Raw genomic sequence first — 110,756 nt, forward strand, 5'->3', positions numbered from 1 at the left:
TTTCGTTTGACCTGATGTTTGCATAAGTAACTTTACAGTTAATGTATCGCCCTTTTCAATGTGAGGTAGAATCTGCTCTTTTACGTCATCAGTTACATCATCGTCTTCAAATCGATTTTCGTATACTTCCTTCCAACCAGCATGTAAAATCGTTTTTCCGCGTGCAATGAATGTTTCATTGCCGACCTTTGTGCGTAACGTTAGTTGTTCGTATTCGAATGCTGGGAATAAAACAGCTAAGAAACGTTTTACAACTAAATCATAAATTTTGCGTTCTTTATCTGTGAATGCTGCGAAGTTAACGTATCCTTCTGTTGGAATAATCGCATGATGATCGCTTACTTTACTATCATCAACAAATGATTTGTTAGGTTTGATAGGCTTTTGTAATACTTTATGTGCGAAGGGACGGTATTCTCCAACACCACATGCTTTTAGACGTTCTGGAAGTGTTCCGACGATATCAGATGAAATGTAGCGTGAATCTGTACGAGGGTACGTTAGTACTTTATGCTGTTCATACAATTTTTGCATAATATTTAATGTTTCTTTAGCAGAGTAACCGAACTTTTTATTTGCATCACGTTGCAATTCAGTTAAATCGTAAAGACCAGGAGAGAATGACTTCTTCTGTTTCTTATCAATTTCCACAACAGTAGCATTTTGTTTATCTAAACTTTTTACAATACCATCGATTTTTTCTTTATTAAAACTACGGCTATTGCCATTTGCATCTTGCCAAGTAAGTTTGAGCTTCTCCATTGTTTGAGCTTCGATGCCGTAGTAAGTTTGAGCTTTGAAGTTCTTTATTTCATCCTCACGACTAGCAATCATAGCAACAGTAGGGGTTTGTACACGGCCGCAATTTAACTGGGCATTAAAGCGAGTCGTTAAAGCACGAGTTGCATTAAGACCGATATACCAGTCAGCTTCTGAACGTGCAACTGCTGAAGCGTATAAATTGTCATAGGCTTTACCTGGTTTTAAATTTGCAAAACCATCTTTAATTGCTTTATCGGTTACAGAAGAAATCCATAAACGTTTGATTGGTTTATTTAGCTTAACTTTATCGATAATCCAGCGTGCGACTAATTCCCCTTCACGTCCAGCGTCTGTTGCTACAATAATTTCATTTACATCTTTTCTAAGTAGCTGACTTTTTACAGCATTAAATTGTTTACCAGTTTGTTTAATAACCGTTAATTTCAAACGCTCAGGTAGCATCGGTAAATCTTCTAAATTCCACTTTTTATATTTCACATCATAACTTTCTGGATCTGCTAATGTAACGAGATGACCTAAAGCCCAAGTTACAATATATTTACTACCTTCAAGGTAGCCATTTCCTTTTTTATCGCACTTAAGTACACGAGCAATATCTCGTGCAACGGAAGGTTTTTCAGCGATTACAACGCTTTTCGACATATTAAAAACATCCTTTCAAATTTCCATAAGTTAAATATAGCATACATCTTCTTGAGATTCAGTTTCGCTCCATATTTGATCGGTTTTTAGTGGGATGAACAAAACACTCACTGATTAAAGTTTCACTTGATTATGTTTATTGTTATATAGGTTGCTTCTATATTAAATAGAAAAGTAAAGAACTTGTTATTTTAGTAGAATAAGAGTAGACTTTGAAGTAGATGAATAATTAGCACATGGGAGTTTGTGGATGCAAACTGAGAGTATGACTAGTCCGTCATTAACCATTTGAACCTGTTGGATAATGCCAGCGTAGGGAGAGTGTAAAAGCACATGTTCAGGCACTTTGCGTACGCGCAAAGTGTCTTTTTGTGTATCTCCCATCATTATAGTTAGGAGATGAAAAGGATGAATATGAAAGAAATTAGTAAAGTAGTGGATTTGGTGAGAGAATCTAATCCGCTCGTTCATAATATTACAAATGTTGTTGTAACAAATTTTACTGCTAACGGTTTGTTGGCACTTGGAGCATCGCCTGTAATGGCGTATGCAAAAGAAGAAGTAGCAGAAATGGCTAGCATTGCTGGAGCGTTAGTATTAAATATGGGGACACTTCGTCCTGAAGAAGTAGAAGCGATGTTACTCGCGGGTAAATCAGCAAATGCGAACAATGTGCCAGTACTATTTGACCCAGTTGGTGCAGGAGCAACTTCGTATCGAACAGAAGTTGCGAGACATATTCCAGCCGAAATAGATTTAGCAATTATCCGCGGAAATGCGGCTGAAATAGCAAATGTTATTAATGAGAAATGGGAAATTAAAGGGGTAGACGCTGGTACTGGAAATGGCAATGTTGTAAGTATTGCAAGGCAGGCAGCAGATGAACTAAATACAGTTGCGGTCATTACTGGAAAAGAAGATGTTGTTACAGATGGAGAGAGAACTATTGTTATTCGAAATGGTCACCCTATTTTAACGAAAGTTACGGGAACAGGTTGTTTACTAACTTCTGTAATAGGAGCATTTGTAGCAGTGGAAAAAGATTATGTAAAAGCAGCAGTAGCCGCATTAACGTTTTATGGTGTAGCTTCGGAACTGGCAGCTGCTAAGGCGGTAGAAAAAGGGCCTGGTAGTTTCCAAATTGAATTTTTAAATCAATTAGCGAATACAACTTCAGGTGATATTGAGAAGTATGGGAAGATTGTGGAGTTAGAGTAAGAGGGAGTGAAAGAAATGGCACGCATTGAAATAGATAAAATGTCTAAGCTATTGCAAGTGTATTTTATTATGGGAAGTAATAACTGCACGAGGGATCCTTTAGCTGTATTGAAAGAAGCGTTAGATGGTGGAGTGACACTTTTTCAGTTTCGTGAGAAGGGGGAAGGTTCTTTAATCGGAGAAGATAGAGTGCGCTTTGCAAAAGAATTGCAGACGCTTTGTAAGGAATATAGTGTTCCTTTCATTGTAAATGATGATGTAGAATTAGCCATTGAATTAGATGCAGATGGTGTTCATGTTGGACAAGATGATGAAGGAATTACATCTGTTCGTGAAAAAATGGGAGATAAAATTATCGGCGTATCTGCTCATACAATTGAAGAAGCACGTTTTGCAATCGAAAATGGAGCGGATTATTTAGGTGTTGGTCCTATTTTCCCAACGAGTACGAAAAAAGATACGAAAGCGGTTCAAGGAACGAAAGGATTAGCTTATTTTAGAGAACAAGGAATTACAGTGCCAATCGTTGGTATTGGTGGGATTACAATTGAAAATACAGCGGCAGTTATAGAGGCGGGTGCGGACGGTGTTTCAGTTATTTCAGCAATTAGTTTAGCGGAATCTGCGTATGAAAGTACGAGAAAATTAGTTGAAGAAGTAAAGAGAAGTTTGTAGGGAAGGAAGTGTAGTATTTTAAGTGCTACATGAAGAAATAGACTGCCCAAAATTTAAACAAATATTTGATTAAAAAAGCACAAACCTCTTTAAATAAAGGTTTGTGCTTTTTCTTTAAAACATAATTGAAATTAAGAGCATTCCAATTCCGATAGAAGTAAATGTTGCAATTAGGCCCGGAATCATAAAACTATGATTTAATACGTATTTACCGATACCTGTTGTACCAGTACGGTCAAAGTTAATGGCAGCAACGATGGTTCCATAGTTTGGAATGAAGAAATATCCATTTACTGCAGGGAACATCGCAATCAGTAGCGCTGGTGGAATACCAAGAGATAGTCCAAGTGGCATTAAGGCACGAACTGTTGCTGCTTGGCTGTACAGTAAAATAGATAGAATGAATAGTGCGATAGCAAATAGCCAAGGTGCACTTGTTACTAAATGCTGAATCGATCCTTGAATCATATTTAAGTTTCCATTAAAGAAAGTATCTCCCATCCAAGCGATACCGAAAATAGCAACAACTGCTGTTGCTCCTGCTTTAAAGACGTTACCAGATACAATGCTTTCTACATTTGGTTTACAGAAAATAATAATAAGAGCCGCGATAGTTAACATAACCATCTCAATTGTGTTCGGCATGGAAAGACGGGCTAACTTCCCATCAACTATCCATCCTGGACGAAGTGCTTCAAATGAACCAAGAAGTACAACAAGGAAGGTTCCTACAAGGAAAAGGATAACTGATAATTTTGCGCCCTTTACACCTACAAATTCTTTTTTCTCTTCAAGCTTAGGAATTAATCCTTCTTTTAATCGTTTTAAGTATTCAGGGTCTTCATTTAATTCTTTTCCCATCTTACTAGCAACAAATGCAGCTATCATACAAGCGATGAAAGTAGAAGGGATACTTACTTTTAAAATATCTAATAAGGTGATTTTATAGTCAGCTAACATTGCTAAAAGTGCAACTGTTGCAGCTGATATAGGACTAGCTGTAATTGCTTGTTGGGAAGCAATTACGGCAATTGACATTGGTCGTTCTGGTCTAATTCCGGATTCGCGAGAGACTTCAGCGATAACAGGAAGTACAGAATAAGCAACGTGACCAGTTCCTGCACAAAGTGTAAATAAATAAGTAACAATTGGAGCAAAGAATGTAATGCGTTTTGGATTTTTTCGTAATGCCTTTTCAGCTAGATGAACAAGGTAGTCCATTCCTCCAGCGGCTTGCAAAGCACCAGCAGCTGTAATTACTGCCAAAATCATAAGCATTACATCGATAGGAGGCGCCGTTGGTTGTAAGTGGAAGACAAAAACGAGTATTGCCATACCAACTCCACCCATTACTCCTAAACCAACTCCGCCTAGGCGTGCACCAATAAAAATACAGAGTAACAAGGTAAGAAATTGTAGCCAAAACATGATAAACTACCTCCGAAATTCATTAGTTAAGATATATTCGAATAGTTTAATTTGAATGAAAATTAAATAAATACCCGAAGAAATCCTTGTTATTTATACATTTTTTATTATATAACATAAAAAAAGTAACATTCACGTACTTTTTGAAATTATTTTGAAAAAGCAATTCATTAAAAATTTGTATTTATATCTCTAAATAAGTAGACATTTTGATTTATATGTTGTAATCTTTGAAAGAGAATAAATTAATTCTCATAGAACTCCCATATCGTTCAACTCGTTCAGCGAGAAAGGCAAACTGATGGAAACATGAGGACGCAAAACTACAGGAGCTAAGGTCGAAAGGCTACGCTAGCCAGTTACCGGACGGATAGGGTTGGTCTTGGCCAATGCTTTTACATTGGCTTTTTTTTATTCTCGAACATATTGAGAAACATTTTCAAACAAAATATTCATATATTTTGTTTTTTTTGTTTATGTTGATTAAGGAAGGTGGATATTAATGAAAAAATATTGGCATAAGTTATCGTTCCTTCAAAAGAACGTCTTATTAACCGTATTAGTTATTTTGACGCTTGTTGGAAGTATGGGTGCGTTAAGTTTCAACATGTTTCAAAATAGTATGATGTCTTTATTTGAAAGGCAGTCTATTGAAACAGGAGAAATAGTATTAAAAAAATTGGATTTAGAGTTAGTTAGAGACATGGCGAAAGATCCTACAGCCGAAAAAGTGAAAAAAGAAAAGTTAACAGAGAAATTAGATGAAGTTTCAAAAGAATTGAAAAGTGTTGGACAAACGTATGTTACAGGAGCAAAGCCGAATGAAAAGCGAGAATTACAACTCGTTGGTTTGACTACAGAGTTAACAAATGCGTTTCCTATAAAGCCGGGAGATTATTATGAACAACCCGCTCATTGGATGAAGGCATACGATAAAGTGATTGATACGAAAAAGGCTCAAATGACAGAAGTATATGAAGATGAAATAGGTTCGTGGGTGACAATATTAGAACCAATTACAGATGGAGAAAACAATATTGTTGCAATTATTGCGGCTGACTTAGATGCTTCCATTGTTCCTATTACAAAAGAGAAGTTTATGATACAGGGCTTACTCTTCATCATTATTTCATTAGCAATTGCGACTATTACTCAATTCTTTATCGTGCGTCACTCGCTAGCTCCATTAAAAGATTTACGAGAAGGGTTACGTAAAATTGGTGAAGGTGACTTAAGTATTAAATTAAAAGAAAGACCAGATGATATTGGAATTATTAATGTTTATTTCAATAACACGATTGAAAAATTTAAAGGGATTATAGATAAAGTAAGGCAAACTGCTGAGCAAGTTTCTTCTTCTTCACAAGAATTGTCGGCGAGTACAGAGGAAAACAGCATGGCAGTTCAAGAGATTGCAAGTTCTATTGAAGGTTTAAGAGTAGGGGCACAGTCTCAAAAAACTTCAGTACAACAATGTTTAGGAATTGTACATGGAATGGAAGATAAGGTAGAAGAAATAACTGGGGCTGCAAAACAAGTTGCGGTTGCTTCTGAAGGTATGGAACAACATTCAATTGAAGGTAATGAAGTGATTGGACAAATTATTAATCAAATGAGTTTAATCCAAAATGCAGTACAAGATTTATCTTCCATCATTTATTCGTTAGAAACAAGGTCAAAAGAAATTAGTGATATCGTAACTGTAATTACAGGTATTTCAAATCAAACAAATTTATTAGCTTTAAATGCTTCTATTGAGGCTTCACGTGCTGGAGCAGCTGGAAGAGGGTTTGCAGTTGTTGCTGATGAAGTACGAAAATTAGCAGAACAAACGGAAGCGTCTGCAAAAGATATAGCGAAATTAATTGGTGAAACACAAGCTGAGACAGAAGATGCTGTAGTTTCCATGCAAAAAGGTTCAAAAGAAGTAGAAACTGGAATTTCGCTTGTTCAAAGTAGTGGAGATTTCTTTGAAAAAATCTCAAAATCAGCGCAATCTGTTACAGATCAAGTAAAAGCTGTTTCCGGTAATTCGAGTGACATTTTACAAAATAGCCAGAATATTGTTCAAGTCGTAAATGAATTATCACATATTGCAAATACTTATGCCAACAGCAGTAGTAATGTTGAAGAAAGCATGAAAGAGCAAGAAATATCAGTACAAGATATTGCAGAATTAGCGACTTCTTTAAGTTGGCTTTCTCAGGAATTACAAGAGCTTATTGGTGAGTTTAAAAGCGAATAAGGAGAAAGTTCAATTCTAATCAAGGGGGTATCTCCGCTACTGATTATGAATTGAACGAATCTGCCCTTTAATAAGGGATGAAAAAGGTGTGAATTTTCACACCTTTATTATATTTAAGAGAGGAATTTACATAAATATGAAATTAGCAATTTCTTATAATGAGATGGTAAAAGAATTTTTAGGAAAAGTAGAAGGAAGTATTAAAATACCTAAAGATGTGCAAGGAACAGAACTTAGGATAAAAAGGAAAACGGAACTGTTTTCAAATTTGACTCGCATTGTGGATTTAATAGGAGCGACTACAACGTGGTTATATCATATTTCTAAAGAAAAACATATTGTCGTGCTTTATCATGTAAGAGGAAGTTTATTTCCGATTACTATTGAAGTTTCTAATTTTCTCTCCTATGAAAGTTTAAATTTACAAATTGAAGAGCAACTGGAGCAAATTAAAGAAATGAATGAGGAAGAAATAGAAGAGTTTCAAAACGGTAATACATTATATGAAATGTCACCTATTATTATTGGTGAAACATATTATGAGCTACAAGACATGAATACATTACAATTTGTATTTAGTAAAAATATGAAAAGTGTAGAAATAATATTTAATAGTGTTAATTGGAAAGAGACAACGATTACTCGTTATGCACAACAAATACAAGGTATTTTAATTTATATATCAAGAAATAATGATAATTATATAAAACGTTTTAATATTATTACAGAGGCCGAGATGGCACTTTATAGTCAAGTGAATGATACGACAGCAGTATATCCTGAGAAAAGTATCGTCGATATGTTCTATAATACTGTTACTCAATTTCCAAATCGTATAGCTTTATCTTCAAGGGAAGGTACTTTAACTTATGAGGAGCTAAATAAAAAAAGTAATCAAATAGCTCATATGTTAATTAAAAACGGCGTCCAATTAGGAGACTATGTTGGAATATTTATGAAACGTAGCATAGACACAGTAGTAAGTATGGTAGCTATATTAAAAGCTGGTGCAGCGTATGTTCCAATTGATCCAGATTATCCCGAAAGTAGAATACAGTACATTATTCAAGATAGCCAAGCGAAAGTTATATTGATGAAAGAGACGCCTATAACATGTGATGGGGTTCAAACAGTTTCAATGTATGATAGTGAAACTTATGAAGATATAGATGTAAAGTTGTCTATTCATTGTGACGATGTAGCTTATATGATTTATACATCTGGTTCAACAGGGAATCCAAAGGGAACGATGTTAGCACATAGAGGCGTTGTTAATCTGTATACTTGGATGAAAAAGCAATATGAATTGACAGAAGAGGATGTATTTGCCCAATTTCCTTCCTTTAGTTTCGATGCCTCTGTATGGGAGTCATTTGCTTCTTTATTCTGCGGAGGAAACTTGTATGTATTACTAGAGGAAGAGCGATTGTCTGTAGAAGCATTTGCAAATGCAATCTATAAAGTGAAAGCAACTTCAATCTTGGCATTAGCAACAATTTTTGTTCGACAAGTAGCAACTTATTTAGCAGAAGAAGATATATATAAGCTAGCTTCCCTAAAAAGAATTGCGATTGGCGGTGAAATGTTGCCTGTAGAGGTTATTAAATTGTGGAGAGAAAGAATAGGTACAAATGTTGAAATTTATAATGTATACGGACCGACAGAATGTACTGTAGTGACGACAACCTATAAAATACCTAGTCAGTTAAATGAGGATGTTGCGAGTATTCCCATTGGTAAACCATGTGCTAATTATCAAGTTATGATTTTGGATGAGAATATGAATCTTTGTCCAATTGGTGTACCTGGTGAATTATATATAGATTCAGTGGGATTAGCAAAAGGGTATTTTAATAAGCCTAATAAAACAATTGAAGCTTTTATTCCGAACCCTTTTAATCCTATAGTTAATATATATAAAACAGGTGATATCGTTAAGTTGCTAGAGGATGGAAATATAGAGTTTTTACATCGGAAAGATGATCAAGTAAAAATTAGAGGACATCGTATTGAACTAGGAGAAATCCAAAGTAAAATTTCTCAAAATCATAATATAAAAGAAAATGCTGTTTTTGCTAAGAAGAGTAAGGAAGGTAGCCAATATTTAATCGCGTTCTATACAACTTTAAATAAAAAAGAAATACCAGAATTAGTTTATCAGTTACAAGAGCAATTACCAGATTATATGGTGCCATCTAAACTAATTTATATTAATGAATTACCACTTACACCTAATAAAAAGATTGATGTTAAGAAGTTAGCTCAGTTAGAAGAAAAGTATGAACCGGTTCGGCTACAAGAATATGTTGCACCTTCTAATAAAGCAGAAAAACAAATAGCGAACGCCTGGGCGGAAGTATTAGGAATTTCAAAAGTTGGAGTGCATGATGATTTCTTTACAATTGGTGGACATTCATTAAAAGTATTACGAGTCTTAACATTGTTAAAAGAAGATTTCTCACATTTAACAATTCAAGATTTCTTTAAAGAAAGAACGATATATGGATTAGCTCGAATTGAGCGAGAAGTAAAAGTAGAGAAAGAAGAAGTATTTCGTGAATATAAAGTGATTCACGAGCCAGATACTATCACGTATGCAAACGTTTTGGAAGAAACCCAGATTTCAAATGTCTTTTTAACAGGAGCTACTGGTTATTTAGGATCACACATATTATATGAATTGTTGAGAGATACATCTGCTACTATTTATTGTTTAGTAAGACCAACCAAAGATGTGCAGCAAAGAATTATAGATACATTAACAGGCTACTTTAATGATATATGTGAAGAATGGTTACAGCGTATACAGGCCGTAGCTGGTGATCTGGGAGAAGAGTATCTTGGGATGAGCGAAGAAGAATTTATGTTCATCAGTTCTAAGATGGATACGATAATTCATTGCGGTGCAGATGTAAGACATTTTGGAGATGTAAAACAATTTGAAAATATAAATGTCCAAGGAACTAGCCGTATGCTAGCATTAGCGGAGAAAGGTGCTACATTCCATTTTATTTCTACAATTGGTATCCCGTTAGAATTAGCGGTAGATCAATGGGATACATACATGAAAACTGGTGATTTTAATTACAGTGTAGACTTAGAGAATGTATATTCAAATAGTAAACTACAAGCGGAAAACATTGTTCGTGAAGCAATGAAAAATGGTTTGCGCGGAAATATTTATCGTGCAGGTAATTTAGCATGTCATTCAGAAACAGGTTCGTTCCAACAAAATATTGAAGGAAACGCATTTTATCGTCTTATTAAAACAATGCTATTAATTGGGAAAGCACCAAATGTGAAGTGGAAAGTTGATTTCACACCAATTGATTTTGCTAGTAAATCAATTGTATCGTATTTACAAGATGCGCAAATTGTAGGAGAGACGTTACATATTTGTCATCCACATCAAATTGAGTTTGAACAATTTATACAGCTAATTGGAGAGTGTGGATACAATCTTGAAATGGTTCCACTTTCAGAATATGTAAATACCGGACTTGCATTAGCGAAGGGAAATGAAGTAATAGCAGAGTTAATTGCTTCTCAAGTTGCAGGAGATGGAGCACAGCAATCTGAAATTGTAATGGGTACGCGTAGAACGAATGAATGGATTAAGAAAAAAGAATTGATAGTACCAGCAATTAATAAAGAATTTATACAGCAGTTATTAGCTCATGGTGAAAAAGTTGGTTATTTTCCAAAAATAATGAAATGATTATGCATGCTTTTGTTTGTTCAATAAAATAAATCATGCTACAATGAAAACGAATTAAGGACCGGGGAGCCAATTGGCTGAGAGGATGTAAGTAAACATCGACCCTCAACCTGATCTGGATAATGCCAGCGTAGGGAGTTACTTAAAGTGATGTAGCATATGTTATTCTGTAATAACTTGCATACAAGGCTTTCCTACGCAGTAGGAAAGCCTTTTCTTATTTTTGAAATTTAATTTTATAAGGGGGATTTTATTATGTCACAACAAGTTACAATGTCATTTTCAGTAGTACCACAAGCGAAAACGAAAGATGTATATTCTGTTGTCGATAAAGCAATTGAAGTTGTGCAACAATCGGGAGTTCGTTATGAAGTAGGGGCAATGGAAACAACTTTGGAAGGAGAATTAGATGTACTTCTTGATGTCGTTAAACGTGCGCAACAAGCTTGCGTCGATGCTGGAGCAGAAGAAGTGATTACTTCTATTAAAATCCATTATCGTCCAAGCACTGGTGTAACGATAGATGAAAAGGTTTGGAAGTACCGTGATGAATATGCAAAACCAGAAGCAATCTAAACTTATTACAACTATTTGGCTTATCCTTCTCATTGCGATATGGGAAGGATCTGTTTCATTATTTAAAATCGAACCGTGGATTTTACCAAAGCCTTCTGCCATTGTTCAAGAATTAATTGGGATGAAAGATTTACTATTACCAAATACGATGCAAACACTGCAGGAAGTTATAATTGGACTATTATTTGCAATTTTATTGGGGACGAGCATCGCAATTATTATGGATGTTATACCGTTATTTCGTATTTTAATAAATCCATTGCTCGTTATTTCGCAAACAATTCCAATTGTTGTACTTGCACCGCTATTTATTATTTGGTTTGGATATGGGATGTTGCCGAAAGTAATGGTCGTAATACTCGTTTGTTTCTTCCCAATTGCGCTTAGTATTTTAGAAGGTTTTCAAACAGTAGATAAAAATATGCTGAAACTGTTACAAACAATGAAGGCGACGAAATGGCAAGTTTACCAGAAGGTAAAATTTCCAGCAGTGCTCCCATACTTTTTCTCAGGTTTAAAAATTGCAGTTACATATAGCGTAATGGGGGCAATTATCGGAGAATGGCTCGGTGCAAGTGAAGGATTAGGCGTTATGCTTACGAGGGCTACAAAATCCTTTTTGACTGCCCGAGTATTTGGTGTTGCAGCAATCATCGTTATGGTGACATTATGCCTGTATTTTATCGTAGAGTTTATGGCAAGAATAACAGCACCATGGATATATAGAAAGGACGGCAGAAAATGAAAAAAGGTTTGAAAGTTATGTTAGCTGCCTTAGTAGCGGTAGGTGTGGCTGGATGTAATCCGGCGAAGAAAGAAGAAAGTGCAAGTAAAGATCAAAAAGTAAAAGTAGTATTAGATTGGTTTCCAAATACGAATCATACTGGCTTGTATGTAGCGAAAACGAAAGATTATTACAAAAAGCAAGGATTAGATGTAGAAATTATTCAACCAGGTGACAATGTAACAGCAGAGCAAATGATAGCATCAGGAAAAGCAGACTTCGCAATAAGTGCACAAGAAAATGTAACGTTAGCTCGTGTAGAAGGAATTCCTGTTGTATCTGTAGGAGCGATTATTCAGCATAACACTTCAGCGTTTGCATCGCTTAAGAAAGACAATATGACGTCACCGAAAGATTTTGAAGGTAAACGTTACGGCGGCTGGGGAGGACCAGCAGAAGAAGCGACATTAAAGACGATTATGGATAAACATCAAGCTGATTTTAATAAAGTTGAAAAAATCATCTTAGGACAAACAGATTTCTTTAAATCAATTGGCCGTGATGCAGATTTCGAATGGATTTATTACGGTTGGGATGGTATTGAAGCGAAGCGTCAAGGAAAAGAGTTAAATACGATTATGGTGAAGGACTTAGATCCAGCGCTTGATTTCTATAGTCCTGTTATTATTACGAGTGAAAAACATACGAAGCAAGATAAAGACTTTGTGAAAAAGTTTATGAGTGCAACGACAGAAGGTTATAATTTTGCAATTAAGGAACCGAAAGAGGCTGCTGATATTTTAATTAAAGCTGTTCCAGATGTGAATAAAGATTTAGTTCAAGAAAGCCAAAAATGGTTAAGTACGAAGTATCAAGATGATGCTAAAGCATGGGGAGTACAGAAGGAAGAAATTTGGACGAATTACATGAATTTCTTATATGACAACAAAGTTATTAAAAAGAAAATCGATGTAAAAGATGCTTTTACAAATGAATTCCTTCCAAGTGAAAAATGAGCGGATTACAAATAAAAAATATAGTGAAATCTTTCGACGGAAAGAATGTATTAGAGAATATTAGTGCCTCTATACAAGAGGGAGAGTTTGTTTCCTTTGTAGGACCGAGTGGTTGCGGGAAAAGCACATTATTAAACATGATTGCAAATGTTGAAAAACCAACAAGCGGGAACGTAACGTATAACGATAAGCAAGTACAAGAGCAAGATGTTGTTAGTTATATGCCACAACAAGATTTATTACTACCGTGGCGATCAGCTTTGCAAAATATCGTTCTTCCGTTAGAAATTGAAGGAAAGCCGAAAAAACAAAGGCTGACAGAAGGAATGGAAGCATTAAAGCAGTTCGAACTAGATGAATATGCAAACCATTATCCAGATGAATTGTCTGGTGGTATGCGTCAAAGAATTAGTTTTCTGCGCACATATTTATGTGAAAAGCCAATTATGCTGCTTGATGAGCCTTTTGGTAAATTAGATGCATTTACAAAAATGGAAGTACATAGCTGGCTTTTAAACTCTTGGCATCAAGAGAAGCAAACAATCGTTATGGTTACACATGACTTAGATGAGGCAATCTTGCTTTCAGATCGCGTATTTATTTTATCTCAAAGACCAGCGTCAATAGTTGGCGAGGTACAAGTGAAATTACCTAGGCCGAGAACGATGGATATGTTAACATCACTCGAATTAAAAAAGGATAAAGAAGAGATTTTAAGTGTGTTAGCTCCTTATATGAAAAAATAGAAAAAGCTGATGTTTTAATTTTAGACGAACGGACTAATCATTTGGATGTAGAAACTAAGATGGCTTTACAGGAAGCGTTACAACAATACAAAGGAACGGTTTTAATTGTCTCACATGAACCTTCTTTCTATGAATCGTAGATAACAAAATTATGAAATATAGAAGAATGGAATACTCAACAATATGAATAAAGAAAAGGCATTAGCTTTTATGAGCTAATGCCTTTTCTTTGTGATTAACATGATTTTCGAGAACTCTTACATGAGAATTGTATGAAGAAGCACTCTTATGGTGCGCTTATAAGCGTGCTTTTTCTTTTGTTATATTTATAATACGAAAGCCTTTCCCTAACAGGTGACTATCTTTCTTTATATATATAGATAGTTCAAAATGGAATAAAAATAATTCCTTTATGTAAAGGATAATATGGATATTATAGGAAGACAATAGAAATTAAAGGGAATTCATGTAAAATTCAAATGAACTTCATATAAACTTCATATTAGAAATTAAATATAATTATAATAGGTTATTGTGATATTTTTGATTTTTCATAAAATTAAAAGTTTGAATTTAGGAGGTATTGCTCAAACCTAAATTCAAACTTTATTGAAGTAATTAATGGATATTACGTCTAGTTTTCGCTAATGACGGCATTTAAAAGTTCGGCAGGATTACCTGTTCCTGCACCGCCAATTGTAATAGATCCACCAGGAGGAATTTCACCATTCCATCCTGCGTTCGTAATTACATAATGATTATTTGTTTTACTACTAATTTTAGAATCCCAAACTTGTGTTAAATTGCCGCTATAATCAAATTCTAATTTCCAATTTTTAATAGGAGTCGTTCCATTATTTTTGATTATAATTGAGAAGTTATAACCGCTGCCCCAATTCGAAGTGACTGAAAATGTAGCAGTACCATTTCCATCAGGAGGTGTCGTATTAGCTTCATCCGTTTTGACAGTAAGAGCGGTAGGTTGTGATTTATTTCCAGCAGCATCTTTGGCAATTACCGAAAATTTGTATTCCGTATTAGGTTTTAAGTTTTTAATTGTAATGCTATTTGTTGTTGTACTCCATTTCTCTTCTCCAGCAGTAATTTCATATTCCGTAACTCCTACGTTATCAGTAGATACAGTCCAGTTTAATTGAACTGAGTTTGAATTTTTATTCGTAACTACAATGTTTTTAACATTCGTTGGTGGCTCAGTATCTTTTTGACTAATAGGTCCACCAAGTAATTCTTTTACTAGCGTATCAAGTAATTTTGGACCACTGCAACTATATTTTGGACTTGTACGGCAATCTCCGCTTAGTTCCCAAAACATTGCTCCATTTAAACCTTTCGTCTTTATATAGTCTGTTTTGTATTTCATAGATTCATTGTCATCGTAGCTAATAAATGTGCCTGTAGTTGCATTATATAAGTAAGGTACTTTAGCTGTGTCATTCCAGTAGCGTACAAAACCATTTTTATTAACGTAATTGGCTGCTAAATCACCGTAATCATACACACCTGTGTCACCGGTAGAGTAATCATCCCAAGTACCTTTAGAAGCAAGTTTCCCATCACTACCTGGTTTGCAAGGTTGATATTGTCCGTTATTTTCTTTGCCACAACTTTTCCAGCCACGTCCGTAAAAGGGTACGCCTAATACTAGTTTATCGACTGGAACACCTTCATTTGTATAAACATTTATAGCACCATCTACGTAAAAATTCGTATTTGCTGCTGGGTCATTTGGATCCTTATATAGAGCTGCATTATGATTAGAAGTAGCTTCCCATCCGCCGTGGAAATCATATGTCATAATATTAATCCAATCGAGTATTTGAGAAATTTTCTTTAGTTCTGTATGATCAGCGTAGCGTTGACTTGCACCTGAAGCGATTGTTAGTAAATATTGTTTGCCATCTTCAGCACCTGCTTTATTCAAAGCATTTCGGACGTCTTGAAGAAGGAGAGTGAAATTTTGTTTATCTTCAGGACGATAACTACCACCAGGAATCGTTTCAACGCCCGGATATTCCCAGTCTAAATCTACGCCATCAAACCCATATGCGCGAAGAAAAGCTACTGTAGATTCAGCAAATACTTTTCTTGTTTTTTCATCAGCGGCCATATCAGAAAAGCGGTTAGACCAAGTCCAGCCACCAACGGAAATAATTGTTTTTAAGTGAGGATATTTAGCTTTTAATCGTTTTAGTTCCCCGAAATTTCCGCAACGGGCATATTTATCGCAATCTTCCCAAGTTGTCCCTGAGCCAGGATACGATTTGGTAACATCAGCCCATGGTTCACCGAGTACGAGAGTACCATTAGGAACCTCTTTATTTTGCAATGGTACACCAGATTCTTTACAGTTCCACGTTTGTTTATTTGGATTATCAGGATGAGTAGAAGGGTTTCCATGTTTTCCGTTCCAACAAATATCCGCGAAAGCATAGTTAAGGTGAGTAAGTTTTGATGCATCAATGTCAGCAACTTGATAATTACGTCCGTAAACGCCCCACGAAGGAAAGTATCCAACAATTTTTTGACTTTGCTTTGGTGAATCTGCTAATGCGAGATTTGGATTAATAAAATTTGTGAGAAAAAGAGGTAAGAAAAGTAGTAGAGATAGTAATAACAGTGTGAATTTTTGAGACCTCATAGCCATTTCTCCTTTCAAAATAAAAGATATATTTAAAGGCATACGCCAATAAATCAAAATGAATCTAGACGTATAAAACGTCTAGATAAAATGATCAGACATCACGAAGTCTATACAAGGGAGCTGGGGGTGATTAAATCGTAACAAATGTAAGATTTAGTGTAAACGCTTTATTAAATTGAAAAAGACTTTCTCAATACAAAAAGGCTTGAATACAAACTGTATATGAAAACGAAAGATCGGTATGGGAGGAAAAAGCTCATTATAAATAAATTTGAGAAAAAATTGTATGGAGCCAATTATTAAAGGCATAGAAAGATAAGGAAATATCATGTAAAATAATAGTAAAAATATGTAAAGGAGGGAATAGTGTGGATGTGTTTTTGAACATTGCTGAAGAAAAAATTCGACAAGCAATAAGGAATGGTGATCTTGATTATCTTCCGGGAAAAGGAAAACCACTACAATTAGAAGATCTTTCAATGGTACCTCCAGAACTTAGAATGAGTTATAAAATTTTAAAAAATGCGGGAATGATTCCACCAGAAATGGAACTACAAAAAGATATATTAAAAATAGAGGATCTAATTGCTTGCTGTTATGATGAAGAAGAGAGAAAGAGATTAGGAGAAGAGTTAACAGCAAAAACGCTTCGTTTTCAGCAGGTAATGGAAAAGAGAAAGATTAAAGATAGTTCAGCTTTTCGTATGTATCAAGACAAAGTATTTCGTAAATTACGCTAAGAGGGATAAGATGACTACATTTAAAACGATAGAAGAATTAGCGATCTATATCGAAGAACAACAATTGGTACTTCTGTTTATTAAAACGGAAAATTGTGGTGTTTGTGATGTTATGCTAAGAAAAGTAAATTGCGTATTAGAGAATTATGATTACGTAGAGAAAATAGAGATATTACTACAAGACATGCAGGAGATTGCGGGGCGATATGGAGTATTTACAGGGCCAACAATTTTATTATTTCATAATGGAAAAGAAATTCTTCGTGAATCACGCTTCATTTCACTTGAAAATCTAGAGAGAACCATTCAATTATTCGAGGAATAAGGGAGGCTTTTAAATGGAATTTATTATTGTCATACTATTATTTGTTGTAGTTGGAACAATCGTAACAGCAGTTCGATCGAACAAAAAGAAGGTAAATCTTACAAAACAAAATAACATTCATAATTCATCTAACAGCTCATCACCATTATTTTTCTTTGCTGGATCTGATAATGATAGCTCGCATGATGGCGGCTCACATGATTGTGGAGGATCTTTTGGGGGAGATAGCGGAGGAAGCTGCGGTGGCGGTGGTGATTGATAAAAATGCGCCTTATATAGGCGTATTTCTTTTTAAACAAACGTTTGATTAGTCGGCTTACATATGCATAAACACAGTTAAACAAACGTTTGTTTAATATTTTTAACATACTAAGGGGAATGGAAATGAAAAGGGAACCGAAAGTGAAAAATAAGGGGAAAGTAGTGTTATTTTTATTAGCTGCGGGAGGCGTATTTCTTGTTAAATTAGCATTTAAATTTGGAACCATACATATGATTCGAAATTGGTTTGAAAGTACGTTTTCTTAAATAAGGAATATAGCCTCTTGCGATAGAGGTTTTTGATTTGTTATTATTAGACTGAACGGTCGGTTTAAAGAGGTGTGAATATGAGAAGAAGCGCAGAAGAGATAAAGAAAGAAATTGCATATAAAGCAGAAAGTCTATTTTCACAGAAGGGCTACGCAGCTACATCTATGGAAGAGATTTGTGAAATTACAGAGCGAAGTAAAGGAAGTATTTATTATCACTTTAAAAGTAAAGAAGAATTATTTTTATTTGTAGTGAAACAGCATACGTATGATTGGATTGAAAAATGGAATGAAAAAGAGAAGTTGTATAGCACTAGTACTGAAAAACTATATGGTCTCGCCGAATATCATGTAGAGGACATACAGCAACCAATTTCAAATGCAATAGAGGAATTCTCTATGAGCCAAGTTGTAAGTAAAGAGATTCTGGATGAACTGTTAGCTTTAACTAGAGAATCATATGTTATGTTTGAGAAATTAATTGAAGTAGGTATAGAGTCTGGAGAGTTCCGTGAAGATAATACTCGTGATCTTATGTATATTGTAAACGGATTATTATCAGGACTTGGAGTGCTTTACTACGAATTAGATTATAAAGAGCTGAAACGTATTTATAAAAAGGCAATAGATGTATTGTTAAAAGGAATGGCAGCTGAATAATAGGTCAGTTGCTTTTCTTACAAAAAAAATTAGACCGAACGGTCGGTTTGTGAAAGGGGAATGAAAATGAACGCTTTATTTAAAAACCGAGCATTTATGCTCGTTATGGCGTCTGATATTTTACAACAATTTGCAATTTGGATCAGAAATATGGCTCTTTTGTATTTTATAATGGAGCGAACGAATAATGATCCAGTTTCTGTTTCGTTGTTATCAGTTATGGAATATGCACCTATTTTTATTTTCTCGTTTATCGGTGGTGCGCTAGCTGATCGCTGGAATCCGAAAAGAACAATGGTCGCTGGAGATGTATTAAGTGTACTGTCTATTATAGGAATTGTCTTGTTGTTAAAGCTGGATTATTGGCAGGCTATATTTTTTGCAACACTCATTTCCGCGATTGTAGGTCAGTTTTCTCAGCCCTCATCTTCGCGTATATTTAAGCGCTATGTAAAAGAAGGAGAGGTAGCAAATGCGATTGCATTTAACCAAACATTACAGTCATTATTTCTGATTTTTGGACCAGTGGTAGGATCGCTTGTGTATACACAACTTGGTTTATTTACATCACTATATAGCTTAATCATTTTATTTTTGTTATCTGCTATCGCCCTTTCATTCTTACCAAAATGGGTTGAAAAAGAGCAGGTGGCGAGAGACTCATTAAAAAATGATATAAAAGAAGGTTGGAAGTATGTTCTTCATACGAAAAATTTACGTATGATTACGATCACTTTTACAATTATGGGTTTGGCTGTTGGATTAACGAATCCATTAGAAGTATTCCTTGTAATTGAACGTTTAGGTATGGAAAAAGAAGCTGTTCAATATTTAGCGGCAGCTGACGGAATAGGTATGTTACTCGGTGGTATTGTTGCTGCAGTTTTCGCTTCAAAAGTGAATCCGAAAAAGATGTTTGTATTCGGTATGGGTATATTAGCGATTTCATTTTTAGTAGAAGGGCTATCTACATCATTTTGGATTACTAGTTTCATGAGATTTGGAACAGGTATTTGTTTAGCTTGTGTTAATATTGTTGTCGGTACGCTTATGATTCAACTTGTACCAGAAAATATGGTTGGAAGAGTAAATGGAACGATTTTACCACTGTTTATGGGGGCAATGCTAATTGGAACTTCATTAGCTGGAGGATTAAAGGAACTAACTTCACTAGTTACTGTGTTTTGTATAGCAATGGCACTTATTTTATTAGCGATAGGGCCAGTTCTACGCATGCAAATAAAAAAAGACGATGTTGCTAATAAAGAGGCACTAACAAATTCGTTAGTTTCGAAATAACTATTGTAAGGGAGCAAAATTGCTCTCTTTTTCTTTGAGGAACTTTTGACAACTATATGAGCCAATTATATACTGATGTTGTAAAAATAATTTTACAGGTTAGGAGCAATGGTGTGAAAAATCAAATCTATGAATTACGCACTGAAAATAATATTTCACAAGGCGCATTAGCTGATAAATGTAAGGTTTCTAGACAAACGATAAATGCAATTGAGAATAATAAATATGATCCAAGCTTAGCGTTAGCGTTCCGTTTAGCTGAAGTATTAGGAACAACTGTTGATAAATTATTTTTGTACAAGCAGTAGAGTCGTTCATTATAAGGCGCACCTTTAAAAATAAAAAAGATCCTCTTCTTATGAGAAGAGGATCTTTTCTTATAGCGTTTTAGTCTTTGGACTAGGTGGTGTAACGGATGTATTATTTTCTGGAACTCTAGTTAGTAAGAATCCTCCGATAATAAATAGAACAATAATACTAAGAACACCAGCGTTTGTTTTTCCTGTTAATTGCGTTGTAACACCGACTAATACCGGACCCATAATTGCGGCAAACTTTCCAAATATATTATAAAATCCGAAGAATTCATTAGCAGATTCTTTTGGTACTAGTTTTGCAAAGTATGAACGACTTAGTGCTTGAATACCACCTTGAGATGTAGCAACTAACATTGCTAAAATCCAAAAATCAAGTGTCGTTTTTAAGAAATAAGCATATGTGCAAATAATGATATAAATAATGATACCGACATATAGCATTTTTTTGCCAGTAAATGTTTCAGATAATTTTCCGTATAGTAAAGCAAATGGACAAGCGACAATTTGTGTTACAAATAATATGATTAATAGATTCGTTGCACTAATACCGAGATCGGTTCCGTAAGCGGTAGACATAGTAATAATTGTATCGACTCCGTCAATATAGAAAAAGTAAGCGATTAGAAACATAAATACAGTTTTATATTCTTTAATATTTTTAAAAGTATTAGCAAGACGTTTAAAGCTCATTTTAATAGGTCTTGGATGACGCTCAATATAGTGTGTTTGCTCTACGTTTTTTAGCATTGGAATTGTAAATAACCCCCACCAAAGAGCTGTTATTGCAAAGGAAATTTGACTAGCAATGCCGACCGATAAGGGAATAGTTCCTTTTTGAGAAAGAATAATAAGAGCGATACAACCGATAAAAGGAATTGTACTCCCGATATAACCTAATGCAAATCCTCTTGTAGAAATTCGGTCCATTCTATCTTCAGAAGTGACGTCTACTAAAAATGCATCATAGAAAATGTTTGCTCCAGCAAAGCCGATTAAGGCGAGCATATAGCACCCTAGCAATAAGTACCACTGAGAGGTTGGAACGACTGCTAACATACTTGTAAATACGATACCGAGTCCAAAGAAGAATGTGAAAAAACGTTTTTTAAATCCTTTATAATCAGCAACTGTGCCAAGAATAGGAGCAAGTATAGAAATTAAAAGTGTTGCGAATGAGTTTGCATATCCCCAATATGCTGTTGAAGTTGCCCCAGATAGTCCAGCTTCTTTTGCAGCTGCTTTAAAGTAAATTGGAAATAATGCAGTTGTAATGACGAGCGAGTATACAGAGTTCGCCCAATCGTATAATATCCAGCTTTTTTCTTGTCTGGACATTTTTTTCATATAATGTTCCCCCTTAAATTTGTTTTACTAACAGTGTACAAAAATAAAAATTATAAAAAGAGAAACAGTGATGAATTTTACATAACTTTTACATATATACACAGTTCTTTACAATTGGAGTAAATCCTCTACAGTTGCTCCGTCTGTTTCACCTAAGTGTAAACCTAGTAGTCTAGCGATAGTTGGACCTTCATCAATAAGTCTCATATATGGGATTGTCACACCACTTTTTATACCTTTTCCGGCAGCGATAAAAATTGTTTCATAGTTAGGTTTTGTTGGAGAGTATCCATGCGTACCAAATGTATATTTTTTACTAGGCGTAACATCTTTTTCGGTAATTTCTTTTATAAAATCTCCTGTATAGTTTTCAGTGAAATAATACCCTTCTCGTGCTTCTAACATGAATAAACAATTACCGTCTGCACCGCAGTCTTTCGCAGCTTCATCATGAAGTATAAATTCAATTCCGTTTTGTTTATTTTGAAGTAGGTCTTCAAGGAGTAGTTGTACCTCGCGAATTGTATCCGTATCATTTTTGTCCTTTACATATACATAGGCAGAGCCGTCGCAACTTTGGCAATAGGCTTTCCAGTCTACTAATTTTCCTTTTTTATTAAGAGATATAAGTCCTCTTTGATGGAATAGCACATTTAATTGGATGGATTTGTTTTCACTTAAAGCGCTATGATCACCAAGGGCAATAATTGTACTTTCTTCGTATAGGTCACCTTCTTTTAGTGCTTGAATAATTTTTCCTAGACGTTCGTCATGTCTCTGGATAGCAGCTATTGTTTCGTTAGATTCAAAGCCGTGATAGTGTCTTTGGGTGTCTAGATCGGTGAAATGTACAAACATGACATTAGGCTTTTTCGTCTGGATTGTATGCACAGCAGAGGCGAGGACGAAATCATCCAGCTCTGGTTGTGATAAACCATTTCTTATATGGCCGAAACGACGATTTAAATCTAATTGGTATAGTGGGCTACCGCTAAATAAGGAAACTAACACTTGATTTTGCCAAGGTCTATTGGGGAAAATTTCTGGTAAATTGTAATTGATGTTCGCTCTTCCAGTAACAGGCCATAGAAGGGCGGCTGTCGTTAAATTTGCTTTGCGCGCTTCATCATACAATGTTGTTCCTTTTATTGATTTTCGGTACCAATGCCAATCAGGTGATTCACGCCCTGGTTGAAGTAACGTATTGCTAACAACACCGTGCTTGTTAGGGTAATTACCGGTTACGATTGTTGAGTGGCTTGGATATGTTACAGAAGGATAAATTGGTTCTACTTTTTCGACAACCGTGCCTCTTTTTATTAGAGATTGGAAATGAGGTAGTTTTTGTAGTATAGGAAAATCTAAAGCTGATAAACAGTCGAATGATAAAATAATGACATGGTTTGTTAATGCTTTATCCATAAAGTTCCCTCCTGATTATATAAAACCTATTCTTATATATTACTATTAATACCTAGTAATAAAAATATATTTTTAGGTGAAAATTTATTATTTATTTTCAGAAAAATTAAACATATAATTAAGTATAAGGGAATCTATGGAAGGAGGAAACACTATGGATTGGTTAGATGGATTTGGTATCTTTTACATCATTGGTGGAATTACGATTATCCTTGTATTTGCTATTTCATATTTATTAAAGAAACAGTTTCCAGACAAACAGTTCGATATTATATTTGCACTTAGTTTAATACTTCTTTGCTTAGCGTCCTTTCCCGTTACAATGATGGTTATTGGTGGGTGGGAAGGAATGGGATATGGATTTATTGGTTTCTTTGTCCTACTTGGTACACTTATCGGTATGATTGCACATCAACTTGTGAAAATTACGCGGAAAAGCTACGTATAAAACTGTAAAAAACGAAAAGAATATATAATAATAAGAAAATTAGCTATTGTTTTAAAAAAGAATTTGTATTATGATAATCAACAAATTTATTTCGTTATAACGATGAAAAAGGACTAGTACATGTTCAACCTTTTTAGCAGAGAGAGAATCCGCCAGGCTGAAAGATTCTTAAAAAGGCAATATGGAACCTGCCTTTGAGTTCTGCATATGCAGCGGGAATTTCCCGTTATCAAAAAGAGAGCATGTGCAATTTTTGTGCATGAATCAGGGTGGTAACGCCGGCAAAGCTCGGTCCCTATTTAGGGACGCGGGCTTTTTTGTATTTTCTAGAAGGAGGAAGACTGACTATGGCAAAAGAACAAGTGCAAGCCATTACGAAGATGGAAGAGGACTTTGCGCAGTGGTATACCGATATTGTAAAAAAAGCCGAACTTGTTGATTATTCAAGTGTAAAAGGGTGCATGATTTTACGTCCGTATGGTTATGCCTTATGGGAGAATATGCAGAAGGTGATGGATGAGAAGTTAAAAGAAACTGGCCATGAAAATGTATATATGCCAATGTTTATCCCAGAGAGTTTATTGCAAAAAGAGAAGAATCATGTTGAAGGATTTGCTCCTGAAGTAGCATGGGTTACGCATGGTGGAGATGAAAAGTTAGCGGAAAGACTTTGTGTACGTCCTACATCTGAAACTTTATTCTGTGAGCATTTTTCAAAAATTGTGCAATCCTATAATGATTTGCCAAAGTTATATAATCAGTGGTGTTCAGTAGTTCGTTGGGAGAAGACAACTAGGCCGTTCCTTCGTACGACTGAATTTTTATGGCAAGAGGGTCATACAATCCATGAAACGGCAGAAGAATCGCAGGCTGAAACATTAAATATTTTAAACTTATATGCTTCTTTCTGTGAGGATTATTTAGCAATACCAGTTATTAAAGGACAAAAAACAGAAAAAGAGAAGTTTGCTGGAGCAAAGGCAACTTATACAATTGAAAGTTTAATGCATGATGGAAAAGCACTTCAAACAGGAACCTCTCATAACTTTGGGACGAATTTCTCAGAAGCATTTGATATTAAGTTTTTAGATCGTAACGGTAAGTGGCAATATGTGCACCAAACATCTTGGGGTGTATCAACAAGAATGATAGGCGGGCTAATAATGGTTCATAGTGATAATAATGGACTTGTAATGCCACCAAAAGTCGCTCCAGTGCAAGTTGTTATTGTACCAATTGCTCAGCATAAAGAAGGAGTTTTAGCAAAAGCAATAGAGTTACAAGCACATATTCAAAAGGTTGCACGAGTAAAAATAGATGCTAGTAATAAAACACCAGGCTGGAAATTTAATGAGTATGAAATGAAGGGGATTCCAATTCGATTAGAAGTTGGCCCTAAAGATATTGAAAAGAATCAAGTTGTACTTGTAAGAAGAGATACGAAGGAAAAAGAGTTTGTACCAATGGATCAATTAGAAGAACGTATTCCAGCATTACTTGAAGAAATTCATATTGCTTTATTTAATAAAGCAAAAGCATTTCGCGATGAGAATACGTATGTTGCGACAAATTTCGAAGAGATGAAAAAAATAGCTGACGAAAAGCAAGGCTTTATTAAGGCAATGTGGTGCGGGGAATTAGCTTGTGAAGAAAAACTAAAAGAAGAAGTTGGAGTATCTTCACGTTGTATGCCTTTTGAGCAAGAGCATTTAGCTGAAGAATGCATTTGTTGTGGTAAAGAAGCTAAACAAATGGTGTATTGGGGAAAAGCGTATTAATACTTTTTCTGATAGGTGATAAAAAGGACTTTGGGCTGCATAATAAAATATAATCCAAAGTCCTTTTTAGTTTTATACTGTATTTCATGTATTCTTTTGATGGAAGGATGCTGCTCTTATTTTACGTTTTTACGACGAATAAACAGTAACATACCAATTAGGAATGTTGAAAGACCCATTAAAATAGATATAGGGTAATGCGTTGCAGTATTAGGTAATTTATCACCTTGTTTTTTTGTATTATCTTTTACATTATCCCCTTGAGAACCTTTGCCCTCCTCAGAATTGCTATCGCCTTTAACACGATTGCCTTGAGAGCCATTACCACCTTGAGAACTGCTATCACCTTTAACACGATTGCCTTGAGAGCCATTACCACCTTGAGAACTGCTATCACCTTTAACACGATTGCCACCTTGAGAGCCATTACCGCCGTGTGAGCCACTGCCACCAGAACCATTGCCACCAGAACCGTTATCACCAGAGCCGTTGCCACCAGAACCGTTACCACCAGAGCCGTTGCTACCAGAACCGTTACCGCCAGAACCACTGCCACCGGAACCGCTGCCACCAGAGTCATTGCCACCAGAACCGTTACCGCCGGAACCGTTTTCACCAGAACCACTGCCGCTAGAACCGTTGCCACCAGAGCCATCGCCACCAGAACCGTTATCGCCGGAACCATTGCCGCCAGAGCCACTGCCATCAGAACCGTTACCGCCGGAACCATTGCCACCAGAGCCGTTGCCACCAGAGCCGTTGCCACCAGAACCGTTGCCGCCAGAGCCACTGCCATCAGAACCGTTTTCACCAGAACCACTGCCGCTAGAACCGTTGCCACCAGAGCCACTGCCACCAGAACCGTTACCGCCAGAACCGTTTTCACCAGAGCCGCTGCCACCAGAACCACTATCGTCCTGAGAACCGTTATTTCCTGGAGGTTTATTATTATCCTTTGAGTTTCCTTCTGCAAAATGATCGCTATTTTGTACAATAGCGTTTGTTAATGGTTGGAAGTTTTCAGTTGCAGCATTACCGATATTTAAACCGCTAAAAAAAGATAGAGAGAGTGTTGATGCTAAAATGAAGATTTTCGTCATGGTTTTCCTCCTAAGAAATGAATGTTCCATCTAAAATACATCCCTTTGTAATATTTCTTAGGAAAAAGAGTTTTATGCAAAAAAAACTATATATAGAAAAAGGTGGTGTATTTGTCAAAGCAGAAAAGAGTTAATGTAGATTTCCTACAAATAATAGAGGTGGAGAATTTACATTCATAACGGTAGAGGAAGTGGCAGTAGATGAAAGAGTATATAGCGTTTGATATTGGCGGTACGCAAATTAAGTATGGCATTATTTCAGAAGCAGGGAGAGTATTAAAGCGTAAAACAGTTGCAACAGAAATTCATTTAGGCGGAGAACAAATTATTCAAAAACTCATTCTTTTATCAAAAAAATTAATGAATGAACATACTATTGCCGGAATTGGTATTAGCACTGCGGGAATTGTTGATATTAATAAGGGAATTGTGACGGGAGGCGCGGATCATATTCCGGGATATAGTACTATTCCTATTATTGATAGATTGCAAGAGATATTAAAAGTTCCAGTATCGATTGACAATGATGTGAATTGTGCAGCGTTTGGAGAAAAGTGGAATGGTAGTGTAAGAGAGAAAGAGAACTTTATTATGCTCACCATTGGAACAGGAGTTGGGGGAGCAATTTTTATAGATGGAGAATTGTACCGAGGACATTCATTTAGTGCTGGTGAATGGGGGAATATGCTAATAGAAGGAAAAACGTTTGAAGAGGTTGCTTCGATTTCAGGATTAATTCGGCTTGTAAGAAAATATAAAGGCAAAGGCGAGTGGAATGGGAGAACAATTTTTGAGTTGTATGATAAAGGAGATAGAGAAGTTGCTCAAGCAGTTGGGATTTTCTTTAAACATTTGGCAATCGGAATTAGTAATCTTGCTTATATTTTTAATCCAGAAACAATTATTATTGGGGGAGGAATTACCGATAGAGGAAATGAGTTTTTAAAAGAAGTAAAAGAAGAGGTCAGTAAATACTTAAATCAAGAGATTTATAATAATTGTGAGATTGAACTTGCACAAAACGGTAATTGTGCAGGAATGATTGGTGCTATTTACCACTTATTACATCATCATAAGTAAATTATATGAATGTTTTCATATAACTGAGAATTTATCCTTTTTATCGATAGGTAAATAATGCTACAATATAAGAGAAGAATACAATATTTTCCGATATGGAAAATGCTTTGTAGAAAGGGAGAAACTTCATGCCTATTATTTTAGAAAAAGGTCAAAAGATCGATTTAACGAAAGGACAACCAAAAGTAGCAAAACTACAGGTTGGCTTAGGCTGGGATCCAATTGGGCAATCAGGTGGATTTCTGTCTTCATTATTTGGAAGTAAACCAAATGTAGATTGTGATGCATCTGTTGTTATGTTAGAAGGAGATCGTTTTTTAAACAAAAATGATTTAGTTTACTTCGGAAATAAACTTTCTACTTGTGGTAGTATTATTCATTCAGGAGATAATTTAACAGGTGAAGGCGCTGGTGATGACGAAACAATTTTCGTAGAATTACATAAAGTTCCGAGCCGTATTAATCGTTTAGTATTCGTTGTAAATATTTATGACTGTGTAAATCGTCGTCAAGATTTCGGGATGATTCGTAATGCATATATTCGTATTCAAAACCCGCAAACTGGTGAAGAATTAGCACGCTATAATTTATCGGATAATTATGCTGGCAAAACGACTCTAATTGCAGGTGAAATGTATCGTCACGGAAGTGAATGGAAGTTTTCAGCAGTTGGAGAAGGCACGCAAGATAAAAACTTAAGTGAGATTGTATCACGTTATCAATAAAATAACCGAGGAGGAATTGTATATGGCATCAATTTCATTGAAAAAGGGACAAAAGGTAGACTTAACAAAAACGAATCCAGGTCTTTCGAAAGTTCTTGTAGGACTTGGTTGGGACACGAATCGTTATGACGGACAAAACGATTTCGACTTAGATGTTAGTATTTTCTTAGTAGGTGCGAATGGTAAAGTTTCAGGAGCTGAAGATTTCGTTTTCTATAATAATCCAAAAGGTGCGAATGGTGCTGTAGAGCATTTAGGAGATAACCGCACTGGTGAAGGTGAAGGCGATGACGAAGCGATTAAAGTAGATTTGAAAAATGTTCCTGCTCACATCGAACGTATTTGTTTCACAATTACAATTTATGATGGAGAAGGCCGTAGCCAAAACTTCGGACAAGTTTCTAATTCTTTCGTACGTATTCTCGACGAAGAAAAGAATGCAGAATTAATTCGTTACGATTTAGGAGAAGATTTCTCTATTGAAACAGCCGTAGTAGTAGGTGAATTATATCGTCATGCAGGTGACTGGAAATTCAATGCAATCGGAAGTGGATTCCAAGGTGGATTAGCGTCTCTATGTAATAACTTTGGTTTAGATGTAGAGTAATAGATTTGATTTGTATATCCATCGGTGAAATGTATGTTTACTGATGGATATATTTTTAAAGATAAAAATATAGAGGTGAATATAGATGGTTATTCAATTACAAAAAGGCCAGAAAATCGATTTAGGTAAGACAAGCCCTGGTTTAACAAAAGCAGTAATTGGTCTTGGATGGGATATTAAATCTTATGACGGCGGAGCCGATTTCGATTTAGATGCATCTGCCTTTTTATTAGATGCAAACGGAAAATGTACGAAGGAAACTGATTTTATCTTCTATAATAATTTACAGTCTCCTTGTGGATCTGTTTTACATACAGGAGATAACCGTACAGGTGAAGGTGAAGGTGACGATGAGCAACTTGTTGTAGATTTGAAGAAAGTTCCAGCAGATGTGCACAGAATTGCTATTACAGTTACGATTTATGATGCGGAAGGCCGTAGTCAAAACTTTGGACAAGTAGGAAATGCGTTTGTTCGTTTAGCGAATGAAGAGACGAATGAAGAAGTTCTTCGTTTTGATTTAGGGGAAGATTTCTCCATCGAAACAGCAGTTGTCTTTTGTGAATTATACCGTCATAATGGACAGTGGAAGTTTAATGCAGTAGGAAGTGGATTCCAAGGTGGTTTAGGTGCGCTTGTAAGAGCGTATGGCTTGGATGCATAGAAAGGAAACGATATTCGTTTCCTTTTTTTGACCTTTCTATAAATCTAGCAAAGAATAGGGGATAAAGGTAAGATGAGTATTTTGCAAGGAATCCTTGATACGTATGCTCAGTTTTTCGACTTGGACATGTGGATTAAAGTGTTGCAAGATCCAGTATCTTGGGGATTAATTGGTACACTTGTTGTACTTGAAGGGTTGTTATCTGCTGATAACGCACTTGTGTTAGCAGTAATGGTAAAACACCTTCCTGAAGAGAAACGTAAAAAAGCATTATTCTATGGACTTATTGGAGCTTATATATTCCGCTTTATTGCAATTGGAATTGGAATGTTCTTAATTAAATTATGGTGGGTAAAACTTCTTGGTGCACTTTACCTTGCTTGGTTATCAGTAAAATACTTTATTGATAAGCGTAAAGGTGCAGGTGAAGAAGAGGAAGCTCATGGTATGAACCAAAACAGTATTTTCTTCAGAATGTTCGGTGTCTTCTGGGGAACAGTTGCAATGGTCGAATTAATGGATATCGCATTCTCTGTAGATAGTGTACTTGCTGCATTTGGTGTATCTAATGAAGTTTGGATTTTATTATTAGGCGGAATGCTAGGTATTTTAATGATGCGTGGTATTGCCGGTGTATTCTTGAAATTGTTAGAGCGTATTCCAGAGCTTGAAACGACAGCATACATTTTAATCTTAATTATTGCATCGAAAATGTTACTGTCTTTAATCGAGATTGAGATTAGTCATACACTATTCTTTATTATTTTAGTTGTAGCATTTGGAGCAACATTTATAATTCACTACATGAAGAATTCTGGACAAGCTAAAGAAGAAGTTGCAGCTACTAAAGAAGACAATAAATAATTGAAATGGGTTTGCTCGTTTTGTGAGCGCCCATTTTTTATAACCAAAAATAGTTTATAATAGAAGAAGGACTTAGAAAAAACGTAAATGTTTTTGGAGGTGAACTGTTGTGTTTTCACGTTTTACACTTCAACCATATGCATTAAAAGATGAATCAGATTTAAAGCAATTTGAAACGCTTTTAGAAAAACGTCCACAATATGAACTGACAGAGAATGAGATGAAATTTAGTTATATAGCATGTCGAATCCTTGGCGTTCCTAATGATGTAGATGAATATTTTAATGAACTGTTTGATTATAGTGAAGCGAAAGGAATCGAAGTTTTACACGAACAAAATTTAAACAAAGTGATTGATTCGGAAAAGCTTCGTCATATTCAAGAAGTGTTCGGATTACATCAAGAAGCACCAAATGGTCTGACAGTAAATAGGTTAGTTGCACACTTATCTGGGAAACAACTTTTACCGAAAGTAGACAATCCTGATTTACAGCATTACATACATACGACGTTTATTTCACTATTGAAATTATATGAGAAACAACATAATCAGTCGTTAAAGACAGAAGGCTTCCGTCGTTTCTTAATCGACATAATTAAACTAAGCGAAAATTACGTAGCGAAGTGGTTCTCTACAATTAACTATAAGAAACAAATGCCGCGTATCGTTTGGTATGGTGATGCACAGGAAAGCCGTATATATTTCTTATACTTTCTTATTATGCTCGGTTGTGATGTGCTTTATTATCATCCAGAAGGAAAAGATGGATTTGAGAATGTCGATGAAGAGGGAAGGACCTTTATTGTGTCTCATCCAGGCCGTATTTCTCTTGAACCATTTCCAGATCGCCGCCGCGAGCGTGTGGCAACAGTAGCGTATCAAGCTTCAAAAGAAATTGAGCAAGTACTTCACCACGATAATTCACTGCTGTACAAGCCGTGGCAATTCCGTTCCTATACGCCTGTAGCTCGTACACTAAAAACAACATATGATGAACTCTTTTTAATTACGAAAGAAAAGGCGTTTGTACGTCCGACATTCTTTGTTGAAAATAAACACATTTATATCCCTTCTTTATTTGCGAAAATATCAGGTGTTTCAAAGAATGATAAAGAGTATTTTCAACGATTAAAGGCTGTTACATCATTTGATAATAGTTTATTAATTAATACATTCCCGTTTACGAAAGAACAAAAAGCAAATTTCCAATATCATTACCGAGATGCATTAGACCGTGGGGGGAAATTACATCCTGATTTAATTATGAATAGCCATTGGTGGCCGCATAAGCGTTTACCGGAAGGTTTACAACATGGGATTGCAGAAGCGATTATCCATACGTGTGAAAGTGAAATGTGCAAACCAATTGCGAAAGAGACGAAACAAGATGTAGCGCTATATGTTTTCGCGCAACTTTCTCAAATACCACCGAATATTTTAGAACAGCTTGAGAAATTTGATTATTCACAAGATGTACCGAAAATTGTTATATTTAATAATGAGAAGAGTGGAGAGTTAACTCGTTCTGATGCTGTTTTATTACTATTTTTAAATCAAATTGGAGTAGATGTATTCCATTTCAATCCAACGGGAAGAAACGATATTGAACCGTATATTGAAGCGGGGGCATTTGATTCCCATTGGCTTGAAGAGGTTAATTTCGATCTTGAGTTTCATGGTTCATCAGCTTATAAAAATTTATCACAAACAATAAAAGGACTATTTCGTCCATTTTTATAAGGAAAGGGAGAATACTATATGAATAACCCAGTCGTACTAGATCCGAAAACAGAATTAAATGAGCAAACAGCACAAGATGTTCGCTTACAACTTAGAAAAGATGCGGATGTACAACGTATTTATAATGCGGTAGATATTAAAGATCAATTAGAATTAATTGAACTTGGAAAAGAACCTTCTATGGAAATTTCACGTTTTGCTGATCAAATTTTACATACAATGTCATTATCAAAGATAGAAGATTCTGGTGAATTATTAAAACAGCTTGGTAAAATTATGGACAGATTTGATAGCAAAGACTTTGCGGAAGAGAAAAGTGGTTTCTTCTCACGTATGTTCAAAAAAGCGGATAAAATGATAGAACAAATTTTTAGCAAGTATCAAACGATGGGCCGTGAAATTGATAAAGTATATGTGGAAATTACGAAGTACCAAGATGAGATGAAAAAATCAATTGGTACGTTAGATGGCTTGTATGAGCAAAACTTAAAATATTATTTAGACTTAGAGAAGTACGTAGTAGCAGGAGAAATGCTATTAGAGCGTTTAAATACAGAATTAGTTCCGATGTATGAAGAGCGTGTGCGTAATAATGATCAATTAGCAGGTATTGAATTAGAGTCGCTTAAAAACTCTGTTGAAATTTTAGAGCAACGTATTGATGATTTAGAAAAAGCACGTATGGTTGCGTTACTTACAGCACCACAAATTCGTATGATTCAACGTGGTAATAATAAATTAATTGGTAAAATTAATACAGCATTTATTACAACGATTCCTATTTTTAAAAATGGTATCATTCAAGCGGTAAATGCGAAGCGTCAAAAGCTTGTTGCAGATTCTATGGCTGAACTGGATCGCCGTACAAATGAATTACTTAAGAAAAATGCACAAAATATCGCAACGCAAAGTGTAGAAGTAGCAAGATTATCAGGTTCTTCTAGTATTAAGATGGAAACGCTTGAGGAAACTTGGAACATTATTTCAAGAGGTATGCAAGAAACACAACAAATTGAAGAGCAAAACAAACGTGAGCGTGAAGAAAGCCGCAAACGTATGGCTACATTAACTGAGAACATTAAAAAAGAATTACAAGGGTAAATGAAAAGGCAATGAGGACTATTCCTCATTGCCTTTTAGTTTCTCTTCACTAATTTAATAATCTCATTCACAACAAGTGGAATGATACTTAATAAGAGAACAAATCCCCAATCTCGCATCGTTAATGCATGTACACCGAATATATTTGCAAGAGGTGGGATAGAGATGATACAAACTTGCATTAAAATACCGATAAGAAGAGAGAAGACTAAATATTTATTTGTAAATACCCCAATTGAAAAAATGGATTTCGTTCTTGAACGCAAGTTAAATGAATGAACGAGCTGAGAAAAACTAAGAACGACAAATGCCATCGTTTGAGCGTGTAATAGAGTATCTTCATCAATTCGCTCTGGGAAAAGAGGGAATAAATTTGTATCTCCAGTATAGAATTTTGCTCCGGCGATAAAAGCTATTAGCGTTAAAAGTCCAATGATAACTCCATTGAAAATCAGGAAAGGAACGCTGCCACTAAATAAGCTTTCTTTCGCATGTCGTGGTTTTTCCTTCATCACATCTGGATCTTCAGGATCAACCCCAAGTGATAATGCAGGCAGTGTATCTGTAATTAAATTCACCCACAAAATATGAATAGGTCGTAGTGGTGTTGCCCAGCCGAGTAAAATCGCTAAAAATAAAGCGATAATTTCTCCGAAGTTACAAGAGAGTAGAAAGAGAATTGATTTTTTTATGTTACGATAAATATTTCTACCTTCTTCAACGGCTTTCACAATAGATGAGAAATTATCATCTGTTAACACGACATCTGCTGCCCCTTTTGCAACGTCTGTTCCTGTAATGCCCATCGCTACGCCAACATCTGCTTGTTTTAAAGATGGAGCGTCATTGACGCCATCACCAGTCATAGAAACGATATTTCCTTTCGCGCGTAATGCCTTTACAATTTTCACTTTATGCTCTGGAGAGACCCTCGCGAATACATTCAAGTGATTAATTTTGCTTGCTAGCTCTGTATCTGAAATGTTATCTAATTCAGTTCCAATCATAATTTCAGATATTTCTTCAGCAATACCAAGTTCTTTGGCAATCGCAAAGGCGGTATCTTTATGATCTCCAGTAATCATAACTGTGCGAATACCGGCTTTTTTACATTCTGTAATGGAATCTTTTACTTCAGTTCGCGGTGGATCAATCATACCGACAAAACCAATAAAGATGAGGTTTTCTTCGAGATGATCTATATCCACATTGCTTGAATTGTATTGTTTAAATGCGAATGAAAGCACTCTTAAAGCTTCTCGAGACATTGCCCCAGCAGCTTCTAATATTTGATTTTTATCAGCCTCTGTTAGATCCTCTATTTTACCGTTTTTAAATATGTGGGTACATCTAGGTAAGAGCTTATCGATAGCGCCTTTCGTCATGCTATAGTAGCTTTCATCGTATGTATGCACGGTTGACATCATTTTACGATCTGAATCGAAAGGTACTTCGTTAACACGTTCATGTATTTTTTCTAAATAATCTTTTTGCATGTTAAAAGTGGTTCCAGCAACGAGAAGTGCAATTTCAGTCGGGTCTCCCGTTTGTGATTCTTTATTATAAGACGCATCATTACATAGCACCATATTTTCTAACAATAGACGTTGCGCATCATTATTTACATTTAAACTTTCTAAGCGATCGTATGTGTTATCACTATAAAAGTGAGTAACGGTCATTTTATTTTGCGTTAACGTACCTGTTTTATCTGAACAAATAATTGTGACAGAACCGAGGGCTTCAACAGCTGGTAGTTTGCGAATGATAACGTTTTGTTTAATCATACGTTGCACACCAATTGCAAGAACGATGGAAACGATAGCTGGCAAGCCTTCTGGAATAGCTGCAACGGCTAAACTAATAGCAGTCATAAACATTTCTAACGTATCCCGGCCTTGTAAAAAACCGATGAGGAACATAATGATACAAATAGCTACAGCGACAAAGCCTAAATATTTTCCGACTTGTGCTAAGCTTTTTTGAAGTGGTGTCATATCATCGTCTGCTTCATGTAAAAGGGTAGCAATCTTACCAATTTGTGAGTTCATTCCAGTTTCAACAGCAACACCGACGCCTCTTCCGTATGTTACAAGAGTAGACATAAAGGCCATGTTTTTTTGATCGCCGAGTGGTACTTGTTCATCACTTTGCATGGAAGGGTGGTAGATTGCCTCTTTATCAACAGGGACAGATTCACCAGTTAGAGCAGATTCTTCAACTTTTAAATTTGCGGTTTCAATAAGGCGTAAATCGCATGGGATATATCGTCCGGCATCGAGCATAACGATATCCCCTGGAACGACGTGTTCAGATGGAATTTCTTTTAGTTCACCATGTCTCTTGACGATAGCTTTAGGTGTTGCCATCTTTTTTAGTGCCTCTAAAGCTTGTTCTGCTTTAGATTCTTGGACAACACCGATAACAGCATTTAAAACTACAACAAGCGCGATAATACTGGCATCCGCCCATTCACCTACAAAGGCAGAAATAAGGGCAGCAATAATAAGGACATATACGAGGACGTCATTAATTTGGGCGAAAATACGCTGCCATAAAGTGCGTTTTTGTTTTGTAGCTAATTCATTAGAACCGTATTGCTTTAAACGTTCACTTACAATTTCATCTGTTAAACCGTGTTGTTCGTTTGTTTCTAGGTCAATTAATGTTTGATCTTTCGTCTTACTGTACCAATTGCTCATAAGTAAGCACCTCCAGTAAAAACAGTTAGCAATGGTAGTGTTGCTATTATTTGTGAGTAGTATGTATGGAGAAAAAATCTAAGATGAGGTTCTACTTCTATTGTACAATATTTTACAGTTGGTTGAGGGAAAGAGATGAGTTGTCATGAATTTGTTGGAAATAAAAAAGAGCCTCATATAAGAGAGGCTTTTTTACTTTTTAATTAATGTACCTAATTCTTCTGTAATAGCTTGCATTTCACTAATGCTGAATGTTTCACGTTTCATAACATGATCATAAATGTCACGTAAATCTTCGTACATTTCTTCGTTAAAACTAGCAGCTCTCATCGCTCCAGCATTAACCATACGTAATTTTTCTTTAATAGCTTCGACCATATATTCAACGTTTTCTTCTGACTTTACGGATAAATCCACCGAAGTGTCCCCCTTTAAAATAACATAAGGCTATCTTAACATTTTTTATCATTTTCGTTAATGAATCTTTTCAATCCCATTAAATTAGTAGGGATTTCCTTTATATTTAATAATTGGTTGTTTATACTATAAGTATATATTAAGAAATGCACCAAGAAGGGAAGAAACAAAAGTATGGTTCAAGTATTGTTTGTTTGTCTTGGGAACATTTGCCGTTCTCCGATGGCAGAAGCGATTTTTCGAAATCTTGTCGTAAAAGAGGGACTTGAAGAGAAAATTGTCATTGATTCTGCAGGAACTGGAGATTGGCATGTTGGCCATCCGCCACATAAAGGAACACAAAAAATTTTAAAAGAAAATGCAGTCACTTTTGAAGGAATTAAAGCAAGGCAAGTAGAAAAAGAAGACTTAACAAAGTTTGATTATATTATTGCCATGGACAACAAGAATATAGCAGATTTAAAAAGTTTAGGTAAAACTGGAGGCTATATTGGTAGGCTGTCCGACTTTGTTCCAGACGGTGGCTGGACAGACGTTCCTGACCCTTACTATACAGGGAATTTCCAAGAAGTATATGACCTTGTAACAGAAGGGTGTGCAAAGCTATTAGCTTTCATTCGAAATGAACAAGGAATATGAGGAAGCTTAGAAAGAAATACTTTCTAACATAAGAAATGAAAGGGTGAAGGAATATGGCAAAGAAAAATAATATTGCTCGAAACATTGCGATTGGTGTAGCGGCAGGTGTAGCTGTATCCATGTTAAAGAAAGAAAACCGTGAAAAAGTAAAAAATACAGCAGAAAAAGCAAAAACAAAGATGATTGAAATTGGTGAAAATGCAAAGATCAAAGAAAAAGTGCAAACTGTTACAGATAAAGGACGCGAACTTGCTGATTTCAATGTGGTAAAAGCGAAAGTAGCAGAAATTAAAAAATTAACGCCATCTGTTGTAGAGACGTTAAAAGAAACGAAAGAAATTTTTAGTAAGAAAAAAGTTGAGCCAGAAGAAAAGCCAGAAACGATTGAAATTCAAGCTGTATCTCCAAAGGTAGATGAGCTGAAAGCAGAAGAAGAGCCAGTAGTTGCTGAAGATGGTGGTATGAAAGAAGCGCGTGAATTATTTATGAAAGACTCAAATGCAGTGGAAAAAAAAACTGAAGCGTACATTGAGTTAAAGCAAGATAAAGAAGAGAAGAAAAGCGTTTAAACATATATGAGAAAAATTTTAGAAAAGGTGAGAAGAAATCGTACTTATTCGTTTGGTAAAGATTTATATGACCGGACGATGCGCGATGATGTAGCGGGCTTGGCAGCACAGCTCGCTTATTTCTTCTTGCTTGCAATTTTTCCTGGGCTCGTTTTCTTAATTACGCTTCTTGGATTTATTCCCATTCAAACAGAGGATGTGCTTAGTTTATTAGAGGTTTATGTACCAGATGATGCAATGAACTTAATTGAGGTAAATGTAGATAAAGTTGTAAACCAGCAAAATGGTGGTTTATTATCATTTGGTTTATTATCCATGTTATGGTTTGCCTCAAATGGTGTTAATGCGGTTATGAATGCTTTTAACCGCGCTTATGACGTGAAGGAAACACGTTCTTTTATTACAACAAGAGCGTTATCAATTGTGTTTACATTAGCCATTATTTTTATGATTGTCTTTGCGTTAATTGTTCCGGTATTCGGACAAGTTATTGGAGCAGCAGTGTTTAAAGCACTCGGTTTATCAGATAGTTTTTCTTTCGTGTGGAGCATTACACGATTAGTAGCGAGTTTCTTCGTGCTATTTGCTTTGTTTAGTTTCTTATATACATTTGCCCCAGATCGAAAGTTAAAAAGAAGAGAAGTTATTTCAGGGGCGTTATTTGCTACTGTAGGATGGATTGTGGTATCGTACTCATTTGCTTATTATGTAGATAAGTTTGCGAATTACGCCAATACATATGGTGGTCTCGGTGGTATCATTATTTTAATGTTATGGTTTTACTTAACTGGATGGGTAATTTTACTTGGCGGTGAAATTAATGGTTTACTCCACCATTATAGAACCGGTGACAATAATTCCCGTAATGAATAATGAGCTCTTGTTCCATAATAAAAAGGAACAGGGGGGATATTTCATGAGTAATAATAAAAAGAACCATAACAATAAAAGTAATAATAAACAAAAGAGCAGTTCGCATCCAAAGCATAAAACGAGTAGCAGTGCGAACGGTCATAATAGCTATCATTAAAAAAAACGGGTCCTCTATGAGGGACCCGTTTTATTTGCTGCCTTTTAATAATCGTAAGCCATTCAAAATGACAAGAATCGTACTTCCTTCATGGCCAATAACACCGAATGGAAGAGCTAAAAATTGCAAGAAGTTTGAACAAATTAGCATGGCAATAACGGCTAGCGAAAAGATTACGTTTTGCTTCACAATACGGTTCATTCGTTTTGATAAACGAATTGCTTGGGAAAGACGAGATAGTTCGTTCTTCATCAGTACAACATCCGCAGTTTCTAAAGCTACATCTGTTCCTTCTCCCATTGCGACACCAATGCTAGCAGTAGCTAGTGCAGGTGCATCATTTATACCGTCTCCGACCATTGCTACTGTACCGTATTTTTCTTTTAACTTTTTAATCGTTTCAACTTTTGTTTCTGGTAAACATGATGCGTAATATTCCTTTATATTACTTTCAGAGGCAATTGCTTTTGCCGTTTCTTCATTATCTCCAGTAATCATAATTGCTTCGACACCAATGCTTTGTAATTCACGAATAGCAGCTATTGTTTCTTGGCGAAGCGTATCTTTTAAAGCGATAAGTCCAAGAATGCCTCCCTCATCACTAATATAAACGACAGTTTTACCTTCCTTTTCAAGTGAGGCAGAAATACCATTATGAAATGTTTTTGTTTCTTCACCGATAAAATCAGCTTTACCTATTTTATAAGCGTTGTTTTCGAATATTCCTTTTAGCCCAAAACCAGTTACATCTTCAACCTTTTCAGGTTTTTTTAATGTAATGTCGTACGCATGTTGTGCATATTTAACAATAGATTCAGCCAAAGGATGTGTAGAGTGACTTTCAATGGATGCTGTAATAGAAAGTACTTCTTTTTCTGTTATATTTTCTCGAACATATACATCTGTTACGGTAGGTTTACCTTCCGTTAATGTACCTGTTTTATCAAAGGCGATTGCTCTTACTGAAGCGAGGCGTTCTAAATGTATGCCACCTTTAAAGAGAATTCCATTTCTTGCTCCGTTAGAAATTGCAGATAACGTTGCTGGTGTAATGGCAGCAACGAGTGCACAAGGAGATGCGACTACAAGTAAGATCATAGCGCGATAAAACGTTTCATTCCAGCTCCAGTCAAGTAAGAAATGAGGAACGAACATCATAAGCGCAACAACGAGTAGTACACCTTTTACGTATGTTCCTTCAAACTTTTCGATGAATAGTTGTGATGGTGATTTTTCACTTTGTGCACTTTGGACGAGACGGATAATCTTTTGGAATAATGTTTGATCGCTCGGCTTCGTAATTTTAATTTCGATAGCACCACGTAAATTTACAGTACCTGCAAATACTTCATCGCCATGTCTTTTCTCATTTGGAATAGGTTCTCCCGTGATTGCTGCTTCATCGATATTTGTTTCACCGTTATGAATCGTACCGTCAGCAGGAACACGTTCACCTGGTTTAATTAAAATAATGTCGTTAATTTGTAACTCTCCAACAGGAACACGTTCCTCAGTTCCGTTGGAAATGCGTAATGCTTCTTCGGGTTGTAAGTCAAGAAGAGCGGAAATTTCTTTTTGGCTCTTACTTAATGTATAAGATTCCATAGCACCGCTGAGCGCGAAGATAAAGATTAAGATAGCCCCTTCTGCCCAGTAGCCAATAATTGCAGCACCAATAGCTGCAAAGAGCATTAGCATTTCAACATTTAGCTCTTTTTCTTCAATCGTATCTTCAATGCCTTCTTTCGCTTTTGCATATCCACCAACTATATAAGCAAGGATATAGCAAGTAATACCTACATTCATTACATCGTTCTTTGTGAATAACCAGCCAACTAAAATAAAAATACCAGATGCTACTGCAAATACAAGTTCATAATGTTTTTTTAATGTGTCCCATAAAGAGGGATGGGAAATTGTTTCTTTTGACTGTAACGTTTTTACTTCTGAGTTCATTACTACCCGCTCCTTCCGCATTCTTATTGAGAAAAATAATCAAAATCGAAACCCCTATAAAACGACGAAAGCTGCCATCCATAATGGATAGCAGCATTTCTGTTGAATCTGTTTTTAATAGTTCTTATGTTGTAATTATTCTATAGTATATCATATGTTTTTATGAGATGGTACGGTTTTGTTTCAAGTATAAACGGAAAACTTGTGTTTTCGCAACTCCTCTGGTATATATGAATATTGTTCATAAAAAGGTCGGAAAGGAAGACAACAAGTGAAGACAGAGAAAATTTTTACCCATCCGATTGGCGTATTTATTGCTGCAATAGTAGCAACTTTTTTATGGGGAAGCGCATTTCCTTTTATTAAATTAAGTTATGTTGAACTTGGAATTCAACCACAAGAAGTTGGAGAGCAAATATTATTTGCCGGTTATCGTTTCTTTTTATCTGGAGTCATGCTCTTATTATTCTTTAAAGTGTTAGGAAAAGATATGAGCTTCAAAAAAGGAACAGGGAAACAGTTAATACAAATTGGTTTATTCCAAACGTTTCTTCAATATATCTGTTTTTACATTGGAATGAGTTATAGTTCAGGAATTGAAGGAGCTATCATTTCAGGAACATCATCATTCTTTCAAATTTTACTCGCCCATTTTTTATATAAAGATGATGCTCTCAATATGAGAAAATTAATTGGGGTATCTATTGGTTTTTGTGGCGTCATTTTAGTAAATGTGCCGAGTGATGGTAGCTTATCATTTCATTTTGGGATCGGAAGCTTATTACTTCTTAGTGCAGCAATGCTGTATTCATATGGAAACATATTAGCAAAAGAAGGTAGTAAAACATTAGATATTGGTTATATGACAGCATACCAAATGATTTTTGGTTCTATAGGATTATTATGTATAGGGGCTTTACAAGTTGGAGTCATGCCATTTACATTTAGTCTACATGCACTACTTATGCTAATTTATTTATCTTTCTTATCTGCAGCTGGTTTTTACATTTGGAATACAATTATGAAGTATAACAAGGTTGGAAAAGTATCTATGTATATGTTCTTTATACCCGTATTTGGTGTGTTATTATCGAGCATGATTTTAGGTGAAGCAATTCATTCATTTGTGCTACTCGGTTTAGCATGTGTAGCCGCGGGAATCATTGTGGTAAATAGGACACCAGCTAAGCAAAAAATGGAGCAAGAAAAACAAGTAGCATAGAGAGCAGAAAAGCGATTACAATGGAAGAACAGTACTGTTCTTCTTTTTTTATAGAAAAAGGATAATAGACTAAGTGTAACGAAAAAAGATACAAAAAGCATTTATTGAGGAGAAAATATTATGAATCTACTTTACGTGGTGTTAATTGGGCAAATATTTCTTTTTTTTATTGGTGCAATTTATGCAATGGGGCAGACAAAAAGAACGAAAGATAATATGCCGTTACCTTTAGCAATTCGTCTTATTCTTAGTTTTTCTTTAACAGGTAGTGCAATTTGCATATGGTTACAAGATCCATCTGTAGAGTATAGTACGTGGGTTGCACTTGGTATGACTTTATCGACTGTGGGAGATTTGTTTATGGCTGGGCTGATTCCAATTGGTCATCGATTAATTGGAGGGATGGTTACTTTCGCTCTTGCTCATTGTTTTTATGTAAAAGCATTTTTGCAAACAGGAATTTCATGGAATGGTTTTTGGATTGGCTTACTCGTATATGGGCTCTTTCTAATTGTAGGATGGTTCTTCTTTATCCGAAATGATAAGCAGGATAAGTTGTTTACGATAGGAGCTCTAATTTACGGATTGTGGGTTGGAGGAATGGCTTGCTTTGCATTCGCCTTATATTATGAAAATACAGGGATATGGTGGATACCAGCGTTTGGTGGCTTACTGTTTGTAATTTCTGATTTCATTATTGGCGTGACAGATATCGGAGGGCGTAAATTGAAGTATGAGCCACTTTGGATTTGGTTTACATATGTAGCTGCTCAAATGTGTATTATATATGTGGGATTATAAAAAGATACTCTCAAAAATAGTGGATAGACTATTTTGAGAGTATCTTTTTTGCTTGTTAATTTGATCAGTATTTTTATTTTAAAATTTCTAATATTATAATTTTATAATTCAGAATTTTGTAGAAAATCATCGGTCGTATTATTTATAATAAAAGTAAAAAGATGATGAGTTGGTGAAATGATGCAAAAGAAAAAACGTTGGCGTGAATTCTTTGGAACTATTGCAATTGCATGTTTATTGGTGTTTTTGGCGAAAATTTTTGTGTTTTTTCCGACGACTGTAAAAGGAGCATCTATGAGGCCAACGTTGCAAGATGGAGATAAGGTGATTGTTAATAAGTTAGCAAAACAATTTGAAAGCTATGGGAGAGAAGATATTATTGTTGTGAAAACAGATAATTTTTATGTCAAAAGAGTGATTGGATTGCCTGGAGATATAATTGAGATGAGAAATGATCAATTATATGTAAATTATGAAGTGAAAGATGAAGAGTATTTGGATAGTAATAAAAAACAAGCAGAAAAAAAACTTATGAATTTAACAGAGGACTTTGGACCGATTACAGTTCCTGAAAATAAGATTTTTGTTATGGGAGATAATCGCTTAATAAGTAAAGATAGTAGAAATGGTTTAGGTTTTATTGATAGAGAAGATGTGTTAGGAAAGTTAGCAGGCATTTATTATCCGTTTGAACATATGAAAATAATAAAGTAAAAAAAACCAAGCAAATTTTAGTTTGCTTGGTTTTTTTGTTAAACAATAGGAGATTCGTTTGATACAAAGATATCTTCATGTTTCTTTGTAGTACTTAAAACAAATTTATGTTGTAGTAATTGTAGTTTAAATAACGCCAAAGGATCATGATATGTTTCTGGATTGCTTCTTAGCGTCGCTAATGTTTGCTCGTCTTCCTGTATCTCAAGTTGAGCTGCATCTACATTTTGTTTCAATATATTAAGTGGATCTTTGAAGAACATCATGATATCACGTTCTAATGCACCTTCAAATACTTCAAATTGAAGGAAGAATTGTTTGGAAATTGTGTGAGCAATTTCTGTATAGTCTTCTGTTTCAATATATTGTTTATATTTGTTGGCGAGCATAGATTGGTTTTTTTGCATATTACCAAATAATTTTCCGGCACTTTTTAAGAAAAACTGTGTCGGTGTAAAGCGTAATAAAATATTGATGTTCGTTACTGTAATTCGATTTGTCATTCGTGCAACATCTCGATTCCAATCATCTAATAATTTGAAATCGCAAGGAAGTTTCATACGTTCTTCTTTATATAATTTATTAAACGTTTCACTCATTTCATCTAAATAAGCTTGAGCTTGAATAAATTCATTATGTGCGGTTTCAATCCATTCTTGAATAGACCCAGTAAATTTAGGAAGAAGTACCTGTTGTACATGCTTTTGAACACGTTCATTCATTGCAGCATTTAATTCTTCATGAACTAGTTTGAAATCACTATCTTCTTGAACAAGATCAGAGCAACTCTGTAATAATTCAGGAATTTGAGAATGTATATCTCGTGTAATTTCTTCTTTCGTTAAAAGATAGGATTCGGTAATAGAGCGAATTTTATCTTTTTCAAGAGCAGTAAGGTTATTAATAAATCCGGTAAGTTTCACTGAGATGTGTTTATTCCAGCGTACGGATTTTACTAATGTATTTTCTAATTCCACACGTTCATTTATGAGATAAGCAATTGTCTTTTGTGTAAACCATATTAGCTTTTCTATACGTTCTTTTTCTATATCGCGTTTTGCAAGAGTAGAGAGAATAGATTCTGTTACATCTCCAAGTTGCTGGCTACTCTCTTGCGAAGGAGAGTATGGGAAGAATTGTGCATCTGGAAAATGTACTTTAAGTTTACTAATTAGTTTTTCATTAGTAGTCGTATTATTTGTGTGTAATACGAAGTGAATTTGTAAGTTTGGTACTTGTTCACGTAAATAAATTAATGTATCAATTTCTTTACTATGCAATGGTGAAGAAGAATTTAATACGTAAACAAGACTATCTGCTGCTTGTAAGTATTCAAAGTATGCATTGTTTTTATCCAATTGCTCTTGAATGGATGGTGTAAGAAGAAATGTAAACTTATTTTTTCTTAAAAACCTACTTGGTAGCTTAATTTCTATACATTTTTTCTCAAGTTCTGACTGAGCAGATGTAGCCGTTATTTGATGGAATTCATCAAGGTTAGGGATATTTCGTATATCTAACTCGGTAAATTCTGTTATTTCAGTTTGACTAGCGTCTTTAAATAGAATAGGAGTTGTTAAAGTTTCAGTTAAGATGTTCTCTCCCAATATTGAATTAACAAATGATGTTTTATCATGGTCACTAGTTCCAGCTATTAGTAGTGGTGTGACATTTAAATCACATAGTTCATGGACTAGTAGCGTAAATTGATGACTTAAATCTACATCATTTTTCTCAGCCCATACAGCGATTGTTTCGAATAAATGAGAAACTGTTTCCATATTTACATCTGCTTCAGCTGATGTATTAGAAAGTAAGGATCCAGCACTTTTTACGAGTAATGATTCTAAAGTTGTAGGTGAGACTTCATTCCATGCTAACACTGCTGCAGAGACAACTAGAGAATCTTTTGCTTTCGTTAAACTAAACCAATTTGTTAATAAATTTGGTACAAGTCCGTTTAATTCATGCATAAAATGATTTCCGGTAATTAATGCAAAGTATGTTTCTTGATAGCGAGTAGAAATTTCATTCCAATCGTCATTATTGTCTGTTTCAATATGCAAGAATAAATGATTAATACTTTGAATCCAAGGAAGGTATAAGGATTCATGTTGATAGCTATTCCAAAGAGCAATAACAAGCTCTTTAAATTGAGCTTGATCAACAGCATATAGAGCTTTTAAAGACTCATAGAAATATTCAGGCTTAATATTTTTTGTAAATCCTTTGTTTATGTAATTTATTAACGTATCAAACCAGTGTAAAGATTGTGTTCGAATACCTTCTTGAACAGCTAGTTCGATAGCGTTGTTCCAATCTTCTTGTTTTTCATAGAAAGAACGTGCAATTGCAGTAATATTTGGATAATCCGGTTGGAATGCAACAGCTTCACTAATCGTCTTAAAAGCGAGTCCTAAACGATCTTGTTCGATATAAAGAGAAAGAAGTTGTAAGGAAACCTCCATCGTAAGAGTTGTATCTTCCGTTTGAATAGATTGATAAATTTCTTCTGCCTTTGGTAAGAATCCTAGTTCAAAATAAGCATCTGCAATATTTTTTGTCGCCCAAAGTGCAAGAGCATTATTTACTTTTTCCCATTTAAATATAGCTGCTTCAAAATCTTTATTTTGATAATAAAATTCACCTTGAGCAAATCGAATATTAGAAATGTTGGAGAATTCATTTTTAGATTCATTTATATATGCTTCACCGAGTACTTCGGATGCAGGAGTAGAAGTTTCTTCTGTTAAAAATGTTTTATAGTAAACTTTTTGAATAAATTGATTTTCAATGGTCATGTTCGTTCCCCCCTGTATAATTTAGAAAAATGATGTCGTATGTAAAAGGGTGTATGTTCTTTTAATAGGTAGAAGTTGCATTATATAGACCAAACTATGTTTTTGCTAGATATATCATTTTTCTTGAGAGTTAAACCGTTGCGAAAAGTAACTTTCCTTTATTGTAACAAAAAAACACGCATATGAATTTTTATTTTTTATCGGGTTATTTGCGGGCAGTAAGAATCTAATCTCAAAATTGTTGAATGTAAGTAAGTTATGTGGGAGTCGGGATGTCTGTAGAAGCAAGATTGGCATAGGTTAATAATTAGTAGAGGATGAACAAAACTCCCACTGATTAAAGTTTCACTTTATCTTTGTTAAAGGAAAGAATAGAAGTAGAGTTCATTATAAAAACAATGTATAGTGAATATGTATACCATGTTTGCCTTAAAGATAGAAAGGGTACAATGTGGAATAACGATCGTGCATAGGATGTGTCTTCCGAATGGAACAACATATTGGCGAGTTAATCGCGCATTATGGCTATTTTGGAATTGTTATAGCTTTGGCTGGTGGGATTGTCGGATTACCGATACCAGACGAGTTTTTATTGACCTTTGTTGGTTATAATGTTTCAAAAGGAGTTATGTCAGGAACTGCTGCTTTTTTAAGTGGGATGGCTGGTGCGATGTTAGGGATCACGTTAAGCTACATATTAGGTTTAAAACTTGGGCTCCCTGTTTTAAAGAAATATGGGCCGAAAATTAGAATTAAAGAACATCACATTGAAAAAACACATATTTTATTTGAAAAATATGGGCCATTTCTTTTAATGATTGGTTATTTTATACCGGGAGTACGTCATTTAACGGCATATTTTGCTGGGGTATCAAATTTGACACTTTGGCGTTTTTGTTTGTACGCTTACGGTGGTGCGCTCATTTGGATAAGTGTTTTTATTGGGCTTGGCTGGAAGTTAGGCGAGAAGTGGCGCTTCGTTGAGTATAGTTTACATCATTATGGAATATGGATTTTATTAATTTCAGCAGTTGTTACATGTGTTGTATGGTTGTACATAAAGAAAAAGAAAAACCGCTAATAGCGGTTTTTTAGCTGAAAGCAATAAATAATACACCAGCTGTAATAAAGACTACACCAACACCGGTCATAAAGTTTAACTTTTCACCGAGGATAATCATAGCGAGAATGATAGAAAATACGACGCTTAATTTATCGACAGGAGCTACTTGTGAAACCTTTCCTGTTTTGAGGGCAAGAAAATAAAATAGCCATGACGAAGCACCTGCAACCCCACTTAATGTGATAAATAGCAGTGCTTTTTTATTTAGCAGTACGTCGCCGATATTTTGAAATTTACCTTGTATGATAATAACGCCTATCATAAATAATGCCATAATAATAGATCGAATTGTTGTTGCAACGTTTGCATCGATGCCGTCTAAACCAAACTTTCCAAAAATAGATACAAGGGCAGCAGCAATTGCTGATAATAGTGCAAATAAGAGCCACGAACTCATAGTAAAATTCCTCCAATCTTACAGTATTATACATGAAAATGATTCTCATGTATAAAGTTGAAGCAATTGAGCTTTATAGAAAGCGCGACTTCAACTTAACTTCTTGCTCCACCTGAATTTTAAGGTGGGAGTTTTACTGCCTGTAAATAGTGGGCTAAATAACGAAATAATCCCCACCTTATATTTTTAATAAGGTGGGGATTATTATACTACTCTGCAATTTCCTCATATAAAAAGTACGTTACATTATAAATATGTTCTACTTCATCGTCTGTCATAAACAATAATTCGTCACGCTCAATCCCTTTTTTCTTTTCAATAAACTCAATCATATTTTTGCGTTCTTCTCTCTTCATCAATTTTATTTCTCCTCTCAATCTGTTTTAATACAGTTTATTTAAGTTACTGCTATTATATAACAGAATCTTTGGAAAGTTCCACCTATTTTATTATTTTTTTTAAAAGAACTTTTCGACAAAACAAGCCCACCTAAGGGGGGGCTTGTTTTATTTTATAGTCGTAAAAACTCAGGCTCCGTCGTACCCGCACCATCAATGTAATAAATTGTGTCGGGATTGATTTTGATCAATACGTAATTAGGGTCTTCAGGACCGAGTAACCAACGTTTTAAGCTATTATTCCAAAACTTGTTTTTTAATGTTGAGTCTTCCTCGATTGAAGCTAACCCTTCAACTTCAATATAATCTTCATCTAATTTTTTTCCTTCTCGTCCGAGTAGTACATGGACATTAGGATTTTGTTCAATATCTGTTATCTTTTTTGATTGTCGATCTGTTGCAACATATAGTACAAAATCTTCATGGAAAAACATCATAAAGGCGCTATGAGGTTTCTCATTTCGTACTGTAGATAATACACCAGTACGTTGACCTTGAATAATAGTTGCGATTTTTTCTTTTAAGTGCATAATTTTAACCCCTTTTCACAATTTATAATTCTGTCTGTTTAAACAAGATAATTTAAATATCTTTCATACTGTTTTCTTCAATCCGATTTTTTAAACGTAATTGTGATGAAATCGGACAAGTTAGGAGAAGAATAATAATAATATTGAGGAGAAATACATACGATGGAAGGATGAAAAGCATGTTTAATAAAATATTTCTTATAGTAGCGCTTATAGGTGTACCACTATCTGTACTTGGAAAAACACTTCATTGGCCAGAAACAATTATGTTCGCTGTGTATTGTATTACGATTATCGCATTAGCTGGTTTTATGGGGAGAGCAACAGAGAGTCTAGCAATTGTTTCTGGTCCTAGAATAGGCGGATTATTAAATGCTACTTTCGGTAATGCTGTTGAACTTATCATTTCAATTTTTGCACTTCAAGCAGGGTTAATTGAAGTGGTGTTAGCTTCTTTAACCGGTTCTGTACTTGGAAATTTATTATTGGTAGGAGGGTTATCTTTCTTTGTTGGAGGTCTTAAATACAAAAGACAAAGTTTTAATGTATATGATGCAAGGCATAATTCAGCTTTATTAATATTTGCTGTTGTTGTGGCCTTTGTTATTCCAGAGATCTTTTCAATGAAGATGGACGCTGGCAAGACGTATCAATTAAGTATAGGTGTTTCTATTATTATGATTATCATGTACCTTGCTGCATTACTATTTAAGTTAGTTACGCACCGTGGTGTATATCAACATAAAAGTGACGAAGTAGCGCATGAAGAAGAGCCAGAGTGGTCAAAAGGGAAGGCGCTCCTTATTTTAGCGATAGCAACACTGGCAGTAGCTTATGTGTCAGAGGCACTCGTACATACTTTTGAAACTGTTGCAAAGTCATTTGGCTGGTCAGAGTTATTTATAGGGGTTATTATCGTTGCAATTGTTGGGAATGCAGCGGAACATGCGTCTGCAATTATTATGGCTTATAAAAATAAAGTAAATATTGCAGTCGAAATTGCAATAGGCTCTACATTACAAATCGCCATGTTTGTTGCTCCTGTATTAGTATTGCTATCTATGTTCTTCGCGCAAAGGATGCCTTTAGTATTTACCATACCAGAACTTGTGTCTATGATTACAGCTGTTTTCTTAACGATTGCGATTTCAAATGATGGAGATACAAACTGGTTTGAAGGTGGCACTTTACTAGCGGCGTATGTCATTATGGGAATTGGTTTTTATTTATTATGAAAAATAGGCATAACAATTGCGCTCAGAGAAAACAATAAACGAAGTAGTATATATACCTACATAGGAAGGAGCCAGACAGGTGAAACGAGTATACAGCATATGTCTTTCAACTATGGTCTCGTTTATTTTATTATTTCCTAACATGAGTTTTGCAAAGACAACAGTAGGAACAAAAATGCCTTCATCTGTTTTAAATATTTCTAAAGACAATACATTTCCAAATGATGCGCAAGATTTACCGCGTTTACAGCCGAGTAAGTTTGCTCAAGAATTATTAAAAACAGCAAATATTAAAATTGAAAATCCGGACTTAATTCGAATGTTTAATGAAACGACAATTTCGAATGCGCCGCTTGCGGTAGGGTACCGAGCAAAGATTTATTTAGGGCAATGGGCTTTACATTATGAATCGATTGATACATCGGTTAATTGGGAATATAAACAAGTAAATCGCAATGTTTACGATAATCGTGGAGGAGATCGCCTATATCCACTTCGCTATAAGCAAGAAACACAAAAGACGGTTGAAGGCGATTTAACAGCAGATATGAAAGATGCTGCAGATGTGAAAAAAATGATGCTTCTCAAAGCACTTGAAAAAGTACAATTCCCCCTTTCGTTTAAAACGACCATTGGTTATGGTACTGGACATGAGCGTGTGTATAATATTAGTCCGAGTCAACTCGGATATTTATACGCTTATACACCAGCAGTAAATGAAAAAGGAAAAGTAACATTTGGAGAAGTGTATCTTGTATTAAAGGGAAATCAAAAAAGACTTGTTGTGAAAAATATTACTTCTCAAGGAATTGGAGCTGCTATTCCAATTCATGATCATTTGTATTTTAAATTCATTTCTTCTTCCCACTCGCAATAACATGAAAAAACGTCAGCTTATAAGCTGACGTTTTTTTATAATGTAATGTTTGCTGTTTTTGATAAGAAATCTTCTGTCGGATAGTAGCTGTTTTTTACAAGAACATTTGGTCCAAGACATTTTACTGCAGGACAGTGACAGCTTAATGATTTTGCTGTTTTTGAAGCGCTCCATTTTTCATAAGCTTCTTGTAATGTGTTTGTTTGTATGTTTCCTAGAAGTGGAACATCACCAAAATCAGTAACGATAATATTGCCATCAAAAATATTTACATTTAAGCGTGAACGACCATCTGGATCGTTACGAACAGTTACATTTTTGCTCTCTTGTAACTTTTTAAATGTGGCAATGTCTCGCTCGTCATCGCTACAAGCATAGAAAGGTAAAGTTCCAAATAACATCCATACATTTTCATCGCGAATTTCTAGTAAATGCTCAATCGCATCACGAATTTCAGCTTTTGTTAAAATCTCTAGATTACTCGCGAAGTCACTTGGATACATTGGATGAACTTCATGACGTTTACAGCCCATCTCTTCGACGATTTGGCGGTGAATATGTTCAATATGTGGTAGAGTTCTTTTGTTTAACATTGTTTCGGCAGATACAAGTACACCTGCATCTGATAGAGCCTTACTATTTGTAATCATTCTTTCGAATAATTTTGCACGTTGTTCGTAAGTAGGCTTACGCTCCATCATTGCAAATCCGCCTTCAACGAAGTCATCGATTGTTCCCCAGTTATGAGAGATATGCAATACGTCTAAATAAGGAATAATTTGTTCGTAACGTGCTAAATCTATAGTTAAGTTAGAGTTGATTTGAGTGCGAACGCCTCGTTCATGGGCATATTTTAAGAGTGGTGTTACATAGTTGTCGACGGATTTTTTTGACAGCATAGGTTCTCCGCCAGTAATACTTAAAGAACGTAAATGAGGAATCTCATCTAATCGTTTTAATAAAAGATCCATCGGAAGCGGATTTGGGTCTTTTGGCTGTAACGTGTAACCAACAGCGCAATGCTCACAGCGCATATTGCATAACGTCGTCGTTGTAAATTCAACATTTGTTAATAGTAGTTTGCCGTACTCTTCAAGGTCCATATACGCTTCCCATGGATCGTAAGAAGGAGTAATCGGCTTCATTTTTTGTGATATCGTCATATGAAATACTCCTTTGACTATTGAAATAACAATTTGTCCATTCTCTATAATAGAAGAATATGTGCTTTTTATAAAGTGAAACTTTTTAGCATGAAAAGAGAGAGGGCTTACATTATAGTGGATGACTGTGACAAAATTGATGAAATTTCATGCCCATAGCAATCGTTTTTGCGGTATAATAAAAGCAACTCGAATTAAAAGGAGAGTGCCTTCATGGGAAAAGCAATTCAAGATAAAGATACACAATTAGTATATTTAAAAGAACGTTTAAATATGTTCATTGAAGTAATTGATACAATTGAACCCGAAGAAGTAGAATTAGAAGATGTAGATCGTCTTCTTGCAATGTTAGATGAATTAGAATTAAAATGTGAGCAATTTAAAAAAGACGAATAATATATTAAAAAGGCTACCAATTCCAATTTGGTAGCCTTTTTCTGTTCGGGTAATAGAAGGACGATAGAAAAAGAGGTATAATCAAGTTGTGAAAAATTTCATTTATGCTCTAATAGCGTGAAATAAATAGTTAAAGAGCATAACAATTGAATTTTCAGCTCATAACGTTTTGGTAGCGTTCACAATTGAGGGGGAAGTAACAATGGAAAAGCTTCAAGAAAGCATGTATCAACTAATTGTTGAAACGTCAACGAACTTACCGAAAGATGTTCGTCGTGCGATTCAACAAGCGAAAGAGCGAGAAAATGCAGGGACTCGTTCTGCGATGGCACTTGGCACAATTACAAATAATATTAAAATGGCTGATGATAACATCTCGCCGATTTGCCAAGATACAGGGATGCCAACGTTTAAAATTTATACACCAGTTGGTGTGAATCAATTAAAGTTGAAGGAAGCTATCTATAATGCGCTTGAGCGGGCGACAAAAGATGGTAAACTTCGTCCCAATTCTGTTGATTCTCTTTTTGGAGATAATAGTGGAAATAATTTAGGACCAGGTACACCGGTGATTAAGTTTGAACAATGGGAAAAAGATTATATTGATGCACGTTTAATCCTAAAAGGTGGTGGCTGTGAGAATAAAAATATTCAATATAGCTTACCGTGTGAACTAGAAGGACTTGGACGAGCTGGCCGTGATTTAGAAGGGATTCGTAAATGCCTTCTTCATGCAGTATATCAAGCACAAGGGCAAGGATGTAGCGCTGGTGTAATTGGTGTTGGTATCGGGGGAGACCGCACATCAGGTTATGAATTAGCAAAAAATCAATTATTCCGTACATTAGATGATGTCAATCCAGTACCAGAGTTACAACATCTTGAAGAGTACGTATTAGAAAATGCGAACAAACTTGGCATTGGTACGATGGGATTTGGCGGAGAAACAACTTTACTTGGTTGTAAAATTGGCATCTATAATCGTTTGCCAGCTAGTTTCTATGTATCTGTTGCGTATAATTGCTGGGCATATCGTCGCCTTGGTGTGAAAATCCATCCTGAAACAGGAGATATTATGGATTGGCTATATCAAGAAGGGGAAGATACACTTCAGCATGAAGTACAAGAAAAAACAGAGCAACGTGAGATTGTATTAGAAGCACCAATTACAGAAGAGCAAATTCGTGAACTTCGCGTTGGTGATGTTGTAACAATTAATGGCATGATGTATACAGGTCGTGACGCAATCCATAAGCATTTAATGGATAATGATTGTCCAGTAGATTTAAATGGACAAATTATTTACCACTGTGGTCCAGTTGTTGTGAAAGATGAAAATGACAATTGGCAAATTAAAGCGGCAGGTCCAACGACAAGTATTCGTGAAGAACCGTACCAAGGCGATATTATGAAGAAATTCGGTATTCGCGCTGTCATTGGAAAAGGCGGTATGGGTGCGAAAACATTAGCGGCTTTAGAAGAACATGGCGGTGTATATTTAAACGCAATCGGTGGTGCAGCGCAATATTATGCTGAATGTATTAAAGAAGTGAAAGATGTTGATTTCTTACAATTTGGTATTCCAGAAGCAATGTGGCATTTACGTATCGACGGGTTTAAAGCAGTTGTAACGATGGACTCTCATGGTAATAGCTTACATGCAGATGTTGATAAAACATCACTTGAAAAATTAGCTAGCTTTAAAGAGCCAGTATTTAAGTAAATAAAAAATGCATCTCGAATGATTCGAGATGCATTTTTTTGGTATATATAGAAAAACATGTTCAGCATGAAAGAATGCGTTGCAACAGAAACTACAAGTACGATTATATATGGAAAGGAGACTATTTATGAAATATAAATGGTTATATATCGGTCTCATTTTTTCAATTATGATGGCACTTGTTCCAGTTTCAGCACTGGCTTATACAAATACTCCACATAACTGGGGAATCCCGCGTCCTAAAAATGAAACAGTACCAGATGCAGGAAAGTTATATACAGATTTACTACAAAAAAATGGCGGGTTTTATTTAGGAGATACGAAGAAAAAAGATATTTATTTAACATTTGATAATGGATATGAGAATGGATACACAGGGAAAATATTAGATGTATTAAAAGAGAAAAAAGTACCAGCAACTTTCTTTGTAACGGGACATTACATTAAAACACAAAAAGATTTATTGTTAAGAATGAAGGATGAAGGACACATTATTGGAAACCATTCTTGGAGTCATCCTGATTTTACAGCGGTAAATGATGAGAAACTTCGTGAAGAATTAACGAGTGTAACAGAAGAAATTAAAAAAGTAACTGGGCAAAAAGAAGTGAAATATGTACGTCCTCCGCGCGGTGTATTTAGTGAAAGAACGTTAGCTCTTACGAAAGAAATGGGCTATTATAATGTATTTTGGTCACTTGCATTTTTGGATTGGAAAGTGGATCAGCAAAGAGGATGGCAATATGCGCATAATAATGTTATGACGATGATTCATCCAGGATCTATTTTATTACTTCATGCAATATCAAAAGATAATGCAGAAGCACTTGCAAAAATCATTGATGATTTGCGCGAGAAAGGGTATCATTTTAAAAGTCTAGATGACTTAGTAAAAGGCAATCAACCGTAAGCATGTATGCTTACGGTTTTCTCATGCTATAATGATGTGTAAAAAGGATGGGGAAACGTATGTGGAGCGAGCATGTTACGTTAGAGTATCCGTATCATTTTGAAGAAGTATTAAAACGTTTATCTTTTGATCCTCTTAACGTCATTCAATTAGATGAGAAAGTTATTTATATCCCGCTTTGTATCGACGAGGAACAGGTTGTTGTTCGCTTACAAGGGATTGGTACTGTTCAAAATCCACAGTTTTGGATTTCTAGTCAGACAGGAGATCCAGAGAAAGTCATGAAACGAATGAGAGCCATTTTTCATTGGAATGAACCGTTTCAAGATATACAAAATCATTTTTTAAACACATCATTACGTCCACTATTTGAAACATATGCTTATACTCCAATTATTTTAGAATTTGATTATTTTGCTTGTCTGCTTCGCTGTATCATTCACCAACAAATAAATTTGAAATTTGCTACTGTGTTAACAGAACAATTTGTGAAACGGTATGGAACAGAGAAGAACGGTGTATTCTTTTTCCCCACTCCGGAAATAGTAGCAAATATTTCAATAGAAGAATTGAGAGAGCAGAAGTTTAGTCAGCGAAAGGCTGAATATATAGTAGGATTAGGTCGAAGTATTGTCAGTGGTACATTAAATTTAGCGAGTATAGAAAATGGGACGGAAGAAGACATTTCAGCACAATTGTTGCCAATTAGGGGAATTGGTGCATGGACAGTGCAAAACTTTTTAATGTTTGGGCTTGGACGGAAAAATATGTTCCCGAAAGCGGACATTGGTATTCAGCGTGCAGTGCAAGGTATATTTCAATTAGATGATAAACCTGATGATGCATTTTTAGAAAAATTGAAACAAGAGTGTGAACCATACTGCAGTTATGCAGCGTTATATTTATGGAAAAGTATAGAGTAGAGGTGTAATAATGATACAAAAGCAACATGAGAGTAAGTTGGAAGTTGGTCAAACGTTTCCTGTGACAATTAAACGTCTTGGGATTAACGGAGAAGGCGTTGGTTATTTTAAGAGACAAGTTGTTTTCATTCCAGGGGCATTACCAGGAGAAGAAGTTGTTGCAGAAACAACGAAAATTCAGCGTGGCTTCGCTGAAGCGAAAGTGAAAAAAGTTCGTAAAGCTTCACCGCATCGTGTGAAAGCACCGTGTCCAGTATATGAGGAGTGTGGCGGTTGTCAGCTGCAACATTTAGATTATAAAGAACAATTGAATCAAAAGCGTGATATCGTTGTACAAGCATTTGAGAAGTACATGAAAAATAGTATGGAAGAGAAAATTCGTCCAACGCTTGGCATGGAAAATCCATGGCATTATCGTAATAAGAGTCAATTACAAGTGGGGCGTAAAGACGAAAAGGTTATTACAGGGCTATATAAACAAAACTCACATCAGTTAATTGATATCGCTCACTGTATGATTCAACATAAAGCAACGAATGAAGCGACAAAAGTTGTAAGACGTATTTTAGAAAAATTAAATGTTTCTATTTACAATGAGAAAAAACAAAAAGGTTTAGTACGCACAATTGTAACACGTACTGCAGTTCAAACAGGTGAAGTACAAGTTACACTTATTACAACAAAAGAAGAATTACCAAATAAAGAACAATTTATTGCAGAAGTACAAAAACAGATGCCAGCGGTTAAATCAATTATGCAAAATGTAAACTGGCGTAAAACATCTGTTATTTTTGGCGACAAAACATTTAAATTAGCTGGAAAAGAAGTAATTCAAGAAACACTTGGTGATTTATCATTTGAATTATCAGCACGTGCGTTCTTCCAGTTGAATCCAGAGCAAACCGTTGTTTTATATAATGAAGCAAAAAAAGCCGCTGCGTTAACAGGCGATGAGAAAATTGTAGATGCGTATTGTGGCGTTGGTACAATCGGTCTTTGGCTTGCAAATGATGCAGCGGAAGTACGTGGTATGGATGTAATTCCAGAAGCGATTGCAGATGCAAGAAAAAATGCAAAGCGTCACGGATTTACAAATACGAAATATGAAGCAGGTAAAGCTGAACAATGGTTACCGAAATGGGTAAAAGAAGGATGGCGTCCAGATGTAATTGTTGTCGACCCACCACGTACAGGTTGCGATGATAAATTACTGGAAACAATTTTAAAAGTGAAGCCGAAACAAGTTGTGTACGTGTCTTGTAATCCTTCTTCATTAGCACGTGATGTACAAGCATTAATGAAGAGCTATGAAGTGGAGTATGTGCAACCAGTTGATATGTTCCCGCATACAGCTCACGTAGAAAATGTAGTGAAGCTTGTTAGAAAGTAAAGTTTATTAATATTCCCTCATGGTATGAGGGAATATTTTCTATGAAGGAGAATATTATGCATAATTATAAATTAACAATTCAGTACGATGGCGCACGTTTTAAAGGATGGCAACGTCTCGGTAATAACGATAATACAATTCAAGGAAAAATCGAAAGTGTCATATCTGAAATGGTCGGAAAAGAAATTGAAATTATTGGTTGTAGTAGAACAGACGCTGGTGTACATGCTTTGAATCAAGTTGCTAACTTTCAAAGTGATGAGAAGTTAGTGGAACATAAAGTGAAAAAATATTTAAATCAATATTTACCTAATGATATTAGCATTACGAATGTGGAAGAAGTACATGATCGTTTCCATGCTCGTTACAATTCTAAAGCAAAAACATATCTGTATAAAATTTGGAATGAAGAGCATACAAATCCATTTATGCGTAAATACAGCATGCATGTGAATAAAAAATTAAATGTGAAAAGCATGAAAGCCGCTGCGAAACATTTAGTTGGTTCACATGACTTTACTGCTTTTTCAAATGCGAAATCAAAGAAAAAATCTATGGTTCGAGAAGTATATACACTTGATGTGATGGAAGAGGCAGGGTTTGTACAAATTAGAGTAAGTGGTAACGGCTTCCTTCATAATATGGTAAGAAAAATTGTCGGGGCATTAATTGAAGTTGGATTAGGACAATTAGACGCTGAAGCAATTCCAAACATTTTAGAGGAAAAGCAGCGCAATCAAATTAATTGTCTTGCTGAGGCAAGTGGGTTGTATTTAGAGAATGTTGAGTTTTAATGGCAAATAAAAAAATCGGGCTAAGTAGCTCGATTTTTTTAGTATTACGAAGATTTCTCGTTTTTTATACGTAGCTTCAAATTCCAAAAAGCAGCAAGCATAATAGCTGCAAAGGAGCCGCTAATTGTTCCTAATAGCTTTGCATAAGGAAAGCTACTTATATCACCATTAATGAATAACATTATACATAGAACAGCAGGGAGAAGGTATAAGTAGTGTAATAACTTTAATTTTTTATCATTACTCATATATATAATAGCCCCTTTCTAGCATGTTATATGTTTATTGTAACATATTTTACCAAGTTATTTTTTGCACTTGGAGACATGTTTATTTCATATGTGTAAATGCAGTTTTTTAATTCGATATTGTAAGTTTTGCCTACTTAATCCTAAAAATTTTGCAGCTTGTGAGATGTTGCCATGATTTTCTTTAAGAATTTGGTTAATGTAGTTCTTTTCCATTTTTTCTATTGTGTGTTTTAAAGTTTTAGGTGCATCAGTATTGTGATTAGTTAGTGCATGTTGCATATTGAATTCTGTTTTTATTCGTTCACGAAAGCGAGTAGGCATATGAAACGCTGTAATGATGGTTTCATCTTCTATCAAGTTCATGGAACCTTCAATTATATGTTCCAACTCCCGTACGTTTCCAGGCCAATCATATGCATAGAAAAATTCTCTTACATTTACATCTACATCGGTTACATTGAGCCCAAATTGAGTATTATATTTTTCAATAAAGTGCTGAACAAGATCTGGAATATCTTCTTTTCTTTCACGTAAAGGCGGAAGACATAAAGTAACGACGCTTAATCGGTAATATAAGTCTTCTCTTAATCGATTATGTGCGATGGCTTCGAAAGGATCTTCATTGATAGTTGCTATAATACGAACATCAATTTCTTTTTCGTGTGTGCCTCCGATTCTTCGTATTGTTTTTTCTTGTATAGCTCGTAGTAACTTCGCTTGAAGTGCTGGACTTAATGAGTTGATTTCATCTAATAACAAAGTTCCTCCGTTCGCTTCTTCGAATAAGCCTGATTTATCTATTGCTCCTGTAAAGGCACCTCGATTTGTGCCAAATAGTAGGCTTTCCATTAAGGTATCAGGTATAGCGGCACAGTTTTGTGAAATAAAGGGTTTGGTTGAACGCTGACTTTCATTATGGATGCTTTGTGCAAATAGTTCTTTACCAGTGCCTGTTTCCCCTACGAGAAGTATGGAGGAAGATGTACGAATTACTCTTTTTCCTTCTGTAATGATTGATTGAATGGCTTCAGAATCACCAATTATGTGATCAAAGGTAAATTTAGTGCTTTGTTTTCGAGAAGGACTTATTTTTATCGTTTGTTTTAAGTTACTAATTTCTTTTGATATTTCAATAGCGCCTTTAATTTTTCCATTTTCTATTATAGGGAAAGTATCGTTAATCGTTGTAATTTCTTGTCCTTTATTGTTAAAATACGTTTGTTTTATATTTTTCTTTGTTTTTCCAAATTTTAATGCCTCTATAAGAGTACTATTTTTATTTTCTTCAAATGCAAATACCTCTAAAGGACTTTTATATAATACATCTGAGCGTTCCATTGATTCAATTTCCATCATTTTGCGGTTATAGACAATCGTTTTACTTTCCTCATTAATAATATGAATCCCGATATCGAGTTCATTGATTAAAGTTTCATATAGCATATTCATTTCAATAAGTTGTTTGAAATTAATTTCTTCTGTATGCATGTAACATCTTCTCCTCATTTCACCCTATGAAGACTGACTTTTTATAATTTTATTAAAATTCTTATAAAATCGCAAAAAAATTTTGCTATTTTTCGTTTAAAACTTTTTAAATGATCGGAAAATTTTGCGGTTGTGCACATTTTTTTGTATGAAACTCTCATTTAATATATGAATTAGAGACTTGGTACGTATTTTGCATAAATAATATTCGAAATCTCTAGAGGGGAGAATATGAATTTTTACAGGATATACAACGTTTTGGTGTCAATTAATAAGAGGGAGGAATTTATAAAGTGAAGACAGTTATAGAAGGTGTGTATAGTCCTTGTTATGGAAAAGTAGAGAAGTTATTTGTTACGGAAAGTTCTTACGTATACGAGTGGGAGAAATTAGCGTTAATTGAAACAATAGATAAACAGAAAGTAGAAATTAAGATAGGGATCAGTGGTTATATTGAATCATTAGAAGTAGTAGAAGGACAAGCTATTGCTGATCAAAAATTATTAATAACAGTAAGGGATGACCTTTTAGTAACAGGCAGTGATTAATGTAAGTGACGTGTATTTTTGCTCTTTTCAATCATTATTTTTACAATGAATACTTTTAAAAACGCTTACATTAAATGGGTTGGCAAAGTGAAAAGGGGGGATTTATATAATGGATCAAAACCAAGGATTAAAAAGAGAATTGAAAAGTAGGCACATATTTATGATTGCACTCGGTGGAGTTATTGGTACAGGACTTTTTTTAGGGTCAGGTTATACGATTCATGAGGCTGGACCTGGAGGAGCAATTGTAGCGTATCTTGTCGGTGGATTTGTAATGTATTTAACGATGCTCTGTCTTGGAGAATTAGCTGTTGCGATGCCTGACGCAGGGTCTTATCAAACGTATGCGACAAAGCATATTTCCCCTGCAGCAGGTTATGTAGTGGGATGGATGTCATGGTTAAACTGGTCTGCTACGATAGGTATTGAATTAATTGCAGTTAGTATTTTGATGAAACGTTGGTTTCCTGATGTACCGTCATGGATTTGGTGTGTAGTGTTCGCGGTACTGCTCTTTGCTATTAATGCGTTATCTTCAAGAAGTTTTGCGGAAGTGGAATTTTGGTTTGCAAGTATTAAAGTAATTACAATTATTGCATTTATTATTTTAGGCGGGGCGGCAATGTTTGGTTTTCTAGATATGAAAGGAAATGAACCAGCACCGATGTTCTCTAGCTTTACTGATTACGGGGGACTGTTTCCGAATGGATTATCAGCCATTTTAATTACGATGATTGCAGTTAATTTTTCTTTCCAAGGAACAGAACTAGTTGGTATTGCAGCAGGTGAGAGTGAAAATCCAGAGAAAACGATCCCGAAGGCAATTAACAATACAGTTTGGCGTATACTTGTTTTCTTTGTACTATCTATTTTTATTCTTGCTGGACTATTCCCTTGGCAGCAAGCAGGAGTAATAGAAAGTCCATTTGTAGTTGTATTTGATAAAATTGGTATTCCTTATGCAGCCGATATTATAAATTTCGTTATTATTACAGCAGTACTATCCGTTGCGAATTCAGGATTATATGCAACTTCTCGTATGCTATGGTCTATGTCTAATCAAGGAATGATTAGTCCGATTTTTGGTAAGTTATCTAAAAACGGTGTTCCTATTTATGCATTGATTGTAAGCACAATTGTAGGTTGTCTCTCATTATTATCAGGTATTTATGCGGAAGATACAGTTTATTTATGGCTGCTTTCTATCGCTGGATTTGGAGCGATACTAGTTTGGGCATCTATTGCTCTATCTAACTTATTAGCTAGAAGGTCATACATAAAGCAGGGCGGGGATGTGAAAGACCTGAAATTTAAAACACCGCTGTATCCATTCGTACCACTGCTTGCGTTAGTATTAAATGTAACAGTAATCGTTGGCATGGCCTTTATTCCAGAACAAAGAATGGCATTGTATTGTGGTATTCCATTTATGATTGTTTGTTTACTGTTTTATCGTGCTACAAGAAATAAGGGAAGTAATGTAGAGCATATTGAAAAGACAAATACAACGGAAGTAGAGAGTTTATAATAGTGATCAATTAGGAGACTGTAAAATTGTAAACAGTCTCTTTTTTTGTGAAAATAAAGCTGGAAACATACTATGTATGCAAAGGGGAATTAGCGATGAATCGAGAAATTTCGCAGTTGTTAAAACAAATAGATTCAAGGAAAGAGGAATTGTTAGAACTTACAAAAACATTAATTCGTTTTGAAACACCAGCACCGCCAGCGAGAAATACAAATGAAGCGCAAGAATTTGTTGCAGAGTTTTTAAGAAAACGAAATTTTAGTATTAATAAATGGGATGTATATCCGAATGATCCGAACGTTGTTGGGGTAAAAAAAGGAATAAAAAGTGACTCATATAAAAGTCTTATTATTAATGGTCATATGGATGTAGCTGAAGTGTCAGCAGATGAGGCGTGGGAAACAGATCCATTTGATCCATTTATAAAAGATGGCTGGTTAGTTGGACGTGGCGCAGCAGATATGAAAGGTGGGCTGGCTGGAGCGCTATTTGCCATTCAACTTTTACAAGAAGCTGGTATTGAATTACCTGGAGATTTAATCTTTCAATCAGTAATAGGGGAAGAAGTTGGAGAGGCAGGAACACTTCAATGCTGCAGGCGAGGTTACGATGCTGACTTTGCAGTCGTAGTGGATACGAGTGATTTACATATGCAAGGGCAAGGTGGTGTAATTACTGGATGGATTACAGTGAAAAGTCCGCAAACGTTTCATGATGCAACGCGCAGACAAATGATCCATGCTGGAGGACGTTTATTTGGAGCGAGTGCGATTGAAAAAATGATGAAAATTGTGCAGAGCTTACAAGAATTAGAGCGTCACTGGGCAGTCATGAAAACATATGAAGGCTATCCATCTGGAACAACAACAATTAATCCAGCTGTTATTGAGGGGGGAAGGCATGCGGCGTTTATTGCGGATGAGTGCCAGTTATGGATAACCGTGCACTTCTATCCGAACGAAACACATGAACAAATAATAAAAGAAATTGAAGAATATATTGGAAAGGTAGCAGCTGCCGATCCATGGTTAAGCGAAAATCCGCCACAATTTAAGTGGGGCGGAGAATCAATGATTGTAGATCGTGGTGAAATTTTCCCTTCATTAGAAGTAGATAGGGAACATGCAGCTGTAAAAAAACTTAGCTCAGTACACGAGTCTATTTTATCAAAAAATGCAATTTTAGATATGTCTGCAACGGTAACTGATGGCGGTTGGTTTAGTGAGTTTCATATTCCAGCGATTATATATGGACCAGGTACATTAGAAGAAGCACATTCTGTAAATGAGAAAGTTGAAATTGAACAGTTAATTGAATTTACAAAAGTAATAACAGCATTTATATATGAATGGTGCCACACGAAAAAATAGATTTGTATAGTAAAATCGTACGAGTATGTATACTTGTACGATTTTTTAGTGAACTATTTCAGAGGTGAAAATAAACAACTGAAATAGTTCTTTATTTTGCTATGTTTTTCGTTTTATTTCAAGTAATTTCTCTTTTGCTAATTCAACGGCGATCGCATCATCTAAATAGCCAATTGGAAAGAGATAGTCGGGAATAATATCTGTCGATAAAATGAAATACAGTAATGCGCTTCCAAGAACTGCACGTTCTTCTTTTGAAATGGTTTCATTGCAAAATTGTTGATACATATCTGTTAATTGTTCAATAAAAGGACCAGCACTATCAATTTGCTCTAATTTGCTTGCGAAACTGTCATGAATACGTTTTTCGCCTTCTGTTGTCTGGGCATAGCGTTCGTAATTTTCGAGTTCTTGTTTTACGCGAGTTGTAGTGTAATCGAAATCGAATAAGTTAGAGGATTGCAGCGTTTGCTGAATGGTATCAAGAGATGTGTACATATCTGTTTTTTCTTTATTAATGTGAGGAGAATCAGGGTACATTTCATCAAATAACAATTGGGGTGGAACTTGAAGACATTCTGCAAATTTTTGTAGATGTTTTTGTTTTGGCGGTTGTTTACCATTGATAATTCTTGAGACTGTTGCAGGATCAATATTTGTAAGTATTCCTAGTTGGCGCATAGATAAGGCGCGTTCTTTTAAAAGTTTTTTTATTAATTTGCCAAGCCGATCATTCGGGTTTTCATTAGCCATAGTGTAGGCACTCCTTTTTTAGTATTGAAAAAATATTGAGCATTTATTACAAGTATATGAAACAGACAGGCACAGTTGCTCAACATTTTCATAATATGCATTGAAAAGTGAGAAAAAGGGGTGACTATTTATGAGTACGGCAGGCTTATTTTCAATTTTTTTAATCGGGATCGCTTCTAATTTAGATAATGCAGGTGTTGGAATTGCATATGGCATTCGTAAAATTCGTATTTCGTGGTTTAACAATTTTATCATCGCATTCTTTGGATTTTTATTTACTTTACTAGCTGGATTTTTTGGAAACTGGATTGCGTTATTTATTTCAGAGTTTACAGCAAATCTGATTGGAGCAATCGTTTTAGGGGTAATCGGTGTGTTTATTTTGTGCCAGCCTTTCTTGGGTCAAAAAAATACTGCAGGTTCTAAAGATGATAATGTACTTATGGGCATTTTACGTGATCCGGAAAAAGCAGATTTTGATGGTTCTAAAACAATTAGTTTCTCAGAAGCAATTGTTTTAGGAGTTGCGTTGTCTATTAATAATATTGCAGGTGGATTTGATGCAGGGGTAACAAATTTAAATCTTTGGCTTACAGCGACTATTTCTGGGGTGTTTAGTTTTATTTGTATTAGTGGTTTTGCGTATGTAGGAAAACGATTTTTGGCAGAATACTTAGGGAAATGGGCGACAGTTATCGCAGGACTATTATTAATTCTTATTGGGATCGATCAGTTGTTGTAAGGAGAGTAGAAAACAAGGTTCGAGTATTTCCTTGGAAATACAGCAAGAGATTGCATATATCGACGTACTTTTCTCCATACTAATACGGATTTCTTTTAAGAAAGGGGGATTTGTATGGGACGCGGGAAAGCATTTGATCATAAGAAAAAAGGGCATGATCATCAACCACCTAAAGGTGCGTTCATTCATAAAGATGTAAATGAACATACTTTGGAAGAGGAAGAGCTACCAGTAAATATTGAGGCGTATAAAAATAGTTTAAAAAAACATTAAAAGCACCTACATAGGTGCTTTTTTACCGTATATCTTCAATTAATTGTTCGGATTCTTCATGCATACTGTACTCACTTAATACTTGAATGCAAAGCCACTTTAATTCCTCAATCGTATGCTCAAGTTCTTCAGGAAGCACATGATAAATGTCTTCAAGTCCCATCCCGAAATGAATAAGTTCAAGTACTTGATCATCGATGTTCCGATCCATTAATAATTCAAGTACTTCTAAATTGAATATGTATCGGTGAGCTTCGTCGAGTGAAACAACTTTTAACTTCAAGCTTTCTACAATACTCAATATAAAAAGAAGGATTGTTTTTTCAAGAACAGGTTGTTTTCCCATTTGAAATATTAGTTTCATCTTTCACACCTCCACATATAGCGCTAGGTTGTACTATATTATTCAGGAGGGGGGAACAAATATGCATGATATAGAGAAACTTTCAGCACTGTTTTTGTAAGAGGATTGATAACTGACAAAAGTGAGGTTTTGGCGAAATAAAAAATCCTGCTAGTATAGCAGGATAACTCGCGATTAAAAAATGCTCCAACCTTCTTGAGCAGAAAGAAGTTCAAGAATTTTAAAACCGGCAATACTATTTCCGTTTGCATCTAAAGCTGGTCCGAAAATACCGATTCCCATGTCTCCTTTTACGCAGCCAAAAATACCACCGGCTACACCACTTTTTGCAGGAATACCAACACGAATTGCAAATTCACCAGATTCGTTATACATACCACATGTGACCATAAATGTTTTGCAAATTTTTGTAATATGCTTAGGGATAATTTGTTTTTTCTTATATGGATCATATCCATCCATTGCAAAAATTAAGCCGATACGTGCTAAATCGATGCAGTTTACTTCAACTGCGCATTGACGAGTATATAAATCCATAAGTTCTTCAATATCACAATCGATAATTCCGTTTTGTTTCATATAATAACAAAGTGAACGGTTTAGGTAAGCTGTCTCTAGTTCTGAATCGGCAACTTTAGAGGAATAATTAATAGTAGGATTATCTGTTATTTCACGTACAAAATGAAGAATACGTTCCATTTTTTCCTCGTTATCTTTTCCTGCTAGCATGCTTGTAATAGCTAAAGCCCCTGCATTTATCATTGGATTAAGGGGTTTGGATGGACTTGTCGTTTCTAACTTAATAATAGAATTAAATGGGTCACCCGTTGGTTCCATTCCAACTTTAGAAAATACATATTCTTCACCACGGTCTAAAAGGGCAAGGGCAAGTGTAATTACTTTGGAAATACTTTGAAGAGTAAATAGTGTTTGTGAGTTGCCTGCATGGATATATTCTGTTTCTTTATGGAAAATGGCAATCCCTAAATCGTCTGGATTTGCATTTCCTAGTTCGGGGATATAAGTAGCAAGTTTTCCTTTTTTCGTATATGGTTTTACTTGTTCTAACAACTGTTGTAGGTTGTTTGTTTCAATGCACTGCATAGTACCAACGCTCCTATTTTGAATTAACTAAGTTTACTTTTCCCGATATGCTCGGAAATAAATAATAACATGAAAAAGTGGAATGATAAAACGAAAGTTCAATGTGCTATAATAGGTCTTTCGTTTCGAGTATTCTGTATTTTAAAAAGGAGAATTTTCCTTTTATATAACAGTTTGGAAATAGGAGATTTATCCATAAAAAGTTCAGAAATAAAAACTACACATCTATACAACTATATGTTATTATGGTTATGTAATAGAAAGCGTTTTCTAAAGCGTACTTATAATGATAACGATTTCATAAATTTGATTAGGGGGAATTAAAATGTTGCAGTTTTTACAACGTATTGGTAAAGCTTTAATGCTTCCGATCGCAGTACTACCAGCAGCAGGATTATTGCTTCGTTTAGGGCAACCAGATGTATTTGATATTCCTGTTATGGCACAGGCCGGCGCAGCAATTTTTGAAAATTTAGCACTTATTTTTGCAATCGGTGTTGCAATTGGTTTATCTGTTGATGGTAGTGGTGCAGCAGGACTTGCAGGAGCGATTGGATATTATGTTATGAAATATACAACAAATACGTTAAGTACAACGTATTCTACTGCAGAGTTAAATGAAAAATTGCATTCAGTTCAAGGGATTTTAGGAGATGCAAGTAAATTAGAACCGTCCAAGCTAGCGGAAACTATGACGAATATTTCAAAAGCAGCAGCTTTAACGCCTAAAATAGACATGGCTGTTTTCGGAGGAATTATTGCGGGAGCAGTAGCGGGTTTATTATACAATAAATTCTATAAGATTAAACTTCCAGAATGGTTAGGGTTCTTTGCAGGGAAACGATTTGTTCCAATCATTACTTCATTAACAATGTTAATTCTTGGTCTTGTATTTGGACAAATTTGGCCGACAATTCAAAACGGAATTGATGCATTAGCACATGGGATTGTAAACTTAGGTGCGGTTGGTGCGGGCGTTTTCGGACTGTTAAATCGAGCGTTAATTCCAATTGGATTACATCATATCATGAATGTATACTTCTGGTTTGGATTTGGTGATTTTACCAATGCTGCTGGAGTAGTATTCCATGGAGATAGCGCAAGGTTTTTAAATGGAGATCCTACTGCAGGTATGTTTATGACTGGTTTCTTCCCAGTTATGATGTTCGGTTTACCAGCGGCATGTTTTGCAATGATTGCAGCTGCTAAACCAGAAAAGCGTAAAGCAGTTACTGGTATGTTAGCTGGTCTAGCATTAACTTCATTCTTAACTGGTATTACAGAGCCTATTGAATTTTCATTCATGTTCTTATCACCAGTATTATATGGTATTCATGCTGTATTAACAGGTCTTTCTTTATTCATTACAACAACACTTGGCATTCACGATGGTTTCTCATTTAGTGCCGGGGCAATCGATTACTTCTTAAACTTCGGTATTGCAACAAAACCATTGTTACTAGCAGGAATCGGCTTAATTTACGCAGCAATTTACTTTGTAGTATTCTACTTCTTAATTAAGAAGTTCAACCTGAAAACTCCTGGTCGTGAAGATGAAGAGGAAATGGCTGAAGGCGCAGAAGCTCCAGTTGCAGGTTCAATTGGTGAAACTTACGTAGCGGCTTTAGGTGGAAAAGAAAACTTAACAGTTATTGATAACTGTGCAACACGTCTACGCTTACAAGTGAAAGATGCTGGTCAAGTAAATGAAGCAGCATTAAAACGTGCTGGTGCAAAAGGTGTTATGAAGTTAAGTAATACAAGTGTCCAAGTTATCGTAGGTACAAATGTTGAATCTGTTGCCGATGATATGAAAAAACACGTATAAATAATTAAATAAGAGGATATCCAAAAAGATTGATAACATCAGTTTTTTAGAGGGTATCCTCTTTTTTTGTTAATAATTTAACGGGAATCTTACTTTTGTAAATTTTCTTTTTCTTTTTTGTACATATAGGTTGGTAATATGTGCAGTGCGTGATAAAGTAGGGATGATATAGAATGGATTATCCATAATCTACTAAAAAAATCTTTAGTAGAATTATTGGTGAGTAAGGGGAAAAAGCAATTATGGATCAGGAAAAAAATAATGCGAATGGGAAAGTACGTCGGCCGATTGTATACATAAAAAGAACAATCATTCTCGTCTTACTATTATCAATTGTATATTTCATGTATACAAAAATTGTTGCGCATAATAAGAAAGAAGAAGCTTTAAAAGCAGCAGCAGAAATGAAGAAACAAGAAGAGCTAAAAAAGAAAGAAGAAAAAAAGAAACAAGAAGTACAGAAGCAAAAACAAAAAGAGCAGGAAGAACAAGTGAAGCAAGCGCAAGCTGCGGAAAAGCCTGCTGAAGGACCCCCTCAAGAAATTAATGAAAACGCTCAATTGGACCAGTATTTACAAAACACAGGATTTAGCGGGACAGCTGTTATTGTGAAGAACGGAAAAGTTCTTTTGAATAAAGGGTACGGTATGGCAAATAAAGAACAGAAAGTACCGAATAATTCAGAGACGACTTTTTATATTGGTTCTATTTCAAAGGCATTTGTAGCAACTGCTATTATGCAGTTGAAAGATCAAAATAAATTACAAGTAGAAGATACTGTTGCAAAGTATATTCCAAATTTTCCTCAAGGTAATAGTATTCAGCTAAAACATCTATTAACACATACATCAGGGATTCCCGAATATGAGCAGGGAAAAGAAGATATTTCTCATGAAGAACTGATAAAGCGGATAGGAAATCAAAAGCGTATTGGTGGTCCAGGAGAGAAGTGGAAGTATTCTGATTCGAACTACTCTATACTTGCATACATTGCCGAGAAGGTAAGTGGACAGTCACTCGAAGAATATATTAAACAACATATTTTTGCTACTGCGGGTATGAAACATTCTGGCTTTGGCACAGCGTTAGAGCAAACAAGGTTCCCATCAACGGGTTATAAAATAGTAAATAATAATATGACAACACCTAATATTCCGAGCATGTCACAACTATATGGTTGTGGTGATATATATACGAGTGCACATGATTTGTATTTATTTAATGAGGCGTTATATTCTGGAAAATTAATTTCCAAAGAGAGTTACGATCAAATGTTTACGGGTGGAAAAAAGGATTACGGGTTTGGATGGTACGTAGACCCAGGAAGCTATTCGAATCATGGTGTAATGCCAGGTTGGAATTGCTTAAACGGATTTAGTAAAAATGGTAGTGTATATGTTGTTTTATTATCTAACATTCAAAATAACATTAAATCATTTGGTAAAGTGAATAATGACATTTATTCGATGTTGCGGAATATAGATGTTTAAACCTGAAGATGTTTTAGTTAAACAGTGAAGACGTATTAATAATTTGTAAAATAGATCATTACCATACGTATAAGGTAATGATCTATTTTTATGTAAATGTATATAAGCCTTTAATATCATGATATAAGAAGTATTTTACAATTGTATTTTCATTGCTATATAATTGTATATATTGTAAAAATAATGAAAAAACCAAATAGATTTAGGTGAGTTTAAATTTTTAGAGAAAGAAGGAAGTGTTTTGAGGAAAAAATTCAAATGTATAAAACAACATGACATGAAAGATTGTGGCCCTGCCTGTTTAGCTATGATTTCAAAATATTATGGATTAGAAATATCTATTTCGAAAATTCGCGAAGTGGCTGGTACAGATTTACAAGGTACGAATATAAAAGGATTGTTAGAAGCAGCTACAAGCTTAGGATTTGAAACGAGAGGTGTAGAGGCAAAAGATATAGAGGCGCTAAAGAAGGTACCGTTACCAGCAATTGCGCATGTAATAATGAAAGGGGGATTATTACATTATGTAGTTATTCATAAAATAAAAAATAATAAAGTATATGTTGCAGATCCTGGAAAAGGCCTAGTGCAATACACATTTAAGGACTTTGCTGAAATGTGGACTAATCTTTTGGTGTTGATTGCTCCTGGAAAGCAGTTTGAAAAGGGGAAAGTATCTTCAAGTTTATTTACACGTATTGCATATTTAATGAAAAAGCAAAAAGATCTATTTGGTACATTATTTTTGGCATCTGTTATTTTTAATCTTTTTGGCCTAATAGGTGCTTTTTACTTTAAATTTTTAATTGACGATATATTGACTAATCAATTGTTACAAACGTTGCATACTATCTCCATAGGAGTTGTTATATTATATATATTTAAAGTTTTATTATCCTATTTTAGGAATCATTTAATTTTGTATTTGAGTCGAAGAATCGATATTGAATTAATGCTAGGATATTATAGACATGTAGTAGGATTACCTATAAATTTTTTTGAAACGAGAAAAGTAGGAGAGATTATTTCTCGTTTCATGGATGCTGGGAAAATTAGAGATGCACTATCGACAATTACTATTACGCTTATGATAGATACTGTTATGGTAATTATTGGAGCAGTGTTACTTTATAATCATAGTTCAATTTTATTTGGAGTTACATTATGCTTAATTCCTTTTTATTTACTAATAGTTTTAGTATTTCATAAATTATATGAAAATGTAAATAGGGATGAAATGGAGAGTAATTCAAAGCTAACTTCATATTTAGTAGAGTCACTACATGGAATTTCGACCGTAAAATCTTATAATGCAGAAAGAGAAGTTTATTTCCAAGTAGAAAATCGCTTTGTAAATTTATTAAAGTATGTATTTAAAAGAGGCATGATATCGAATTTGCAAGGATCTATCAAGATGGCTTTAGAATTAATTGGCGGTACAGTTATTATTTGGGTAGGGGCTACTCAGGTGATAAAAGGAAACATGACAATAGGAGAGTTAATTACGTATAATGCACTTTTAGCGTATTTTTTAAACCCCATAGAGAATCTAATAAGTATTCAACCAACATTACAGTCAGCATTAGTTGCTGGAGAAAGGTTAAATGAAATTTTAGATTTGAATGGAGAGAAGAGTGAGAAAGAGTACAGTAAAGTATCGCCGGAACGTTTGTCAGGAAAAATTGAATGTTCTAATATTACGTTTCGATATGGGACACGTAAGAATATATTGAGCAATGTAAGTTTTCACATTGAACAGGGCAGTCAAGTTGCTTTTGTTGGAGAAAGTGGTTCTGGAAAAACTACAATCTCAAAGTTATTAATGCATTACTATAGTTTAGAGAACGGGGATATATACTATGATGATTATCATATTAAAGAGATAAACCGTACTGCGTTAAGGGATAGGATAGCATATGTTTCTCAAGATGCATTTTTCTTTAGTGGCTCTATTTATGAAAATCTAACATTTGGATTAGAAAGAAGTGTTACATTGAAGGAGATTATTGAAGTATCTAAAATGGCATGTGCACATGAGTTTATTAGCGATTTTCCATTACGCTATGAAACCCCTTTAGAAGAAAATGCCTCAAATTTATCTGGTGGTCAAAAACAGAGATTAGCTATTGCTAGGGCTTTGTTGAAGAAGTCCGATATTCTAATTTTAGATGAAGCAACAAGTAACTTAGATTCTACCACAGAAAAAATTATTACAGACATGTTTAGAGAGCTGACTTTAAAAGGAGTAACAATAATTATGATAGCGCATAGACTAAGTACAATTCAGCATGCAAATCAGATTTTCGTCATGGAAAAGGGGAGTATTATTGAGCAGGGATCACATGAAAAGTTGCTCTCTGAAAAAGGTAAATATTACTCTCTTTGGAGAAACCAAACAATTAATATGCAGTATTTAAATGAAAACTATGACAAAATAATTGGTGATTAATATGAGTAAAATATATACTTTTGAAGAGTTGGCAGACAGTGTAGAGTTACTGGAGAAAAAACAGCCCAGTTTTATTATCAAATTAGTTCTATTCATATTTTTTGTTATGATAGGCGGTGGATTTTGGATATACTTAGGAGAAGTTGAAATCACGACTAAGGGAACCGTTATTGTACAAGATATTTCAGAGAAAATTATTATTCGAGCTGACTCTGCAGTTACTGTAGATAAGATTTTGGTTCGCTCTGGTGATAAAGTACGAAAAGGCGATATTTTAATTAAATTGAATGAGAGAGAATTAATACATACTCAGGAAAAGCTAAAGGGAGAAATAAAATACTTAAACGAAAAAAGAGATGTATTATTAAATTTGAAGCGTGATATTCTAATGAATCAGCCTAATGATAAAGTTGCTATTACAGAATTTGATAAACAGATTATTCTTTTAGAGGAAGAATTATCTAATAATGAACAAGTATTGAATCAGCCACTTAAAGAAGCAAAAAATATCAGGGCTCCTCATGCTGGAAGGATACAATTCCATTCTGATTTAAAGTCTGGAGAAACAATTAATTCTGGGGATAAACTAATATCAATTATTTTAAAGGATGATAAAAGAATGAAAGTATTATTGCCACCAGAAGAAATAGGGAATTTAAAAGTGGGTGATAAAATAAAATATGATTTTAATATAGGAAATAACAACCAACAAAGTGGGACTGTAATTTCTGTTTCGCCACTTCCTATTTTTGATGAAGTATCTAAAAATTATGTATATGAGTTGGAAGGGACAATTGATAACAAAACCTCTAAATTATTGCATGTAGGTATGAATGGAATTGCTACGATTGTTACTGATAAAGAAGCATTGTGGGAATTTGTTTTAAGAAAATTAGGTTTTATAAATGAATAAATAAGGTTCAGAAAAAACCTAAAAGAAAATATTTACAAAAATGGATTTAAGTGATATTATTTATTTATTAAATAAACTGTATATTAGAAAGTTTATTTAATTATATATTAAAGGGAGGGAATTTTATGAAAAATTTAAAAAATAATTTCCAATCAATTAATTTAAACAACCTTGAGGAGTCTTCTTTCAAACCACTTGATGAAAAGACTTTGATGGGAACACAAGGTGGATGGTCTGCAATAATTTCCGCAGCTAATCATGGTGGAGGCGCTGCTGTTGGAGAGATGTTCAAACAGCAGAATAAACAAACAAAAGCAACTTGGAAGAGAATTTTTGGTTAAAAGATTTTATGGGTATACAATTGTATACCCATAATTTTTTTGAAATTTAATTTAATAAAATAAAACTTTAAAAGGTGAACTATGGTGAAATACCTTAATTTAGATAAAGATAAGTTAGTACTTAATTATTTATTCCTTCAAGAGTGTTTAGCGATTTTACAAGAAGAGAAATATGAAGATAATATTCTTTTAGGAAAATTAGAAAAGAGAATAAAATTATTAAATTCATTAACTAAATGCTCAGAAGGGGTATATGAATATATATTTAATGAGGAGTATAAGAAGGGATTAGAAAAGATCTCCCCTAAGGATATAAAAGATTTTTTAAGTGAAAATTTAGTAGATAATGATATAAGGATATCTGTAAATATATTGACTTATAATGAGGAGAGGTGCATTGAGAGGAGTATAGATAGTGTAAAGGAGATCGCGGATGAAATTATAATAATTGATACAGGATCTACAGATAATACAGTTAATATCATTCGAACTAAGTATCCAGAAGTAAGGTTATTTCAAGAAAAGTGGACTAATGATTTCTCTTATTTAAGAAATAAAATGATAAATTATTCTAATTTTGATTGGATTTTTCAAATTGATGCAGATGAATTCTTATCTGATTCAGCTCAAGAATTAAAAGAATTAATTGCACTGTTTGATGATTTCACCAAGAGACCGTTGGTTATTAGTCCTGTAATAGTAAATCATGATGATTATGAACTAGATAATACGAAGCGGATTTTTAAAAAAAGTACTCATTTGAGATATTTTGGTTTGGTACATGAAGAATTAAGGCTAGATACGGAAAAAAGGGGAACGGATATAGAAAAGATAACGACAAATTATAATTTATTTCATGATGGATATAAACCAGAGGTGTTAAAATCAAAAGAGAAATTTTTGAGAAATAAAAAATTATTAGAAAAAATGATAAAAATTGAAAGAAAAAATATTAAGTGGCATTATTTATTAGGTAGAGAGAAATATGAATTAAACGAAGAATATGAGGAAATAGTACAGATTTTGAAAAATGGTTTGAACTATGCCACTGAATCTTCTGAGGATCAAGATATTTATTTGGCTTCTTTGGTGAAATTATGTGAGATTTACTATAATAAGAAAAAAATCGAGGATTTTAAGGATACCGTAGATGAGATAAATAATAAATTTCCGAATTGTATGGATGGAGAATTTTTCAAATTAATGAATGGATTCAATAGTGCTATGGAACAGTTATCTTATATAGCGGATGAAACATACAATTATATGAAAGAAAGACACAGTAGTGCTACTTCTATTATACATACAGAAGGATATCATTTATTTAATTTATTAAGTAGAGTGTATTTTTCAATTGGAAATTATGAGAAAGCTTTTTCTGTAAAATCACTTGTTCAGGAACAGGAAATGTTAATGTTATTTGATAAGGAAATTAATAATATAATCAATTTGTATAAAAAATTTCAATGAATTGAGTTTAGAAAGAAAAAACAGATGAAAAAATCATCTGTTTTTTTGTTGTATTCTTAAAATGTATGTCTTACCTATCACAAAAATATCTATTTTGTATACATTAAGATGTATGGATGTGAAATTTTATAATCTAAAAATAATAGGAGGAGAAGTGTATGTGTCTGTTCAGAAAATATTGGCATAAATTATCGAGAGTGTTTAATAGGCAATTAGAATATTTTTTAGATAATAAGTTATTACCTGCTGTGGAAAGACTTTTATTTTCACAAAACTTCGCGAGATTTATCCAAAGAAACTCTAAGCAAGCTACTGAAGAAGTTATTGAATCAAGTAGATTTCAATCTATTATTTGTAACATTTTAAAAGAATGTACTACATCACCTTTTAAAGAAATTGCAGAGCAGTATTTAGGTAAAAACGTAGAAATTACTGTGACAGTGGGACAGTTAACAGGCGTTATTGTAGCAGTTGGTGATGACTTCTTAACATTGCAAGAAGGAATAGGAACAGAAGTTTTATTACCATTTACAAGTATTATATCAATTAAAGAAGCGTAAGAAAGGAGCGTTATATATGTTATTTACTGATGAATTACGTAACCATGTTGGGGAACTAGTGCAAGTTGTGACAGCTATAGAAATCATTGCAGGCGTTCTTTTATCTGTGACGGATGGGGCAGTAATTGTTCGTACTTCTCCTTCTTATGGACCACCAGAAGATGTAGTTGTGCGTATTCCTATTATTGCTTATGTTCGCTTGGAAGGGTAAGAGTGATACAAGTATGAGAGTGTCAGTTGTTATTCCAGTGCATAATGAAGCAAGTACTTTATCAAAAGTTTTAGTAGAAGTAAGAAAGCTCGAACCATATGAAATTATCATAGTAGATAATGGATCGACAGATGGTACGAAAGAAATAGCGCTACAGCATAATTGCCGTGTAATTTATTATAGATATTCCCTTGGTAATGATGTGGGACGGGCAATTGGTGCTAGAGAAGCAAAAGGTGAAATTGTTTTATTTTTAGATGGTGATATCGTCATGAAAAGTGAAGAATTATACAATTTTATTAAAGGAATACAGCAAGGACATGAGATTGTTTTAAATAATTTAACATGGTCCGTTTATTTGAAGATGAGACCGCATTATACGACGGTTGGAAAATATATGTTAAATCGTTATTTGAACAAGAAGGAGTTTGTTGTAGGATCTTTAATTGCAATACCACATGCGATAAGTCGTAAAGTGATTGAAAAACTGGGGTGGTGGAATTTAGCAGATCCAGCATTATTTCAAGCGATGGCGATGTCTAGAGGAGTAGATATTTCTGATATGGCTTCAGTTGATGTCATTTACACAAATAAAGTTCGTCCTGTCCATACGGGCACATCACCTGGCTCGCCTTATCCGAAAGCGACTAGTCGTATTATGGGTGATCATTTGCGTGCTTTACAATACGTAATCGAAACATACGGTAATCGCGGTGGTTTTTCAGAGGACAATAGAGATAGAGCGTTTGTAGGAAAGTATAAACCAGTTTTATTACAAAAGAAAAAAGCGAAATATAGTGCCATTATCCCGGTATCAGAAGAAAAAATAACTATAAGGTCTGTTATACAAGAAGTGAAAGAAGCAGGTGTAGATGAAATTATAGTTGTCGCGAATGGAGCAGATGTTGAGACTGTTAAACAGGCAAAGCTAGAGAATGTTATTGTAGTTGAATTTACGAAGGCGCTTGGACATAATGTAGCACGAGCAATAGGGGCCATGCATGCTACGGCAGATATTTGTTTATTCGTTGATGGTGATTTTGTTATTCCAGCAAAAAAACTCACTCCATTTTTACATGCTGTTGAAGATGGAAATGACGTGGTGTTAAATGATTTACAATGCTTATTAGATATGTTTCATCCAGCAGATCCAATTAGTATGGGAAAATACTTTTTGAATTTGGTAGCGAAAAGACCAGATTTATGGAATAACTCACTAACTGCTGTACCACATGCCATTCATAAGAAGGTAATAGAGAAAATAGGATATGACTCCCTTATCATTCCGCCATTAGCACAAGTGAAAGCTATTTTAGAAGGATTCTCTATTACAACAGTAGAGTTAGTAGATGTTATAAAAACAAATCAAGTACGTCCAGAGCAACACGAATTTGTAAATGGGCGTATTTCAGCGTTTGATCGTATTTTCGGTGATCAACTTGAGGCGGTTACGTATTTATTACAACGTACGGACGAACGTGGTGGCTTTACTGATGGAGATAGAGATAGAGATATCATTCAACAATTGAGAAGGGAAGAAGAGAATACAAATGAATAGTAGTAAAGTAGCTATTATTGGGTTAGGGTATGTTGGCCTTCCTTTAGCGGTACATTTTGCAGAAAGAGGGCATACAGTACTTGGATTAGATAAAGATATTAGAAAAATAGACTCAATTATAAAAGGAGAAAGTTATATTCCAGATGTTTCTTCTAAAGAGTTACAAAGTTTATTGACGAAAAAAAAATTAACAGTAAACACACCGGATCAAGGCATTGCTGATTTTCAAAGTAGTGATTATGTTATTGTCACTGTCCCGACTCCAATTAATGAACAAAGAGAACCAGACTTAAGTGCCCTCATTTCAGCTTCGCATTATATACAACAAAACCTTCAAAAAGGACAAACCTTCATTTTTGAAAGCTCCACATATCCAGGCACACTTGAAGAAGTCATCCTACCTATTATTTCTCAAAATAGTAACAAGGTAGGGGAAGATTTCTATATCGGATATTCGCCTGAGAGAATTGATCCAGCAAATAGTCAATATTCAGTTCAAGCTATTCCAAAAGTTATTAGTGGACAAACAGAAAAGTGTAGACAAAAGGTACAGGATTTATATAGTACCATTTTTGACGAAGTTGTACCTGTTAGCTCTCCGAAAGTAGCAGAGATGTGTAAGCTATTTGAAAATATTCAGCGCTTAGTTAACATTTCTTTAGTAAATGAACTAAACACACTATGTGAAAGTTTAGGCATTGATTTTTATGAGGCCATTGAAGCGGCATCTACAAAACCATTTGGGTTTACTCCATATTGGCCAGGGCCAGGGATAGGGGGACACTGTATTCCAGTAGACCCTTTATATTTTCAATGGAGAATAAAAAAGAATGGGGCAATTAGTCAATTAATTGAGGCAGCACATATAATTAATGAAGAAATGCCAGAGAAAATGGTCCGGAAAGTAAAAAGTGTGGTGCAATCACCTGCAACGGTGTTAATTGTAGGGATTGCGTATAAAAAAGATGTAAATGATTTGAGAGAATCACCAGCGTTACCGATTATTCAATTATTAAGAAATCAAGGATACGAGATAGAATATCATGATCCTTATATTTCTTTCGCGGAAATTGGAGATAAGGTGTATCAATCTGTTTCTTTAGATAAAGAAAAAGTTAAAAATGCGGATTGTATTTTAATTTTAACGGATCATTCTAATATTGATTGGAAGCTTTTTAAAGGAATGGACCGAGTAATAGATACACGCGGGATTGTAAAGAAGGTGAGTAAATGAGTAAGAAATGTTTAATTACAGGTGGGGCCGGATTTATCGGGTCGCATTTAGCTGAAGAGTTGATGAGAAGAGGTTATGAGGTCACTGTTGTGGATAACTTTTATAAAGGTAAAAATAAGTACCATGAAGAGTTAATGAAAAAAATCCGTGTTATTCCAATAAGTGTTTTAGATAAAAATTCTATTTATGAATTAGTAGATCAGCATGATGTCGTGTTTCATTTAGCAGCAATTTTAGGTGTGAAAACAACAATGGAAAAAAGTATAGAGCTCATAGAAACGAATTTTGATGGGACGAGAAATATTTTACAAGCAGCGTTAAAAGGAAAGAAGAAAGTAGTTTTTGCTTCTACTTCAGAAGTATATGGTAAGGCCAAGCCGCCTTTCTCTGAAGAGGGAGATCGATTATACGGGGCAACTTCTAAAATTCGTTGGAGTTATGCAGTTTGTAAAACGTTGGAAGAGACATTATGTTTAGGATACGCATTAGAAGGTTTACCGGTAACGATTGTTCGATATTTTAATATTTATGGTCCAAGAGCGAAAGATGGTCCGTATGCAGGGGTAATCCCGCGATTTATTAGTGCGGCTTTGCAAGGAGAAGACATTCTCGTATATGGAGATGGAAAGCAGACACGTTGCTTTACGTATGTAAGTGATGCGGTAGAGGCAACGATTCGGGCAATGGATGAGAAGGTAAATGGTGAGATTATTAATATAGGTTCTGAGAATGAAAAGAGCATAAAAGAAGTAGCAGAAGTAATTAAAAAATTAACGAATTCTTCTTCGAAGATTGTACAAGTGCCTTTTGAAGAAGTATATCCTTATGGTTTTGAAGAAATTCCAAATAGAAGACCAGACGTAACAAAATTAAAAGAGCTTGTTCAATTTCAGGCGAAAGTAACGTGGGAAAACGGATTGAAGGAAACAATTAAGTGGTTTCGTGAACAAAACAATGGCTAAGTCATTATCTGTTATTATTCCTGCATGTAATGAGGTCGATACGATTTCAGACGTTATTCAATCGGTAAGACCATTAAATCCAGTAGAAATTATTGTAGTAGCAAACGGTTGTAATGATGGAACAGAAGATGTTGCAGATCGTTTAGGGTGTAAAGTAATCAAACATACAGAGCTACTAGGGAACGATGTTGGACGTGCAGTCGGCGCAAAACATGCGATAGGTGATGTATTACTATTTATAGATGGTGATTTTGCTATTCAAACTTCAAAATTAAAATTATTCCTTAATCCGATTTTATACGATCAGGCGGATGTAGTTTTAAATAATTTGGATGCATTATTTTTAAAAAGGCAAAAACCTACTTCTATTACAGTATGGCGCCAAATATTAAATGCAATGTTAGAGCGTGAAGAATTAAAAATTAATTCTTTATTAGATGTACCTCATGCGCTGACGAAAGAAGTCGTTCAAAGCATCGGATATGAATGTTTTGTTAATCCTATTGTGGCTCATTTACGCCTACTTCAAAGTAAATGGAGAATTAGTCGTCATTGCGCCATTGACGTTATTACGCCAAATAAATTTCGTCCATTCCAACATGCTGCATATGGAACAAATCTTTCCCAATCTGAAAAAAGAATGATAGGTGATCATATAGAAGCAGTAGCGGCACGGATATTAAGCAGTGATGAGCGCGGAGGATATTATGATGGAAATAGGAAAAGGGATAGTGTGTATCATACTTTAAGTTTTGAAGAGTTTTATCAAGGATGGGGCGTCACATCTAATTTGTATAAAGGAAAGCAACTATCTGTTGTTATTCCCGTACAAGATGAAGAGAAAACAATCGGAAACGTTATAGAAGAGCTTCGCAAAATTGAACCCTTCGAAATTATCGTTGTCGTAAATGGTTCGTCAGATAAAACGAAAAAAATTGCAAAAGACAAAGGGGCAACGACAATTGTATATAAAGAAGCACTCGGAAATGATGTGGGGCGCTCACTTGGAACGTATTTTGCAAAAGGAGAAATTGTGTTATTTATAGACGGCGATTTTGTTATTCCAGCGAGTGAGCTATATCCTTTTGCAAAAGCTATAGCAGATGGAAAGGACGTCGCATTAAATGATTTAAATCATTATTTAGATTTAAGAGTACCGCTTCATCTTGTAACTGCATTTAAGTATGCACTAAATTTAGCTTGTGATAGAAAGGATTTAGGGGTAGGCTCACTTATTGCGGTACCTAATGCATTTAGCCAAAAGTGTTTGAAAGCAATTGGGTATAAATCTTTATTGTCACCTTGTGTAGCACAAGTGAAGGCTCTTCTGTCTGGATTTGAAATTGCATGTGTATATCGTGTTGAGGTTGATAAGATGAACCGTATTCGTCCCAGTGAACATTTCGCAAAAATAGGTCACCCTCCAGCTGTACTTCGAATTATAGGTGATCATATAGAGGGGCTAGAGCAAATAATTTCATTAACAGACAATCGTGGCGGATTCTATGATGGCAATAGAAAAAGAGATGTTTTATAGAAGTAACAAAAAAAGTGTACAACATGTGTACACTTTTTTGTTCTGTTATAAAAACTATAACAGATTAGGAGATAAGAGTATTACAGCTCTACAATGGGTATTGTTCTTATATTACAAAATAGGACTCGTATATAAGGATACCAAAAAAATACAATTAAGGAAAGGGTTAATTTTAAAGACTTTTAAATGAAGTTAACACTATATATATAGTAGTTTGCTCAACATTTCACAAACATGTCACAACTATTTCGTTCACTTTCGTAAAAAAGTAGTATTCTAAGTGTGTAAGCTGTTATATAAAAAATCTTAGTCCTGTACTAATCAAAAATGGAGGAGATTAGGATGACTCAAGTATTAGAAAATGTTAAAAACGCATGGGAAAACTTTAAAGGTGAAAAATGGAAAGCAGAGATTGATGTTCGCGATTTCATTTTAAATAATGTAAACGTTTTCGAAGGAGACGAATCTTTCTTAGCAGAAGCAACTGAAGCAACGAAACAACTTTGGGATCAAGTAATGGATTTAACAACGAAAGAACGTGAAAACGGTGGCGTTCTTGATATGGATACAAAAATTGTTTCTTCTATTACATCACATGCCCCTGGATACTTAAATAAAGATATTGAAAAAGTAGTCGGTTTCCAAACTGATAAACCATTTAAACGTTCTTTACAACCATATGGTGGTATTCGTATGGCAGAACAAGCTTGTGAATCTTATGGATACGAAATGGATAAAGAACTTAGTCGTATTTTTAGAGATTGGAGAAAAACTCATAACCAAGGTGTATTTGATGCATACACACCAGAAATGAGAAATGCACGTAAATCAGGTGTTATTACGGGTCTTCCAGATGCATACGGACGTGGACGTATTATCGGTGACTATCGCCGAGTAGCGTTATATGGTATTGATCATTTAATTGAAGCGAAAAAAGCTGATTTGAATTTAACTGGCGGTGTAATGAGCGAAGATACAATGCGTTTACGCGAAGAGTTATCTGAGCAAATGCGTGCACTTCAAGAGTTAAAAGAAATGGCCGCTTCTCATGGCTTCGATATTTCTAAGCCAGCAACAAACACGCAAGAAGCATTCCAATGGTTATACTTCGCATACCTTGCAGCGATTAAAGAGCAAAACGGGGCTGCAATGAGTCTTGGACGTACTTCTACATTTTTAGATATTTACATTGAAAGAGATTTAGCAAATGGTACTTTAACAGAAGAAGAAGTACAAGAAATTGTAGATCACTTCATTATGAAATTACGTCTTGTGAAATTCGCAAGAACACCTGATTATAATGAATTATTCTCTGGTGACCCAACTTGGGTAACTGAATCTATCGGTGGTATGGCATTAGATGGTCGTCCATTAGTAACAAAGAACTCATTCCGTTTCTTGCATACATTAGATAATTTAGGACCAGCTCCAGAACCAAACTTAACTGTTCTTTGGTCTAAACAATTACCAGAGAACTTTAAAAACTACTGTGCGAAAATGTCTATTAAAACATCAGCAATTCAATATGAAAATGATGACATTATGCGCCCTGAATACGGCGATGATTACGGTATTGCATGTTGCGTATCTGCAATGAGAATCGGTAAACAAATGCAGTTCTTCGGAGCTCGTGCAAACTTAGCGAAAGCATTATTATATGCGATTAACGGTGGTAAAGATGAAAAATCTAAAGCACAAGTTGGTCCTGAGTACGCACCAATTACTTCTGAAGTATTAAATTATGAAGAAGTTATGCATAAGTTTGATATGACAATGGAATGGTTGGCGGGTCTATATTTAAACACATTAAATGTTATCCATTACATGCATGATAAATATAGCTATGAACGTATTGAAATGGCACTTCATGATACAAACGTTCTTCGTACAATGGCAACAGGTATTGCTGGTCTATCTGTAGTAGCAGATTCATTAAGTGCAATTAAATACGCAAAAGTAAAACCAATTCGTGATGAAAATGGTATTGCAGTTGACTTCGAGATTGAAGGAGATTTCCCTAAATACGGTAACAATGATGATCGTGTAGATGAGATTGCTGTAAATCTTGTAAAAACATTTATGAATAAACTTCGTAAACATAAAACATACAGAAATTCTGTTCATACAATGTCAATCTTAACAATCACATCTAACGTTGTATACGGTAAGAAAACTGGTAATACTCCAGATGGCCGCCGTACTGGAGAACCATTTGCACCAGGTGCGAACCCAATGCATGGACGTGATACAAAAGGTGCATTAGCTTCATTATTATCTGTGGCTAAATTACCATATGAAGATGCACAAGATGGTATTTCTAATACATTCTCTATTATTCCGAAAGCACTTGGTAAAGAAGATGATGTACAAGTACGTAACTTAGTATCAATGCTTGATGGCTATGCAGTAAAAGAAGGCCACCACTTAAATATTAACGTATTTAACCGTGAAACATTAATGGATGCAATGGAACATCCTGAGAAATATCCACAATTAACAATTCGCGTATCTGGTTACGCTGTAAACTTTATTAAATTAACTCGTGAACAACAAATTGATGTAATTAACCGTACAATGCATGAAAGCATGTAAATGAAAAAAAGTGTCCCTTCGCTCTTAATATATAGCGAAGGGAGGCTGTTTCAATAAAGGAGGAAGTAACATGGTAAAAGGAAGAATACATTCTGTAGAGTCTTGTGGTACTGTTGATGGCCCAGGGATTCGTTATGTCATATTTACACAAGGGTGTTTATTACGTTGTCAATATTGTCATAATGCTGATACGTGGGAAATCGGTAAAGGTAAAGAAATAACAGTTGAAGAAGTGATGCAGGATGTGACATGTTACCTTCCATTTATTGAAGCTTCCGGAGGCGGTATAACAGTTAGCGGTGGAGAGCCATTATTACAGCTAGACTTTTTAATTGAGTTGTTTAAAAAGTGTAAAGAGGCTGGTATCCATACAACAATCGACTCTTCTGGTGGTTGTTATTCTGAGGAACCAGAATTCCAAAATAAGCTAGATATTTTAATGGATTATACAGATTTAGTTTTATTGGATCTGAAACATATCGATTCCAAAAAGCATCGTAAATTAACAGGGAAACCAAATGAACATATTTTACAATTTGCTCGTTATTTATCGGATAAGAATAAACCGATTTGGGTACGACACGTATTAGTTCCTGGTGTTACGGATAATGAAGAGGATCTACAAAAACTATCTAGCTTTATTCAAAGTCTGTCTAATGTTCAAAAAGTTGAAGTGTTACCATATCATAAGCTTGGTGTATATAAATGGGAGGCGCTTGGACACAAGTATCCACTCGCAAATGTAGAACCACCTACTGAGAAAAATGTAGAACATGCTAAATATATTTTACAAGCGGTCTAATCCAAATATTGGATTAGGCTTTTTGCTTTCTTTACAATAAAATCTAGAGTATATATTGATAAAAGAGTATACTGAAAATAGAATATCCATAATTTTGTACGGAATAAATGGAGAAATTTACATAATTGTAAAGGGAAATCAAAATAGTAAAAAGAATTAAGAAGTAAAAGAGTGAGTATCATGGAATAGAGAACATTTGTAAGTTATTGCGAAAGCTCTTATAGGAAAGTATAATGTAAAGATATGAGCACAGATAGGATTAAGGGGTCAATCTTATATGCTTTGCATATCCACGACAGGTACATAGCTGAAAGGGAATTATTAGAATCTGTTTATGTAATTTTTAAGGAAAATGTTTTTCCTATTGTCGTATATGCAATATGGAGAAACAAAAAGCTAGGAGTGGATTTGTTTGATAAAAAACCCCAAGGTTTTAATATTAACTGCACATTACGGTAATGGTCATGTGCAAGTAGCAAAAACATTAGAACAAACATTTCGCCAAAAAGGAATTGAAGATGTTATTGTATGCGACTTGTTTGGAGAATCACATCCATTTATAACTGACATTACAAAATATCTATATTTAAAAAGTTATACAATAGGAAAAGAATTATATCGTTTGTTTTATTACGGGGTAGAAAAAATTTATGATAAGAAAATAGCATCTTGGTATGCGAACTTTGGAAGAAAACGTTTGAAAACACTGTTACAGGTGGAGAAACCAGATATTGTAATTAATACATTTCCAATTATCGCTGTACCAGAATTGAAGAAACAAACAGGTATTTCAATTCCTGTCTATAACGTATTAACGGATTTTTGCGTGCACAAAATATGGATTCATCGAGAAGTAGATCGTTATTTTGTTGCAACGGATCATGTGAAAGAATTGATGGTTGATATCGGTGTACCTGCGGAACAAATTGTTGAAACAGGAATTCCAATTCGGAGTAGTTTTGAGTTAAAGGTAAATCCAGAAATCATATATAATAAATATCAGTTATGTAAGAATAAAAAGATTTTACTAATTGTAGCAGGTGCTCATGGGGTATTAGGAAATGTAAAAGAACTATGCCAATCATTTATGTCAGTGCCTAATTTACAAGTAGTTGTCGTTTGTGGGAAAAATGAAGCTTTAAAACAGGATTTATTAAGTTTACAGAAGCAAAATTCCGATGTATTAAAAGTGTTTGGGTATGTTGAAAATATTGATGAATTATTCCGTGTTACTTCTTGTATGATTACGAAGCCAGGCGGAATAACATTAAGTGAAGCAGCAGCGTTGCAAGTACCTGTCATTTTATATAAGCCTGTTCCAGGACAAGAAAATGAAAATGCGATGTACTTTGAAAGAAAGGGAGCAGCAGTTGTCATTCGCGATGATAGTGAGGTTTTTGCAAAAACAGAGGCATTATTACAAGATGATGTGAAGCTTCTTCAAATGAAAGAAGCAATGAAAAGCATCTATCTTCCAGAGCCAGCTGGCCATATTGTAGATGCAATTTTGGCGGAAAATCATGCAGAACCGCGTCATATACCTATTAAATCACCTGCTCTTGCACAATCTTTTACTTAATATGAAACCCTCTTTGTATATGTAAAGAGGGTTCTTTATTAATTTTAAAGAAAATTTAGCAAGTTATCCACAAAAGGATTGCGCTTTCATTAAACAGTAAAGTCGGAATATTAACAACTATATCCACATTGTCCACAATTTTTAGAAAAATATCCACAATTAAAACAGCTGATATATGCTTTAATATAGAAAAATATTAAATGTTTTTGAAAATCACTAACAATTTCATCGGTTTTGTGGATAAAGTTGTCCACAGCAAAAAAGTCCCTTATGTATAAGGGGCTTTTTTGCTTACTTCTATCAGTCGAGAAAATTATGTAATGAAAATGAATAATTAGGGGGGAAACTTCTAATTATTCATTTTCACTTTAAATGCTTTTCGAGCGATATCCTGCTGCACGATCTGCTTTTTGAAATTCGCGTTGATAGAGAACTTCTTGTGTACTAGATAATGTGTTTTTTGTTTTATCACGTTTCTTTTTATCCATTACAAATCACCTCGTGTCTTAAAGTTACTATTTATCGTTTCCAAAGACATGAGGGGATATACGCATATGGAAAATGTTAACGATTGATTATCATTTCAGAAAATTTAGATTAAGCTTCTTTTAATTGATGAGCATCTTGGAAGGTTGTATCTCGCATTGTAGCAAGTGTGTATTGATCTTTTGGAATTTCATATAAGTTATACACTTCTTCGTTTGCGTTAATTTCATCATATACGGCTTTTCTTGTTTCGTTTGCTAGATTCACATATTGCAGTTTTTCTGCAGCTTTAATAGAACGAATATTTATTTTACGAATACGCATGAAAATTGTTTCAATATCTAATTCATAGAAAAGTTCACTAAAAAATGAATCTTTTGCCAATTTGTTATAGCCTTTTCCATGATATGGTTTGCCAAGCCATGTCCCGAGAAATCCAGCTTTTTCTTGCACATCAAATAAAGTAATTGTTCCGATAGGGTTACCCCATTCATCTAAAATTGTGCGTGAAATTAATTCACCACGCTCTTCAGCTTCAATCGTTTGTTTCGTTAAGAATAAATATTCTTCATAAGAATAAGCCTTTTGACGCACAAAAGGGAAGACAGCTGGATCCACCATTAACTCGTATAGAACGTGGCTGTCGTGTAAGTCGCGTTTTTTCAACATACTAACTCCTCCTCACACGAGGGTAGCATGACGAAAAAACACCCCACCCTCGAAATTTTTATATCAATCTTTAAAAAATTTCGGGGTGGGAATCGAACCCACTAGAACCAGTTTCTAACGCTGGTGGCGCACCATTTGCCTTCCCCATTCATCAATTTGAAAATGATAATCACGACACAAATTGATTATGGTTTCATTCAGTTTATAATCGTATAATACTTTATCTAGTCAAAAAAATAAACTAGTTTTTTTTATTTTTTTTGTAAATTATTTTTCCATCAATCATAGTTAGTACAGGCTTGGCTAAATAATGGAAAGGATGATGAGTCCATAGCACGAGATCGGCGTCTTTTCCAACCTCGATGCTTCCAATTCTATCCTCTAAACGCAAATTTCGTGCTGGGAATATGGTGATTCCTTCTAGTGCTGTTTTCTCGTCTAACCCTTCTCTTACTGCAACAGCAGCGCAAACATTTAAATATTGAATGGGTGTATAAGGATGATCTGTTGTGATAGAAACTTCCACACCATTTTTTGATAATATATGGTAAGTATCCCATGTTTTATTTTTTAGTTCGATTTTAGAACGGCGTGTCAGAGTGGGACCAACTGAAACCTTCAAATTGTGTTTTGAAAGTTCTTCAACAATAAAGTGTCCTTCTGTGCAATGTTCAATGCGTAAATCGAGATTGAATTCTGTTGCAAAGCGTAGAGCAGAACTAATATCATCTGCTCGGTGAGCGTGGATACGTACGGGTATTTCACGACGTAATGCTTTTAGAATAGGAAGCATTCGAAAATCAGCTTCGTGCCCGTAATGTTGTGCTTCATAGAATGATTCCCGAAGTAACCCCATAATCCCCATACGTGTAATGGATTCTTTTGTTCCATTACTATGGACTTTTTTAGGATTTTCTCCAAAGGCAATCTTTAAACCAGCAGGTTCTTGAATAATCATATGATCAATACAAGTTCCAGCTGTTTTTATTACACAAGTAGTACCCCCGATAATATTTTGACTGCCAGGCATAACGTGAACGGTTGTAATTCCGTTTTGTACAGCGTCTTGAAAGGCAATATCGAAAGGATGGATTCCATCTAAAGAACGAATATGTGGTGTTGAAACTTCAGATGTTTCATTGGCATCATTTCCAGCCCAACCAGTACCTTCATCATAGAGACCAAGGTGAGTATGGACATCAATAAAGCCAGGTAAGAGATGGAGTGCTCGTGCATCTATAACGGTCATATCTTGAGTAGGTGGAATAAAAGGTTTGACCTCGGTAATTCGCTCTCCTGTAACGAGTACATCTCCTTGAAACTTTTGAGATGTAATAGGGTATACAATGGCTTGTTTGAGCAATATTTTCATAGGTACCTCATTTCTGTTACTTTATAATGCTAATGGAAGTTAAGGGAAAGTAACTGAAAGGTTATTTGTGTGGTAATGCTTCGGATCCTAGAAAATGAAAGTTTTGAAAGAGCCCATGTAAAATTGTGTTTTAGAAGTACTACATTGTATGCGAAAGTATATTTTGTAATGCATGGTCTATTTCTGGAAATGTGTATTGGTATCCATGTTCAATTGCTTTAATGGGTAATACACGTTGCCCTTCTAGTACAAGTATGCTCATTTCACCTAATAAAGTTTGAATGATAAAAGAAGGTACAGGCAACCAATGAGGCTTTTTCATTATAGTTGCAATGGTTTCTCCAAATTCCTTCATTCTTATAGGTGTTGGTGCTGTCATATTAAGAGGACCATCAATTTCTTTTTTGTGTATGATGAAATCCATCATACGAACGACATCGTCTATATGAATCCATGATAACCATTGCTTCCCAGAACCAATGGTGCCGCCGATATAGAATTGATAGGGAAGTAGCATTTTTGGAAGAGCTCCTTCATTTGCACCTAATACAACTCCAAATCTTGCGTAGATTGTTCGTATTCCGAGAGAACGTGCTTTAGATGCTTCTTGTTCCCATGAATATACTGTATTTGCTAAAAAGTCATTTCCAGGAGTCTCATGCTGTTCTGTAAAAGACTCTATTTCAGACGTTCCATAGTATCCAATAGCACTTGCGTTAATAAATGTGTGTGGCTTTGTATGGAGTCCCTGCAATTGTTTAATGAGTCCTTTTGTTGTTTGAATTCTACTGTTTAAAATGGCTTTCTTTTGTTGCTTTGTCCATCTACTATTAATAGACTCTCCCGCTAGATTAATAACTACATCAATAGAAGAGAGGGGGAAGGTTTGTAAATCTGGTGTCCATTGAACATACTGAAGGTTAGGGTCGGAAGTTTCAGTAGTTTTTTTTCGTGTGAGAATGTAAACAGTATATCCTTTTTGAATAAAAAAAGTAGAAAGGGATTTACCGATAAAGCCTGTACCACCAGAAATTGCGATTTTCACAAGTATTTCCTCCTCATTATATATATTCTTGAAAAGAAAAAATGTTCCTCGACTATGTTAAAATAATAGAGAGGTGAGAGTATGGCTGTCATTACAAAAATAGAAGTACAAAAACGATCGAAAGAACGATTTAATATTTATATTGATAAAGGTCAAGGCGAAGAGTACGGATTTAGTGTGGATCAAGTAATCTTAATAAAACATGGATTACAAAAAGGCTTAGAAATTGATGAAATCGAGTTAGGAAATATTTTGTACAATGAAGAAGTGCAAAAAGCATATTTACAAGCAATCTCCTATTTATCCTATCAAATGAGAACAAAACAAGAAATAGAAGATTTTTTACGAAAAAAAGAAGTGGGACAGGCCATCATCTCTGAAGTCGTTTCGAAATTATTACATGACCGATATATTAATGATAAAGAGTATGCTGTTTTATATACGCGAACGCAAAGTAATGTGAATCGAAAAGGTCCAACTGTTATTAAAAGAGAGTTATTAAATAAAGGTGTTCAGGATTTAATTATTACACATAGTTTACAAGAATATCCGAAGGAAAAGCAAATTGAGAATGCCTTGTTTCTCATAGAGAAGAAGAAAAAATCTTATCAAAAACATTCTTTTTTACAAATGAAACTAAAGTTAGATGAGATGCTTGTTCGAAAAGGATATTCTAGAGAAGTAATTCAAATTTGTTTGGAAGAATTGAAAGACGAAAAAGATGACGAAAAGCAACAAGAAGCGTTACACTATCATGGGAATAAATATTATGAGAAATATAAGAAGCATGATGGATGGACATTTGAAAACAAGATGAAACAAGCGTTATATCGAAAAGGATTCTCTATTGATGAAATCGAGATATTTTTGCAAATGAAACGCGAAGAGGAATGAGGAGAATAAGATGAATATGCCAAAACGCTACAGTGAAATGACACCGCATGAGCTAAGAGAAGAAATTGGCGCTTTGAAGGAGCAAGCAGTAAAAGCGGAGCAGCTTGGGATTGTCAATGAATTTGATGTATTAATGAGAAAAATGGCAATGGCTCGTGCTTATATGACGGATATAAACAAATTCCGTATTGGTGAAACATATGAATTAGTAGAAGAACCTGGTGTATTATTTAAAATTACGTATTTCAATGGGGTATTTGCTTGGGGATATAAGCAAAATGATAATGAAGAGATTGGCATACCAATTTCCTTATTGCAAGAAAAATAAAAACCAGAGAGCATATATCTCTCTGGTTTTCATCTTTGGTAGGCGTTAAAGGAGATAGGAGATTCTAAAATTGGCGTTTTTTACATTCATTTGCCAATATAATGAGAGACTGGGTTTGTTGCGTCTGTCCGTTAACTTGCGCTTTCGCATGTTTTGGACGAGTCCACGTATGGTTAAATAATTCAGAACGACTATCTAAGCGATCACGGTAGCTCATCTTTATCACCTCGTGTAGGAAGTTAATTTAATTTGTACTACTCTTCCTGCTGATTTGCAGCACGCATACGTTCTTGTGGGTGCGTGTTAATTGTGCCGTTAGGTCGTTTCGAAGCGAAGCGTGATTTCGCTTTCGGTTGACCGTCGATTTTGCTGTTGTTTTTTGACTCAGACCAAAATTCGGCTTGTTTACCCATTACGAACGCCCTCCTCATTATCGGTTGATACCTCTTTAAGAAGTATCAATTATAGAATGTGCAAAATTGAAGAAACTATCCTTTAGAAATGAAGGGATAAATAGGTAAAAGGAGATTATAATATGAATGATATTTATGAAACATTAACGAAAGAATTATTAGACAAGAATGACAAGCTTTCTTACGCACAAGCTCGTGCGTGGGTTGAGTTACTATGGGAAGATTTTCAAACAACTTATGCAAAATCAGGTCGTTATCAAGGCGATGAAATGACGGAACAAGTGGTACGATCATGGATTAATAATCATGGTGTACGCCTTCATGAAATGCGTACAAATAATCCGAAGTATAGTCATTTAATTAATCAAGAAGATCATTTGAAACATTAAAAAAAGCGACTTAAGTCGCTTTTTTTAATGTGGAAGTAATTCCAGTTTTTTTCGAAGCTTTTCTTCACTAAAGATCCATCCTGTATAGGAACTAATAATATTTAAATTGTGGTCGAGCTGAACGATTGCAACAAATGGATAATAATCTTTACTTCGATATCGTAAATCAATGAATCGTACTTCATAATAATGGTCATGATCAAAAATATCCCAGCGATATACAGGAGAGAAAGATAGAAAGGCCGAGATGTTTTCATCTTGTTTAGCTGCTCGCATAATATTATTGTCTGGGAACGGTACCCGATCGAACTTATCATATATCATGATGTTACCACGGTGCCATCTCGCAACGTAGTAATAATCAGCCGTAACGATTGCTAAATGGTAATGGTAAAATCGGTAAGAAGGAGAAATGATAATCTTTTCGACATTTTTGAAACGTTTGTGTACAACGCTTCTTATATTTCTGTGCATCATAATCCGTCCGATATAGTAAACAATCATTAATATATATGCCGCTAAAGCTGTATATCCCTTATGAGAACCGACGAGCATGCAAGCAATTGCAAGTATATGGATAAAGAAAATTACGGTATCGAATGTATTAATCACGCCGAGTGCGACCCATTTTTTTGTGAAAGGCCGTAATGCTTGTGTACCATAGGCATTGAAAATATCTACAAAGACGTGAAGGAAGACAGCAATAAATGACCAAAGCAGTAGATGAAGATATGGAGCGTCTGAAAAGAAGGCGAAAGAGATGCCACTTATAAGGAATGACCAAAGAATTACCGCAGGAATAGAATGAGTAATCCCACGATGATTTCTTATATATTTAGCGTTATTACGCAATTTTAAAACTGTGTCAATGTCAGGAATGTTGGAACCAGCAATTGTAGCAAGCATAACAGCTTGGGGGCCAATATCACTTTGTGCTATGGCTGGATCTAATGTTGCTAAGCTACCTAAAGTGATACCCATAACAAGGTGAGTGGCTGTGTCCATGGAAATCCACCTCCGTTTTTTATTAATGTAACTCTTTTTATTCGATACCTCAAGTCCTTTGCCTTCTATTTCCTGTATCATCTTACTTAAATTTTTTCCTAAAATCTTTATAATAGTACTTACATGCAAAAAAATGAGGGGGATCAAGTTTGACACTTGAAATACTAAACAATTTTAATATAGAGCAGTTTCAAAATGATTTAATTGGTTGGTTTGAAGAAGAACAGCGCGACTTACCATGGAGAAAGAATAAAGATCCATACCGCGTTTGGGTTTCTGAAATTATGTTACAGCAAACAAGAGTAGAAGCTGTAAAACCATATTACGCAAATTTTATGGGGAAGTTTCCTACACTTGAAGCGTTAGCGAACGCAGATGATGAAGAAGTATTAAAAGCATGGGAAGGTTTAGGATATTATTCTAGAGCACGTAATTTACATGCGGCAGTAAAAGAGGTAAAAGAAGTATACGGCGGAGTTGTACCAAGTGATGTAAAGAAAATTGAAAAGTTAAAAGGAGTCGGACCATATACAAAAGGTGCTATTTTAAGTATCGCATATGGTATACCAGAGCCGGCAGTTGATGGAAATGTTATGCGTGTATTATCTCGTATTTTATCAGTATGGGATGATATTGCAAAACCAAAGACTCGAAAAGTTTTTGAAGAGATTGTGCGTGAAATTATTTCGATTGAAAATCCATCTTATTTTAATCAAGGTTTGATGGAATTAGGTGCACTAATTTGTATTCCGAAAAATCCAGCATGCTTACTTTGTCCTGTACGTGAACATTGCAGAGGGTATGCTGAAGGTGTTCAAAAAGAATTACCAGTAAAAAGTAAAGCGAAAGCTCCTAAAATGGTACCTATTGTTGCAGGTGTACTTCAAACTGAAGACGGTCGTTACGTTATTAATAAACGTCCAAGTACAGGTTTGTTAGCTAACATGTGGGAGTTTCCGAATGTGGAACTTGGAGAAAGTATTCGAAATCAGAAGGAACAGCTTATAGATTATATGAAAGAAAAATTTGAGCTCGAGGTTTTTATTGATGAATACGCAATGAATGTACAACATACGTTTACACATCGTACTTGGGATATATTTGTATTTTACGGAAAAGTAACAGGTAATATTGTTGATACAGATACATTAAAATTTGTATCAAAAGAGGTATTTGAGCAATTACCTTTCTCAAAATCACACCGTACTATTTATGAAAATTGTGTGGAGAAAATTACAATGCAATAAATAAAAAAGTGTTCCCAATCTAGGGAACACTTTTTTAATCGTAAGAAATTTTTGTCCCATGAGTCCAACTAGCTTCACCTTCTTGTAAGCCGCCTCTTGATTCGATTTCTACTACAATTTCTTTGTAAATACTTTGCCCTTCTACATTTAAATAAGGCAGAACCTGTTGTAGTGAGTGATGAAAATAAGCTAATTCATCTTCTTTCCATTCATTTTTTGAAATCATCGTTAGTTCAGTCATATCGCGTCCTATATACATATTTCCACCTCCATTTCTTATAGTTTGAATAAGTAACAAAAGATATATGCGGAAATTATTCAAAAGAAAATTACGGATAGCTTCTAAGTGAATTGGTTACATTATTGATTGTGGAGGTGAGAAAGATGAGTAAAAAACAACAAGGTTATAACAAGGCAACTTCTGGTGCTAGCATTCAAAGTACAAATGCTAGTTATGGTACAGAGTTTTCAACTGAAACAGATGTACAAGCAGTAAAACAAGCAAACGCACAATCAGAAGCAAAGAAAGCACAAGCTTCTGGTGCACAAAGTGCAAACGCTAGTTATGGTACAGAATTTGCAACTGAAACAGACGTGCATGCTGTGAAAAAACAAAATGCTAAGTCAGCTGCAAAACAATCACAATCTTCTAGCTCAAATCAGTAATGAAAGAAAAACACTTCTCTAATTCAGGAGAAGTGTTTTCTTTTTGCGTCGATCGTTGTAATGAAAAGAAAGCGAACGACATAACTTCTAATAAGTCAACAAATGTAGTCAAAGGAGAAGGAAGTTAACAATTAGAATTATGTAATTAGGAATAATAACTGATGAATAAGTCCAAAAGGGGGTAAGTAATGAACGATTTTGATAAGTTGGTAGGGGAGCAATTAGAAACGATGGATGAGTTGTTAAAGTTACAAGCACATCTAGAGAAGTATCAACAAATTGAAATGAATGAAAAAGATAAGTGCGATAAAAAAGAACTGCATTTTATCCGCCAGGAAATATATAGAACAGAAGTAGCGTTGAAGATGTTACATGAGAAATTTGAAGAACAAACGAATAGTGTAATTCAATCTTTTGCAACTGAAAAAATGATTTCAAATTTAGGGTAAGATATATTGTTATCTTCAGGTGAAAAGTCCTTCTTTGTATGGAAATAGAGAAGGGCTTTTTCTATTACATGTCCTCGCTTATAAATAATGCAGTACAATCCTTATCTCTTAAGAAGAGTTGGGGCATAGTATTCAACGATAAACCTCCTGCATATTCAGTTTGAAAAATAGAGTCTTATCCCTTTAGTTTTAAAATTTCGACAAAAAAGTTATAATAGAAAAAAAGTGAATGCCGTTCAAAGGGCATTTGCAGTTGAAAGAAGGGAGCATATATGGGATTTCCCAAAGAAGGAGAAAAAGTACAAATACATAGTTATAAACATAATGGCTCCATTCATAGAATGTGGGAAGAAACAACAATTTTAAAAGGGACACAGAGTCTTGTAATCGGAGCGAATGATCGTACAGTAGTTACAGAATCGGATGGCCGAACATGGATTACTCGTGAACCAGCAATTTGTTATTTTCATGCCAACTATTGGTTTAATGTGATTGGGATGCTTAGGGAAGATGGCGTATATTATTATTGTAATTTAAGCTCACCTTTTGCGTATGATCCTGAAGCATTAAAGTATATTGATTATGATTTAGATATTAAAGTATATCCAGATATGACATATACGCTTCTAGATGAAGATGAGTATGAAAAACATAGTCAAATTATGCAGTATCCACCTGTTATTGATACAATTTTAAAACGAAATGTAGCACATTTAACACAGTGGATTCATCAAAGAAAAGGTCCATTTGCACCAGACTTCGTAGATATGTGGTATGAACGATATTTAATGTACAGAAATTAAAACAAACCTGCAGGGGGCTTCCCGGCAGGTTTGTCCTATTAGAGGGGGGATTATGTGCAAGGCATAAAAAGATATTTACAATTTGTTAAACCATATCGATGGCTTATTGCTATTACAATTATTATTGGACTAGTTAAGTTCGGTATCCCACTTATTATGCCATGGTTATTAAAGTATATTATCGATGATGTAATTCAAGGCGCGGGCTCACTTCAAGATAAAACATCTCAATTAATAACAGCGATTGGAATTGCTTTTTTTATTTTTGCGGTATTAAGACCACCGATTGAATATTATCGTCAATATTTCGCCCAACGTATCGCAAATACAATACTGTATGATTTGCGGAAGCATATTTTCGGTCACTTACAAAAGTTAAGTTTACGTTATTACTCCAATACAAAAACAGGGGAGATTATTTCGCGTGTCATCCATGATGTAGAACAAACGAAGGATTTTGTAATTACTGGTTTGATGAACGTCTGGTTAGATACTGCAACAATTGCTATTGCTATCATTGTTATGTTTTCTATGAATATAAAATTAACATTTGTTGCGTTATTGATTTTACCTATTTATGTAATTGCAGTGAAATATTTTTTCGGACGTCTTCGGAAATTGACGAAAGAGCGTTCACAAGCGTTAGCGACGATGCAAGGGTATTTGCATGAACGTATTCAAGGAATGCAAGTGACACGTAGCTTTGCGTTAGAAGAGTATGAGGGGAAGCAGTTTGAAAAAAGAAATAATGAATTTTTAACGAAAGCATTAACCCATACAAGTTGGACGGCAAGAACATTTTCGGCAGTAAATACGTTAACCGATTTAGGTCCGTTACTTGTGATTGGTTTTGCAGCATATGAAGTAATTCAAGGGCAGTTAACGCTAGGAACGATGGTAGCTTTTGTTGGATATATGGATAGTTTATATAGTCCGCTTCGCCGCCTTGTTAATTCATCTACAACATTAACACAATCTTTTGCATCGATGGACCGTGTGTTTGAACTGTTAGATGAAAAATACGATATTGTTAATGTACCAAATGCGGTACAAACGAAAAAATTAAATGGAGAAATTGTATTTGACAATGTTTCTTTTCGTTATAATGCAGATGAAAAAGAGATATTACACAACTTGTCATTAACTATGCAGCCTGGAGAGAAAGTAGCGCTTGTAGGAGCGAGTGGGGGAGGAAAGTCATCTCTTGCTAGTTTGATCCCACGTTTCTATGATGTTTCTGAAGGCGCGGTTTATGTAGATGGCATAGATGTAAGAAAGTACAATATGAGAAATTTGCGTAGTCATATTGGAATTGTACTGCAGGATAATTTATTGTTTAGCGATACAATTGGAGCTAATATTTTATATGGAAATCCGAAAGCTACAGAGAAAGAAGTGATTGCAGCTGCCAAAGCTGCGCAAATTCATGATTTTATTATAGACTTACCAGATGGTTATAATACTGTCGTTGGAGAACGTGGTGTGAAGCTATCAGGCGGGCAAAGACAACGCGTGGCAATTGCACGAGTGTTTCTAAAGAATCCGTCGGTACTTATATTAGATGAAGCAACTTCAGCATTAGATTTAGAAAATGAAAGGTATATTCAAGAGGCGCTTCAGACGTTAGCTGCTGACCGGACAACGATTATAATCGCACATCGATTAGCGACGATTACACATGTTGATACGATTATTTATATTGAAGACGGTGAGATTAAAGAGACTGGTTCTCATGAAGAGTTAATGCGAAAAAGAGGATTTTATTACAATTTATATCAACTTCAACATATAACAGAAACAGCTCCTTTAGCGTAAAAGGAGCTGTTTTTTTATTCGTCTTCTTTTTTATCATCGATTTGGAGTTCTTTTTCTGGTTTATGATATGTGTAGAAGCTATCTACAAGCAAATCTAAATGCTCTACTTCTTCACTATAGTTAATGATGGAAGAAATAAGAGGGAAGAGATGTAACCATGTTTTATATGCTTCTTCATCGTCTTTATTTTGATATTCCATAAAGATATCAATTAATTCTTGTTTACCTGTTTCAACTTCATCAAGCATTTCAACTGATTGTTGTTTTTTTGCTTTACCAATAAATTTTAATAAAACTTGTTCATGATAATGCGTTAATGAGTCAAGTTCGTTTTGGATAGATTCCTGAAATTCTTCTGGCATATAGCGCAGTTCATTTTCAGTACGGTGTAATGATTTTAACGTACTTAAAGCACGGCTTGTTGTCGCTAACATTTGTCTGAATAAAACGAGCTTACGAATTTTTGCGAACTTTACTTTTTTCGTATAGCTTCTTTCTTCTTTATACAGCAAATAGTAATGATTTAGTTTGATCATTTTTTCTTTCATACGATCAATATCAGTTTTTAGCGTTGTAAAATCAGAAGCCTGCCTGCTATTCATTCGAATCCATTTTACAATTTCTTCTGTATTATCAACGATACGATGATAAAGTTTTGTTTCATATTTTGGCGGCATAAATACTAAATTTACAAGTGAAGCCGCAATAATACCAATCATAATCGTCGCAAATCGAAGTAAGGCAAAACTAAAGAAATCTTCGCCTTGATACTCCATAATGGCGATAACTGTTACTAAAGCAATTGATATTGTGTTTTCTAATCGTAATTGTAATGTAAGAGCAATTACTAATATACATGTTAATCCAATAATAAAAGGATTATGTCCAAAAGCAGTAGCAAATGCGATAGCAAATATCGCACCAATTACATTTGCTTGAATTTGTTCAAGTGCTGTTAAATAAGAACGGTATACAGACGGTTGAACAGCAAAGATAGCTGAAATTCCCGCAAATACCGGACTCGGTAATTGAAGTAAAATACAAGCAAATAAAGCTAACGTGATGGCAATACCCGTTTTTAAAATGCGAGCACCAAGTTTCATACCCTTAATAAGATCCTTTCTCTTGTCATAATGAATGTACAACATGATACTATACATTCATTACAATATGTTAGCAAGTGATATTTTAGTGACGTTAAAAGAAATTAGTGTTCATTTTATCCCGCTAATTGTGAGTAGTAAGATTCCTGCCTCAAAAATTAGAAGCTAGATGCCGGTAAACGCTCGATTGGTGTAGGCTAATTAAAGTTTCACTTTATAATTTTTCCTAATTCCTTTTAAACATCAGTTTTTAGTAAAAAAACCTGCTGAATTTCAGCAGGTCTCAAATTGTTACTATAGATTACTATGAGAAGCGTACTTCGTCAATTTTTTCTTAATAATGAAAATTACTCATTTTACTCTGTTGAGATAGATGGGTCTGCCTGTTCTTTTTTCGGGATAATCTCAAAAAACTGGTTCTGTATATCATCTAATAATGCTGTTAATAAAGCAACTTCCTCATATTGCTCATGTTCGTTTAGTACACGAATATAGTCTAGCAATAATTCAGTTACATCTTTCAAACCATTTTTACTAATTGGTTGTAATGTAACATTTGCCCCTTTTGCAATTCTTCTTTTTAAGGCCTGTTCTGTTAGGCCTAAGTTTGAATCATGACGCAAATAAACAACACCGCCAGTCATGCCAGCGCAAATCCATGGACCAGGGTCACCTAAAACAAGCGCTCGCCCATTTGTCATATATTCAAAAGCAAAACCTTTAATATTGGAGTATGCCCCTATATTTCCTTGCTCTTTTTCACGGAGTGGTTTTGTTATTCTACCTCCAATTATCATGTCTGCCCCAGAAAGGCGAATGCCAGCGCGAGCATCAGCGTTCCCTTGCACGTATAGTGCCCCTTTTTGTGCACCGTATCCAAATCCTTTTCCGACAGAACCGTTATAATATACTCCGTCTTTTCCTTTTGATTTCGTTATATAAATCCCACCACCAAAGGAAGTTTTACCAATGCCATCTTGTGCGCCGCCATTTACGTGTATAAATAAATTTTCACTATTGTAAGCGCCTAACCCATTTCCGGGAATAGAACCATTCGTATATTTTAATGTAAGTGGTTCAAGTTGAGTAGCTTCATATAGTTTACTGCGAACGCGATAACATGATTCTAGACCACCCATAACGCGTTGCTCTACACCAACGCCTACTAATTCTTTTGATTCAGCGGAATGAACTGTCTTAAATTGTTTTTCTGGTACGCCATCTGTTGTTGTAACAGATGGATGTTCTATTATTTGTAATAAATTACGTAAGTTTAATAAATTTTCGCCTCGAACTTGCTCTAATAAATCAGAACGCCCAACAATTGCTTGTAAATTTGTATACCCAAGCTGTCCTGTTAATCGTTTTAGTTCTACACCGAAAGAGGTGAATAAATTTAGCAGGCCAGTAACTGCGCTTTCTAATTCGCGTGGGACGAAGCGGCGTAACCCATGTTCTTTTGCTTGTGCTTCAGACTCAATTTGTGTCGCAATTCCGACATGGCAAGTATCTAGATGACACCCACGGCAAGTAGTACAACCGATTGCAATCATTGATAGTGTGCCAAATCCAATACGGTTTGATCCGAGGAGCATGATTTTCAAGGCGTCATTTACACTTCGAATACCACCATCTGCCCAAATCTCTACTTTATGTCTCATGCTCGCTTCTAATAAAGCGTTGTGAGCGGCTTTAACACCAATTTCTACAGGAAGACCTACATGTTGCAAGGCGTGAATACGTGCAGCACCTGTTCCGCCATCGAATCCGCTAATGTTAATAAAATCAGCACCAGCTTTGGCGATACCGACAGCAATTGTTCCGATATTGGGAACGACAGGGACTTTCACGGCTACTTTGGCAAGTTGATTAGCTGTTTTAATTTCTGTAATCATTTGAGCTAAATCTTCAATTGAATAAATATCATGGTTATTAGAAGGTGAAATTAAATCTGAGCCAATTGTCGCATTACGTGCTTCAGCGATTTTGGCTGTTACTTTTGAACCAGGTAAATGCCCACCTTCCCCAGGCTTTGCGCCTTGACCGATTTTGATTTCAATTAAGTTCGATGAGTTTAGTAGTTCGGCATTTACTCCAAATCGCCCAGATGCCACTTGTTGTCCACGTGTATGTGGATATTTTCCAATCATATCTTTAATTTCGCCGCCTTCACCGTTCAAGCTAATCATATTTAGCTGATCGGCCGCTTCTGCATATGCGCGAAAGGCAATTTCGTTTTGAGAACCAAATGACATAGAACTAATAATAAATGGAAAATCATGGTTTTTAATGCCGATAGATACTTCTTCAGTTGGAACGACATGTTTTGTTTGTTTCGTTTGAACAAGGTGTCTGATTGCGATGGGATTATTCTCTTCTAGTTCACTTAACTTGTCACGGTAATCATCATAAGAATTTCCTTTTGCAACATCGCCGATTGCTTTCCAAATTCGCGGGAATATATGAAATGATTTTCGCATTCTAATTTTAGGATTGTTATAATCATCTGCTCGCATTTTTGCATCTTCAACAAGTGATTCAAGTGAAAAAGCTAAATCATTTGAACCGAAGAAATTTGTAATCTGTAATATATTTGCGATTTCTTCATGTAACCCAATAGATGAATAGAGACGTCCGTAACCACGTAACTCATGAATTCCAATTGTTGAAATGACTTTTTCTAATCCTTTATTAAGTGCATTATACAGATTCGTAATTGGTGTTTTTGTTCCGTCATTTACAGTCGCGAATAATAAATATGGATTAATACCATCTGCTCCTAATCCATATAGCGTGACAATGTCATGTAAGGAGCGAAGGGCACCAGAACGTATAACGAGAGAACAATTGCGGCGTAATTTATTTTCACTTAATGCTTGATGTACTTTAGCAGTAACTAAATGTGGATCAATCCACAATCTTTCATTTAGATGGGCTTTTGCGTCATCTAATACTAGTAGGGAAGCACCATTGTTAACAGCAGCTATCGCTTCAGAACTAATGCGGCTTAATGCACATTGTAGAGTTTCTGACGAGCTGAATGTAGCAGAGATTGTGGCGATAGAGTTATGAGTTTTAAATAGCTCTATGAGTTGTTCGTACGTAATTGTGTGTAATTCCTCTGCAATAGGTTGTGCCACGCTGCCTTCTAAAATAATTGGTGAAAGCATTTCAACTACAAATGGCCGTTTTGCGCCGCTTAATAAACTTGGACGCTCTCCAAGTACAGTACGTGTAGAGAAGTGTTCAATTTCACGGTCACGGTCAATTGCAGGGTTTGTAACAACAGCTACACTTTCTTTAATGAAGTCAGCGATATTTCGTCTATCAGTATCAAGTGCGGCAAGTGGTGAGTCATGCCCAAGTGAGCGTATTGGCTCAACGCCTTTTGTTGCCATCTGTTCAAGGAGTTGAATATGTTCTCGGTCCCATCCGAAAGCGACGTATTGTTTCGTTTCAACTTGAACAGAATCACATAGCCCTTGGATTTTTTTCGTTTCAGGGATAGATAAATTTAAATGGTAATTGGTAGTATCAATTCGCTTTTTAAAACGGTTATATACTTGGATTTGATATTTGTCATATTCATAAAGAACAAGTTCATCTTGTTCATTCCATTTTAATCCGACTTTTTCTCCAGGAGCGAGTGGTTTTGGTTCTGCTACATATTTAGTTGGTGATACAACTCCAGGTTCAGAAGAGAAAATATAAGAGCTCTCTGTCTCTACTTTCCATACTGGGCGTAATCCAAGGGAATCAACGCTGAAAACAGCTTCATCTTTAAAACGGGAAATGATGCCAGCTGGTCCTTGGGCAAAATGTCCCCACGCTTCACGTATATACGTATATAAATCTTGTAAAGGTGTTTCATAAAGTTTAATTTCATTAATAATTGGTGGGAATAGAATTTCCATTGCTTCAAATAAGCTGTAGTTGTATTGAACAAGTAGGGTTTCTAAGGTGCGGTTTAAATCTTGAGAGTCACTGCCTCCTGCAGTAAGTGGTACATCAATCATTTCAGCTTGATCGCGTAATTTCGCAATTGTGTTAATTTCACCATTATGTCCGAGAATGCTAAATGGTTGTACACGAAAAAAATTAGATAATGTATTAGTAGAGTAGCGGTTATGTCCTAATGTCATAGTTGAAGCGATAAGCGGATGTTGTAAATCATTATAGTAGGCAACAAGCGTATCACCAGCACCTAGAACTTTATATACAACATGATTACGACTTAATGAAGCAACATGAATTGCTTCGTTTTCCTCTATTTTTATTGTGACAGAAAATAATGTTTGCTCAATATTTGTAATTTCGTTTTCTGCGATAAGGGCAACTTGCCAAAATAAAGGTTCTTCTTGTTTACCAAGTGGACCGAGTGCATCTGAGTTTGTTACATCATCACTTTCGAAAATGATAGTAAAGTTTTTGTTGTTTAATTGCGTACGAATATAATCTTTTAAGGCAGTAATGTCTTCTTTTTTATTTAGAAAAAAATGTCCAACGATAAAGTGGGGATGATCCACAATCGTTGGATTATATCCGCTACTTTTTAGTTTTTCATTCCAAAGCGTTTTTGGTATATCAATGTGAATGCCGATGCCATCGCCCTCACCATTAATGAAACCAGCTCTATGATTCATTTTGACGAGTGATTGTATGCAAAGGTCAATGTTTTCTTTTGTAGCAATTTTTCGTTTCTCCATAACGGAAACGATTCCACACGCATCATGTTCTGCATTTCTATAATCTCGAAATAAAGACGGTGTCCATGTATTTTTTTTATTGAGCATCCGTCAATCCCCCCTCTTGTAAAAGTTAGAATAATCTTACTATTTAAGGTGCGAATCACCTTGTACACAGAGATAGTAATGCTGTAAAAGAATATAAAACAGATAATTATGAATAATTATACTATTAATACGGAATTTATGAAATAGAAAAAAGGAAAAAAGAAAGGTGAGCTTTCTTTTTTCCTTTTAATGACGGGATTATTTATTGTCTGCTAGGGCAGCAAATGCTCTGCCGACAGCTTCGATTGTATATTCAATATCTTCTTTTGTATGTTCTGTAGTTAAGAACCATGCCTCGTATTTAGAAGGTGCTAAGTTAACTCCTTCTTGAAGCATAAGCTTGAAGAATTTACCGAACATTTCACCGTCTGTATCTTGTGCGGCATCGTAATCTTCAATTGTATTTGTTGTGAAGTATACAGTTAAAGCACCTTTTAGACGGTTTAATGTAATATCGATATTATGTTTCGCTGCTTGCTCTAAAATTCCTTTTTCAAGCATTGCACCAAGTTCATCTAATCTCTCATAAAGCCCTTCTTGTTGAAGCACTTCTAGACAAGCGATACCTGATGCCATAGAAGCAGGGTTTCCTGCCATTGTACCAGCTTGGTATGCAGGTCCAAGTGGAGCAACTTGTTCCATAATTTCTTTCTTACCACCGTAAGCACCGATTGGTAAGCCGCCGCCAATAACTTTACCAAGCGCTGTTAAGTCAGGTGTCACACCAAGTAAGTCTTGAGCACCACCGTACATAAAGCGGAAAGCAGTAATAACTTCATCATAAATTACTAGTGCGCCAGCTTCGTGAACAAGTTCATTCACTTTTTCAAGGAATCCTGGTTTAGGCTCTACAATACCGAAGTTTCCAACGATCGGTTCTACAAGGATAGCTGCTACTTCATGACCCCATTTATCTAAAGCCTCTTTTAAAGTTTCTACATTATTAAATGGAACGGTAATAACTTCTTGTGCAATACTTTGTGGTACGCCAGCTGAGTCAGGAGTTCCTAAAGTAGAAGGACCAGATCCAGCTGCCACAAGTACTAAATCAGAATGACCGTGGTAACAACCAGCGAATTTCATAATTTTTGTGCGACCTGTATAAGCACGAGCAACACGAATTGTTGTCATCACTGCTTCTGTACCAGAGTTTACGAAACGGACTTTATCTAATGCAGGCATTGCTTCTTTTAACATTTTTGCGAATTTTACCTCTAGCGCTGTTGGTGTTCCATAAAGTACCCCATTTTCAGCAGCTGTTGTAATTGCTTTTGTTATATGCGGATGAGCATGTCCAGTAATAATAGGACCGTATGCTGCTAAATAATCGATATATTTATTTCCGTCTACATCCCAGAAATAAGCGCCTTTCCCACGTTCCATAGCAACAGGAGCGCCGCCGCCAACTGCTTTAAAAGAACGAGAAGGACTATTAACACCGCCAACGATATGCTCTAAAGCTTCTTTATGTAATGCTTCTGACTTTGTGAATTTCACTACAATTCATCTCCTTACAAAAATCTATGTATTATTCTAACATGTTTTTTGAAAAGACGTATTGTTTGTGATAGCGAAGGCAGTTGGGTAAACTATTCGTTGTGACATTTAGGAGGGGGGTCCGATTATGAAATCGGTAATTGAGGTACAAGGGTTACGTAAAGAGTTTACAGCCTATTCAAGTCGTCCGGGCTTAAAGGGGGCATTTCGCGATTTATTAAATCGTAATTATAAAATAGTACCAGCAGTAAATGATGTATCTTTTACTGTAAAGCAAGGTGAAATGGTTGGTTATATCGGTGAGAACGGTGCTGGTAAATCAACAACAATTAAAATGCTTACGGGGATTTTAACTCCGACATCAGGGCAAATCACAGTAAATGGAATGAACCCACATAAACAAAGAGAAGAATTTGTAAGAACAATTGGTGTTGTTTTTGGACAGCGTTCGCAACTTTGGTGGGATATTGCAGTACAAGAATCGTTTCGTTTATTAAAGAAAGTGTACGGTGTATCAGACGCTCAGTATAAGGAGCATATGGAGCACGTAATTGAAACGTTAGATATAGGGCCTTTATTAGATAAACCAGTTCGAAAATTATCTCTTGGTCAAAGGATGCGTTGTGAATTAGCGGCAGCCTTAATTCATAATCCACCGTTATTATTTTTAGATGAGCCAACAATTGGGTTAGATGTACTTGTGAAATTGAAAATACGTGAATTTTTAAAAGAAATGAATGAACGTTATAAAACAACAATTTTATTAACAACACACGATATTACTGATATTGAAGCTTTATGTGAGCGCGTTATCATGCTGGATGAAGGGAATATTATGTATGACGGTTCTTTAAGTAATCTTCGTACGCAGTGGGGAGCAGAGAAGGAAATTCACTTTCAGTTTGTTGCACCAGTTTCCTATCAGGCTTTATCAATGGTTATGCCAGATAATCATGTCGTTTGGTCGAAAGCGAAAGAGGAAAATGCATGGGTTGCAAAAATTCCGAATGAAGAAGTTATTATTTCAATGCTTATTTCTAAAGTAGTACAAGCATTTCAAATTAAAGATTTAAAAATTAACGAAGTGTCTACAGAGGAAATTATTCGTAACATTTATGAAGAAGGTATTACGCATGGGTAAGTATATTGAAATGATTCGAATTCGCTTTTTAATGATGCTTGCGTATCGTACAAATTACTATAGCGGGATTTTAATTTATACGATTAATATCGGTGCTTACTATTTTTTATGGCAAGCAATTTATAGCGGAAAAGAGAATATTGAAAGTTTATCTATTTCGCAAATGACCACGTATATCGCAATCGCGTGGATGGCACGTGCCTTCTATTTTAATAATATAGATAGGGAAATTGCGATGGAGATTCAAGAAGGACGTGTGGCTGTAGAATTAATTCGTCCGTATAACTATTTGGGAATGAAAGTTATGCAAGGTCTTGGCGAGGGAATATTCCGTTTTGCCTTCTTTTCCATTCCAGGCATGGTTATCGTTACGTTATTATTTTCGTTGCAAATTACAACGAATTTTCAAACTTGGTTATATTTCTTCTTATCTTTAATATTTAGCTTTATTATTAATACACAAATTAATTTAATGACGGGAATGCTTACGTTTTTCCTATTTAATAATAGTGGAATTATGTATGCAAAACGCGTTGTTATTGATTTATTTTCAGGTCTATTATTACCAATTAGTTTTTATCCGTTATGGGCCCAAAAAGCAATGATGTTTTTACCGTTTCAGGCTATTAGTTATATTCCAAGTATGATTTTTTCTGAAGGTATACAGGGGAGTAAGTTGTATGAGGCTTTAGTATTTCAAGTGATTTGGGCGATTGTACTTATTATTCCAATTGTACTCATGTGGAGAACGGCGAGAAAACGTCTAATTGTACAAGGGGGATGATGAGATGCTATATATAAACTTATTTTTACAATATGCAAGTCAATATATAAAAACGAAATTGGAGTATCGAGGCGATTTTATCGTTGGTTTACTTTCTGATTTATCGCTTCAAGCAGTTAATTTAATATTTATTCTCGTTGTATTTGGGCATACACAAGCATTGAAGGGATGGAGTCGAGAAGAGGTAATCTTTATTTATGGTTTCTTTTTAGTACCATTTGCCATCTTTTCAGCTTTCTTTAATATATGGGATTTTAATGATCGATACATTATTAAAGGGGAGATGGATCGTGTATTAACGCGACCGATCCATAGCCTATTTCAAATTATATTAGAAAGAATGGAACTTGAATCTTTAATTGGAGCTATTACAGGGATTGTTGTAATGGGATATGCAGCTGTGGAGTTACAATTATCTTTTTACTGGTATGATTTCTTCTTATTTATATTGATGGTAGGAGGAGGAGCACTTGTATATGGAGGGATATTTGTTACGTTGGCGAGCCTTGGTTTTTGGTCGGATGCGAAAAGTTCAATTATGCCTCTTATGTATAACATAGGTAATTACGGGCGCTATCCTGTTAATATTTATAATCGTGTAATTCGTTTCATTTTAACGTTCGTTTTACCGTTTGCGTTTGTTGGAGTATATCCAGCAGCATACTTTTTAAGAAAAACAGAATGGAATAGTTATGCATTTGCGACGCCAATTGTTGGTATTATCTGTTTTACGATTGCAATCACCCTCTGGAACCAAGGGGTAAAAAGGTATCGTGGCGCGGGTAATTAATTATAGAAGCTTGTTCGTTTCTAAGGGATAAATCAGTTCTCCACCTCATACATATAAAATGAGGTGGAGGACATGTTATGGGGATTTATTCTATTAATTGCAGCAATCGCTATTTTGAAAAGTGTCCAATTATTATGGAGTTCCTATTCGGATTCAACGCGTTTTTTTTCGCTCTATAATTTGGCCACATTATTTTTAATCTATACAACAGTACTAATCGCATTTGGATTAAGTTACGTTGTATTAGAGGAAATGGGTTTCGCAGTTTTGAAAGAGGACGGAGAAAGTTTGAACGCTCATTCTTTTCAACTCGTCGAAGTTTGTTTATATTTTAGCGCAGTTACTTTATTGTCTGTTGGATATGGTGACATATCTCCGATTGGAATTGGGCGATGGATTGCAATCGCAGAAGCGCTAATTGGATATACACTCCCTTTTGCTTTTGTGATGAGGTCTGTAATAGACAATGAAAAATAAGGAAGCATTTGTTATAGTAAAGGAAAAGAGTAGGAGTGATAACTATGATTACAGTAGGAGAAATGGCACCAGAATTCACATTAGAGGGAAGTAATGGAGAAGAAGTTCGCCTAGCTGATTTCCGCGGTAAAAATGTAGTTCTCTATTTTTATCCCAAAGATATGACGCCAGGATGTACAACTGAAGCATGTGATTTTCGTGATGCGTATGGAGTATTTCAAGAGAAGGATACGGTTATTCTTGGAGTAAGTCCTGATTCAGCGAATAGACATTTGAAATTCATTGAGAAACATGAATTGCCATTTACACTTTTAGTAGATGAAGATCATAAAGTAGCAGAGTTATACGATGTTTGGAAGTTAAAAAAGAACTTTGGGAAAGAGTATATGGGAATCGAGCGTTCTACATTCCTTATTAATAAAGACGGTGAACTTGTAAAAGAGTGGCGTAAAGTGAAAGTGAAAGGACATATTGAGGATGTTCTTTCTTATATAAAATAAATCTACATTGGGGATAAAATATGTAGAAACAAGGCAAGTGTCTATACATATTTTACTGCCTTACATAAAGTGGAAGTGTAGGGCATACCTCCTCAGATGATAGTATTCCAAGTGCGATTATGTCGCACTTTTTTCTATGGAATATATGAAGAAAAAAGGGAAAGATACATAAAAACAAGTCCTGAATATAAAAATAAACTACATACTTATAGTAGAAATATTGACGATTTATAAGAAAAGGAGTACACTCTTTATAAGAATTATAAAATAATAATCCGTATAGAATCGGGGTGCATGACGGTGGTCAAAGAAGAATTAAAAGAAGCGCTAGAAATGCTGAAAAATACGGGTGTACGCATTACTCCACAGCGTCATGCTATTTTAGAGTACCTTGTGGAATCAATGACGCACCCAACAGCGGATGATATTTATAAAGCATTAGAAGGTAAGTTTCCAAATATGAGTGTTGCAACTGTCTATAATAACTTACGTGTGTTTAAAGAGGTTGGACTTGTAAAGGAATTAACTTATGGAGACGCTTCAAGTAGATTTGATTATGTTACAAGTCAACATTATCATGTGATTTGCGAAAAATGTGGTAAGATTGTTGATTTTCCTTATGGAGGCTTGGAAAAGCTGGAAGAGGAAGCTGCGAAAACGACAGGCTTCGTTATCAATAGTCATCGCTTAGAAATTTATGGCGTTTGTCCAGAGTGTCATAAGGCGTAATATATAATAAAGAAAGAGGCTGACGGCTATACGTCAGCCTCTTTCTTTATTATATAAGGATTAGCGTGAGGTTAATCGGGATTTACAGTGCTAAGTTAGTAAGGAGGGTTAGATAAAAGTTTGTCGAATTTACTTTGTATTGGTGGAAATGAATTCTGGGAGGGGACATTTTGAAGAAATATGAGATTAAAAATAATATTCCAACATTGGAAGAATATAAATATTTATGTGATTCTGTGGGATGGACTAACTATATGAACTTTGAGGTGGCGGAAATATCACTTCAAAATTCGATTTACTGTATAACAGTCAAGGATAATAATCAAATCATCGGCATGGGGAGAATTGTTGGTGATGGGGCTATCTATTTCTATATTCAAGATATAGTGGTTCATCCAGAGTATCAAAAGAATGGTATTGGAAAGAAAATAATGAATACTTTAGTAGAATACTTAAATCAGAATGCTCCAGATAAAGCATTCATTGGTTTGTTTGCGTCGCAAGGTAAAACATCATTCTACGAAAAATATGATTTTAAAGATTATTCGCCTAATATGACAGGGATGTTTACTGTTATTTCGAAAAAATAGGTGTAATAAATTTAATAAAACAATTAAAAAGTTGATTTTTTAATAAATCAACTTTTTAATGAGTTGAAACGTTTGTAGTGTTGCAAATTCGTATTTCCCTTGATACTTATGATTTATAACTCTTCTTATTATACTTTTCATCAAATTCTTTTCCTTCTAGATCTCGATCTAGTGTTAAAGGTTGATTGCAGTGCATACATGCATCGACACGGCCGAGCATTTTTGTTGGCTTATCACAGCTTGGGCAAATAATTTGGATAGTCTTAGTAGATAACATACCAATCCAAAAGTAAACGACAGTGCTAGCGATAACACTTAAAAAGCCAACCATCATAAACGTTGTCATAATAATAATGTTTTCGCGGAAAAAGACACCTAAGTATGCAATGAAGAGGCCGATAAATACTAAACTTAATGCAAAGGTCCGGATTTTATTGATTTTGTTTGAATACTTAATGCTCATTCTCACCACGCTCCTATACTAATAATATAACATAAAATTTAGAATTTTCACTCTCGCGTAAATTGATAAAGGGATAAGGTATGAAATGAATAGGAGGGGAGCCATGAAGAATGAATGGACGCTATAATGATTTTTACAGCGGTTTTTAAGTTTTTAACGGGATGTGAAATTTTTTTATAAAAAGTATTGACCATGTATATACTGCATGATATATTAATAACCGTCGCTGATGCGGAAACGCAGAAAACGACAAAAAAGAAATTGAAAAACTTAGTTGACATTGAAAAATGAAGATGTTAACATAAGGAAGTCGCGAATGAGCGACTAAGTAGTTCTTTGAAAACTGAACGAAACAAACAACGTGAAACGTCAATTTTTATTTTAGATGCTAGACAAACTAACTTTATTGGAGAGTTTGATCCTGGCTCAGGATGAACGCTGGCGGCGTGCCTAATACATGCAAGTCGAGCGAA

The 110,756-nt window shown here is 35.0% G+C and carries 106 protein-coding genes, 1 rRNA gene, 1 pseudogene, 3 riboswitches and 1 other annotated feature (1 of these 112 cut by a window edge); of the genes and pseudogenes, 77 read left to right on the forward strand and 31 right to left on the reverse strand.

The genetic code is table 11. The features are described from left to right. Window positions 1-1,425: the 5' portion of a DNA topoisomerase III gene (gene topB / locus AU379_RS25475; protein WP_061140016.1), read on the reverse strand. It extends 765 nt beyond the left edge of the window; the window shows 1,425 of its 2,190 coding nt (coding positions 1-1,425); it begins with the start codon at window positions 1,423-1,425; the stop codon falls past the left edge of the window. Window positions 1,426-1,651: 226 nt separating this feature from the next. After that, window positions 1,652-1,761: riboswitch (TPP riboswitch) on the forward strand. A 72-nt stretch (window positions 1,762-1,833) separates the two neighbouring features. Here topB and thiM point away from each other — a divergent pair. Together thiM and thiE are read left to right on the forward strand one after the other, a co-directional pair. Then, window positions 1,834-2,643 (forward strand): hydroxyethylthiazole kinase, encoded by an 810-nt coding sequence (gene thiM, locus AU379_RS25480; protein WP_001056095.1) that lies wholly within the window; start codon window positions 1,834-1,836, stop codon window positions 2,641-2,643. 15 nt (window positions 2,644-2,658) lie between these two features. Continuing rightward, window positions 2,659-3,318, forward strand: a complete 660-nt coding sequence (gene thiE / locus AU379_RS25485) for a thiamine phosphate synthase (protein ID WP_000090967.1) — start codon at window positions 2,659-2,661, stop codon at window positions 3,316-3,318. Between the two features lie 114 nt (window positions 3,319-3,432). Here thiE and AU379_RS25490 read toward each other — a convergent pair whose 3' ends face one another. Beyond that, window positions 3,433-4,746, reverse strand: coding sequence for an anaerobic C4-dicarboxylate transporter (locus tag AU379_RS25490; protein WP_000498691.1), 1,314 nt, complete (start codon window positions 4,744-4,746; stop codon window positions 3,433-3,435). Window positions 4,747-5,028: 282 nt separating this feature from the next. Then, window positions 5,029-5,113: riboswitch (cyclic di-GMP riboswitch) on the forward strand. Window positions 5,114-5,248: 135 nt separating this feature from the next. Here AU379_RS25490 and AU379_RS25495 point away from each other — a divergent pair. From AU379_RS25495 to AU379_RS25520, 6 genes are all read left to right on the forward strand, one after another. Beyond that, window positions 5,249-6,991 (forward strand): methyl-accepting chemotaxis protein, encoded by a 1,743-nt coding sequence (locus tag AU379_RS25495; RefSeq protein WP_061140017.1) that lies wholly within the window; start codon window positions 5,249-5,251, stop codon window positions 6,989-6,991. 136 nt (window positions 6,992-7,127) lie between these two features. Further along, entirely contained in the window at window positions 7,128-10,709 is a 3,582-nt protein-coding gene (locus tag AU379_RS25500) for a non-ribosomal peptide synthetase (protein ID WP_061140018.1), read from the forward strand. 52 nt (window positions 10,710-10,761) lie between these two features. Beyond that, window positions 10,762-10,863, forward strand: a riboswitch (TPP riboswitch). Between the two features lie 101 nt (window positions 10,864-10,964). Beyond that, the gene (locus tag AU379_RS25505; RefSeq protein WP_000082906.1) at window positions 10,965-11,285 is read left to right on the forward strand and encodes an MTH1187 family thiamine-binding protein; all 321 of its coding nucleotides are present in this window, start codon (window positions 10,965-10,967) and stop codon (window positions 11,283-11,285) included. Beyond that, complete coding sequence (locus AU379_RS25510) at window positions 11,257-12,030, forward strand: ABC transporter permease (protein ID WP_061140019.1); 774 nt, start codon at window positions 11,257-11,259, stop codon at window positions 12,028-12,030. The genes AU379_RS25505 and AU379_RS25510 overlap by 29 nt, the downstream gene beginning before the upstream one ends. After that, window positions 12,027-13,025: an ABC transporter substrate-binding protein gene (locus AU379_RS25515; RefSeq protein WP_000715568.1), complete on the forward strand. Its 999-nt coding sequence runs from the start codon at window positions 12,027-12,029 to the stop codon at window positions 13,023-13,025. The genes AU379_RS25510 and AU379_RS25515 overlap by 4 nt, the downstream gene beginning before the upstream one ends. Continuing rightward, on the forward strand, window positions 13,022-13,771 hold the full coding sequence (locus AU379_RS25520; RefSeq protein ID WP_000016085.1) for an ABC transporter ATP-binding protein: 750 nt from the start codon (window positions 13,022-13,024) through the stop codon (window positions 13,769-13,771). Before AU379_RS25515 ends, AU379_RS25520 begins: the two co-directional genes overlap by 4 nt. Window positions 13,772-14,405: 634 nt before the next feature. On the opposite strand, the gene AU379_RS25525 is transcribed toward AU379_RS25520, so the two are convergent. Then, window positions 14,406-16,430, reverse strand: coding sequence for a glycosyl hydrolase family 18 protein (locus AU379_RS25525; RefSeq protein WP_050821538.1), 2,025 nt, complete (start codon window positions 16,428-16,430; stop codon window positions 14,406-14,408). A gap of 371 nt (window positions 16,431-16,801) precedes the next feature. Between AU379_RS25525 and AU379_RS25530 the strand changes: the two genes are divergently transcribed. The 7 genes from AU379_RS25530 (at window position 16,802) to AU379_RS25560 (ending at window position 20,295) form a co-directional block, all read left to right on the forward strand. Further along, window positions 16,802-17,173, forward strand: a complete 372-nt coding sequence (locus AU379_RS25530; protein WP_050821541.1) for a DUF1992 domain-containing protein — start codon at window positions 16,802-16,804, stop codon at window positions 17,171-17,173. Window positions 17,174-17,183: 10 nt separating this feature from the next. Continuing rightward, a complete protein-coding gene (locus tag AU379_RS25535; protein ID WP_061140020.1) occupies window positions 17,184-17,498 on the forward strand; it encodes a thioredoxin family protein in 315 nt (104 codons plus the stop codon). Between the two features lie 13 nt (window positions 17,499-17,511). Next, on the forward strand, window positions 17,512-17,757 hold the full coding sequence (locus AU379_RS25540; protein ID WP_000394369.1) for a hypothetical protein: 246 nt from the start codon (window positions 17,512-17,514) through the stop codon (window positions 17,755-17,757). Window positions 17,758-17,882: 125 nt separating this feature from the next. After that, complete coding sequence (locus tag AU379_RS25545) at window positions 17,883-18,026, forward strand: hypothetical protein (protein WP_016111322.1); 144 nt, start codon at window positions 17,883-17,885, stop codon at window positions 18,024-18,026. An 80-nt stretch (window positions 18,027-18,106) separates the two neighbouring features. Next, complete coding sequence (locus AU379_RS25550) at window positions 18,107-18,688, forward strand: TetR/AcrR family transcriptional regulator (protein WP_001254433.1); 582 nt, start codon at window positions 18,107-18,109, stop codon at window positions 18,686-18,688. Between the two features lie 66 nt (window positions 18,689-18,754). Then, on the forward strand, window positions 18,755-19,987 hold the full coding sequence (locus tag AU379_RS25555; RefSeq protein ID WP_000992566.1) for an MFS transporter: 1,233 nt from the start codon (window positions 18,755-18,757) through the stop codon (window positions 19,985-19,987). A gap of 56 nt (window positions 19,988-20,043) precedes the next feature. Further along, the gene (locus AU379_RS25560; protein ID WP_065845593.1) at window positions 20,044-20,295 is read left to right on the forward strand and encodes a helix-turn-helix transcriptional regulator; all 252 of its coding nucleotides are present in this window, start codon (window positions 20,044-20,046) and stop codon (window positions 20,293-20,295) included. Between the two features lie 69 nt (window positions 20,296-20,364). Here the strand turns inward: AU379_RS25560 and AU379_RS25565 are convergent, their stop codons facing one another. Both AU379_RS25565 and AU379_RS25570 read right to left on the reverse strand, forming a co-directional pair. Beyond that, the gene (locus AU379_RS25565) at window positions 20,365-21,648 is read right to left on the reverse strand and encodes an MFS transporter (protein WP_000738811.1); all 1,284 of its coding nucleotides are present in this window, start codon (window positions 21,646-21,648) and stop codon (window positions 20,365-20,367) included. Window positions 21,649-21,756: 108 nt separating this feature from the next. After that, window positions 21,757-23,070: an ectonucleotide pyrophosphatase/phosphodiesterase gene (locus tag AU379_RS25570; protein ID WP_000356423.1), complete on the reverse strand. Its 1,314-nt coding sequence runs from the start codon at window positions 23,068-23,070 to the stop codon at window positions 21,757-21,759. Between the two features lie 154 nt (window positions 23,071-23,224). On the opposite strand from AU379_RS25570, the gene AU379_RS25575 reads away from it, so the two are divergent. Together AU379_RS25575 and proS are read left to right on the forward strand one after the other, a co-directional pair. After that, window positions 23,225-23,518 carry a YesK-like family protein gene (locus tag AU379_RS25575; protein ID WP_000383847.1) on the forward strand — a complete coding sequence of 98 codons (294 nt, stop codon included), beginning with the start codon at window positions 23,225-23,227 and terminating at the stop codon, window positions 23,516-23,518. Between the two features lie 93 nt (window positions 23,519-23,611). After that, window positions 23,612-23,818: a binding site (T-box leader), on the forward strand. A 47-nt stretch (window positions 23,819-23,865) separates the two neighbouring features. Then, complete coding sequence (gene proS / locus AU379_RS25580) at window positions 23,866-25,296, forward strand: proline--tRNA ligase (protein WP_061140021.1); 1,431 nt, start codon at window positions 23,866-23,868, stop codon at window positions 25,294-25,296. A gap of 116 nt (window positions 25,297-25,412) precedes the next feature. Here proS and AU379_RS25585 read toward each other — a convergent pair whose 3' ends face one another. Beyond that, a complete protein-coding gene (locus AU379_RS25585; protein ID WP_061140022.1) occupies window positions 25,413-26,396 on the reverse strand; it encodes an LPXTG cell wall anchor domain-containing protein in 984 nt (327 codons plus the stop codon). 201 nt (window positions 26,397-26,597) lie between these two features. Between AU379_RS25585 and AU379_RS25590 the strand changes: the two genes are divergently transcribed. The 7 genes from AU379_RS25590 (at window position 26,598) to AU379_RS25620 (ending at window position 33,178) form a co-directional block, all read left to right on the forward strand. Further along, window positions 26,598-27,476 carry an ROK family protein gene (locus AU379_RS25590; protein ID WP_000666107.1) on the forward strand — a complete coding sequence of 293 codons (879 nt, stop codon included), beginning with the start codon at window positions 26,598-26,600 and terminating at the stop codon, window positions 27,474-27,476. A 128-nt stretch (window positions 27,477-27,604) separates the two neighbouring features. Next, window positions 27,605-28,201, forward strand: coding sequence for a TerD family protein (locus AU379_RS25595; protein ID WP_001121586.1), 597 nt, complete (start codon window positions 27,605-27,607; stop codon window positions 28,199-28,201). Between the two features lie 22 nt (window positions 28,202-28,223). After that, window positions 28,224-28,808, forward strand: a complete 585-nt coding sequence (locus AU379_RS25600; protein WP_000146726.1) for a TerD family protein — start codon at window positions 28,224-28,226, stop codon at window positions 28,806-28,808. An 85-nt stretch (window positions 28,809-28,893) separates the two neighbouring features. After that, window positions 28,894-29,472 carry a TerD family protein gene (locus AU379_RS25605; protein ID WP_000236642.1) on the forward strand — a complete coding sequence of 193 codons (579 nt, stop codon included), beginning with the start codon at window positions 28,894-28,896 and terminating at the stop codon, window positions 29,470-29,472. A 72-nt stretch (window positions 29,473-29,544) separates the two neighbouring features. Then, window positions 29,545-30,336, forward strand: coding sequence for a TerC family protein (locus tag AU379_RS25610; protein WP_000025688.1), 792 nt, complete (start codon window positions 29,545-29,547; stop codon window positions 30,334-30,336). Between the two features lie 109 nt (window positions 30,337-30,445). Next, on the forward strand, window positions 30,446-32,077 hold the full coding sequence (locus AU379_RS25615) for a YceG family protein (RefSeq protein WP_000492867.1): 1,632 nt from the start codon (window positions 30,446-30,448) through the stop codon (window positions 32,075-32,077). An 18-nt stretch (window positions 32,078-32,095) separates the two neighbouring features. Further along, entirely contained in the window at window positions 32,096-33,178 is a 1,083-nt protein-coding gene (locus tag AU379_RS25620; protein ID WP_001064405.1) for a toxic anion resistance protein, read from the forward strand. Window positions 33,179-33,213: 35 nt separating this feature from the next. Here AU379_RS25620 and AU379_RS25625 read toward each other — a convergent pair whose 3' ends face one another. Both AU379_RS25625 and AU379_RS25630 read right to left on the reverse strand, forming a co-directional pair. Continuing rightward, on the reverse strand, window positions 33,214-35,880 hold the full coding sequence (locus AU379_RS25625) for a cation-translocating P-type ATPase (protein ID WP_061140023.1): 2,667 nt from the start codon (window positions 35,878-35,880) through the stop codon (window positions 33,214-33,216). Window positions 35,881-36,072: 192 nt separating this feature from the next. Continuing rightward, window positions 36,073-36,297, reverse strand: a complete 225-nt coding sequence (locus AU379_RS25630; RefSeq protein ID WP_000366196.1) for a DUF1128 domain-containing protein — start codon at window positions 36,295-36,297, stop codon at window positions 36,073-36,075. Window positions 36,298-36,471: 174 nt separating this feature from the next. Between AU379_RS25630 and AU379_RS25635 the strand changes: the two genes are divergently transcribed. Genes AU379_RS25635 through AU379_RS25645 form a run of 3 tightly spaced genes read left to right on the forward strand, consistent with a single transcriptional unit; the run spans window position 36,472 to window position 38,378 of the window. Beyond that, entirely contained in the window at window positions 36,472-36,936 is a 465-nt protein-coding gene (locus AU379_RS25635) for a low molecular weight protein-tyrosine-phosphatase (RefSeq protein WP_000250916.1), read from the forward strand. Window positions 36,937-36,989: 53 nt separating this feature from the next. Next, on the forward strand, window positions 36,990-37,505 hold the full coding sequence (locus AU379_RS25640; RefSeq protein WP_001085388.1) for a DUF4075 domain-containing protein: 516 nt from the start codon (window positions 36,990-36,992) through the stop codon (window positions 37,503-37,505). A 6-nt stretch (window positions 37,506-37,511) separates the two neighbouring features. Continuing rightward, window positions 37,512-38,378, forward strand: a complete 867-nt coding sequence (locus AU379_RS25645) for a YihY/virulence factor BrkB family protein (protein ID WP_001226536.1) — start codon at window positions 37,512-37,514, stop codon at window positions 38,376-38,378. Between the two features lie 187 nt (window positions 38,379-38,565). Here the strand turns inward: AU379_RS25645 and AU379_RS25650 are convergent, their stop codons facing one another. Continuing rightward, window positions 38,566-40,491, reverse strand: a complete 1,926-nt coding sequence (locus AU379_RS25650) for a heavy metal translocating P-type ATPase (protein WP_001083772.1) — start codon at window positions 40,489-40,491, stop codon at window positions 38,566-38,568. A gap of 271 nt (window positions 40,492-40,762) precedes the next feature. Between AU379_RS25650 and AU379_RS25655 the strand changes: the two genes are divergently transcribed. The 3 genes from AU379_RS25655 (at window position 40,763) to lepB (ending at window position 43,228) form a co-directional block, all read left to right on the forward strand. Continuing rightward, window positions 40,763-41,713, forward strand: coding sequence for a DMT family transporter (locus tag AU379_RS25655; protein ID WP_000845728.1), 951 nt, complete (start codon window positions 40,763-40,765; stop codon window positions 41,711-41,713). A 120-nt stretch (window positions 41,714-41,833) separates the two neighbouring features. Next, window positions 41,834-42,514, forward strand: a complete 681-nt coding sequence (locus tag AU379_RS25660; protein WP_001051070.1) for a lysoplasmalogenase — start codon at window positions 41,834-41,836, stop codon at window positions 42,512-42,514. Window positions 42,515-42,691: 177 nt separating this feature from the next. Continuing rightward, window positions 42,692-43,228, forward strand: coding sequence for a signal peptidase I (lepB, locus tag AU379_RS25665; RefSeq protein WP_044584100.1), 537 nt, complete (start codon window positions 42,692-42,694; stop codon window positions 43,226-43,228). Window positions 43,229-43,266: 38 nt separating this feature from the next. Here lepB and AU379_RS25670 read toward each other — a convergent pair whose 3' ends face one another. Further along, window positions 43,267-46,029, reverse strand: a complete 2,763-nt coding sequence (locus tag AU379_RS25670) for a GTP-binding protein (RefSeq protein ID WP_000151410.1) — start codon at window positions 46,027-46,029, stop codon at window positions 43,267-43,269. A 487-nt stretch (window positions 46,030-46,516) separates the two neighbouring features. Here AU379_RS25670 and AU379_RS25675 point away from each other — a divergent pair, with 487 nt between their 5' ends. Further along, on the forward strand, window positions 46,517-47,110 hold the full coding sequence (locus tag AU379_RS25675; RefSeq protein ID WP_000434878.1) for a DedA family protein: 594 nt from the start codon (window positions 46,517-46,519) through the stop codon (window positions 47,108-47,110). Between the two features lie 10 nt (window positions 47,111-47,120). Here the strand turns inward: AU379_RS25675 and AU379_RS25680 are convergent, their stop codons facing one another. From AU379_RS25680 to AU379_RS25690, 3 genes are all read right to left on the reverse strand, one after another. Beyond that, the gene (locus AU379_RS25680; RefSeq protein WP_000100296.1) at window positions 47,121-47,549 is read right to left on the reverse strand and encodes an EamA family transporter; all 429 of its coding nucleotides are present in this window, start codon (window positions 47,547-47,549) and stop codon (window positions 47,121-47,123) included. A 209-nt stretch (window positions 47,550-47,758) separates the two neighbouring features. Continuing rightward, window positions 47,759-47,905, reverse strand: coding sequence for a BH0509 family protein (locus AU379_RS25685; protein ID WP_000817786.1), 147 nt, complete (start codon window positions 47,903-47,905; stop codon window positions 47,759-47,761). A 155-nt stretch (window positions 47,906-48,060) separates the two neighbouring features. Next, a complete protein-coding gene (locus AU379_RS25690; RefSeq protein WP_000550220.1) occupies window positions 48,061-48,477 on the reverse strand; it encodes a pyridoxamine 5'-phosphate oxidase family protein in 417 nt (138 codons plus the stop codon). Between the two features lie 179 nt (window positions 48,478-48,656). Here AU379_RS25690 and cax point away from each other — a divergent pair, with 179 nt between their 5' ends. Both cax and AU379_RS25700 read left to right on the forward strand, forming a co-directional pair. Next, a complete protein-coding gene (gene cax, locus AU379_RS25695; protein WP_000482133.1) occupies window positions 48,657-49,712 on the forward strand; it encodes a calcium/proton exchanger in 1,056 nt (351 codons plus the stop codon). A 79-nt stretch (window positions 49,713-49,791) separates the two neighbouring features. Then, window positions 49,792-50,589 (forward strand): YfkD famly protein, encoded by a 798-nt coding sequence (locus AU379_RS25700; RefSeq protein WP_001986305.1) that lies wholly within the window; start codon window positions 49,792-49,794, stop codon window positions 50,587-50,589. A gap of 35 nt (window positions 50,590-50,624) precedes the next feature. Here AU379_RS25700 and yfkAB read toward each other — a convergent pair whose 3' ends face one another. Continuing rightward, the gene (gene yfkAB / locus AU379_RS25705) at window positions 50,625-51,752 is read right to left on the reverse strand and encodes a radical SAM/CxCxxxxC motif protein YfkAB (RefSeq protein ID WP_000156023.1); all 1,128 of its coding nucleotides are present in this window, start codon (window positions 51,750-51,752) and stop codon (window positions 50,625-50,627) included. A gap of 213 nt (window positions 51,753-51,965) precedes the next feature. Between yfkAB and AU379_RS25710 the strand changes: the two genes are divergently transcribed. The 6 genes from AU379_RS25710 (at window position 51,966) to truA (ending at window position 57,888) form a co-directional block, all read left to right on the forward strand. Beyond that, window positions 51,966-52,148: an SE1561 family protein gene (locus AU379_RS25710; RefSeq protein WP_000513558.1), complete on the forward strand. Its 183-nt coding sequence runs from the start codon at window positions 51,966-51,968 to the stop codon at window positions 52,146-52,148. A gap of 202 nt (window positions 52,149-52,350) precedes the next feature. Then, window positions 52,351-53,871 (forward strand): class I fumarate hydratase, encoded by a 1,521-nt coding sequence (gene fumA / locus AU379_RS25715; protein WP_000413518.1) that lies wholly within the window; start codon window positions 52,351-52,353, stop codon window positions 53,869-53,871. Between the two features lie 127 nt (window positions 53,872-53,998). After that, window positions 53,999-54,781 (forward strand): delta-lactam-biosynthetic de-N-acetylase, encoded by a 783-nt coding sequence (pdaA, locus tag AU379_RS25720; protein WP_000875956.1) that lies wholly within the window; start codon window positions 53,999-54,001, stop codon window positions 54,779-54,781. 59 nt (window positions 54,782-54,840) lie between these two features. Continuing rightward, complete coding sequence (locus AU379_RS25725; protein ID WP_000269421.1) at window positions 54,841-55,704, forward strand: DNA-3-methyladenine glycosylase; 864 nt, start codon at window positions 54,841-54,843, stop codon at window positions 55,702-55,704. A gap of 10 nt (window positions 55,705-55,714) precedes the next feature. Continuing rightward, window positions 55,715-57,094, forward strand: a complete 1,380-nt coding sequence (gene rlmD / locus AU379_RS25730; RefSeq protein WP_000615200.1) for a 23S rRNA (uracil(1939)-C(5))-methyltransferase RlmD — start codon at window positions 55,715-55,717, stop codon at window positions 57,092-57,094. Between the two features lie 56 nt (window positions 57,095-57,150). Continuing rightward, window positions 57,151-57,888 (forward strand): tRNA pseudouridine(38-40) synthase TruA, encoded by a 738-nt coding sequence (truA, locus tag AU379_RS25735; protein WP_000553118.1) that lies wholly within the window; start codon window positions 57,151-57,153, stop codon window positions 57,886-57,888. A 44-nt stretch (window positions 57,889-57,932) separates the two neighbouring features. Here truA and AU379_RS25740 read toward each other — a convergent pair whose 3' ends face one another. Further along, window positions 57,933-58,136 (reverse strand): hypothetical protein, encoded by a 204-nt coding sequence (locus AU379_RS25740; RefSeq protein ID WP_061140024.1) that lies wholly within the window; start codon window positions 58,134-58,136, stop codon window positions 57,933-57,935. Between the two features lie 87 nt (window positions 58,137-58,223). Then, a complete protein-coding gene (locus tag AU379_RS25745; protein ID WP_061140025.1) occupies window positions 58,224-59,627 on the reverse strand; it encodes a sigma 54-interacting transcriptional regulator in 1,404 nt (467 codons plus the stop codon). 293 nt (window positions 59,628-59,920) lie between these two features. Here AU379_RS25745 and AU379_RS25750 point away from each other — a divergent pair, with 293 nt between their 5' ends. The 3 genes from AU379_RS25750 (at window position 59,921) to AU379_RS25760 (ending at window position 63,073) form a co-directional block, all read left to right on the forward strand. Continuing rightward, window positions 59,921-60,175, forward strand: coding sequence for a biotin/lipoyl-containing protein (locus AU379_RS25750; protein ID WP_000859489.1), 255 nt, complete (start codon window positions 59,921-59,923; stop codon window positions 60,173-60,175). Window positions 60,176-60,281: 106 nt separating this feature from the next. Then, window positions 60,282-61,703, forward strand: a complete 1,422-nt coding sequence (locus AU379_RS25755; RefSeq protein WP_000969250.1) for an amino acid permease — start codon at window positions 60,282-60,284, stop codon at window positions 61,701-61,703. 95 nt (window positions 61,704-61,798) lie between these two features. After that, complete coding sequence (locus tag AU379_RS25760) at window positions 61,799-63,073, forward strand: acetylornithine deacetylase (protein ID WP_001078357.1); 1,275 nt, start codon at window positions 61,799-61,801, stop codon at window positions 63,071-63,073. Window positions 63,074-63,172: 99 nt separating this feature from the next. On the opposite strand, the gene AU379_RS25765 is transcribed toward AU379_RS25760, so the two are convergent. Then, window positions 63,173-63,826 carry a DUF1232 domain-containing protein gene (locus AU379_RS25765; protein WP_001262772.1) on the reverse strand — a complete coding sequence of 218 codons (654 nt, stop codon included), beginning with the start codon at window positions 63,824-63,826 and terminating at the stop codon, window positions 63,173-63,175. A 130-nt stretch (window positions 63,827-63,956) separates the two neighbouring features. Here AU379_RS25765 and ytaF point away from each other — a divergent pair, with 130 nt between their 5' ends. Further along, window positions 63,957-64,568 carry a sporulation membrane protein YtaF gene (gene ytaF / locus AU379_RS25770; RefSeq protein WP_030022841.1) on the forward strand — a complete coding sequence of 204 codons (612 nt, stop codon included), beginning with the start codon at window positions 63,957-63,959 and terminating at the stop codon, window positions 64,566-64,568. Window positions 64,569-64,682: 114 nt separating this feature from the next. Beyond that, window positions 64,683-64,841: a hypothetical protein gene (locus tag AU379_RS30770; protein ID WP_000532409.1), complete on the forward strand. Its 159-nt coding sequence runs from the start codon at window positions 64,683-64,685 to the stop codon at window positions 64,839-64,841. A gap of 22 nt (window positions 64,842-64,863) precedes the next feature. On the opposite strand, the gene AU379_RS25775 is transcribed toward AU379_RS30770, so the two are convergent. Together AU379_RS25775 and glsA are read right to left on the reverse strand one after the other, a co-directional pair. After that, complete coding sequence (locus AU379_RS25775) at window positions 64,864-65,205, reverse strand: DUF3969 family protein (RefSeq protein WP_000766604.1); 342 nt, start codon at window positions 65,203-65,205, stop codon at window positions 64,864-64,866. 174 nt (window positions 65,206-65,379) lie between these two features. Then, window positions 65,380-66,309 (reverse strand): glutaminase A, encoded by a 930-nt coding sequence (gene glsA, locus AU379_RS25780; RefSeq protein ID WP_001149850.1) that lies wholly within the window; start codon window positions 66,307-66,309, stop codon window positions 65,380-65,382. A 69-nt stretch (window positions 66,310-66,378) separates the two neighbouring features. On the opposite strand from glsA, the pseudogene AU379_RS31285 reads away from it, so the two are divergent. The 17 genes and pseudogenes from AU379_RS31285 to AU379_RS25860 all read left to right on the forward strand — a co-directional run bounded on the left by AU379_RS31285 (window position 66,379) and on the right by AU379_RS25860 (window position 85,835). Further along, window positions 66,379-66,493 (forward strand): annotated as a pseudogene (locus AU379_RS31285) (transcriptional regulator). A gap of 141 nt (window positions 66,494-66,634) precedes the next feature. Next, window positions 66,635-68,137: an N-acetylglucosamine-specific PTS transporter subunit IIBC gene (gene nagE, locus AU379_RS25785; RefSeq protein WP_061140026.1), complete on the forward strand. Its 1,503-nt coding sequence runs from the start codon at window positions 66,635-66,637 to the stop codon at window positions 68,135-68,137. Between the two features lie 242 nt (window positions 68,138-68,379). Beyond that, window positions 68,380-69,627 carry a serine hydrolase domain-containing protein gene (locus AU379_RS25790; protein ID WP_061140027.1) on the forward strand — a complete coding sequence of 416 codons (1,248 nt, stop codon included), beginning with the start codon at window positions 68,380-68,382 and terminating at the stop codon, window positions 69,625-69,627. A gap of 241 nt (window positions 69,628-69,868) precedes the next feature. Further along, the gene (locus AU379_RS25795) at window positions 69,869-72,076 is read left to right on the forward strand and encodes a peptidase domain-containing ABC transporter (RefSeq protein ID WP_061140028.1); all 2,208 of its coding nucleotides are present in this window, start codon (window positions 69,869-69,871) and stop codon (window positions 72,074-72,076) included. A 1-nt stretch (window position 72,077) separates the two neighbouring features. Further along, window positions 72,078-72,989: an efflux RND transporter periplasmic adaptor subunit gene (locus tag AU379_RS25800; protein ID WP_061140029.1), complete on the forward strand. Its 912-nt coding sequence runs from the start codon at window positions 72,078-72,080 to the stop codon at window positions 72,987-72,989. A 125-nt stretch (window positions 72,990-73,114) separates the two neighbouring features. Next, window positions 73,115-73,330 carry a hypothetical protein gene (locus AU379_RS25805; protein WP_061140030.1) on the forward strand — a complete coding sequence of 72 codons (216 nt, stop codon included), beginning with the start codon at window positions 73,115-73,117 and terminating at the stop codon, window positions 73,328-73,330. An 84-nt stretch (window positions 73,331-73,414) separates the two neighbouring features. Then, window positions 73,415-74,800: a glycosyltransferase gene (locus AU379_RS25810; RefSeq protein ID WP_061140031.1), complete on the forward strand. Its 1,386-nt coding sequence runs from the start codon at window positions 73,415-73,417 to the stop codon at window positions 74,798-74,800. A 158-nt stretch (window positions 74,801-74,958) separates the two neighbouring features. After that, window positions 74,959-75,360 carry a hypothetical protein gene (locus AU379_RS25815; RefSeq protein WP_000335545.1) on the forward strand — a complete coding sequence of 134 codons (402 nt, stop codon included), beginning with the start codon at window positions 74,959-74,961 and terminating at the stop codon, window positions 75,358-75,360. Window positions 75,361-75,376: 16 nt separating this feature from the next. Beyond that, window positions 75,377-75,571: a hypothetical protein gene (locus AU379_RS25820; RefSeq protein ID WP_061140032.1), complete on the forward strand. Its 195-nt coding sequence runs from the start codon at window positions 75,377-75,379 to the stop codon at window positions 75,569-75,571. A gap of 13 nt (window positions 75,572-75,584) precedes the next feature. Beyond that, window positions 75,585-77,129 (forward strand): glycosyltransferase, encoded by a 1,545-nt coding sequence (locus AU379_RS25825; protein ID WP_061140033.1) that lies wholly within the window; start codon window positions 75,585-75,587, stop codon window positions 77,127-77,129. After that, window positions 77,122-78,363, forward strand: a complete 1,242-nt coding sequence (locus AU379_RS25830; protein WP_001088934.1) for a nucleotide sugar dehydrogenase — start codon at window positions 77,122-77,124, stop codon at window positions 78,361-78,363. The genes AU379_RS25825 and AU379_RS25830 overlap by 8 nt, the downstream gene beginning before the upstream one ends. Continuing rightward, the gene (locus AU379_RS25835) at window positions 78,360-79,325 is read left to right on the forward strand and encodes an SDR family NAD(P)-dependent oxidoreductase (protein ID WP_000037015.1); all 966 of its coding nucleotides are present in this window, start codon (window positions 78,360-78,362) and stop codon (window positions 79,323-79,325) included. Before AU379_RS25830 ends, AU379_RS25835 begins: the two co-directional genes overlap by 4 nt. Then, on the forward strand, window positions 79,318-80,862 hold the full coding sequence (locus AU379_RS25840; protein ID WP_033685777.1) for a glycosyltransferase: 1,545 nt from the start codon (window positions 79,318-79,320) through the stop codon (window positions 80,860-80,862). The genes AU379_RS25835 and AU379_RS25840 overlap by 8 nt, the downstream gene beginning before the upstream one ends. Further along, window positions 80,831-81,052: a hypothetical protein gene (locus tag AU379_RS25845; protein ID WP_002094217.1), complete on the forward strand. Its 222-nt coding sequence runs from the start codon at window positions 80,831-80,833 to the stop codon at window positions 81,050-81,052. Before AU379_RS25840 ends, AU379_RS25845 begins: the two co-directional genes overlap by 32 nt. A 152-nt stretch (window positions 81,053-81,204) precedes the next feature. Further along, on the forward strand, window positions 81,205-83,454 hold the full coding sequence (pflB, locus tag AU379_RS25850; RefSeq protein ID WP_000195464.1) for a formate C-acetyltransferase: 2,250 nt from the start codon (window positions 81,205-81,207) through the stop codon (window positions 83,452-83,454). Between the two features lie 70 nt (window positions 83,455-83,524). Further along, entirely contained in the window at window positions 83,525-84,256 is a 732-nt protein-coding gene (gene pflA / locus AU379_RS25855; protein WP_000238467.1) for a pyruvate formate-lyase-activating protein, read from the forward strand. Between the two features lie 412 nt (window positions 84,257-84,668). Continuing rightward, window positions 84,669-85,835, forward strand: coding sequence for a diglucosyl diacylglycerol synthase (locus AU379_RS25860; RefSeq protein WP_061140034.1), 1,167 nt, complete (start codon window positions 84,669-84,671; stop codon window positions 85,833-85,835). Between the two features lie 368 nt (window positions 85,836-86,203). On the opposite strand, the gene AU379_RS25865 is transcribed toward AU379_RS25860, so the two are convergent. The 4 genes from AU379_RS25865 to AU379_RS25880 all read right to left on the reverse strand — a co-directional run bounded on the left by AU379_RS25865 (window position 86,204) and on the right by AU379_RS25880 (window position 89,407). Continuing rightward, on the reverse strand, window positions 86,204-86,323 hold the full coding sequence (locus tag AU379_RS25865; protein ID WP_000358486.1) for a YfhE family protein: 120 nt from the start codon (window positions 86,321-86,323) through the stop codon (window positions 86,204-86,206). A 109-nt stretch (window positions 86,324-86,432) separates the two neighbouring features. Then, entirely contained in the window at window positions 86,433-86,990 is a 558-nt protein-coding gene (locus tag AU379_RS25870; RefSeq protein ID WP_000914737.1) for a GNAT family N-acetyltransferase, read from the reverse strand. Window positions 86,991-87,231: 241 nt separating this feature from the next. After that, complete coding sequence (locus AU379_RS25875) at window positions 87,232-88,362, reverse strand: amidohydrolase (RefSeq protein ID WP_000698314.1); 1,131 nt, start codon at window positions 88,360-88,362, stop codon at window positions 87,232-87,234. Between the two features lie 139 nt (window positions 88,363-88,501). Next, window positions 88,502-89,407: a TIGR01777 family oxidoreductase gene (locus AU379_RS25880; RefSeq protein ID WP_000684380.1), complete on the reverse strand. Its 906-nt coding sequence runs from the start codon at window positions 89,405-89,407 to the stop codon at window positions 88,502-88,504. A gap of 81 nt (window positions 89,408-89,488) precedes the next feature. Between AU379_RS25880 and recX the strand changes: the two genes are divergently transcribed. Both recX and AU379_RS25890 read left to right on the forward strand, forming a co-directional pair. Beyond that, window positions 89,489-90,301, forward strand: a complete 813-nt coding sequence (gene recX, locus AU379_RS25885; protein ID WP_000268502.1) for a recombination regulator RecX — start codon at window positions 89,489-89,491, stop codon at window positions 90,299-90,301. Window positions 90,302-90,311: 10 nt separating this feature from the next. Then, window positions 90,312-90,629, forward strand: coding sequence for a YfhH family protein (locus tag AU379_RS25890; RefSeq protein ID WP_001057024.1), 318 nt, complete (start codon window positions 90,312-90,314; stop codon window positions 90,627-90,629). Between the two features lie 64 nt (window positions 90,630-90,693). On the opposite strand, the gene AU379_RS25895 is transcribed toward AU379_RS25890, so the two are convergent. Next, the gene (locus tag AU379_RS25895; protein WP_000122093.1) at window positions 90,694-90,846 is read right to left on the reverse strand and encodes a YpzG family protein; all 153 of its coding nucleotides are present in this window, start codon (window positions 90,844-90,846) and stop codon (window positions 90,694-90,696) included. 37 nt (window positions 90,847-90,883) lie between these two features. After that, window positions 90,884-91,042: a small, acid-soluble spore protein K gene (locus AU379_RS25900; RefSeq protein ID WP_000517891.1), complete on the reverse strand. Its 159-nt coding sequence runs from the start codon at window positions 91,040-91,042 to the stop codon at window positions 90,884-90,886. Between the two features lie 122 nt (window positions 91,043-91,164). Here AU379_RS25900 and AU379_RS25905 point away from each other — a divergent pair, with 122 nt between their 5' ends. Then, window positions 91,165-91,431 (forward strand): YfhJ family protein, encoded by a 267-nt coding sequence (locus AU379_RS25905; RefSeq protein WP_000998166.1) that lies wholly within the window; start codon window positions 91,165-91,167, stop codon window positions 91,429-91,431. A 24-nt stretch (window positions 91,432-91,455) separates the two neighbouring features. On the opposite strand, the gene AU379_RS25910 is transcribed toward AU379_RS25905, so the two are convergent. Further along, complete coding sequence (locus AU379_RS25910; protein ID WP_000379106.1) at window positions 91,456-92,436, reverse strand: metal-dependent hydrolase; 981 nt, start codon at window positions 92,434-92,436, stop codon at window positions 91,456-91,458. 149 nt (window positions 92,437-92,585) lie between these two features. On the opposite strand from AU379_RS25910, the gene mutY reads away from it, so the two are divergent. Further along, a complete protein-coding gene (gene mutY, locus AU379_RS25915; protein ID WP_000171390.1) occupies window positions 92,586-93,683 on the forward strand; it encodes an A/G-specific adenine glycosylase in 1,098 nt (365 codons plus the stop codon). A gap of 34 nt (window positions 93,684-93,717) precedes the next feature. On the opposite strand, the gene AU379_RS25920 is transcribed toward mutY, so the two are convergent. Beyond that, entirely contained in the window at window positions 93,718-93,942 is a 225-nt protein-coding gene (locus tag AU379_RS25920; RefSeq protein ID WP_000275436.1) for a hypothetical protein, read from the reverse strand. A gap of 125 nt (window positions 93,943-94,067) precedes the next feature. Here AU379_RS25920 and AU379_RS25925 point away from each other — a divergent pair, with 125 nt between their 5' ends. The 4 genes from AU379_RS25925 (at window position 94,068) to AU379_RS25940 (ending at window position 97,416) form a co-directional block, all read left to right on the forward strand. Then, on the forward strand, window positions 94,068-94,349 hold the full coding sequence (locus AU379_RS25925; protein ID WP_000039044.1) for a gamma-type small acid-soluble spore protein: 282 nt from the start codon (window positions 94,068-94,070) through the stop codon (window positions 94,347-94,349). A gap of 188 nt (window positions 94,350-94,537) precedes the next feature. Then, on the forward strand, window positions 94,538-94,798 hold the full coding sequence (locus AU379_RS25930) for a YgaB family protein (RefSeq protein ID WP_061140035.1): 261 nt from the start codon (window positions 94,538-94,540) through the stop codon (window positions 94,796-94,798). Window positions 94,799-95,070: 272 nt separating this feature from the next. Next, on the forward strand, window positions 95,071-95,601 hold the full coding sequence (locus AU379_RS25935; RefSeq protein WP_000506624.1) for a DUF402 domain-containing protein: 531 nt from the start codon (window positions 95,071-95,073) through the stop codon (window positions 95,599-95,601). A 54-nt stretch (window positions 95,602-95,655) separates the two neighbouring features. Further along, the gene (locus AU379_RS25940) at window positions 95,656-97,416 is read left to right on the forward strand and encodes an ABC transporter ATP-binding protein (RefSeq protein ID WP_001161595.1); all 1,761 of its coding nucleotides are present in this window, start codon (window positions 95,656-95,658) and stop codon (window positions 97,414-97,416) included. A gap of 14 nt (window positions 97,417-97,430) precedes the next feature. Here AU379_RS25940 and AU379_RS25945 read toward each other — a convergent pair whose 3' ends face one another. The 3 genes from AU379_RS25945 to hemL form a co-directional block, all read right to left on the reverse strand. After that, window positions 97,431-98,519: an aromatic acid exporter family protein gene (locus tag AU379_RS25945; protein WP_000765787.1), complete on the reverse strand. Its 1,089-nt coding sequence runs from the start codon at window positions 98,517-98,519 to the stop codon at window positions 97,431-97,433. Between the two features lie 356 nt (window positions 98,520-98,875). Further along, complete coding sequence (locus AU379_RS25950; RefSeq protein ID WP_061140036.1) at window positions 98,876-103,312, reverse strand: glutamate synthase-related protein; 4,437 nt, start codon at window positions 103,310-103,312, stop codon at window positions 98,876-98,878. 198 nt (window positions 103,313-103,510) lie between these two features. After that, window positions 103,511-104,809, reverse strand: coding sequence for a glutamate-1-semialdehyde-2,1-aminomutase (gene hemL / locus AU379_RS25955; protein ID WP_061140037.1), 1,299 nt, complete (start codon window positions 104,807-104,809; stop codon window positions 103,511-103,513). 127 nt (window positions 104,810-104,936) lie between these two features. Between hemL and AU379_RS25960 the strand changes: the two genes are divergently transcribed. The 7 genes from AU379_RS25960 (at window position 104,937) to AU379_RS25990 (ending at window position 109,820) form a co-directional block, all read left to right on the forward strand. Next, on the forward strand, window positions 104,937-105,950 hold the full coding sequence (locus tag AU379_RS25960) for an ATP-binding cassette domain-containing protein (RefSeq protein ID WP_000843658.1): 1,014 nt from the start codon (window positions 104,937-104,939) through the stop codon (window positions 105,948-105,950). After that, the gene (locus AU379_RS25965; RefSeq protein ID WP_000521519.1) at window positions 105,943-106,734 is read left to right on the forward strand and encodes an ABC-2 family transporter protein; all 792 of its coding nucleotides are present in this window, start codon (window positions 105,943-105,945) and stop codon (window positions 106,732-106,734) included. The genes AU379_RS25960 and AU379_RS25965 overlap by 8 nt, the downstream gene beginning before the upstream one ends. 4 nt (window positions 106,735-106,738) lie before the next feature. After that, window positions 106,739-107,524 (forward strand): ABC-2 family transporter protein, encoded by a 786-nt coding sequence (locus AU379_RS25970; protein ID WP_000965772.1) that lies wholly within the window; start codon window positions 106,739-106,741, stop codon window positions 107,522-107,524. 72 nt (window positions 107,525-107,596) lie between these two features. Next, window positions 107,597-108,001, forward strand: coding sequence for a potassium channel family protein (locus tag AU379_RS25975; protein ID WP_000964343.1), 405 nt, complete (start codon window positions 107,597-107,599; stop codon window positions 107,999-108,001). Between the two features lie 44 nt (window positions 108,002-108,045). Further along, window positions 108,046-108,501, forward strand: a complete 456-nt coding sequence (gene bcp, locus AU379_RS25980) for a thioredoxin-dependent thiol peroxidase (protein ID WP_000633710.1) — start codon at window positions 108,046-108,048, stop codon at window positions 108,499-108,501. Between the two features lie 300 nt (window positions 108,502-108,801). Continuing rightward, window positions 108,802-109,230, forward strand: a complete 429-nt coding sequence (perR, locus tag AU379_RS25985) for a peroxide-responsive transcriptional repressor PerR (RefSeq protein WP_000237829.1) — start codon at window positions 108,802-108,804, stop codon at window positions 109,228-109,230. Between the two features lie 170 nt (window positions 109,231-109,400). After that, window positions 109,401-109,820 carry a GNAT family N-acetyltransferase gene (locus AU379_RS25990; protein ID WP_000759738.1) on the forward strand — a complete coding sequence of 140 codons (420 nt, stop codon included), beginning with the start codon at window positions 109,401-109,403 and terminating at the stop codon, window positions 109,818-109,820. A 106-nt stretch (window positions 109,821-109,926) separates the two neighbouring features. Here the strand turns inward: AU379_RS25990 and AU379_RS25995 are convergent, their stop codons facing one another. Further along, the gene (locus tag AU379_RS25995) at window positions 109,927-110,283 is read right to left on the reverse strand and encodes a YgzB family protein (protein WP_000025066.1); all 357 of its coding nucleotides are present in this window, start codon (window positions 110,281-110,283) and stop codon (window positions 109,927-109,929) included. Between the two features lie 403 nt (window positions 110,284-110,686). Between AU379_RS25995 and AU379_RS26000 the strand changes: the two genes are divergently transcribed. Further along, window positions 110,687-110,756, forward strand: a 16S ribosomal RNA gene (locus AU379_RS26000); the annotation flags it as partial.

The organism is Bacillus sp. JH7, from assembly GCF_001563515.1.
GTDB lineage: Bacteria > Bacillota > Bacilli > Bacillales > Bacillaceae_G > Bacillus_A > Bacillus_A cereus.

What these genes read in the sequence shown, in the direction of transcription:
- thiM (WP_001056095.1), top strand. Translation starts at nt 1,834, where the DNA reads ATGAATATGAAAGAAATTAGTAAAGTAGTGGATTTGGTGAGAGAATCT.
- thiE (WP_000090967.1), top strand. Translation starts at nt 2,659, where the DNA reads ATGGCACGCATTGAAATAGATAAAATGTCTAAGCTATTGCAAGTGTAT.
- AU379_RS25490 (WP_000498691.1), bottom strand. Translation starts at nt 4,746, where the DNA reads ATGTTTTGGCTACAATTTCTTACCTTGTTACTCTGTATTTTTATTGGT.
- AU379_RS25495 (WP_061140017.1), top strand. Translation starts at nt 5,249, where the DNA reads ATGAAAAAATATTGGCATAAGTTATCGTTCCTTCAAAAGAACGTCTTA.
- AU379_RS25500 (WP_061140018.1), top strand. Translation starts at nt 7,128, where the DNA reads ATGAAATTAGCAATTTCTTATAATGAGATGGTAAAAGAATTTTTAGGA.
- AU379_RS25505 (WP_000082906.1), top strand. Translation starts at nt 10,965, where the DNA reads ATGTCACAACAAGTTACAATGTCATTTTCAGTAGTACCACAAGCGAAA.
- AU379_RS25510 (WP_061140019.1), top strand. Translation starts at nt 11,257, where the DNA reads ATGAATATGCAAAACCAGAAGCAATCTAAACTTATTACAACTATTTGG.
- AU379_RS25515 (WP_000715568.1), top strand. Translation starts at nt 12,027, where the DNA reads ATGAAAAAAGGTTTGAAAGTTATGTTAGCTGCCTTAGTAGCGGTAGGT.
- AU379_RS25520 (WP_000016085.1), top strand. Translation starts at nt 13,022, where the DNA reads ATGAGCGGATTACAAATAAAAAATATAGTGAAATCTTTCGACGGAAAG.
- AU379_RS25525 (WP_050821538.1), bottom strand. Translation starts at nt 16,430, where the DNA reads ATGAGGTCTCAAAAATTCACACTGTTATTACTATCTCTACTACTTTTC.
- AU379_RS25535 (WP_061140020.1), top strand. Translation starts at nt 17,184, where the DNA reads ATGACTACATTTAAAACGATAGAAGAATTAGCGATCTATATCGAAGAA.
- AU379_RS25540 (WP_000394369.1), top strand. Translation starts at nt 17,512, where the DNA reads ATGGAATTTATTATTGTCATACTATTATTTGTTGTAGTTGGAACAATC.
- AU379_RS25545 (WP_016111322.1), top strand. Translation starts at nt 17,883, where the DNA reads ATGAAAAGGGAACCGAAAGTGAAAAATAAGGGGAAAGTAGTGTTATTT.
- AU379_RS25550 (WP_001254433.1), top strand. Translation starts at nt 18,107, where the DNA reads ATGAGAAGAAGCGCAGAAGAGATAAAGAAAGAAATTGCATATAAAGCA.
- AU379_RS25555 (WP_000992566.1), top strand. Translation starts at nt 18,755, where the DNA reads ATGAACGCTTTATTTAAAAACCGAGCATTTATGCTCGTTATGGCGTCT.
- AU379_RS25560 (WP_065845593.1), top strand. Translation starts at nt 20,044, where the DNA reads ATGAGCCAATTATATACTGATGTTGTAAAAATAATTTTACAGGTTAGG.
- AU379_RS25565 (WP_000738811.1), bottom strand. Translation starts at nt 21,648, where the DNA reads ATGAAAAAAATGTCCAGACAAGAAAAAAGCTGGATATTATACGATTGG.
- AU379_RS25570 (WP_000356423.1), bottom strand. Translation starts at nt 23,070, where the DNA reads ATGGATAAAGCATTAACAAACCATGTCATTATTTTATCATTCGACTGT.
- AU379_RS25575 (WP_000383847.1), top strand. Translation starts at nt 23,225, where the DNA reads ATGGATTGGTTAGATGGATTTGGTATCTTTTACATCATTGGTGGAATT.
- proS (WP_061140021.1), top strand. Translation starts at nt 23,866, where the DNA reads ATGGCAAAAGAACAAGTGCAAGCCATTACGAAGATGGAAGAGGACTTT.
- AU379_RS25585 (WP_061140022.1), bottom strand. Translation starts at nt 26,396, where the DNA reads ATGACGAAAATCTTCATTTTAGCATCAACACTCTCTCTATCTTTTTTT.
- AU379_RS25590 (WP_000666107.1), top strand. Translation starts at nt 26,598, where the DNA reads ATGAAAGAGTATATAGCGTTTGATATTGGCGGTACGCAAATTAAGTAT.
- AU379_RS25595 (WP_001121586.1), top strand. Translation starts at nt 27,605, where the DNA reads ATGCCTATTATTTTAGAAAAAGGTCAAAAGATCGATTTAACGAAAGGA.
- AU379_RS25600 (WP_000146726.1), top strand. Translation starts at nt 28,224, where the DNA reads ATGGCATCAATTTCATTGAAAAAGGGACAAAAGGTAGACTTAACAAAA.
- AU379_RS25605 (WP_000236642.1), top strand. Translation starts at nt 28,894, where the DNA reads ATGGTTATTCAATTACAAAAAGGCCAGAAAATCGATTTAGGTAAGACA.
- AU379_RS25610 (WP_000025688.1), top strand. Translation starts at nt 29,545, where the DNA reads ATGAGTATTTTGCAAGGAATCCTTGATACGTATGCTCAGTTTTTCGAC.
- AU379_RS25620 (WP_001064405.1), top strand. Translation starts at nt 32,096, where the DNA reads ATGAATAACCCAGTCGTACTAGATCCGAAAACAGAATTAAATGAGCAA.
- AU379_RS25625 (WP_061140023.1), bottom strand. Translation starts at nt 35,880, where the DNA reads ATGAGCAATTGGTACAGTAAGACGAAAGATCAAACATTAATTGACCTA.
- AU379_RS25635 (WP_000250916.1), top strand. Translation starts at nt 36,472, where the DNA reads ATGGTTCAAGTATTGTTTGTTTGTCTTGGGAACATTTGCCGTTCTCCG.
- AU379_RS25640 (WP_001085388.1), top strand. Translation starts at nt 36,990, where the DNA reads ATGGCAAAGAAAAATAATATTGCTCGAAACATTGCGATTGGTGTAGCG.
- AU379_RS25645 (WP_001226536.1), top strand. Translation starts at nt 37,512, where the DNA reads ATGAGAAAAATTTTAGAAAAGGTGAGAAGAAATCGTACTTATTCGTTT.
- AU379_RS25650 (WP_001083772.1), bottom strand. Translation starts at nt 40,491, where the DNA reads ATGAACTCAGAAGTAAAAACGTTACAGTCAAAAGAAACAATTTCCCAT.
- AU379_RS25660 (WP_001051070.1), top strand. Translation starts at nt 41,834, where the DNA reads ATGAATCTACTTTACGTGGTGTTAATTGGGCAAATATTTCTTTTTTTT.
- lepB (WP_044584100.1), top strand. Translation starts at nt 42,692, where the DNA reads ATGATGCAAAAGAAAAAACGTTGGCGTGAATTCTTTGGAACTATTGCA.
- AU379_RS25670 (WP_000151410.1), bottom strand. Translation starts at nt 46,029, where the DNA reads ATGACCATTGAAAATCAATTTATTCAAAAAGTTTACTATAAAACATTT.
- AU379_RS25675 (WP_000434878.1), top strand. Translation starts at nt 46,517, where the DNA reads ATGGAACAACATATTGGCGAGTTAATCGCGCATTATGGCTATTTTGGA.
- AU379_RS25680 (WP_000100296.1), bottom strand. Translation starts at nt 47,549, where the DNA reads ATGAGTTCGTGGCTCTTATTTGCACTATTATCAGCAATTGCTGCTGCC.
- AU379_RS25685 (WP_000817786.1), bottom strand. Translation starts at nt 47,905, where the DNA reads ATGAAGAGAGAAGAACGCAAAAATATGATTGAGTTTATTGAAAAGAAA.
- AU379_RS25690 (WP_000550220.1), bottom strand. Translation starts at nt 48,477, where the DNA reads ATGCACTTAAAAGAAAAAATCGCAACTATTATTCAAGGTCAACGTACT.
- cax (WP_000482133.1), top strand. Translation starts at nt 48,657, where the DNA reads ATGTTTAATAAAATATTTCTTATAGTAGCGCTTATAGGTGTACCACTA.
- yfkAB (WP_000156023.1), bottom strand. Translation starts at nt 51,752, where the DNA reads ATGACGATATCACAAAAAATGAAGCCGATTACTCCTTCTTACGATCCA.
- AU379_RS25710 (WP_000513558.1), top strand. Translation starts at nt 51,966, where the DNA reads ATGGGAAAAGCAATTCAAGATAAAGATACACAATTAGTATATTTAAAA.
- fumA (WP_000413518.1), top strand. Translation starts at nt 52,351, where the DNA reads ATGGAAAAGCTTCAAGAAAGCATGTATCAACTAATTGTTGAAACGTCA.
- pdaA (WP_000875956.1), top strand. Translation starts at nt 53,999, where the DNA reads ATGAAATATAAATGGTTATATATCGGTCTCATTTTTTCAATTATGATG.
- AU379_RS25725 (WP_000269421.1), top strand. Translation starts at nt 54,841, where the DNA reads ATGTGGAGCGAGCATGTTACGTTAGAGTATCCGTATCATTTTGAAGAA.
- rlmD (WP_000615200.1), top strand. Translation starts at nt 55,715, where the DNA reads ATGATACAAAAGCAACATGAGAGTAAGTTGGAAGTTGGTCAAACGTTT.
- truA (WP_000553118.1), top strand. Translation starts at nt 57,151, where the DNA reads ATGCATAATTATAAATTAACAATTCAGTACGATGGCGCACGTTTTAAA.
- AU379_RS25740 (WP_061140024.1), bottom strand. Translation starts at nt 58,136, where the DNA reads ATGAGTAATGATAAAAAATTAAAGTTATTACACTACTTATACCTTCTC.
- AU379_RS25745 (WP_061140025.1), bottom strand. Translation starts at nt 59,627, where the DNA reads ATGCATACAGAAGAAATTAATTTCAAACAACTTATTGAAATGAATATG.
- AU379_RS25760 (WP_001078357.1), top strand. Translation starts at nt 61,799, where the DNA reads ATGAATCGAGAAATTTCGCAGTTGTTAAAACAAATAGATTCAAGGAAA.
- AU379_RS25765 (WP_001262772.1), bottom strand. Translation starts at nt 63,826, where the DNA reads ATGGCTAATGAAAACCCGAATGATCGGCTTGGCAAATTAATAAAAAAA.
- ytaF (WP_030022841.1), top strand. Translation starts at nt 63,957, where the DNA reads ATGAGTACGGCAGGCTTATTTTCAATTTTTTTAATCGGGATCGCTTCT.
- AU379_RS30770 (WP_000532409.1), top strand. Translation starts at nt 64,683, where the DNA reads ATGGGACGCGGGAAAGCATTTGATCATAAGAAAAAAGGGCATGATCAT.
- AU379_RS25775 (WP_000766604.1), bottom strand. Translation starts at nt 65,205, where the DNA reads ATGAAACTAATATTTCAAATGGGAAAACAACCTGTTCTTGAAAAAACA.
- glsA (WP_001149850.1), bottom strand. Translation starts at nt 66,309, where the DNA reads ATGCAGTGCATTGAAACAAACAACCTACAACAGTTGTTAGAACAAGTA.
- nagE (WP_061140026.1), top strand. Translation starts at nt 66,635, where the DNA reads ATGTTGCAGTTTTTACAACGTATTGGTAAAGCTTTAATGCTTCCGATC.
- AU379_RS25790 (WP_061140027.1), top strand. Translation starts at nt 68,380, where the DNA reads ATGGATCAGGAAAAAAATAATGCGAATGGGAAAGTACGTCGGCCGATT.
- AU379_RS25800 (WP_061140029.1), top strand. Translation starts at nt 72,078, where the DNA reads ATGAGTAAAATATATACTTTTGAAGAGTTGGCAGACAGTGTAGAGTTA.
- AU379_RS25805 (WP_061140030.1), top strand. Translation starts at nt 73,115, where the DNA reads ATGAAAAATTTAAAAAATAATTTCCAATCAATTAATTTAAACAACCTT.
- AU379_RS25815 (WP_000335545.1), top strand. Translation starts at nt 74,959, where the DNA reads ATGTGTCTGTTCAGAAAATATTGGCATAAATTATCGAGAGTGTTTAAT.
- AU379_RS25820 (WP_061140032.1), top strand. Translation starts at nt 75,377, where the DNA reads ATGTTATTTACTGATGAATTACGTAACCATGTTGGGGAACTAGTGCAA.
- AU379_RS25825 (WP_061140033.1), top strand. Translation starts at nt 75,585, where the DNA reads ATGAGAGTGTCAGTTGTTATTCCAGTGCATAATGAAGCAAGTACTTTA.
- AU379_RS25830 (WP_001088934.1), top strand. Translation starts at nt 77,122, where the DNA reads ATGAATAGTAGTAAAGTAGCTATTATTGGGTTAGGGTATGTTGGCCTT.
- AU379_RS25835 (WP_000037015.1), top strand. Translation starts at nt 78,360, where the DNA reads ATGAGTAAGAAATGTTTAATTACAGGTGGGGCCGGATTTATCGGGTCG.
- AU379_RS25840 (WP_033685777.1), top strand. Translation starts at nt 79,318, where the DNA reads ATGGCTAAGTCATTATCTGTTATTATTCCTGCATGTAATGAGGTCGAT.
- AU379_RS25845 (WP_002094217.1), top strand. Translation starts at nt 80,831, where the DNA reads ATGATGGCAATAGAAAAAGAGATGTTTTATAGAAGTAACAAAAAAAGT.
- pflB (WP_000195464.1), top strand. Translation starts at nt 81,205, where the DNA reads ATGACTCAAGTATTAGAAAATGTTAAAAACGCATGGGAAAACTTTAAA.
- pflA (WP_000238467.1), top strand. Translation starts at nt 83,525, where the DNA reads ATGGTAAAAGGAAGAATACATTCTGTAGAGTCTTGTGGTACTGTTGAT.
- AU379_RS25865 (WP_000358486.1), bottom strand. Translation starts at nt 86,323, where the DNA reads ATGGATAAAAAGAAACGTGATAAAACAAAAAACACATTATCTAGTACA.
- AU379_RS25870 (WP_000914737.1), bottom strand. Translation starts at nt 86,990, where the DNA reads ATGTTGAAAAAACGCGACTTACACGACAGCCACGTTCTATACGAGTTA.
- AU379_RS25875 (WP_000698314.1), bottom strand. Translation starts at nt 88,362, where the DNA reads ATGAAAATATTGCTCAAACAAGCCATTGTATACCCTATTACATCTCAA.
- recX (WP_000268502.1), top strand. Translation starts at nt 89,489, where the DNA reads ATGGCTGTCATTACAAAAATAGAAGTACAAAAACGATCGAAAGAACGA.
- AU379_RS25890 (WP_001057024.1), top strand. Translation starts at nt 90,312, where the DNA reads ATGAATATGCCAAAACGCTACAGTGAAATGACACCGCATGAGCTAAGA.
- AU379_RS25895 (WP_000122093.1), bottom strand. Translation starts at nt 90,846, where the DNA reads ATGAGCTACCGTGATCGCTTAGATAGTCGTTCTGAATTATTTAACCAT.
- AU379_RS25900 (WP_000517891.1), bottom strand. Translation starts at nt 91,042, where the DNA reads ATGGGTAAACAAGCCGAATTTTGGTCTGAGTCAAAAAACAACAGCAAA.
- AU379_RS25905 (WP_000998166.1), top strand. Translation starts at nt 91,165, where the DNA reads ATGAATGATATTTATGAAACATTAACGAAAGAATTATTAGACAAGAAT.
- AU379_RS25910 (WP_000379106.1), bottom strand. Translation starts at nt 92,436, where the DNA reads ATGGACACAGCCACTCACCTTGTTATGGGTATCACTTTAGGTAGCTTA.
- AU379_RS25920 (WP_000275436.1), bottom strand. Translation starts at nt 93,942, where the DNA reads ATGTATATAGGACGCGATATGACTGAACTAACGATGATTTCAAAAAAT.
- AU379_RS25925 (WP_000039044.1), top strand. Translation starts at nt 94,068, where the DNA reads ATGAGTAAAAAACAACAAGGTTATAACAAGGCAACTTCTGGTGCTAGC.
- AU379_RS25930 (WP_061140035.1), top strand. Translation starts at nt 94,538, where the DNA reads ATGAACGATTTTGATAAGTTGGTAGGGGAGCAATTAGAAACGATGGAT.
- AU379_RS25935 (WP_000506624.1), top strand. Translation starts at nt 95,071, where the DNA reads ATGGGATTTCCCAAAGAAGGAGAAAAAGTACAAATACATAGTTATAAA.
- AU379_RS25945 (WP_000765787.1), bottom strand. Translation starts at nt 98,519, where the DNA reads ATGAAACTTGGTGCTCGCATTTTAAAAACGGGTATTGCCATCACGTTA.
- AU379_RS25950 (WP_061140036.1), bottom strand. Translation starts at nt 103,312, where the DNA reads ATGCTCAATAAAAAAAATACATGGACACCGTCTTTATTTCGAGATTAT.
- AU379_RS25960 (WP_000843658.1), top strand. Translation starts at nt 104,937, where the DNA reads ATGAAATCGGTAATTGAGGTACAAGGGTTACGTAAAGAGTTTACAGCC.
- AU379_RS25965 (WP_000521519.1), top strand. Translation starts at nt 105,943, where the DNA reads ATGGGTAAGTATATTGAAATGATTCGAATTCGCTTTTTAATGATGCTT.
- AU379_RS25970 (WP_000965772.1), top strand. Translation starts at nt 106,739, where the DNA reads ATGCTATATATAAACTTATTTTTACAATATGCAAGTCAATATATAAAA.
- AU379_RS25975 (WP_000964343.1), top strand. Translation starts at nt 107,597, where the DNA reads ATGTTATGGGGATTTATTCTATTAATTGCAGCAATCGCTATTTTGAAA.
- bcp (WP_000633710.1), top strand. Translation starts at nt 108,046, where the DNA reads ATGATTACAGTAGGAGAAATGGCACCAGAATTCACATTAGAGGGAAGT.
- AU379_RS25995 (WP_000025066.1), bottom strand. Translation starts at nt 110,283, where the DNA reads ATGAGCATTAAGTATTCAAACAAAATCAATAAAATCCGGACCTTTGCA.